The sequence below is a fragment of the Archangium sp. genome, from assembly GCF_057119385.1.
The window spans coordinates 57,672-148,446 of the sequence record NZ_DBNGVP010000078.1 but is presented as its reverse complement, the minus strand read 5'-3'; the positions used below and the strand labels follow the sequence as shown (position 1 = coordinate 148,446).

General features: G+C 69.6%; 73 protein-coding genes (1 of these 73 running past the window's edge). 48 read left to right on the top strand and 25 right to left on the bottom strand.

Annotation, left to right across the window (positions count from 1 at the left end):
- Nucleotides 1–174: 174 nt before the first annotated feature.
- Together AC16DP_RS19170 and prmA are read right to left on the bottom strand one after the other, a co-directional pair.
- A complete protein-coding gene (locus tag AC16DP_RS19170) occupies nt 175–663 on the bottom strand; it encodes an Mpo1 family 2-hydroxy fatty acid dioxygenase (RefSeq protein WP_329735094.1) in 489 nt (162 codons plus the stop codon).
- 33 nt (nt 664–696) lie between these two features.
- Nucleotides 697–1,569: a 50S ribosomal protein L11 methyltransferase gene (gene prmA / locus AC16DP_RS19165; protein ID WP_329735093.1), complete on the bottom strand. Its 873-nt coding sequence runs from the start codon at nt 1,567–1,569 to the stop codon at nt 697–699.
- A 285-nt stretch (nt 1,570–1,854) separates the two neighbouring features.
- Here prmA and AC16DP_RS19160 point away from each other — a divergent pair, with 285 nt between their 5' ends.
- Genes AC16DP_RS19160 through AC16DP_RS19140 form a run of 5 tightly spaced genes read left to right on the top strand, consistent with a single transcriptional unit; the run spans nt 1,855 to nt 10,176 of the window.
- Nucleotides 1,855–2,637 carry a pilus assembly FimT family protein gene (locus tag AC16DP_RS19160; RefSeq protein WP_329735092.1) on the top strand — a complete coding sequence of 261 codons (783 nt, stop codon included), beginning with the start codon at nt 1,855–1,857 and terminating at the stop codon, nt 2,635–2,637.
- Between the two features lie 5 nt (nt 2,638–2,642).
- Entirely contained in the window at nt 2,643–3,209 is a 567-nt protein-coding gene (locus AC16DP_RS19155; RefSeq protein ID WP_329735091.1) for a type IV pilus modification PilV family protein, read from the top strand.
- Nucleotides 3,209–4,378, top strand: a complete 1,170-nt coding sequence (locus tag AC16DP_RS19150; protein ID WP_329735090.1) for a prepilin-type N-terminal cleavage/methylation domain-containing protein — start codon at nt 3,209–3,211, stop codon at nt 4,376–4,378. The genes AC16DP_RS19155 and AC16DP_RS19150 overlap by 1 nt, the downstream gene beginning before the upstream one ends.
- Before the next feature lie 11 nt (nt 4,379–4,389).
- A complete protein-coding gene (locus AC16DP_RS19145; protein ID WP_329735089.1) occupies nt 4,390–4,902 on the top strand; it encodes a hypothetical protein in 513 nt (170 codons plus the stop codon).
- 9 nt (nt 4,903–4,911) lie between these two features.
- A complete protein-coding gene (locus tag AC16DP_RS19140) occupies nt 4,912–10,176 on the top strand; it encodes a pilus assembly protein (RefSeq protein WP_329735088.1) in 5,265 nt (1,754 codons plus the stop codon).
- A gap of 112 nt (nt 10,177–10,288) precedes the next feature.
- Here AC16DP_RS19140 and AC16DP_RS19135 read toward each other — a convergent pair whose 3' ends face one another.
- Nucleotides 10,289–12,892 (bottom strand): M16 family metallopeptidase, encoded by a 2,604-nt coding sequence (locus tag AC16DP_RS19135; RefSeq protein ID WP_329735087.1) that lies wholly within the window; start codon nt 12,890–12,892, stop codon nt 10,289–10,291.
- 192 nt (nt 12,893–13,084) lie between these two features.
- On the opposite strand from AC16DP_RS19135, the gene AC16DP_RS19130 reads away from it, so the two are divergent.
- Nucleotides 13,085–14,608, top strand: coding sequence for a coiled-coil domain-containing protein (locus AC16DP_RS19130; RefSeq protein WP_329735086.1), 1,524 nt, complete (start codon nt 13,085–13,087; stop codon nt 14,606–14,608).
- Nucleotides 14,609–14,614: 6 nt separating this feature from the next.
- The gene (gene hemW / locus AC16DP_RS19125; RefSeq protein ID WP_329735085.1) at nt 14,615–15,838 is read left to right on the top strand and encodes a radical SAM family heme chaperone HemW; all 1,224 of its coding nucleotides are present in this window, start codon (nt 14,615–14,617) and stop codon (nt 15,836–15,838) included.
- Nucleotides 15,839–15,868: 30 nt separating this feature from the next.
- On the opposite strand, the gene AC16DP_RS19120 is transcribed toward hemW, so the two are convergent.
- Nucleotides 15,869–16,885 (bottom strand): metallophosphoesterase, encoded by a 1,017-nt coding sequence (locus AC16DP_RS19120; protein ID WP_329735084.1) that lies wholly within the window; start codon nt 16,883–16,885, stop codon nt 15,869–15,871.
- A 103-nt stretch (nt 16,886–16,988) separates the two neighbouring features.
- Nucleotides 16,989–24,074, bottom strand: coding sequence for an Ig-like domain-containing protein (locus tag AC16DP_RS19115; protein WP_329735083.1), 7,086 nt, complete (start codon nt 24,072–24,074; stop codon nt 16,989–16,991).
- 284 nt (nt 24,075–24,358) lie between these two features.
- Between AC16DP_RS19115 and AC16DP_RS19110 the strand changes: the two genes are divergently transcribed.
- A complete protein-coding gene (locus AC16DP_RS19110; RefSeq protein ID WP_329735082.1) occupies nt 24,359–25,165 on the top strand; it encodes a tetratricopeptide repeat protein in 807 nt (268 codons plus the stop codon).
- Between the two features lie 21 nt (nt 25,166–25,186).
- Entirely contained in the window at nt 25,187–26,764 is a 1,578-nt protein-coding gene (locus AC16DP_RS19105; protein WP_329735081.1) for a DUF4388 domain-containing protein, read from the top strand.
- 41 nt (nt 26,765–26,805) lie between these two features.
- Here AC16DP_RS19105 and AC16DP_RS19100 read toward each other — a convergent pair whose 3' ends face one another.
- Both AC16DP_RS19100 and AC16DP_RS19095 read right to left on the bottom strand, forming a co-directional pair.
- Nucleotides 26,806–27,237, bottom strand: a complete 432-nt coding sequence (locus AC16DP_RS19100) for a universal stress protein (RefSeq protein WP_329735080.1) — start codon at nt 27,235–27,237, stop codon at nt 26,806–26,808.
- Between the two features lie 147 nt (nt 27,238–27,384).
- Nucleotides 27,385–28,584, bottom strand: coding sequence for an ABC transporter substrate-binding protein (locus AC16DP_RS19095; protein ID WP_329735079.1), 1,200 nt, complete (start codon nt 28,582–28,584; stop codon nt 27,385–27,387).
- Between the two features lie 139 nt (nt 28,585–28,723).
- Here AC16DP_RS19095 and AC16DP_RS19090 point away from each other — a divergent pair, with 139 nt between their 5' ends.
- Together AC16DP_RS19090 and AC16DP_RS19085 are read left to right on the top strand one after the other, a co-directional pair.
- The gene (locus AC16DP_RS19090) at nt 28,724–29,011 is read left to right on the top strand and encodes a hypothetical protein (RefSeq protein WP_329735078.1); all 288 of its coding nucleotides are present in this window, start codon (nt 28,724–28,726) and stop codon (nt 29,009–29,011) included.
- 63 nt (nt 29,012–29,074) lie between these two features.
- A complete protein-coding gene (locus AC16DP_RS19085; protein ID WP_329735077.1) occupies nt 29,075–29,692 on the top strand; it encodes a TIGR02265 family protein in 618 nt (205 codons plus the stop codon).
- Nucleotides 29,693–29,707: 15 nt separating this feature from the next.
- On the opposite strand, the gene AC16DP_RS19080 is transcribed toward AC16DP_RS19085, so the two are convergent.
- Both AC16DP_RS19080 and AC16DP_RS19075 read right to left on the bottom strand, forming a co-directional pair.
- Entirely contained in the window at nt 29,708–30,709 is a 1,002-nt protein-coding gene (locus AC16DP_RS19080; RefSeq protein WP_329735076.1) for a class I SAM-dependent methyltransferase, read from the bottom strand.
- Nucleotides 30,710–30,882: 173 nt separating this feature from the next.
- Nucleotides 30,883–31,659 (bottom strand): SDR family NAD(P)-dependent oxidoreductase, encoded by a 777-nt coding sequence (locus tag AC16DP_RS19075; RefSeq protein WP_329735075.1) that lies wholly within the window; start codon nt 31,657–31,659, stop codon nt 30,883–30,885.
- 210 nt (nt 31,660–31,869) lie between these two features.
- On the opposite strand from AC16DP_RS19075, the gene AC16DP_RS19070 reads away from it, so the two are divergent.
- Nucleotides 31,870–32,964 (top strand): helix-turn-helix transcriptional regulator, encoded by a 1,095-nt coding sequence (locus tag AC16DP_RS19070; protein WP_329735074.1) that lies wholly within the window; start codon nt 31,870–31,872, stop codon nt 32,962–32,964.
- Nucleotides 32,965–33,012: 48 nt separating this feature from the next.
- Here AC16DP_RS19070 and AC16DP_RS19065 read toward each other — a convergent pair whose 3' ends face one another.
- Nucleotides 33,013–33,678 (bottom strand): Ig-like domain-containing protein, encoded by a 666-nt coding sequence (locus AC16DP_RS19065; RefSeq protein ID WP_329735073.1) that lies wholly within the window; start codon nt 33,676–33,678, stop codon nt 33,013–33,015.
- 122 nt (nt 33,679–33,800) lie between these two features.
- On the bottom strand, nt 33,801–34,109 hold the full coding sequence (locus AC16DP_RS19060) for an HNH endonuclease signature motif containing protein (RefSeq protein WP_329735072.1): 309 nt from the start codon (nt 34,107–34,109) through the stop codon (nt 33,801–33,803).
- 359 nt (nt 34,110–34,468) lie between these two features.
- Between AC16DP_RS19060 and AC16DP_RS19055 the strand changes: the two genes are divergently transcribed.
- The 6 genes from AC16DP_RS19055 to AC16DP_RS19030 all read left to right on the top strand — a co-directional run bounded on the left by AC16DP_RS19055 (nt 34,469) and on the right by AC16DP_RS19030 (nt 40,867).
- Nucleotides 34,469–35,095, top strand: coding sequence for an RNA polymerase sigma factor (locus AC16DP_RS19055; RefSeq protein ID WP_329735071.1), 627 nt, complete (start codon nt 34,469–34,471; stop codon nt 35,093–35,095).
- Nucleotides 35,082–35,459 (top strand): hypothetical protein, encoded by a 378-nt coding sequence (locus AC16DP_RS19050; RefSeq protein ID WP_329735070.1) that lies wholly within the window; start codon nt 35,082–35,084, stop codon nt 35,457–35,459. The genes AC16DP_RS19055 and AC16DP_RS19050 overlap by 14 nt, the downstream gene beginning before the upstream one ends.
- The gene (locus tag AC16DP_RS19045) at nt 35,456–36,184 is read left to right on the top strand and encodes an ImmA/IrrE family metallo-endopeptidase (RefSeq protein ID WP_329735069.1); all 729 of its coding nucleotides are present in this window, start codon (nt 35,456–35,458) and stop codon (nt 36,182–36,184) included. Before AC16DP_RS19050 ends, AC16DP_RS19045 begins: the two co-directional genes overlap by 4 nt.
- A 2-nt stretch (nt 36,185–36,186) precedes the next feature.
- Nucleotides 36,187–37,347 (top strand): hypothetical protein, encoded by a 1,161-nt coding sequence (locus AC16DP_RS19040; protein WP_329735068.1) that lies wholly within the window; start codon nt 36,187–36,189, stop codon nt 37,345–37,347.
- Nucleotides 37,348–37,642: 295 nt separating this feature from the next.
- Nucleotides 37,643–39,667, top strand: coding sequence for an ATP-binding protein (locus tag AC16DP_RS19035; protein WP_329735067.1), 2,025 nt, complete (start codon nt 37,643–37,645; stop codon nt 39,665–39,667).
- 108 nt (nt 39,668–39,775) lie between these two features.
- Nucleotides 39,776–40,867 (top strand): helix-turn-helix domain-containing protein, encoded by a 1,092-nt coding sequence (locus AC16DP_RS19030; protein WP_329735066.1) that lies wholly within the window; start codon nt 39,776–39,778, stop codon nt 40,865–40,867.
- A 70-nt stretch (nt 40,868–40,937) separates the two neighbouring features.
- Here AC16DP_RS19030 and AC16DP_RS19025 read toward each other — a convergent pair whose 3' ends face one another.
- Complete coding sequence (locus AC16DP_RS19025; RefSeq protein WP_329735065.1) at nt 40,938–41,582, bottom strand: hypothetical protein; 645 nt, start codon at nt 41,580–41,582, stop codon at nt 40,938–40,940.
- A 350-nt stretch (nt 41,583–41,932) separates the two neighbouring features.
- On the opposite strand from AC16DP_RS19025, the gene AC16DP_RS19020 reads away from it, so the two are divergent.
- From AC16DP_RS19020 to AC16DP_RS18985, 8 genes are read left to right on the top strand one after another with little or no spacing between them, the layout of a single operon-like run.
- Nucleotides 41,933–42,445, top strand: a complete 513-nt coding sequence (locus AC16DP_RS19020; RefSeq protein ID WP_329735064.1) for an SUF system Fe-S cluster assembly regulator — start codon at nt 41,933–41,935, stop codon at nt 42,443–42,445.
- The gene (gene sufB / locus AC16DP_RS19015) at nt 42,442–43,878 is read left to right on the top strand and encodes a Fe-S cluster assembly protein SufB (RefSeq protein ID WP_329735063.1); all 1,437 of its coding nucleotides are present in this window, start codon (nt 42,442–42,444) and stop codon (nt 43,876–43,878) included. The genes AC16DP_RS19020 and sufB overlap by 4 nt, the downstream gene beginning before the upstream one ends.
- The gene (gene sufC, locus AC16DP_RS19010) at nt 43,767–44,651 is read left to right on the top strand and encodes a Fe-S cluster assembly ATPase SufC (protein ID WP_483956814.1); all 885 of its coding nucleotides are present in this window, start codon (nt 43,767–43,769) and stop codon (nt 44,649–44,651) included. Before sufB ends, sufC begins: the two co-directional genes overlap by 112 nt.
- Nucleotides 44,648–45,976 (top strand): Fe-S cluster assembly protein SufD, encoded by a 1,329-nt coding sequence (sufD, locus tag AC16DP_RS19005; protein WP_329727301.1) that lies wholly within the window; start codon nt 44,648–44,650, stop codon nt 45,974–45,976. Before sufC ends, sufD begins: the two co-directional genes overlap by 4 nt.
- On the top strand, nt 45,973–47,202 hold the full coding sequence (locus AC16DP_RS19000; RefSeq protein ID WP_329727302.1) for a cysteine desulfurase: 1,230 nt from the start codon (nt 45,973–45,975) through the stop codon (nt 47,200–47,202). The genes sufD and AC16DP_RS19000 overlap by 4 nt, the downstream gene beginning before the upstream one ends.
- Entirely contained in the window at nt 47,199–47,651 is a 453-nt protein-coding gene (gene sufU / locus AC16DP_RS18995) for a Fe-S cluster assembly sulfur transfer protein SufU (protein WP_329727303.1), read from the top strand. Before AC16DP_RS19000 ends, sufU begins: the two co-directional genes overlap by 4 nt.
- Nucleotides 47,652–47,664: 13 nt before the next feature.
- Nucleotides 47,665–48,225, top strand: a complete 561-nt coding sequence (gene sufT, locus AC16DP_RS18990) for a putative Fe-S cluster assembly protein SufT (RefSeq protein WP_329727304.1) — start codon at nt 47,665–47,667, stop codon at nt 48,223–48,225.
- A 17-nt stretch (nt 48,226–48,242) separates the two neighbouring features.
- Nucleotides 48,243–48,782, top strand: coding sequence for a hypothetical protein (locus tag AC16DP_RS18985; protein WP_329727305.1), 540 nt, complete (start codon nt 48,243–48,245; stop codon nt 48,780–48,782).
- A 34-nt stretch (nt 48,783–48,816) separates the two neighbouring features.
- On the opposite strand, the gene AC16DP_RS18980 is transcribed toward AC16DP_RS18985, so the two are convergent.
- Complete coding sequence (locus tag AC16DP_RS18980; protein WP_329727306.1) at nt 48,817–49,569, bottom strand: fatty acid desaturase family protein; 753 nt, start codon at nt 49,567–49,569, stop codon at nt 48,817–48,819.
- Nucleotides 49,570–50,090: 521 nt separating this feature from the next.
- On the opposite strand from AC16DP_RS18980, the gene AC16DP_RS18975 reads away from it, so the two are divergent.
- Nucleotides 50,091–51,929: an extracellular catalytic domain type 1 short-chain-length polyhydroxyalkanoate depolymerase gene (locus tag AC16DP_RS18975; protein ID WP_329727307.1), complete on the top strand. Its 1,839-nt coding sequence runs from the start codon at nt 50,091–50,093 to the stop codon at nt 51,927–51,929.
- Between the two features lie 249 nt (nt 51,930–52,178).
- On the top strand, nt 52,179–52,886 hold the full coding sequence (gene infC, locus AC16DP_RS18970) for a translation initiation factor IF-3 (RefSeq protein ID WP_414640690.1): 708 nt from the start codon (nt 52,179–52,181) through the stop codon (nt 52,884–52,886).
- Nucleotides 52,887–52,936: 50 nt separating this feature from the next.
- Here the strand turns inward: infC and AC16DP_RS18965 are convergent, their stop codons facing one another.
- From AC16DP_RS18965 to AC16DP_RS18945, 5 genes are all read right to left on the bottom strand, one after another.
- Nucleotides 52,937–53,437, bottom strand: a complete 501-nt coding sequence (locus AC16DP_RS18965) for a YkgJ family cysteine cluster protein (RefSeq protein ID WP_329727308.1) — start codon at nt 53,435–53,437, stop codon at nt 52,937–52,939.
- Nucleotides 53,438–53,448: 11 nt separating this feature from the next.
- On the bottom strand, nt 53,449–57,228 hold the full coding sequence (locus tag AC16DP_RS18960; protein ID WP_329727309.1) for a DUF3857 domain-containing protein: 3,780 nt from the start codon (nt 57,226–57,228) through the stop codon (nt 53,449–53,451).
- A gap of 71 nt (nt 57,229–57,299) precedes the next feature.
- A complete protein-coding gene (locus tag AC16DP_RS18955) occupies nt 57,300–59,129 on the bottom strand; it encodes a serine/threonine-protein kinase (RefSeq protein ID WP_329727310.1) in 1,830 nt (609 codons plus the stop codon).
- A gap of 111 nt (nt 59,130–59,240) precedes the next feature.
- On the bottom strand, nt 59,241–59,732 hold the full coding sequence (locus AC16DP_RS18950) for a RecQ family zinc-binding domain-containing protein (protein ID WP_329727311.1): 492 nt from the start codon (nt 59,730–59,732) through the stop codon (nt 59,241–59,243).
- Between the two features lie 197 nt (nt 59,733–59,929).
- Nucleotides 59,930–60,955, bottom strand: a complete 1,026-nt coding sequence (locus AC16DP_RS18945; RefSeq protein WP_329727312.1) for a hypothetical protein — start codon at nt 60,953–60,955, stop codon at nt 59,930–59,932.
- Between the two features lie 187 nt (nt 60,956–61,142).
- Between AC16DP_RS18945 and AC16DP_RS18940 the strand changes: the two genes are divergently transcribed.
- The gene (locus tag AC16DP_RS18940) at nt 61,143–61,598 is read left to right on the top strand and encodes an RsbRD N-terminal domain-containing protein (RefSeq protein WP_329727313.1); all 456 of its coding nucleotides are present in this window, start codon (nt 61,143–61,145) and stop codon (nt 61,596–61,598) included.
- Here the strand turns inward: AC16DP_RS18940 and AC16DP_RS18935 are convergent.
- Entirely contained in the window at nt 61,595–63,127 is a 1,533-nt protein-coding gene (locus tag AC16DP_RS18935; RefSeq protein ID WP_329727314.1) for an MBOAT family O-acyltransferase, read from the bottom strand. The two genes, AC16DP_RS18940 and AC16DP_RS18935, sit on opposite strands and share 4 nt — an antisense overlap.
- A gap of 151 nt (nt 63,128–63,278) precedes the next feature.
- Here AC16DP_RS18935 and AC16DP_RS18930 point away from each other — a divergent pair, with 151 nt between their 5' ends.
- The 6 genes from AC16DP_RS18930 to AC16DP_RS18905 all read left to right on the top strand — a co-directional run bounded on the left by AC16DP_RS18930 (nt 63,279) and on the right by AC16DP_RS18905 (nt 69,515).
- A complete protein-coding gene (locus AC16DP_RS18930) occupies nt 63,279–63,935 on the top strand; it encodes a TetR/AcrR family transcriptional regulator (RefSeq protein WP_329727315.1) in 657 nt (218 codons plus the stop codon).
- The gene (locus AC16DP_RS18925) at nt 63,932–65,200 is read left to right on the top strand and encodes an ABC transporter permease (RefSeq protein ID WP_329727316.1); all 1,269 of its coding nucleotides are present in this window, start codon (nt 63,932–63,934) and stop codon (nt 65,198–65,200) included. Before AC16DP_RS18930 ends, AC16DP_RS18925 begins: the two co-directional genes overlap by 4 nt.
- Nucleotides 65,197–66,462: an ABC transporter permease gene (locus AC16DP_RS18920; RefSeq protein ID WP_329727317.1), complete on the top strand. Its 1,266-nt coding sequence runs from the start codon at nt 65,197–65,199 to the stop codon at nt 66,460–66,462. The genes AC16DP_RS18925 and AC16DP_RS18920 overlap by 4 nt, the downstream gene beginning before the upstream one ends.
- A 37-nt stretch (nt 66,463–66,499) precedes the next feature.
- Entirely contained in the window at nt 66,500–67,225 is a 726-nt protein-coding gene (locus AC16DP_RS18915) for an outer membrane lipoprotein-sorting protein (protein WP_329727318.1), read from the top strand.
- A 124-nt stretch (nt 67,226–67,349) separates the two neighbouring features.
- The gene (locus tag AC16DP_RS18910) at nt 67,350–68,774 is read left to right on the top strand and encodes a hypothetical protein (RefSeq protein ID WP_329727319.1); all 1,425 of its coding nucleotides are present in this window, start codon (nt 67,350–67,352) and stop codon (nt 68,772–68,774) included.
- Between the two features lie 12 nt (nt 68,775–68,786).
- Nucleotides 68,787–69,515, top strand: coding sequence for an ABC transporter ATP-binding protein (locus AC16DP_RS18905; RefSeq protein WP_329727320.1), 729 nt, complete (start codon nt 68,787–68,789; stop codon nt 69,513–69,515).
- A 72-nt stretch (nt 69,516–69,587) separates the two neighbouring features.
- Here the strand turns inward: AC16DP_RS18905 and AC16DP_RS18900 are convergent, their stop codons facing one another.
- Complete coding sequence (locus tag AC16DP_RS18900; RefSeq protein ID WP_329727321.1) at nt 69,588–69,854, bottom strand: hypothetical protein; 267 nt, start codon at nt 69,852–69,854, stop codon at nt 69,588–69,590.
- Nucleotides 69,855–70,287: 433 nt separating this feature from the next.
- Between AC16DP_RS18900 and AC16DP_RS18895 the strand changes: the two genes are divergently transcribed.
- The 3 genes from AC16DP_RS18895 to AC16DP_RS18885 are packed head-to-tail and all read left to right on the top strand — an operon-like array spanning nt 70,288 to nt 73,312.
- On the top strand, nt 70,288–70,587 hold the full coding sequence (locus AC16DP_RS18895; RefSeq protein WP_329727322.1) for a hypothetical protein: 300 nt from the start codon (nt 70,288–70,290) through the stop codon (nt 70,585–70,587).
- Between the two features lie 50 nt (nt 70,588–70,637).
- Entirely contained in the window at nt 70,638–71,978 is a 1,341-nt protein-coding gene (locus AC16DP_RS18890; protein ID WP_414640691.1) for a sensor histidine kinase, read from the top strand.
- Nucleotides 71,975–73,312, top strand: coding sequence for a sigma-54-dependent transcriptional regulator (locus tag AC16DP_RS18885; RefSeq protein WP_329727324.1), 1,338 nt, complete (start codon nt 71,975–71,977; stop codon nt 73,310–73,312). Before AC16DP_RS18890 ends, AC16DP_RS18885 begins: the two co-directional genes overlap by 4 nt.
- Nucleotides 73,313–73,407: 95 nt before the next feature.
- On the opposite strand, the gene AC16DP_RS18880 is transcribed toward AC16DP_RS18885, so the two are convergent.
- From AC16DP_RS18880 to AC16DP_RS18870, 3 genes are all read right to left on the bottom strand, one after another.
- A complete protein-coding gene (locus AC16DP_RS18880; protein WP_073563030.1) occupies nt 73,408–73,821 on the bottom strand; it encodes a secondary thiamine-phosphate synthase enzyme YjbQ in 414 nt (137 codons plus the stop codon).
- 64 nt (nt 73,822–73,885) lie between these two features.
- Entirely contained in the window at nt 73,886–74,620 is a 735-nt protein-coding gene (locus AC16DP_RS18875; protein ID WP_329727325.1) for an alpha/beta hydrolase, read from the bottom strand.
- Nucleotides 74,621–74,631: 11 nt separating this feature from the next.
- Complete coding sequence (locus tag AC16DP_RS18870; RefSeq protein WP_329727326.1) at nt 74,632–75,426, bottom strand: peptidylprolyl isomerase; 795 nt, start codon at nt 75,424–75,426, stop codon at nt 74,632–74,634.
- Between the two features lie 229 nt (nt 75,427–75,655).
- Here AC16DP_RS18870 and AC16DP_RS18865 point away from each other — a divergent pair, with 229 nt between their 5' ends.
- Nucleotides 75,656–78,826 (top strand): lipase/acyltransferase domain-containing protein, encoded by a 3,171-nt coding sequence (locus AC16DP_RS18865; protein WP_329727327.1) that lies wholly within the window; start codon nt 75,656–75,658, stop codon nt 78,824–78,826.
- A gap of 3 nt (nt 78,827–78,829) precedes the next feature.
- Here the strand turns inward: AC16DP_RS18865 and AC16DP_RS18860 are convergent, their stop codons facing one another.
- Nucleotides 78,830–79,771 carry a PGAP1-like alpha/beta domain-containing protein gene (locus AC16DP_RS18860; protein WP_329727328.1) on the bottom strand — a complete coding sequence of 314 codons (942 nt, stop codon included), beginning with the start codon at nt 79,769–79,771 and terminating at the stop codon, nt 78,830–78,832.
- 199 nt (nt 79,772–79,970) lie between these two features.
- Here AC16DP_RS18860 and speD point away from each other — a divergent pair, with 199 nt between their 5' ends.
- From speD to AC16DP_RS18825, 7 genes are read left to right on the top strand one after another with little or no spacing between them, the layout of a single operon-like run.
- Nucleotides 79,971–80,297 carry an adenosylmethionine decarboxylase gene (speD, locus tag AC16DP_RS18855; RefSeq protein ID WP_329727329.1) on the top strand — a complete coding sequence of 109 codons (327 nt, stop codon included), beginning with the start codon at nt 79,971–79,973 and terminating at the stop codon, nt 80,295–80,297.
- On the top strand, nt 80,294–82,195 hold the full coding sequence (locus AC16DP_RS18850; protein WP_329727330.1) for a DUF4178 domain-containing protein: 1,902 nt from the start codon (nt 80,294–80,296) through the stop codon (nt 82,193–82,195). Before speD ends, AC16DP_RS18850 begins: the two co-directional genes overlap by 4 nt.
- Nucleotides 82,196–82,210: 15 nt before the next feature.
- Nucleotides 82,211–82,360 (top strand): hypothetical protein, encoded by a 150-nt coding sequence (locus tag AC16DP_RS18845; protein WP_329727331.1) that lies wholly within the window; start codon nt 82,211–82,213, stop codon nt 82,358–82,360.
- A gap of 5 nt (nt 82,361–82,365) precedes the next feature.
- Entirely contained in the window at nt 82,366–82,593 is a 228-nt protein-coding gene (locus AC16DP_RS18840) for a DUF350 domain-containing protein (RefSeq protein WP_329727378.1), read from the top strand.
- A 27-nt stretch (nt 82,594–82,620) separates the two neighbouring features.
- A complete protein-coding gene (locus AC16DP_RS18835) occupies nt 82,621–84,117 on the top strand; it encodes a polyamine aminopropyltransferase (RefSeq protein ID WP_329727332.1) in 1,497 nt (498 codons plus the stop codon).
- Complete coding sequence (locus tag AC16DP_RS18830; protein ID WP_329727333.1) at nt 84,108–85,742, top strand: FAD-dependent oxidoreductase; 1,635 nt, start codon at nt 84,108–84,110, stop codon at nt 85,740–85,742. Before AC16DP_RS18835 ends, AC16DP_RS18830 begins: the two co-directional genes overlap by 10 nt.
- Nucleotides 85,743–85,780: 38 nt before the next feature.
- Nucleotides 85,781–89,122: a CHAT domain-containing tetratricopeptide repeat protein gene (locus AC16DP_RS18825; protein ID WP_329727334.1), complete on the top strand. Its 3,342-nt coding sequence runs from the start codon at nt 85,781–85,783 to the stop codon at nt 89,120–89,122.
- A 13-nt stretch (nt 89,123–89,135) separates the two neighbouring features.
- On the opposite strand, the gene AC16DP_RS18820 is transcribed toward AC16DP_RS18825, so the two are convergent.
- A complete protein-coding gene (locus AC16DP_RS18820) occupies nt 89,136–89,906 on the bottom strand; it encodes a PH domain-containing protein (protein ID WP_329727335.1) in 771 nt (256 codons plus the stop codon).
- A gap of 25 nt (nt 89,907–89,931) precedes the next feature.
- Between AC16DP_RS18820 and AC16DP_RS18815 the strand changes: the two genes are divergently transcribed.
- On the top strand, nt 89,932–90,621 hold the full coding sequence (locus tag AC16DP_RS18815) for a response regulator transcription factor (protein WP_329727336.1): 690 nt from the start codon (nt 89,932–89,934) through the stop codon (nt 90,619–90,621).
- Nucleotides 90,618–90,775, top strand: partial view of a HAMP domain-containing sensor histidine kinase gene (locus AC16DP_RS18810; RefSeq protein WP_329727337.1) — the beginning only. It continues 1,222 nt past the right edge of the window; 158 of the gene's 1,380 nt are visible here — the first part of the coding sequence; its start codon is at nt 90,618–90,620; its stop codon lies off the right edge, out of view. The genes AC16DP_RS18815 and AC16DP_RS18810 overlap by 4 nt, the downstream gene beginning before the upstream one ends.

The window sequence follows — 90,775 nt, the reverse complement described above, 5'->3', positions numbered from 1 at the left end:
ACGGCGAGCCCGGTTGGCGCACGCTCTGGCGTGGCTGGGAGAAGCTTCAGCATGCGGAAACCATCTACCGCATGCATCTCCACCGCCTCTCCTCTCCCAAGGCTGATTCTGGGTAAGTATGAGCCCTCTGGGAGAGGGCCGGGGTGAGGGTCTACCCGAGGAGCACCCCGAGGCTCACCGTGCCGTCTGCGGAGCCGCCTGCGCCTGGGGCGCCAGCTTGTAGTCCCCGGTCAACAGGGCGACGAAGAACAGGGGCCCGACGAGGGCGTGGACGAGGTTGGTGAAGAAGGAGGGAGACTTCTTCTCCCAGACGGCGTGGCCGGCGAGCTGGACGAGCCAGCCGAAGACGGCGATGGCGACGACGGCCTCGCGAGGCAGCATGCGGCCGAGCGGGATGCACAGGGCCGCGGCGACGGAGACGATGAGTCCCAGCTTGAAATCAGCGCGCACGAACCAGACGGTGGCGAGCAGCCACGCCACGAAGGCGAGGGTGAGCGAGCCCCCGGGCAGGGCGGGGACGGACGCCAGCCGCACCCAGTCCAGCATGGCGACGATGTGCAGGACGATGAGGGGGATGGCGACCTTGTGGGTGAGCCGGTTGGTGGGGTGCTGGTGGGCGGAGATGTACTCGTCGAACAGCGCCTGGGTTTGTGGTTTCAGCATGGGGAGACTCTAACCCTCCGTCGGGCCGGATGTTCATTTCGCGCGGTGGAAGTCCAGCCGCACCCACTCGCCCTGTTGGGCACCCGGCTCTGGCACCAGTCCGAGGTTCACGTAGGCCGCCTCCACCTCCGCCTTCTGATGCGCGAGCACGCCGGCCATCAGCAGCCTGTCCTTCACCTTCGGGGCGATGAGGGGCGCCAGCTCGATGAGCGTGTTGGCGAGGATGTTGGCCACCACCAGGTCGAAGGTGCCCTCCACCGCCGTCAGCTCCTTGCCCGACAGCTCCACGTCCGGGGTGCCGTTGTCCACGGCGTTCTCCCTCGCCAGCTCCACCGACACCGGATCGTTGTCCGTGCCCACCACCCGTCCGGCGCCCAGCTTCTTCGCGGCAATGGCCAGCACGCCCGTTCCTGTACCCACATCCAGCACATTCGCACCCGGATGGGTGCTCATGTATTCATCCACCGCACCCAGACACAGCGAGGTGGTGGGGTGGTCGCCGGTGCCGAAAGCCATCTTCGGCTCGATGACGAGGCGCACCTTGTCGGCGGGGGCGTTCTGCGCCTCCCAGGGGGGGCCCACCCACAGCCGTCCCACCTGCACGGACTTGATGTGGGCCTTCCACGCATTGCTCCAGTCCTGTTGCTGCTCCTCGGCCAGCTGCAGCCGCGCCGAGGGGTAGGCCTCGTGCATCTCCGCGCGCGCCTGCTCGGCCGTGTCCGCGTCCTCGAAGTAGGCCACGAGGATGGCCTCTCCCTCGGCGGGGGCCCGCACTCCCGGCATGGTGGGGCCTTCCCGGTCCCTCACCTCCAGTCCCATGGCGCCCAGCTCGTGCAGCAAGTCCTGGGCGGCCTCCGACTCCGTTTCCGGCAGATCCACCGTGAGTGTCTGATACGTCCCCGTCATGTGGCCCTTCTCGCGTCTGGCGTTGCTTTCCCGAAGATGCCGGGATGCCTGCAGCGGGGAAAGAAATTTCCGAGTCGGTGGGTCTGCTCCGTTGCTCGTCCCGTAAGGGAGCGGAGGATGCGATGATCCCTCGTCGGAATTTGCGGTAAGCTGCTCCACCAAGGACCATGTAGTGCCTTCGGTAGTGCCCTCGGTAGTGCCCTCGAAGCTCAGCCTCTTTTTTGTGCGCCCGGTGTCTGGATGGAGTGGGGCTCTGCTCGGGGGCGCCGGATGATGGACTCCCTTATGAAGCGAACCCGCCGCAATACCGGTTTCTCCCTCATCGAGATGGCGACCGTCACGGGCATTGTCGCCGTCCTGGCCGCGCTCGCGTACGCCGCGTTGGAGGTGTTGCCGCAGCGCACGCGTCTGACAGGTGGCGCGCTCGAGTTCGCCGCCGTCATCTCCAGTGCCCGCTCGCACGCGTATGGCCGCAACCAGCGCGTGGCGGTGTTGCTCAACGCGGATGGACCCACGCTGGGCAACCCCATCCGCTATTGGGTGGTGGTGGACCCCTGGTCCAACCTGGCCGATGCGATGGCGGCCAAGCCCGACTGGAAGGACCTGAACGACCTGAAGCCCGGTGCGCCCGCGCCCTCCGGCTCGGAGTTCCCGCTGTTCGACTCGGGCAACTTCAACCCCTCGGTGCGCGTGCTCTCGGGCGGCTTCATCGAGGCCGTGGGCCGCGTGGCGCACAAGGGCTGCACCTCGCTGCTGGCCGGCCGCATCGGCCTCGCCAGGGGCCAGCCGTCGACGAGTACCGACATCTTCCCGCCGCCCTTCTGCTTCGTTCCCAGCGAGAAGCCCTGCACCTTCTGCTCCGGGGATGGCTCCACCAAGCCCATCCGGGGCGTCATCTTCTTCGAGCCGGATGGCGCGGTGACGTTCGCCGATGCCGTGGGCAAGCCGTCTTCGGATGGCGCGGCCTCCATCGCCTTCCTTCCGGTGGGCGGCGGCGGTCTGGAGAACGCGCAGGCCATCGTCATCACCAACACCGGTCTCGTCCGGACCTTCTCGGCCTCGAGGTGATTGCCATGCTGCGACGTGCTTCCTTCCGCCCACGCCACGGCTTCACGACGATCGAATCCCTCATCGCCGCGGTCGTGTTCCTGGTGGGCCTCGCCGGTCTGCTCGGTGCGCTCATCCAGGCGCGGGGCGCCACCGGCCAGGCCCGCAGGCTCATGCAGGCCACGGATGTGGCCAACGACCTGGCCGAGCAGATCCAACTGTGGAACTTCGATGATCCCCGGCTGGCCAACAACGACGCCTTGTGCGCGAGTGATCCGCTGGACAAGACCGACAAGCTGAGCAAGCCGGGCACGGGTGAATACAACGCCTATGTCGCGTGCATGCACGGCGAGCTGATGTTGCGCCTGGGAGGCGCCGCGTTCGGCGGTCTGCAGCGGCCCGTCTTCAAGGACGAGGACAAGGTGGATGGCCGCAACGAGACCGTCTACCAGCGCTTCTACATCGTCCGCACGGAGTTCGTGCGTGACGGGGTGCAGCGCATGCAGGTCTGGGTCAAGGTGCTCTACATGGATGCGGGGGAGCCGCGCGTCGTGACGACCCAGACGATGCGCATCCAGATGGGAGGCGTGTGATGCGGCGCCAGCGTGGATTCACCCTCATCGAGCTCATGGTGGGCTCGGCCGTGACGTTCCTCACGGTGCTCGCGGTCTCCGCGGCCTTCCTCGGCTACACCCAGTCCTTCTACACGCAGGCGGGCATCCGGGGCGGGCAGGCCTCGTTGCGCCAGACGCACATGATGGTGGTGCGCAACCTGCGCATGGCCGGCTATGGCATCGAGCCGCCGCTCGCCTTCGACTTCCCGGACAACTGGTCGCGGGAATCGGTCGGCGCCGTCAACCGCTCGGACCGGCTCGTCTTCCGGATGCGCAACCCGGCCTTCAACGCCTTCGCCTCCACCATGACGTCCTCGAGCATCACCCTGGGCGGCAGCGGGCTGCCCGAGTCCCTGCGCAAGGGGCAGATCCTCCAGGTGGTGTGCCCGGGCGCGCTCTCCTGGACCTACGCGCAGCTGAGCTTGGATGCCGCCAAGGGCGCCACCAACCTGTCGCTGGAGGCGGCCACCGGCAAGTTCCCCCGGCTCAACGACTTCTCCTCCAGCTGTTTCGGCTCTGGCGCCGGCTCGCTGAGCGTGTACGTCTTCAAGATCGACGTCTACGACTACTCCATCCAGCTCATCGACGAGGATGGCAACCCCGGCACCCCGGCCCGGCCCTACCTGTTCCGCCGTCACGGGCTGGCCGAGTCGGACCCCAACTCGTTCGGCGAGCCGGTGGCCGAGGACATCGAGGCGCTGCGCGTCTCCTTCCTGCGCGGCAACGGCGCCTACTTCATCCCCACCAAGTACGACGACACGCTCCACCCGGCGCCGGATTACGAGACGCCCCTGGACGATCCGCGGCGCGCCAACGACAACCCGGCCAACATCCGCGCCGTGGTGGTGGGCCTGGTGGCCCGCAGCTCCACCCGCGACTCGGCCGCCAATCCCCAGGCGATGAACCAGATTCCCTCCTTCGGCAGCAAGCTGACCACCTCCAGCGGGGTGCTCGTCCCCGTGCCCGAGGACCCCATCCCCAAGCCCAAGGACTATGGTTTCCGCCGCATCGTCTCCGAGATGTCGGTGCACGTGCGTAACATGCGCTCCTCGGAGATGCCGGTGCCCGTCTATACGCTGGACGCTACGACTCCGGACGCCTGCAAGGGCGCCCTTCCCAAGGATGACTTCAATTGCGCTGGAGGCTAGGAGGACTTGCCATGAAGAAACGCCTCGGCAGACGCGGTTCCGTGCTGTTGCTCGTGGTGGTGTTGCTGGCGGTCATCAGCCTGCTGGCCGCCGCCGCCGTTTCCTTTTCCCACAGTGAGCTGGGCGCGGCCCGCAACGAGCGCTCCGGCGATGAGCTGCTCGCGTGCGCCGACGCGGGCCGTCAGTACATGCTCTCGCGCTTCAGCCTCCTGGATGGCGCGCCCGTGGAGCTCTCCGCCGTCAACGTGGACCTCAACGCGCCGGGCGCCACCAACTGCTCCGACGCCGGCACCGTCCCCGAGGACTCCCGATGTGCGCGCAGCGGCCACATCGGTCAGATGTCAGTGGCGGGCATCACGGCCGTCGAGGGGAGGGCGGGTGGTGACCGGCGGGCGCTGAGAGATCTGTCCAATACTGTCGGAAAAACCACCTTGGGTGGCGTTCCGCATAAGATTACGGTCCACTGTGTGGACGAAAACGGTCGTGGGACCGAAGTGGAATTCGTGGTTCGGTTCGGTCTCTAGGAGCCTTTCATGATGCGCATCGACTTCGATACCATGCGACGTGCCCTGCGGAAGCCATCGGTCCGCGGAGTCGGCGTGGCCGCGGGCGTAGTGGTTGCGGGGGCCGTGGGACTGCTGGCCAGGGAGAGCCGCTCGGGTGAGGTGGACACGCCTCCGAAGGCCGCGTGCTGCACGAGCGCGCTGGCCATCGGTGACGCGATGATCAACCCCTCGCAGGGCGGCGACAAGGACTTCTTCGAGGTGCCTTCCAGCCCTCCGAGCGCCATGTTCCTGCTGGGCAACAACGAGTCCATGCAGGACTACCCCCAGGATCTGCCCGAGGTCTTCACGCCGGGCTGGTACGCGGCCAACAAGATCAAGAGCGCCACCCCCGCCAAGGGAGATCACGGTGGCGAGGGCTCGGCCGGTCTCGCCATGGACACGGGCTGCGAGGATCCAGCGCTCGTCGCCGCGATGAGCTGGTTCGACAGGGGCAGCGCCGACACGGCGAAGAACGGCTCCATCGTCTACGACTCCGACGGCGCCCTGGCGTCGCCGTTCTTCGACCCGAACCGCTTCTATTTCTCGCGCGGCCGGCGCCTCAACTGGAACGTGAAGGAAGGCCCGGGTGCCGGCACCATCAACGGCAATGACTTCAACGGCCCCCTGAACAGCTATGGGGATGCCCTGTCGGCCTGCTACGGCAGCGTGGGGTGGAACACGACGGACTACCCCTATGGCGCCGTCGACTCGCCCATCATGACCGAGTGCCGGGCGTGTCTGGCGACCAAGGGCTGGTGGCGTGGTCCGATCGTGACCGCCAAGACCCAGGCCACGAACCCGGGCCAGGCCGGCCCCGTCAAGGCGCTGGACGAGCCGCCGCTGCGTCCCGAGGCGTTCCGCAAGTGGGTGCTGAGCGGCCGCGTGCTCAACGTGCGTCCGCCCAAGTTCGTGGTGGCGCGCAAGGTGCTCAAGGACGTCATCCGCATCGCTCCCAACGTGCGCATGGGCGTGGCCACCTTCGGTGAGGACCACGGTTGGTTCGACCCCGCGCTCATCATGGAGCCGCTGCGTCCGAGCTGCGACGACTCCTTCCCGGAGATCAAGGACACGGCCTCGGCGACGGGCCTCAACCGGCCCGTGCTGACCAACGCCGTGAACAAGGTGGTCTTCCGCAACAACGAGCGCTCCATCGGCGAGGCGCTGTTCGCGCTGGGTGGCTACTTCTCCTCGCAGAAGTCGGACAACAAGTGGGAGAACTGGTTCAAGCAGCCCCTCAACCCCGGCGACTTCGGCTGGCCGGGCTGCTGCAACGGCGGTACCTACGATGACCCGTACACCGGCAAGCCGGGCGCCTTCTGGGGCGTGGACGCCAAGGAGTGGGTCAAGCCGCCCTATACGGACCCCGTCACCTTCAAGTACCTGCCGGGCCAGCCCTGGGAGGATCAGCTCAGTGGCCGCAAGTCCGTGTGCTTCGGCTGCCAGGTCAGCTCCGTCATCGTGCTGACGGACGGCGCGCCCAAGTACGACAACTCGGTGCCCATCACGAAGATGATGCAGCTGCTCATCGAGAAGGGCGTCAAGCACGGCGCCCGCACGGGCCTGCTGGAGGGCAAGCCGGTCAAGTTCGAGCCGATCGACCCCGAGCTCAACCCGGACGTCGGTGGCATCAACTACTGCGACCAGTTCGTGAAGGTGGACAACGTGGATCCGACCCCGGACGAGTACTTCACCAAGGCGGACTGCGACTACACCGACTACAACTGGCCGGTTGGCCACGGTGTGGGCAACAAGAACTTCATGGATGACGTGGCCTTCTTCCTGGCCAACATGGACCTGCGCGACGACATGGCGGGCGTGCAGTCGATGCGCACGTACACCATCGGTTACGGCGACAACAGCGCCATGCTCCAGAGCATCGCGCGGGCCGGCAAGGGCAACTTCTACCAGGCCAACGACGCCGTGCAGCTGCGCACCGCCATCCTGGACGCCCTCGGCGACATCCGGCAGCTGTCCACCTCGTTCGCCGCCGCCAACATCTCCGGCGTGCAGGCCTCCGGTGCGCAGTCCTCCGTGTTCGTGCCCCGCTTCATCCCGCGCCGCAACCGGCCGTACGAGGGTCACCTCTACCGCTTCTTCTACTTCAGCGAGTTCGCCCAGGGCTGCGACGCCTCCAAGGCCAAGAGCACGGGTGGGGACGACTTCGACCTGAACAAGGACAAGGACTGCGACGACACCTTCTTCGTGGACAGCGATGGCATCGAGTACCTGTCCCCGGGGGTGCCGAACCCGAAGAGCTTCGAGCCCATCAACATCGTCCAGGAGAACACCGAGGGCGAGTGGGTGAAGCAGGCCACGGCCACCCCCGTGGGGGATGGCAAGGTGGAGGGCGGCGTGAAGGCCAAGCCCTTCTGGAACCTGGGCGAGACGGTCGGCAAGCGCTCGGCCGTCGCGAAGTGCGATCCCACCTGGCGGCCCATCGGCGCGGCCAAGCCGGATCACACGTTGGGCCGCTGCATCTTCACGATGATCGACCGGGACAACAACGGGAAGTTCGACGTGGCGGACAACCCGCCCATCGAGTTCCACACGGACAACATCGCCGAGCTGCAGAAGTACGTGATGGCGGGCGGTGACACCTTCTGCAGCACGCTCTACGCCAAGGCGGGACTGGGGCCGTGGGATGGCACCGTCGCGCAGCAGAAGACGTGTGCCGAGACGCTCATCCGCTTCGTGCGCGGCGTGGACGTCTTCGACTACGACGGTGACTCCAACAAGAACGAGGAGCGGCCGTGCGCGGACAACAAGCCGGGCGAGACGAAGTCCTGCAAGCTCGCGGACATCTTCCACTCCACGCCGGTGACGGTGGAGGCGCCGGGTGAGCCGTTCCTGTGCTCGCTGGGCCTCAATGGCCAGTGCGTGTCCACGCTCTACGAGGACTTCTCCGCCTCGGTGACGTCCGAGCCGCGGTGCGCGGTGGCGGGCGGTGCCAAGCCCTGCTACCAGCCCACTCCCCTGGCGGCGAGCACCAAGGGCGCGCGCAATGGCGCCTATGGCGACTTCCAGAGGAACACGTTCGAACGTCCCCGCATCGCGCTGGTGGGCTCCAACGGCGGCATGCTCCACGCCATCCACGTGGGTGAGCCCGTGGGCTCCGAGGGGGACGTCGCCTCGGGCAAGAAGGGCTTCGGCACCACGTACACCGTGGGCACGGGCGAGGAGATCTGGGCCTTCATCCCGCCGGATCTGCTGCCCAAGCTGAGCCTGATGGTGGGCGCCAAGCACGAGTACTACGTGGATGGCACGCCCATGGTGCGCGACATCTGGGCGGACGGTGGGCTCAAGACGACGGCCGACGCCGAGTCCGACAAGGACGGCACCAAGCAGGCCGACGAGTTCCGCTCCATCGCCATCATCACCGAGCGGGGCGGTGGCCAGCGCTACGTGGCGCTGGACATGACGGACCCGTACCTGATGCTCAAGAGCCTGGAGGCTCCGTCGGATCCGGGCTCCAAGCCCTTCCGCTGGATGTTCCCCAACGCGTGTGATCCGCAGTCGGCCAGCATGGGCCAGTCCTGGTCCAACTTCGCGCCCAAGCCGCCTCCCATCGGACCGGTGCGCCTCGCGGCCACCTCCGGCAAGAACGGCGATCGCGGGTGGGAGGAGCGCTGGGTGGCCGTGCTCAACGGTGGCTACAGCTCGGACCTGACGCGCGGCCGCGGCGTGTACATGGTGGACGCGTGGACGGGCAAGATGCTGTGGTCCGCGGAGGCCCAGCCGGGCTTCAAGGCCTCGAGCCCGTACAACGACGTGCTCAACCAGATGATGCCCGTGGCGGCCTCTCCGGCGCTGGTGGACATCGGCAAGGCGGAGAGCGTGGAGCGCGACCTGGACGGCTTCTTCGACACCATGGTCGTCGGCGACATGGGCGGCCAGGCGTGGACGTTCCGCTTCAAGAAGCCGGGCACGCTGGACGCCTCGGGCCGGGTGGACAACTGGTTCGGCGCCCGCTCGCTGGAGATGCAGCGTGAGGACGGGTCCGCCTTCGGGCCGCAGAACGCCCATGAGAAGGCGCCCTTCTTCAACATTCCCTCCAACGTCCTGCAGCCGGAGACGGGCTGGCTGCGCAGCTTCATGGGCACCGGCGACCGGCAGCACCTGCGCACCACGACGGGCTCGGACTGCGGACCGGACGATCTGCTGGCCTGCATCCGCCTCAAGTGCAACGTGTCCGCCACGCTGGTGGGCGAGGTCAACGGCCAGAAGCGCACCACCACGCTCAAGTACGAGCTGGGCGTGCTCAAGGAGAACAAGGAGGAGTGGGTCACCGGTCTGGGGGATGCGTGCTCCAGCTCGCGCCTGGAGCTGACGAACCTCGCCATCAGCTGCCCCGCCGCGGCGCTGGGCTCCACCACGTACCCGACGCCCTGGACGGGCTCCGAGAAGACGTTCAAGACGGAGTCGTTCGCCAAGAGCACCGGCACGAAGTGGACGGGAGACCACCTCAACCTCAACACGAGCGAGCACCCGGACCTGAAGCTGAGCGACGAGGAGAAGAAGACGGCGGCGACCAACCGCTTCTTCGGCTTCCACGCGTACGGCGGCTGGCAGCGCAAGTTCAGCGACGAGGCCGGCGCGATCGCGTTCGACAAGCTGCGCGTGTCGGACAAGACGAGTGGCTACACCTGCCCCACGGGTGCCAGGTGCGCGCTGGTGGACGTGACCATTCCGGACTCGGCCTACGAGTACCTGGCGCCGGACGCCTCGGGCTTCAAGCAGCGCTACATCCCGACGGCCAAGATGCTGGGTCTCAAGCGCGCCAACGCCGAGGATCCGGGTTGGTTCATCCGCTACAACAACTCGCTGTTGGAGCGCACGGCGGCGGGCGCGACGGTGCTCGCGGGCGTCGTCTTCTGGCCCTCGTTCTCTCCGGCCGCGGGCAAGAGCGGCTCGGCCTGCTCGCTGTCTGGTTCGGGTGACATGTCCTACTCGTGGCAGGCGGACGCCATCACCGGTCTGCCGGACATGGCCGAGGGCTTCCGCATGGGCCTGGGCTTCATCGACAGCAAGGGCCGTGGGACGACCGCTCCTCCGAGCGAGGGCGCGCCCATCGTCTCGCTGTCGAAGACGGGCGGCATCCGCTTCGAAGTGGCGGTGACGAGCCCGGGTGACGCACCCAAGACGGAGAAGCTGCGCGACAAGGCCAACGTCACCCCGGACATCTACTGGATGGAGGTGCCGCGCAACCTGCACGAGTGCCGCCACGAGAACGCCGAGGCCTGCGCCCAGCCGTAGCTCCGGTGGAGCCGGGCCTCCCTCGGGGGCCCGGTGAAGCCCGGTGACTTCATCCCCTCTCCCCAGCACGTGGGAGAGGGGATTTGTTTTTGCGGGGCAGCCGGGGCCCGGCTCAGGGGCCGACGTGGGCCAGCACGCCGCGCTCGAAGTCGATGAGCTGGCGGGCCACCGTGCGCACGTCCTCGGCCGTCACCGCCGCCACGCGCTCGGCGTAGTGCAGGAAGTTCTCCTGGCCCAGGCCGTAGCAGGCATCCAGCGCGAGCAGCGCGGCGCGCGCCCCGTTGCGCTGCAGGCCAATCTCATGCGTGCCGATGAGGTGCTGCTTCGCGCGGGCGAGCTCCGCCTCGGGGATGGGCTCGTCGCGCACCCGGGCCAGCTCCTCGCGGATGCCGGCGAGCGCGGCCTCCACCTTCTCCGGGCTGGTGCCCATGTAGACGGCGAAGTAGCCCGGATCCACGCCCTCGATGGAGAAGCTGCTCACGCTGTAGGCCATGGAGCGCTTGTCGCGCAGCTCCACGAAGAGGCGCCCGCCCTGCCCGCTGAGCAGCGTGGAGAGCACCTCCAGCGCGTGCCGCCGTGGGTCGTTCACCCGCACGCCCTGGAAGCCCAGCACCAGGTGGGACTGCGCGCGCGCCAGCTGCTTCTTGGCCGAGCGCGGGGAGTCGGGCGGCGGCTCGGGCCGCACCTGGGGCGGAGGCGCCGCGCGGCCCCGGGAGGCGCCGAAGGCCTCGTGCGCCAGGGCGAGCACCTCGTCCGTCCTCACGTCGCCCACCACTGTCAGGGTGAGCTGCGACGGGTCCATGTACGCCGCGTGGTAGGCGCGCAGCGCGTCCGGCCCCAGCTTCTCCACCGAGGCCTGCTCGCCCAGCGAGGACAGCCGGTAGGGGTGCGTGCGGAAGAGGGTGCGGCCGAAGAGATCGAACGCCACGCCACTGGGCTTGTCCTCGCGCGTGAGGATGTCCTGCAACAGCAGGGCGCGCTCGCGGGCCACCTCGGCCTCGGGGAAGCTGGGGTTCAGGAGGCAGTCGGCGAAGAGGCGGAAGGCGTCCTGGAAGTGGCGCGAGAGGAACTCGCCGCGCAGGCCCACCGAGTTGCGCCCGCCCTGGCCCGACAGCGAGCCGGCGAAGCTGTCGATGAGGTGGGAGATCTCCTCCGCGTCGTGCGAGGGCGTGCCCCGGGTGAGGCTGCGGCCGAGCAGCGTGGTGATGCCGTTGTTCTCCTGCGTCTCGTAGCGCAGGCCGCCCTCGAAGGCGGCGCGCATGGCGAAGAGGGGCACGGCCCGCTCCTCGCGCACGAGGACGCGCGCTCCGGACGGCAGCCGCTCCTCGACGATCTTCCCGGGAGAGGCGGGCACGGTGCGGCCCACCTGCAGCGCGGGCCCGCCGGGCACGGCCCTGGGCGCGCGGCGCTCGGCCGGCGCGGCGGGGGTCTCGCGGGACACGCGGTCGAGAATCTCCTCGGTCTGCTCCGCGCCGAAGGCGGTGCCCGGGGGCAGCAGCCCGGTGACGATGGTCCGGTCGAAGCGCAGGTAGCGCTCGGCCACCTCGCGGATGCGCTCGGGGGTGAGCCGGGCGATGGCCTCGTAGTAGCGCGCCTCCGCCTCCAGGTCCCCCATGGAGGACTGGTAGTGGCCCATCTTGCGCGCCAGGCCCTGCACCGTCTCGCGCTGGTAGACGGCCTCGGCCTCGATGAGGGCCTTCACCGTGGCCAGCTCGTCCGCGGGCACCAGGCTCGTGCGCAGCGTGCTCAGCACCCGCACCGTCTCCTCGAGCGCCTGCGTCAGCTTCGCCGGCGGCAGCGTGAAGCTGGCGGAGAAGAGGCCCGGGTCCCTCGGGGTGTAGGCGTACGCGTGGATGTCGTTGACGAGGCTGCGCTTGCGCTTGACCTCCAGCACCAGCCGCGAGGCCTCGCCCTGGCCGGCCAGCATCGCCAGCGCATCCAGCGCGGGCACGTCCGGGTGGTCCGCCTGGGGAATGGGGAAGGCGAGGTTGAAGTAGACCTCCTTCACCTCGTCCGGACGCAGCAGCACGCGGCGGCGGGCCACCTCGGGCTCGCGCGCGCGCGTCACGCCTCCCTCGTAGGGCCGGCCCCAGTCACCGCCGAAGAGCTCCTCCACCCACTGGCGCAGCTCCGCCTCGGTGAAGTCCCCCGCGGCCGACAGCACCAGGTTCCTCGGCGTGTAGTGCCGCCGGTAGAACTCGAGCACCTTGTCCCGCGAGAAGCTCCGCACGCTCTCCGCCGTGCCGATGACGGGGAAGCGGTAGGGGTGCTCCTGGTAGGCGGTGGAGAAGAGATCCCTCGAGGCACGCCGGGCCGGGGTGTCCTGGCTGCGTTTGATCTCCTCGCAGACCACCTCGATTTCGCGGGCCAGCTCGTCCGCGTCGAAGGCGGAGGAGCGGATGGCGTCGCCGAGGATGTCCAGGCCCATGCGGGCGAACTGGCTGGCGATGACGATGTGGTAGACCGTCTGGTCGAAGGACGTCCAGGCGTTGATCTCCCCGCCATGGGCCTCCACGTCGCGGGCGACCTCTCCGGGGCCGCGGCGGGCCGTGCCCTTGAAGAGCATGTGCTCGTGCAGGTGCGCGAGGCCCGCCTGGTCGGGGCGCTCGTCGGCGCTGCCGGCCTTCACCCACACCTGGAAGGCGGCCACCCGGGCGGCGTGCTGCTCCTCGAAGACGACGGTGAGTCCGTTGGAAAGTGTGTAGCGCTGAGCCATGGAACGTTCGAACCTGACACCGGCAGTGTGAGGAGGCAAGGCAAGCCGGGGACCCTTCCGACCAGTCCCTAACGCCTGGAAGCGGGGGCCGCGACCCTGTTGTGAGCCTGGAGACCAGCCGGGAGGGCGGAGTGCTCGTGGCGTGTGGAGCGCTGTGGAGAAGAGGAGGTCCGGGGGTTAACCTCGGCACCCATGGGGTCGTCGTCAGAGGAGCTGGATCCGCTCTCGCAGCTGAGGGAGAGCCTGGAAGGGGAGATGGCGGCGCGTCCGGCCACCCCCGGTGTGCCCCCGCCGTTGCCTCCCCGGAGAGGAGCGCCCGCAGCGCCGGCCGCCTTCCGGCCCGCCATGTCGCTGCCGTCGGTGCAGTCCTCGGCCAGGGCCCCGGAGCCTCCGCCCATTCCCGCCCGTCCGGTGGGCGCGGCGGACCCCTTCGCCGAGCCTCCCGAGCCGCGCCTGCCCCTGGGCGGTGCCCCGGAGGACAAGGTCGAGCACTTCCGCTCGGTGCTGAAGCAGAAGGCGGAGACGCTGGCCCGTGCGCGGGCGCTGTACGCCGAGCGTGAGTCGGAGCTCCAGTCGCTGCGCGTGTCCGAGGCCTCGCTGCGCACGCAGGTGGCGGAGGCGCGTGAGCAGCTCGCCACGCTGAAGGACGCGCCCGCGAAGCTGGAGCAGACCTCCGCGGCGCTGTCTCGCGAGGCGGCGCGCACGGGAGTGGCCGAGGCGCGGGTGGCGCAGCTGGAGGGCGAGCTGCAGACGGTGGAGGAGGAGCGCAGGGACCTGTCGCGGGCGCTGGCCGAGGTGGAGGCGGAGCTGTCGCGCCTCACCGGGGAGCTGAAGCACGAGCGGGACTCGCGGGCGGCGCTGGCCGAGGAGCTCGTCGGGGCGAAGGAGGCCCTGTCGCTGGCGCAGGACCGGGTGGGGGAGCTGGCGGCGGAGCGCGCCGAGATGCAGGGGGCGCTGGAGGCGGTGCGCGAGCAGTACCAGGCCAACCTGGCCGAGCTGGAGAGCACCCACGAGCAGCTGGAGGCGGCCCTGCGGGAGCGGGAGCTCGTCGAGGCGGAGACGGTGGGGCTGAAGGCGCGGGTGGCGCAGCTGGAGTCCGAGCGCGACACGGCACTGGCCGAGCTGGCGCAGCTGCCGCCCCGGCTGGAGGCGGCGGAGGCGGAGCTGACGTCGCTGCGCGAGTCGCTGGCGCTGAGCGAGACGGAGGCGGTGCAGCTGCGCGACCGGATGGAGGCGGACGCGGCGGCGCTGACGGAAGCGGCGGAGCAGGCCGAGACGCAGGTGGCGGCGCTGCGGGCGGAGCTGGGGACGGTGGAGGCGGACCGCCAGGACATGGCGCGCGCGCTGGCGGACGTGGAGGCCGAGCTGGGGCGCGTGCGGCAGCAGGTGGAGGAGCAGCAGGACGTGCGCGCGGCGGAGGAGGCGCTCGACGTGGAGGAGCTGGACGCCGACAGCCGGGCCCACGAGGCCGAGGAGCAGGCGGAGCGGCTGCGGCAGCGGGTGAAGATGCTGGAGGGCGCCCTGGAGGCCGCGCGCACCCAGGGAGGCCCGGCCGCGGAAGAGGTGCTCGCCGAGCGCGACCAGCTCAAGGAGGACGTGGCGGCGATGAAGCGCAAGCTGATGGCGGCGGAGACGGCGTTGGAGTCGGCCGCCAGCTACAAGATGAAGGTGGCGAAGCTGGAGGCGCAGCTCGCGCAGCTCCGGGGGGCGAAGTAGCGCCCCATGGACTTCGCGGGCCCCATCGACCCCCTCACGGGAACGGCAGCGGCGCGATTCGGGCTGTACGTGCACTTCCCGTACTGTCTCTCCAAATGCCCCTACTGCGACTTCGCGGTGGCCGTGGTGCGCCAGGTGCCCGAGGAGCGCTATGCGCGCGCGGTGCTGGCGGAGCTGGACACGCGGCTGGCGGCGGAGCCCTCGCTGCGCGAGCGCACGCTGGAGTCCATCTTCCTCGGCGGCGGGACGCCGTCCCTCTGGCATCCGCGCTGGGTGGCGCTCGTGCTGGAGGGCGTGGCGGCGCGGCTGAAGGTGGCGCCGGGGGCGGAGATCTCCCTGGAGGCCAACCCGAGTGTCGCGGACGCCGAGCGCTTCGCCGGCTACCGGGCGGCGGGCGTCAACCGCGTCTCGCTGGGCGTGCAGTCCTTCGAGGATTCGCTGCTGAAGTCGCTGGGGCGCGAGCACACCGGCACGGAGGCGGTGGCGGCGTACGAGACGGCACGGCGCGCGGGCTTCGACGTGGTGTCCATGGACTTCATCTACGGGGTGCACGGGCAGACGCGGGCCCAGGCGGAGTCGGATGCGCGCCGGGCGGCGGCGCTCGGGCCCGAGCACCTGTCCACCTACGCGCTGACGGTGGACCGCGAGTCGCTGGCGGTGGCCACGCCGCTGTCCCGGCAGCTCGACAAGGGCGAGGTGGTGCTGCCTCCGGACGAGGAGGTGGTGGAGATGACGAAGGCCATCCGCGACGCCTACGGCGAGCACGGGTTGGTGCGTTATGAGATCTCCAACCACGCCCGGCCCGGGTACGGCTCGCGGCACAACGCGCTCTACTGGACGGGAGGCGAGTACCTCGCGCTGGGCGTGGGCGCCACGGGCATGCTGCTCACCTCCGGGCCCGGCGAGCGGCCCGCGGGCTACCGCTACGTGGACCTGCGCGGCTCGGACGCGTACATGCGCGCCGCGGAGGAGGGGAAGCTTCCGGAGTCCAGCCGCGAGGAGCTGAGCCCCCTGGAGCTCTTCGAGGAGCGCCTGGCCATGGGGCTGCGGCTGCGCTCCGGGGTGGACTGGGAGGCGGTGTGCACGCGCTACGGGCAGGATCCGGAGCCGCGCCGGAAGGAGATCTCCCGGTTGGTGCAGCACGGCCTGGCACGGCTCGAGGGCTCGAGGCTCGTGCTCACCGAGGCGGGCGCGGACGTGCACAGCGCCATCAGCGCGCGGCTTCTGTAGGGCTCGGTGTCTTCATCGGACGGTGCTGGGTCAGGGGCTGACCTTGCCCGCCTTCGCCGCCTCGGGGGCCACCAGCTCCACGCGGCCGTCGGCATAGAGGGCGGTCACCTTGCCGCCTCGCAGCTCCAGCGCCGAGAGGTGACGGCCGTAGCCGGTGCTCAGCCCGGTGTCGATGAACACCGCCTTCCCATCGAGCCGCGTGCGGATCTTCCCATCGCGGTCCGTGGTGTGTCCCATCACCATTCGCTTCGCGCCGAAGCGTTGCAGCACCGCCTCGAGCGCGCGGGCCGCTTCCTCCTCCTGCCCCAGCGCGTAGCCGCGGAACCACAACGGCCCCTGCGGGTCCTTCGCTCCTCCCGGTGGGTTGCCGGGGAACAGGTCCTGCCGCACCCACCGGTTGAGCTCGGGCAGCGTCTTCGCCGGCACCTCCGGGGCCACTCCGCCGTGCACGAAGAGCGTGTCATTGATGCGCACCACCGCGGCATGCGTGCGCAGCCACCGGCCATAGCGCCCCTGGAGCCCATACGCCTCGCGGTGCCCGTTGGCTCCTCGCGGTGCGCCGGACGCATCCGGCTCGGGGCTCTGGTCCGCGAACGAGGCCATCTCTCCCGGCGCCACGTAGCGCAGGTCCCCGAGCATGTTCATCGCCTCGTGGTTGCCCAGCAGCGCGTGCACCCGGCCTCCCGCCGCGCGCGCCTCGCCCTCCAGCCGCATCAGCAGCTCGAAGGCCTCCCGCGTGCGCTCCCCGCGGTCCGGGATGTCCCCCGTCTGCACCAGGTGGGCCTTGCCGCCACTCCACCGGCCCTTCTCGTCGATGAGCTTCGCCAGCCGCAGCACTTCCTTCAGTGCGTCCACGTCCCCGTGCACGTCTCCCACCGCCACCACGCGCTCCACGCCAGTGAAGGTATCGGGCACGGCATCCTCCAGGCGGGGCATGGCGGGTGTGGCCTTGGGAGGCGCCGCCGCCAGCAACACGGGGACGAGCAGGGGCAGGACGAGCGGGCGGAGGGTGGGGGGCACGGTGCGCTCCTCGGGGAAGACCCTCACCCTAACCCTCTCCCAGAGGGAGAGGGGACTCGAAACGGAAACGGCGCGAGCAGGGCGTTCGCCTGCTCGCGCCGCGTGTGTCCGGCCGGGGCCGGGTGCTCCGTTACTTCGGCTGCTCGGCGTCCTCGCCAGCGACCTTCAGGATGTTGAACTCGACGCGGCGGTTGTTCTCACGGCCCGCCGCCGTCTTGTTCGTGTCCACCGGCTTCGTCTGGCCGTAGCCCACCGACTCGAGGCGCTCCGCCGCCACGCCCTCCTTGATGAGGAAGGCGCGCACGTTGGCCGCGCGGCGCTCCGACAGGTCCTGGTTCTTGGCGGGCTTGCCCTGGTTGTCCGTGTGGCCTTCCACGCGCAGCAGCTCGATCTGCGGATTGGCGCGCAGCACCGACGCCACCTGGTTCAGCAGGTCGAACGACTTGGGCAGGATGACGTCCTTGTTGGTGGCGAAGTACACCTTGTCCAGGATGACGATGCGCTTGGCCTCCAGGCGCACCTTGGACTTGCCCTCGTCGGGGCAGCCATCCTCGTCCTTCACCCCGTTGATGACCTCGGGCTGCATGGGGCACTGGTCCTCCCAGTCCGGCACGCCGTCCTTGTCGTTGTCACTGTCCTGGCAGCCGTCCTCGTCCTGGAAGCCGTCCTTGTCCTCGGGCTGGGCCGGGCACTTGTCCTGGTCATCCGTCAGGCCGTCCTTGTCCGAGTCCACCGGCACCTTGTCCGGGCAGCCGTCCTCGTCCTGGAAGCCGTTCACGGTCTCGGGCTGATCGCGGCACTGGTCGCTCGTGTCCGGGATGCCGTCCCCGTCGTTGTCCGGGTCCGCGCAGCCGTCGTCGTCCTGGAAGCCGTCCATGTCCTCGGGGCCCTGGGCGCACTGATCCTTGTCGTCCGTGACGCCATCCGAGTCCGTGTCGGCGGGCGGGGGCGGAGCGGCCGGAGCGCGCTCACCGGGCTGCGTCCAATCCACCCCGGCGAAGAGGCGGAAGCCCGGGGTGCCGTAGCCGCGCGTGAGGCCCGGGCCACCGCCCACGTGGGCCGCCAGTCCGGGGGTGATGCGGTACTGCACCGCCGCGAGGAGCTCCAGCGGACGCCCCTCCATGTCCTGGTCGTTCAACCCGAAGGCACCCGCCAGGTTGGCGCGCACCGCGAGCTTCTCCGTGAGGGGCACCTGGGCACCGATCGCGTACATCAGCTCGGTGCCCGTGCGCAGGTTGCGCACCTGCTGCTCGGGCTGGAGGTTGGCGCCGAGGTTGGCCACCAGCCGCAGTCCGTTGCCATTGCCCCACTCGCCCACCAGCTGCGGACGGGCGCTCACACCCGCGCCGCCGCGGAAGCCCTGGCCACCCGCGCTGGGCAGCAGCACGGGCACCACCACGCCCAGGTCGAACCCACCCGCGGTCAGCAGGTGGGCCTTGGGCACCAGCCGCAGGTCACCCACGCCCGCGCCGCTCACGCCGTTCTGGAAGGCCGGCGTGATGGAGGCGCCGCTCTCCGAGGACTGGTACGTGACGGGCACGGCCACACCCAGCTCGAACCGGTCCCACAGCGAGATGGAGCCCATCAGGTCCACCGTCACCTGGTTGGCGACGATGGAGTAGACGAAGTCGTCCTGACGCGGATCCAGGAAGCCCAGCGGGTTGCTCGCGTAGTTGAGCGAGGCCGCCAGGTGCCAGCCCAGGTGGCCGTCCACCCGGGCGCCATGGACGCCGAGGATGTCGGTGGCACCGGGGCCGGGCTTGTAGCGCTGCACGTCGATGGACTGCGACAGCGGGGACGGCGTGGGACCCTGGGCGTCCGCCGCCGGAGCGGCCAGCACGCCCATGAGGCCCAGCACTCCACCCGTCACCGCCGCGCCACGGCGCGAGGTGCGCCGCAGGACGGGCATGGCGAGCAGCACCAGCGCCGCCAGCCACACCAGCGGAGAGCCACCCCCCGAGGTGCTGCAGCCACGGCCGGCGATGATGAAGTCGTCCGTGTCGTCCAGCGGGTTGGTGTTGGCCTTCACCTCGTCACCGTCGGACAGGCCACCGTCGTCGGTGTCCGTGTCGTTCGGGTCGGTCTCGCCCGAGCTCAGCCGGCCATCGTGGTTCTTGTCCTCGGCGCCGTCCGTCAGCCCGTCACCGTCGGTGTCGGCCTTCTTCGGGTCGGTGGTGGTGGCCGGGTCCTCGTCGGGCACGAAGTTGGGCGAGCTGGTGTTGGTGCCCGCGGGAGCGTTGGCCCGCGTCACACCGAGCTCGGTGCCGTCCTTGATGCCGTCGTTGTCGCTGTCCGGGTCGAGCGCGTCGATGCGGCCGTCCCCATCCGTGTCGGTGATGCCGTCCTGGCCATCGGGCACGCCGTCGTCATCGCTGTCGTTGTCGTTCGGGTCGAGGCCGAGCTCCTTCTCGGTCACGTCGGGGATGCCGTCGCCGTCCGTGTCCCGGCTCGCGTCGTCATCCTCGGGGTCGAGCGGGTCGGTCTCGCCCGCGTCCACGACGCCGTTGTGGTTCTTGTCCTCGGCGCCATCGAGCACGCCGCCACCATCCGTGTCGGGGTTCCTCGGGTCGGTCTCGCCCGCGTCCACGACGCCGTTGTGGTTCTTGTCCTCGATGCCATCCGGCAGGCCGTCGTTGTCCGAGTCGGTCTTCGTCGGATCCGTCTCGCCCGGGTCCACGACACCGTCGTGGTCCGTGTCCTCGACACCGTCGGGGATGCCGTCGCCGTCCGAGTCGGTCTTGCGCGGATCCGTCTCGCCCGGATCCACGACACCGTCGTGGTCCTTGTCCTCGGTGCCATCGGGGATGCCGTCGCCGTCCGAGTCGGTCTTGCGCGGATCGGTCTCGTCCGGGTCCACGACGCCGTCGTGGTCCTTGTCCTCGACACCATCGGGGATGCCGTCGCCGTCCGTGTCGGCCTTCGTCGGGTCGGTGCCCGTGGCCGTCTCGACGCTGTCGGGGATGCCGTCACCGTCGGTGTCGACGTCGTCCGTGGGGTCGAGCGGGTTGCGCTCGCCCGGGTCGACGCGGCCGTTGTGGTTCACGTCCTCGACGCCGTCGGACACGCTGCCGCCATCGGTGTCCGCCTCGAGCGGGTCCGTCCGGGTGGCCGGGTGCGCATCCGGGATGAAGACCGCCAGGTCGGTGCCCAGGCCCTGGGGAGAGGAGAGGCCCTTCTCGGTGCCGTCCTGCAGGCCATCGCCGTCCGTGTCCGCCTTGCGCGGGTCGGTCTCGGTGGCGTCCACGGCGCCGTCGCGGTCGGCGTCCTCGCTGCCGTCCAGCAGGCCGTCGTCATCCGAGTCGTCGTCGAGCGGGTTGGTGGTGCTGGAGCCATCCGTGTCCGGCTGGAAGAGGGTCGCGTTGGTGCCCGTGCCCTGGGGCGCGGTCAGGCCCTTCTCGGTGCCATCCTGGACGCCGTCGTTGTCGGTGTCGTTGTTGCGCGGGTTGGTCTCGCCCGGGTCCACCACGCCGTCGTGGTCGGCGTCCTCGTTGCCGTCCAGGATGCCGTCGTCGTCGGAGTCGTCATCGTTCGGATCCGTGCCGGAGGCCGTCTCGACGCTGTCGGGGATGCCATCCTTGTCGGTGTCGGTGACGGTCAGGTCATCCGCGGGGTCGAGCGGGTTGCGCTCGCCCGGGTCGATCTTGCCGTTGTGGTTCGCGTCCTCGAGGCCGTCGGACACGCTGCCGCCGTCGGTGTCCACCTCGAGCGGATCCGTCTGGGTGGCGGGGTCCTCGTCCTTCTGGAAGATGGACGCGTTGGTGCCCGTGCCCTGGGGCGCGGCCAGGCCCAGCTCGGTGCCGTCCTGGAGGCCGTCGCCGTCCGTATCGCGCTGCTTCGGATCGGTCTCGGCCGGGTCCACGGCGCCGTCGTGGTCGGCGTCCTCGGTGCCGTCCAGCAGGCCGTCGTCGTCCGTGTCGTCGTCGAGCGGGTGGGTGGTGCTGGCCGGGTGCGTGTCCGGCTGGAAGACGGACAGGTTGGTGCCCGTGCCCTGGGGAGTGGTCAGGCCCTTCTCGGTGCCGTCCTGCAGGCCATCGTTGTCCGAGTCGGCCTTGCGCGGGTTGGTCTCGCCCGGGTCCACGATACCGTCATGGTCGGTGTCCTCGTTGCCGTCCGTGATGCCGTCGTCATCCGAGTCGTCGTCGGTGGGGCTGGTGCCGGTGGCCGTCTCGACATCGTCGGGGATGCCGTCGCCGTCGGTGTCCTTCGCGCCCACCTTGTCGTCCGCGGGGTCGTTGGGGTTGCGCTCGCCCGGGTCGATGCGGCCGTTGTGGTTGATGTCCTCCACGCCATCGGACACGCCGCCGTCGTCGGTGTCGGAGTCGAGCGGGTCCGTCGTGGTGGTGGGGTCCGCATCCGGGATGAACACCGTCATGTTGGTGCCCGTACCCTGGGGCGCGGTCAGGCCCTTCTCGGTGCCGTCCTGGAGGCCGTCACCATCGGTGTCCCTGTTGCGCGGGTCGGTCTCGCCCGGATCCACGTAGCCGTCGCGGTTGGCGTCCTCGTTGCCGTCCGTGATGCCGTCGTCGTCCGAGTCATCATCGTTCGGATCCGTGCCGGTGGCCGTCTCGATGCTGTCGGCGATGCCGTCCTTGTCGGTGTCGACGCCGACGAACCAGGTGTAGGTGGCTGGCGTGGGATCCACGACGCCGCTATAGGTGCGGGCGCGCACGGCGAAGGTGTGACGGCCGTCGGTCAGATCCGCGTAGGCCTTCGGGCTGCTGCACGTCACGAAGGTCCGGCCATCGAGGCTGCAGTCGTAGCTGCCGATGTCGAAGCGGCCCGGGGCATCAAAGGTGAAGGAGATGGTGGTGCTGGGCGTCTCGGCATCCGGCGGGGTGACGGTGAGGATGCGCGTATCCGGCGGCTTCGCGTCGATGGTGAAGGGGACGCTGGTGGCGGAGCTGGTGTTGCCCGCCGCGTCCTTCGCCGTGGCACTGACGGTGTGCGGACCGTCCTCGAGCGGAGTCGGCGCCGGGAACGACCACTTGCCCGTGCTGTCCGCCACCACCCGGCCGATCACCTTGCCATCCACGCTCACGATGACCGTGGCGTTGGGCTCGGCGGTACCGGTGAACAGGGGCCGCTGGAGGGTGAGCACGGCGCCCGAGGCGGGGTAGGTGATGACGGGCGGATTGGGCGCCACCGTGTCCACCGTGAAGGTGGTGCTCGCCGGCTGGCTCGGGGTGCCCGTGCCGTCCGTGGCGATCGCGTTGACGGTGTGGGGGCCCTCGCCCAGCGGCGTGGTGCCCGTGCAGGTCCAGTTGCCGGAGGAGTCCGTGGTCGCGCTGCACAGCACCGTGCCGCCCGCGTTCCTCACGGTGACCGTGGTGCCCGGCAGGGACGTGCCGGTGTACGTGGGCGTGTTGTCGTTGGTGATGGAGCCATTGGCCGGCGCGGTGATGACGGGCGTCGGGACGATGGCCACCTCGATGCGCGTGGGGCCGCTGCCGGCCGGGCTGCGCGAGGGCGTCGTCACCGGGTCGATGCCCAGCAGGCCACCCGCGGTGATGAAGGCCTGGTTCTCCACCTTGCCCGTGGTGGTGGTCTTGACCCGCATCTGGAAGGAGATGCTGGTGCTCTCGCCCACATCCCCCGGGGCCACGATGCCCCGGAGGGTGCCGCCCGTGGAGGCCGTGGCACCCGCGCCCAGGTACACGGTGATGGAGTGGGTGGCGGAGTCGTAGAAGGCGGTGTCATCCCCCTTGGCGTCCGTGCGGGCACCGGGCGTGGCGGTGTCGCTCGCCGCCACCGTGAGGATCCGGATGGACTCCGGCACGTAGTCGAGCAGCGTGGGCAGCGGATCCGTGAGCACCGTGTCGCGCGAGTGGTCATCACCCACGTTGCGGGTGGTGATGGTGTACTCGAGCACGTCGCCGGGGCGCACCGTGCCGTCGGTGCGGGTGGTGTTGCGCACGGACTTGAGGGTGTGGGTGAAGTCCGGGGCCTGGGTGGTGATGGAGGTGATGAAGCCGCCCAGCCAGAACTTGTCTCCGCTGGTGTTGACCTTCACCGTGGCGGTCTTGGCGCCCGCGGCCACCGTGACGTCCACCACGTCCAGGTCCATGCCGGACAAGCTGCCGGGCGTACCGGTGAGCTGGGGCCGGTCATACCGGTGGCTGATGGGCAGGGTGTCCAGCTCTCCGTCGGAGCCGGTGGGCACGCCGGTCAGCGGCGTGTCGGTGCGCACGCTCGTCTTGGTCTTGGTCCACGAGCGCGTGCTGTTGAAGAAGTTGTTGGCCGGGTTGAGGTCGTTGCTGAGCACCGTGCCGTTGAACTCGAACGTGTCGTTGACGTCCGGCGCCGGGTCATCACCCTCGAAGGCGATGACGCCCAGCTTGGCGTCCTGGGCGTACGTGGGCACGTGGAAGCCCGTCAGCGAGACGGTGGTGCCGGGCGTGCCCGCCACCACGCGCATGCTGTCGAAGAGCTTCAGGTGCCGCTTGGTGATGGAGCCCGGCTCCTCGTAGAAGACCACCATCCACCAGGCGTCGAAGAGGTACTCGCCCGTCGTGGTGTCGAAGGGGATGGCCTGCACGTCGCTGACCTGGTAGACGCCCGCGCCGTACGCCTTCACCAGGTCCGTGATGTCCGCGGTGGACTGGTACTGGTACTCCGCGCCCGGGTCCTGCTGGAAGGCGTAGTCGTCGGCGGTGAGGAACTTCTCGAAGCCGGCCACGCCCGAGCGCGACACCGTGGCGGTCAGGTCCGGCGCGGCGATCTTGTCACCGGCGGACGAGTTGAAGCGGGTGGCCGCCCAGTAGAGGCGCGCGTACACCACCCGGGCCCCGGAGGGCAGGGTGAGCACCGCCTGGCTGCGGGCCTGCAGGGGATTGGCCGGCGCCGGCGCGCTGCCGTCGGGCGGGAGGTAGGGACTGGTGGCGGCCCCGGTGCTCTCGAGCGTCCAGTCGTTCAGGGTCCAGAAGAAGTCCGGCGAGGTGTCACGCCCGGAGCAGCTCCGCTCGCCGTAGACGAAGTCGTTCGGCGGCGTCCTGCCGGTGAGCGGCCGCGGCGTGGTGCTGCGGCAGTCCTGGCCGAGTGTGTTGCCGATCAGCGCGAAGTTGCCGTACAGGTCGGCCGTGTAACGCAGCTTGGGGGCCGCGTTGTTGGTGGGTGCCTGGGCCCGGGCGCTGCCGGACGTCAGCAGCACCGCGAGCGCGAGCAGCAGCGGCGCGAGGCTCCGGCGCTCGGTGGGGAGTGGCGGTACGTGATTTCGCATAGGTGCCACGGGGGACTCGGGGGTGGGGAATGGCCGGGGCGCCCCTTGTGCAAAGTCGGAGCCAGCGGTCATTCGAGTGTTCAGCTTATGTCACTTTGATTCCCGGCCGCGAATTCCGGCCCCGCGCCTGCCCGTGCCTCCCCGGGACTCGTTGCAACGACAAGCATGTGGTGGGGCGTGCCTGCTCTCCGAGAGGGCGGGGGAGCGTGGCGGAACGCCTCTGTGGCGAAACGCCACGCCACACCCATGGGGCGGCGTGCGCCCACCTGATATGAGCACCGCCCATGAGCATGAGCTGGCTGTTGTGGATCCTCCTCTCCTCGCTGACGGGCAGCCCGGTGCTGTCCGCCCTGGCGGTGCTGGCGCTGGTGATCGTGGCGGATCGCTACACGGTGGGCATCCTCCCCAGCCCGCTGCGGGCCATCGGCCGGTGGCAGCGGGCCTCCAAGCTGCAGCGGCTGTTGCAGTCCAACCCCCATGACCGGCGGGCGCGCTACGAGCTGGCGGACCTGTGGGTGCGGCGGGGGAAGTACGCGGCGGCGGTGGAGGTGCTCAAGCCGAACCTGGAGGCGGGCGACGACGACGTGGGGACGCTGTTCCTGCTGGGGGTGGCGTACCTGGGGGCGGGTGACGCGGCGCGGGGTGAGCTGCTGCTGGACGAGGCGGCGAAGCAGGAGCCGGGCTACCAGATGGGGGCGGTGGACCTGGAGCGCGGGCGTTTCCGGCTGGCGCGCGGGGACACGAAGGGCGCCATCGAGTCCCTCCAGCGCCTGCGCGACGCGCGGCAGGGGACGGTGGAGGGGCGGGTACTGCTGGCCCAGGCATTGGACAAGAGCGGCCGGGACGCGGATGCGGCGCTCATGCGCGAGGAGGCCTGGAAGGAGTACGTGGCCGCCCCCGGCTTCCAGCGCCGGCGCGAGCGGCTGTGGGCCTGGCGGGCGCGCCCCAGCCGGCCCCTGGCCTACGGGGTCGCACTGGTGGTGGTGCTCGCCCTCGGCATCTCCGTGTTGAGCCGGGTGACGGCGCCCGAGCCCTCGCCGGACGGCTACGGCTTCTACGACGACCCGGGTATGGCGTCCGACAACGAGTAACCCTGCTAAGCTGAGAGTTCCATGTTTCCGACCCCCGCCCAGGTCCTGAGGCAGCGCGAGGGGGCGCTCGCCGAGACGCCGTTTCCCCTGCTGCTGCACGCGCTGGCCATCGAGGAGCGCACGTGCACGCTGGAGCTGAAGGTGCGCCAGCGCGAGAAGCGCATCACCTTCGAGGATGGCGCGCCGGTGGCGTGCTCCAGCAACCTGCTGCACGAGACGCTGGGCAAGTTCCTGGTGGAGAAGGGCAAGCTGTCCGAGGCGGACTACCAGAAGGGGCTCGCCGAGAGCGTCCAGACGGAGGTGCCCATCGGGGGCCTGCTGGTGCAGAAGGGGCTCATCAGCCCGTTCGACCTGTACAAGCAGATGCAGGCGAACATGGCGATGAAGCTGCTGGACTGCTTCCGGTGGACGGACGCGCGCTTCCGGCTGATCGCCGACATCGAGCCGCCGGACACCAGCGTGCGGATGAACACCTCGCAGCTCATCCTCACGGGCATCTCCACGATGATGCCCTTCGACGAGGTGGCCACGCACTTCACCTTCACGGATGACCGGCGCTTCGCGCAGGTGCCGGGCGTGGAGGGGCCGAGGCTGTCCTCCAAGGACGCGCGGCTCTTCCAGGCGCTGCGCTTCCGGCCCACGTTCACGGAGCTGCAGCAGCGCTCGGGGCTGGACACGGACTCGGCGCTGCGGCGGCTGTATGCCTTCTGCCTGCTGGGCCTGGCGGACTTCGCGGAGGAGGTGGACAAGCGTCCGCCTCCGGCGCCCTCGGCGGTGGCCGCGCAGCCCATGCCCATGCCGGGCCCCGCGCTCACGCCCATGCCGGGCTCGCTCGAGACGGTGGACCCCGCGGCCCTGGTCGCGGCGGCCACGGGACTGCCGTTCTCGGACGAGGACGAGGCGGTGAAGAACGCGCTGCTGAGCGCCTTCATGTCGCACCGGAGCCAGGATCCGTTCGATCTGCTGGGCGTGCCGGAGGACGTGCAGCCGGTGGCGCTGCGCAAGGCGTTCCTGGCGCTGTCGGACAAGTTCTCGCCGTTGCGCTTCCAGACGGCGGATTTGAAGGAGAAGGCGGAGGGGCTGCTGGTGGGGTACGCGAGGGCGTACGGGGCGCTGTCGGAGGCGGAGCAGGCGGCGCTGTGGCGCAAGCGGCGGGCGGCGGCGCGGGAGAAGAAGGTGGGGACGGGGCGGCCGTCGACGGCGGAGCAGTTCCGCATCCGGACGGATCTGCTGGACGCGAGCACCCAGTACGAGGAGGCGCGCAAGCGGCTGAAGGCGGAGAACTACGCGGGCGCCTTCGAGTACTTCGAGTACGCGTGCGACATCGACCCCAAGCCGTTGTACCGGGCCTACCGGGCGTGGGCGCGCTACCTGATGAAGCCGGAGGCCCACGGGAAGCTGGCGCTGCAGGAGCTGCTGGACGTGGTGAAGCAGGATGCGGCGTGCGAGGAGGCGTGGTTCTTCACGGGCGAGGTGTCGCGCGGCGAGGGACAGTGGGCGCAGGCGGAGGATGCGTACCGCAAGGCCTTCAAGCTCAACCCGAAGAACCGGCAGTACGTGGACCTCATCCAGGACACGATGAAGCGCGTGAAGCGCTGACCCCGGCCTTACTGGGGTGAGGGTCAGCGAACCCCCGTGTTTCAGTGCACCACGGTGACCGGCCGCCCAGCGTGCTGAACGACGCGGTCGCTGACGGAGCCGAGCAACCACTTGCCACCGGGGTTGAGGCCGCGAGCGCCGATGACGATGTGGTCGGCGCCGAGCTTGTCGGCCATGGAGACGATGGTGTCGGCGGGGCGGCCGATCTCCACGATCTTCTCCACCTGGGCCTTGGGGAGATCGGCGGCGACCTCATCGAGCATGCGGCGGACGGCGTCCATCTCCTCGGGGGTGCGCTGGGGCCCGGCGATGAGCTCCGAGTCGAGGAAGCCGAGGGCGAGCATGCGAGGGGGCTCGAGGACGAAGAGGAGGGTGATGCGCGAGCCGGTCTGCTGCGCCAGGTCATGGGCGAAGCGCGCCGCCTTGCGAGAGGTCTGCGAGCCATCGATGGCGACGAGGATGTGTTGAATCACGTCTGTTTCTCCAGGCAAGGACGCGGGGGCGAGGAACCCCCTACCGTCAGGGTGGTGCGAGGCACGTCAGGGGCAAGCGGGAGCCCGTTTCCGCCGGAGACGGCGTGGGAGGCGCCCGCCCGGCCGTCTCCTGGGCACGCGGGGCGGTCAAGGCTTCACGGTGGTGACGAACTTCGTCTTCCCGCCCTCGACCTTGAGGATGACGGCCTGCTTCACGGCGTCGCGATTCTTGTCGAGGTTGATGGTACCGCCCACGCCGGGGAAGTCGCGGGTGGCCGCGATGGCGTCGCGGATGGAGGCACCCGACAGGTCGGGCGCGCGCTTCATCGCGTCGATGGCGAGCGAGGCGGCGTCATAGGCGAGGGCGGCCACGCTGTCCGGCACGGCGCCATAGGTGGCCTTGTACTTCGTGATGAACTCCTGCACGCGAGTATCCGGGTTATCCACCGAGTAGTGGTTGGAGTAGTAGCTGCCCTCGATCGCGCTGCCGCCCAGCTCGAAGAGCTTGTCGGACTCCCAGCCATCGCCGCCGAGCAGGGGCACGTTCAGCCCCAGCTCGCGCGCCTGCCGGGCGATGAGGCCCACGTCCGTGTAGTAGCCGGGCACGAAGAGGGCCTCGGGCCGGGCCTGCTTGAAGGCGGTGATCTGCGCGCGGAAGTCCGTGTCGCCCTTGGAGTAGCTCTCGGTGGCGACGATGGCGCCGCCCATCTCGGAGAACTTGCGGCTGAACACGTTCGTCAGTCCCACCGAGTAGTCGCTCTTGTTGTCCTGCAGCACGGCCACCCGGTTGAGCTTCAGGTTCTCGCGGGCGAACTTCGCCATGACGTAGCCCTGGAAGGGGTCGATGAAGCAGACGCGGAAGATGTAGTCACCCCGGCGGGTGACGGCGGGGTTGGTGGAGGTGGGGGTGATCATCGGCACGCCGGCCGCCTGGGCCTTCTCGGCCATGGCCATGGAGTTGGTGGAGGCGGCCTCGCCGAGGATGACGGCGACCTTGTCCTGGGTGATGAGGCGCGTGGCGGCCTGGGCGGCCTCCTCGGGCCTGCCCTGGCTGTCGTAGACGCGCAGCTCCAGCCTCTTGCCCTTCACCCCGCCGGCGGCATTGGCCTCCGCGATGGCCATGGAGATGCCGTTGCGCGCGGAGACGCCGAAGGTGGCCTCGCTGCCGGTGAGGCTGCCCACCTGGCCCAGGAGGAGGGTGTCCGTGTTCGCCGGGGGAGCCCCGGTGGAGGCCGCGGCCGGCGCGGAGGCGGGCGGGGAAGAGGGCGCGGGGGGGGCCTTCTTCTCACAAGCGGCTCCCAGCACGGTGAGTGCGGCGAGCAGCATCGGGACGGCGGAGCGGCGCATGCGTACTTCCTCCACGAATGAAGTCGCCCGCCTTCTAGCGCACTCCCGCCCGGCTGGCGCGCCTCGCCCGTCCGTGCCCACGTTGACACCCGGTGACAGGCCGATTTTCCTTCGGCCACCCCTCAGGAGGACGCCGGGAATGTGGCTTCGGGAGATGACGTGGAGGCTCGTCGCGCTGAGCGCGGCGGGCGTGGTGCTGGCGGCCTGTGGCTCGGGGGGCTATGACCTGACGTGCTCCGGGGCCGAGGACTGCCTCGAGTCCGAGCTCTGCCACCCGACGGACAAGGTCTGCGTGCAGCTGTGTACCACCCTGGGGGACTGCCCCCCGAAGGCCGAGAGCTGCGCGGCGCTGAGCGACCCGAACGGTCCGAGGATCTGCAAGTGCCCTGCAAATACAAAGGGCTGTGTGAGCGACAGGGAGACGTAGCCACCAGGGGTAGACTCCCGGGCTGAGGGCGAGGGGACCTCCGAGGACGCTTGAGGCCGATGAATGAGCGATGAGACGGGTGAGGGCCGGGGCCCCTCGTATGATGCGCAGCAGGATCTGGAGAGCCGGGTGCCCCTGGCGACGCCGGAGTACACCACGCGCGGCATCCTGTTCCTGGCCACGTTGACGGCCGTGCGGGAGATCGGCGGCGAGGCGATGGTGAAGCGCTGCCTGGAGGCGAGCGGGGAGCGGGAGTTCGTGGAGTTCTTCAACTACCCCACGCGCGCGCTCGTGCTGATGCTGGGCGCCGCGGCGGGGCAGTTGAGCGCCAGCCTGGGCGGCTACGCGGAGGTGCTGCGGTACATCGCGAAGCGGACCGTGGAGCTCTACATGACGTCCGTGGTGGGCCGGTCCGCGCAACTGGTGTCCGCGACGGACCCCATGCGCCTGGTGCGCACCCTGGAGGAGCTCTACAAGGTCTCCATGGCCTACTCGGTGCCGACGGTGGTCTGGAAGGGGCCCAAGCGAGGAGTCCTCAGCGTCCAATGCACCTTCACGCCCCTCGCGTACCACGAGGGCGGGGCCATCACCCTCGGGTCCATGCTGGGGTTGAAGAACGTGGAGGCCCGCGCCCGGGCCACGGGGCCGCTCAGTCTGGATCTGGAGATCTCCTGGGAGTGAGCGGGGCGCGTGGGCTCAGCGGCGGGTGAGCTCGAGGTAGATGAGGTTCTCGGTCTCGTCCCGGAAGAGCGCCTGCCGGCGGAGCTGGCTCCTGGGAATGTCGCTCATCCAGGCCGCCACCTCGGACTCGTCGCGGTAGATGAGCCACCAGTCCATGCAGGCCTCCATGTACGCCTTGAAGGCGGAGTCCTTGTGCGGGTCGGCGTAGTTGGCCAGCAGCAGCCGTCCACCGGGGCGCAGCATGGAGAAGAGCTGGGCCGTCAGGCGGATGGCGATGGGCTGCGGGAGGTAGTCGTAGAGCCCGGACGCGTAGACGAGGTCCATGTCCTCGAAGCGCAACTGGTTGCGCAGGATGTCCTTCACGGAGCCGGCTATTGGCTTGACGCCCAGGTGTCCGAGCTCGCTGTCGATCACTCCCAGGCTCCGCGGATCCTGATCCACCGCGAGGAACTCGCCCACCCGCCGCTGCTGCACGGCCCGCGAGCGCCGGGACTCGCGCAGGTGGCCGCACGCCACGGAGAGGATGCGGGCATCGGCTCGCTCCTCCGACACGCTGTCGATGAACCGCGCCAGATAGTCCCTGCGCCCCCGGAGGGAGGCGGTGCTCGTCTGCGCGCACAAGAACCGGTTGAGCTCCACCCCGGTGGGCGTGGTGCCGAGGCGCTCGGGTGCATGGTCCTCGTAGACGAAGTCGAGCATCACCGCATCACCGGCGTAGCGGCGAGGCTTCTCGAAGCCCCGGCGGGTGAACGGCTCCTGCCGGACGAGGGAATGCACGGGGTGGAGGCGGCACGTCTCGATGCAGAAGCGCCGCCAGTCCTCCGGGACGAGCGTGGCGCGCGCATGACCGAGGGACGAGAGCAGGGTGTGCATGCCTCGGGGGATGTCCCCGCCCAGAATCCGCGCATGGGCCAGGTCCAATCCTTCCATCAGGGGAGCCCGCCACGGCGAGCCCCAGTCCTGGGTCACGTCCAGTTCGTGCGAGTTGTCATTCACCTGAAGCGCGTGTTCCCGCATGTCGACTCTCGTTGGCTCGCCCCCCTCGCCCCCCCGGGCAATGGCTTGCATCGCCCGGGGGTCCGTTTGTGTGAGCTGATGCCCACGTTGAGTAAAATGACTTGTGACGGTCCGCCTCTTCCTCGGGACATGCCCCCTGCCTGCTGCCCTGGCGGGACCGGGCGGGAGAGGAATCATCCGCGCGGGGCTCGGAGCACCTTGCTCGCGACGGCGTCGAAGAGGAGGTTGGGCACGAACTTCGCTACGCCGACGGCGCGGGCCATCTGCCAGGGGAAGCCGTACTCGGCCTCGGCGCGCAGGATGGCCTGGCCCATCAACTCCACGGCCGCGTCCGCCTCGAGGAGGAAGGGCATGGTGTGCTGGATGTGGGCGGTCATCTCGGTCTTCACGAAGCCGGGCTTGATGCAGGTGACGCGCACCTGGGTGCCCCGCAGGTCCACGCGCAGGCTCTCCAGGAAGGTGTTGAGGAAGGCCTTGGAGGCCGAGTAGGCCGCGTTCTGGGGAAGGCCCCGGCAGCTGGCGAGGCTGGAGACGCCCACCAGGTGCCCGCGGTTGCGCTCCACCATGCGCGGCAGCACGGCGGACAGCGTGGCGGCGGCGCCGGTGACGTTCACGTCGATGACCTTCCTCGCGTGCTCCCAGGGAAAGTCCCGGGCGTTCGTCTGTCCGCCCACGCCCGCGTTGGCCACCACCAGGTCCAGTCCACCACAGGCCTCGTCCAGTGCGCGGATGCGCTCGAGCGTGGCATCCGCGTGGGAGACATCCAATTCCACGGGCTCGACGTGGGCACCGGCCGCCCGGGCCTCCTGCGCGAGTTCCTCCAGGTGGGCGCGGCGCCGGGCGGCGGCGTACACCTTCACGCCCCGCTTGCCCAACCACAACGCCAGACCGCGTCCGAGGCCGCTGGAGGCCCCCGTCACCAGCGCCGTCCGATAGCTCATCTCGTTCATGGCTTCCTCCTGGAGGAGGAGCCTGAGGCGGGGGCGTGGAAGCGGCCAGCACGGGGGGCCGCATCTGTTCTCCACGTGAATCCGGCGGGCGCCGTGGCGCTGTCTTCCCCGCCCGGTGTGTCAACCCCCCCGAACGGGGGGGAGACGGCGGTGCCCCGAGGTCTGTACGGAAAGGGGTATCCCATCCACCCCCTGCCACGGAGCAACCGGATGAATCGCGAGTCACGTGAACGGACACTCACCTCCCAGCTGGTGGAGGCTTTGACCAGTTCCCTGGACCTCTCGGAGGTGTTCGCCAATGCCGAGGCCGTGCTGCTCCGGCTGCTGCCGGCGGACTACATGGCGCTGTGCGTCTCCAGGCCGGGCCGGCCGGGGGATTACGACTGGTGGGTGACGAAGATGCCGGCTCCGTTCCTCGCCCACTACCCCGAGCTGGCCGAGCATGACTTCGTGCGCAGCGCGGTGGTGCGCAGGCCCAACGTGGTGTTGCGGGACGTGGAGATGGTGCCGCGGCGCAAGGTGCTGGAGCGCAGCCGGTGGTACCAGTACTGCCGCGAGCTGGGCATGCCGCTGGAGCACGTGATGTCGGTGTTGCTGGACGTGAAGGGCGGGGCCCATGGAGGCCTCACCTTCTACCGGGAGCGGCGCCGGCCATTCTCCAAACGGGAGCAGGCGCGTCTCCAGGGCCTGACGCGCTTGCTGACCCAGACGGTGCGCAATTGCCGGATGTACGGCGAGGTGGCGGCGCGCGGTCAGGTGCTGGACGCGTTCTTCCAGCACCGGGGAGCCAGGTGCATCGTGCGGGCCGAGCCCTTCCTCGAGGAACTGCGGACGCCGCCCACCACCGCGTTGCTGGAGAAGTGGTTCCGTCCGTCCGAGCGGGTGGGTCCTTCGGCTCTTCCCACGGTGCTGGTGGAGCGGCTCGCTATGCTGACGGCCAGGGGAGGCGCCGGGGGAACCGGCCTGGACGTCTGGGAGCGAGCGGGTGAGGAGCGGGGCCTGGCGGGAGAGGACCTGCGGGTGACCTTCACCCGGCTGCCGATACGGGGTGGCCAACAGTTCTGGGCATTGGAGTTCCAGGAACTGCCGCGTGCCATCCCGGTTCCCGAGGCATGGCGTCGGCTGCTCACGGAGCGGGAAGTCGAGGTGGTGAGCCATGTGCTCCAGGGTTGGGACAACCAACTCATCGCCGACCACCTGGGCCTCGCGCTGGCAACGGTGAAGAAGCATCTGCAGAACATCTTCGACAAACTCGGGGTGGAGGGCCGGCCGGCGCTCATCTGCCGGGCGGCTTTGAGTCGATAACCAAGCTGAGAGCGCGAAGAGGGTGGCGGCAGTGCCCCCTCTTCGCTGTCAGTAGCAGGCACATCCCGCGGGTTTGGAGCACGTGTAGCTGGAGTTGATGCAGCTATCGCCGCACGGCTTGCTGCTTCCTCCACAGTGCTTGCAGCAGACCCTCCCGCCGCTACCGCTCCCCGCACTGCTGACCGCGCGGACGCTGATGGGAATGGAGAGGGAGGAGCTCAGCCCCTGTGTGTCGCTCGCCGTGCAACCCAGCTGCAGTGAGGCCCCGGAAGATGGCGCCGTCCAGGAGATGGCGCCATCCGCGAGGGACGAGAAGGCGCCACCGGGCGCGGTCCATTCCAGGCGGATGGTGTCACCTGGATTCCGGTCTCGGGCCGTGGCGCGGAGCGTGACGGTGCTGCCCGCGCGGACTTCCGCCGGGTGTGCTGTCAGGGAGGTGAGGATGGGTGCCTCGGGCTGGGTCGCGGTCGAGGCCGTGAGCTCATCCAAGGTGATGAAGACGAGTGTGTCCTCACCGTCCGCGAGGACGACGCCTGCCGCCCGGCCCGTGTACAGCCGAGCCCCACCGGCATCCAACGCGACGGCATCGAAGGTCCTGTCGGTGCCTTCCGCGAGACCGGAGAGGATCCCGCTCCACTGAATCGAGGACCCGGTGAGGTCCTTCGTGACGGCGTCCTCTCCGGGGGCGTTCACCGTGACCTGTACCTTCGCCACGGTGTTTGACGATATCCCCCGTCGAAGCAGGACCGTCACCTGGGCCGAGCTGGATGAACAGCCCGCCAGGAGCAGCAAGGCGACGACGACCCACCCTGTCGAATGGAACTGGTTCATCCGCATCACCCGCGAACCGCACAGGTCCAGTTCGGATAATCGTCGCTCTTGTGCCGATTGTTCTCCCACTGGAGAGGCTGGAGATTGGACAGTTCGTCACCGCCTCCTTTGGCGACTGGCTTCCTGTGATCGATTTCCCAGCCCATCGGACTGCTGGTGTTGCCGTACTGGTCCTTCTTCATCAACGCGCCACACGCGTCTTTTCTGTACTGCTCGGCGGGCTTGCCTGTCACAACCGTGCCCTTCTGCCAGACGACATCGATCTCACTCTGGGAAAAGGCTCCACCTCTCGACGTCGTTCCTACTTTGCGCATGTGGGTTCTCCTGGCCATTGCTCTGGAGCATGGCCATGTGCTGCCGATGGGCTCCGGTTCGCCTCGAGCGCACCAGTGCCTGTCAGTGCTCGACGCGCAAGATGCGTCACGACGGCGGCGGCGTCTGTACCACTCAGGAAGTACGTGCCGGGTGCCTCCACGGCAGCAAGCTTGTGTCGTGGAACGCCGAAACAGCCGTTTGTCCATACCACTGGAGGGGTACAGACAGCGGGATCCATCTCCCCCAACCTCTCCCGCCGCGCGTAGACCTCGTCCGTCGAACTTCAGGGGTCCGGTACCGAAGAAGGGGGTGCGACACAATGAACGCATGGGCGAATGAGTCCTGGCGAGGAGAGGGGATGAGCCAACCACCACCGACGGACGAGAAGCTTCTGCATGAGCGTGTGCTCCGGAAGGATCCCGTGGTTTCCACCGAGGTCTTCAAGACGTACGTGGACCAGATCGTCGACGTCTTGACGAAGCATCTGGGCTGTGACGAGGACGACGCCAATCAGTGTGCGGTCGATGTGGTCTTCAGTTACCTCACCAATCCCAAGCGGTATGACCCGGGAAAGGGTCGTCTGGGTGCCTACCTGACGCAGGCCGCCAAATACCGGGCGTTGGACAAGCGTCGTGCGGCGGACGCACGGGAGCGGAGAAATCAAAAATACGGCAGTGATGTCGAACGTAGGGCGACGTCTCCGAAGGAGGTGGTGGAGAACTCCGTGGAGGCGAAGCGCATCATGGAACGGCTCGAAAAGCGCCAGGTCCTGAAGAGTGAGCGGGATCGGAAGGCCGTCAGGCGCATCCTGATGGGAGAGGGCTCGACCAAGCGGCTGGCGGAGGAACTGGAACTGGGTCCGCTACCGAGGGACGAGCTGAAGCGCGAGGTGAAGCGGCATCGGGACCGCCTCATGAAGTTGCTGGAGCGTTTTGGGCAGTCACTGGAGCGTGGTGGAAAGGAGGAGTCCGATGACGAATCCTAAGTGGCTCGCGGTCGCGGCCCGGAGCAGCGGGCAGCACGACTGGACGCTCGGCTATGTCTTCGAGCAGTACCGCAAGTACGAGAACAAGTCCGCCGAGGCGCTCGCGGAGGAACTGGGCTGCTCGCCGGACACGCTCGCGTGGTTGTCCCTGTGCCGGCGTCCCAGCGAGGAGCACTTCGCCGAGCACCTGGAGGAGATCGGCAAGCGTTTCGAGGTGGAACCCCACCGGCTCGCGGCCGTGATCCGGCACGTCGAGTTCCTGGATGTCCTTCCCGAGCGCCGGGACGCGGAGGAGGAGGGTGAGGAGTCCTTCCTGCTCGCGGCGAGAGATCACACCGACGAGGACGACGAGACGAACTCATGATTGAGACCTGGCTGCAGGAAGCCGTGGACGCATGCCGTCTGCCGTCCTTCCCGTCGCTGAGCGAGCTGTCCAAGAAGATCAGCGTGGTGCTTCCCATTCGCCTGTTGGCCATGCCGGGTCTCACCTGCGGCATGGCGCGAGACTGGCTGGACTCGAAGGGGCGCGCGCATGGTGGGTTGCCGCGCACGAGCCGCCGTCTGCATGGGTGCATGGTAGCGCATGCGGGCTGGGGAGCTCTCTTCTACGACGAGAAGGACAAAGAGCTCCAGCAACGCTTCACCCTGGTGCACGAAGTGGCGCACTTCGTGCTCGATCACCATCTGCCTCGGGCCCGCGCATTTCGTACCCTGGGGGAGGATATCCGTCCTGCCCTCGATCGCACGGACGCCAGTGCTCCCCACGAGTCCCTGTTCCTGACGCTCCAGCGGATTCCTTCCGGCGTCCAGGTCCGGTTCATCGAGCGCAATGCCTCGGGCGACCCCTGCACGGGCAAGGCCATGGAGTCGGAGCTGCGGGCGGATCGCCTCACCTATGAGCTGCTGGCTCCTGCTCGGGAAGCACTTCCCCTGGTGCGGGACCTCGGCCGGCAGGAGGCGGAGCACGAGCTGGCCTCGCGATTCGGGCTCCCGGTGAGAGAGGCCCGGGCCTACGTCCGGTTGTTGTTGGCGCGGGAACCCTCGCGCCGTCCCTTCTTTCTGAAGCTCACGCCCACGGAGGAGCGGTAACGATGGAAGACGGCAATCCGCCAGATGGAGAGAGGGGATTCATCGGAGATGAGGATTACCGGAAGAGCCTGGGGGAGGATCTCTCCACCACGCTCGATTTGCGCACCTGGGAGAAGGGGTGGGAGGTCGAGCGATTGATCTCCCGCATCCGCACGCAGGTTTCCAGTGCGGAGACCGCGGAAGCGCACATCCGCGCCACCATCCGCCAGGAAGTCTTTCCCGACCTCAAGCGGCAGACCCGGATTCCCGAGGCGGGTGTCTATGAAGCCAGTCCCGACAGGTTGAAGACCATTTTCGAGAGTCGGCTCTTCACGGGACGGGTGGAGGCGGTGAGTAGCATCGCCGCGTTCCATGACAGCCTGGCGCTGGGCATTACCCAGATTGCCGTGGCCATCGTGGGCTACGGGGGCGTATCCGGCACCTTCTCCCAGCGCCTGTACCGCAAGGACGTGAGCGCGCGCACCCCGGACACGATGAAGGTGGTGCAGGACTGTCTGAAGCGGCGGCACGAGCGCGGTATGCGGGACGACCTGTCCATGCTGATGCGCCGCTACATCCGGGCCTATGCCGAGCGGGCCCTCCTCCTGGACAGGTCGCAGGCGGAATGGCTCATCGGACCGGGCAATCCCTGCTCGCGGGAGATGCTCTCCGGCGCCAATTACAGGCCTTTGTTGAGTGCCTCGCTCGACGTGATGAAGCGGCTCATCCGGCACCACAAGAAGTTCGTGTTCGTGCCCCGGGAACTGGACGAGGAGGGATACCTGACGATTGGCAGTGCGTTGAAGCCAGGCGAGTACGCCATCCTCCATACGCTCGAGGAGGACAGCAGCTACTTCGTCCGGCGGTGGCACTACGACGGCCGGATGGGGGAGGAGGCGCTCGCCTTCGTGAAGGAGTACTGCCCGGAGGTCTTCATCGGACTGTTCCGGGCCTCGGAGCAGACTCCGCCGCGGCTCTTCTACGCGCACCGGGAGCACGTGCACATCGCGGCCCACCTGGCTCTGGCCGACAGCATCGTGCGGCCCGATCGGGGCTTCCCGATGCTCCTCGATGTCGCGGACGCCTCATGCCGTGGCGTCTTCGGTTCGGAAACCTTCCTGGGCCTGGTGAACGACGCCTACACGCGCGCGGGCTCGAAGCATCACCTCCTCGGCGGACGCTGACGGGAGAACCAGACACATGGCTGATGACAAGACTCCGAAGTCTCCGGGCACGGGTGTGCCTTCCAACGGCGCGACCCGCCCGGCGTCTCCTTCGAACACCCCCAGGGCGCCCACTCCGCCGGCCACCACGGCTCCCCGGACCGTGCCTGCCCGTCCCACGGCTCCTCCAGGTTCCAACGTCGTCCGGCCGCCGGCTCCCGGTTCGCAGACGCCGGCCCAGGGCACTCCGTCACCTTCTTCCGGGACGGGCCCCGCGCGTGGTGTGCCCGCGCGTCCATCGCAGCCGGCTCCCACGATGGCCGCGGCACCTCCGGCGGCGGACGCGACTCGTGGCGAGCGTGCTCGTCCCGCCACGCCGGTGGAGCAGAAGGCACCACCGGTTCCGGAGAAGGACGTTCCGGCCAATGAGATCGTCCGGGAGCTCCCGGAGGAGGTGTTCGGAGCGTTCGAGGAGCTTCAGCAGGACGCCCACCGGGTGAACGAGACGCTGGATCCCGAGCTCGAGCAGGCGGTGGGCTTCACCCACTTCGACAGCGGCTCGAGCCAGGACAACCTCGTCACCGTCCTGATGACGCGGGATGATCTCCACAAGTTGGCGTCCCAGACGCTCGTGCGGGTGAAGTCCAAGGAGGACAAGCACAACTACCTGGGCCTGGTGGTCCGTGGCCCCTTCGCCGAGCCGGATGCCGTCTCCGCCAGCTCCACCATCGCCGTGGGCGTGGTGGTCCAGGGCAAGAAGCTCACCTATACCTTCGACTACCACGGGCGTGCCGAGATCGAGATCCTCGGCGAGGAGCTCGACGGGAAGCTGGTGCCTCCGGGCCGCCGGCCCCGGCCGAAGAGCCCCGTCTTCCTGCTCGATGAAGCGGAGAGCGAGCGTGTGCTCGGCATGAAGGGGGACCTGCGTCTGGGAATGGTGGTGGGCTACAAGAACATGGAAGCCCGCTTCGATCCCATGGACAAGTCCGTCCTGCCCCGCCACACGGGCATCATCGGAACGACGGGCGGAGGCAAGTCCACGACCGTCGCGACGCTCATCCACCGGGCGCAGCAGGCGGGAATCGCCACCATCGTCTTCGACGTGGAGGGCGAATACACGCATGTGGACAAGCCCACCGATGACCCGGCGATGAGAGAGGCGCTCAGGCGCCGCAAGCAGAATCCCGAGGGGGTGAAGGAGCTGCACATCCACCACCTGATGGGCCGGGACAGCCGCAATCCCAAGCACAGGAACCTGCACCCCTTCGCGCTGAACTTCTCGAGCCTCTCGCCCTACGCCATCTCGGAGATCCTCGGCCTGTCCGAGGCCCAGCAGGAGCGTTTCCACAAGGCCTACGACGTCACGAAGCTGTTGCTGGAGGAGCTGGGCATCTACCCGAGGACCGCCGAGGAGCGTCAGCAGGTGTTGGAACTCGACGAGCTGTCCACGGGCTATCCGCGCATGACCATCCAGCACCTGCTGGACGTCGTGAGCACCTATATCTACAGCCTGAGTGACGAGGGGAAGGCGGAGACCCGGAGCCGCTCGAAGTCCTCGTCCCGGAAGTCGAGCAGCTCCTCGGAAGCGGGGGAGGGCGCCGAGGCGGAGGGCGCGGAGCCGGTCCAGCCGAGCATTCCTCCGCTGTACAGCGAGTTCAAGAACCACTTCGGCCGGGTGATGGGCCGGGTGATGGCCCATGCGAGCCGGAACGAGATCAGCTGGAAGGCGCTGGCCAGCAAGCTCCACTCCCTGCGCCGCCTCAAGCTGTTCGATGTCGGCTCGGCACCCGGGGTGGACTACGGCTCGATGCTGACTCCGGGGCGGGTGTCGGTGATCGACTTGTCGGATACGGACTCGCCGCAGCTCAACAACCTCGTCATCGCGGACATCCTCCGCGGGCTGCAGGAGATGCAGGAGGCGCGCTACCAGCGGGCCAGTGAGCAGGGACAGGCCATCACGCCGGTGCTCATCATCATCGAGGAGGCGCACGAGTTCCTGTCGGCCAGCCGCATCTCGCAGATGCCCGTGCTGTTCGAGCAGGTGGCCCGGATCGCCAAGCGTGGCCGCAAGCGGTGGTTGGGGCTCGTCTTCGTCACCCAGCTGCCCCAGCACCTTCCCAGCGAGGTGCTGGGCCTGCTCAACAACTTCATCATCCACAAGATCACCGACAGCGCGGTCATCTCCCGGATGCAGAAGACGGCGGGCACCATCGACGAGAGCCTCTGGAACAAGGTGTCCAGTCTCGCGCCCGGGCAGGCGCTCGTCTCGTTCAGCAGCTTCACCCGGCCGTTGATGGTCGCGGTGGATCCGGCCCCGGTGAAGCGGCTCCTCGTGGAGTAGCCGGGACGGGGAGGGGTTCTACTCCCCAGGAGGGAGAGACCCGGGGCTCCTCGGCGTTCATCATCGGACACATCCTGATGAATGAACGCCGAGGAGGAACGAACATCCATGGATCTCGACTCGCGCGAGCGGGCACTCACCCTGGAGCTGAAGGCGGCACTGGCCAGCGCCCTGGAGCTTCCGGTGGTGCTGTCCCGGATGGAGGGCGCGCTGTTCCAACTGCTCCCGGCGGAGCACGCGGCGTGGTGCATGTCCAACCAGGCTCGCCCCGCCGGTTATGAATGGGTGACGACGGACCGGCTGGCCGCGTTCCTGGCCCGGTATCGGGAGATGGCGGGCGGTGACTTCGTGCGTGGCACGGTGTCACACCTGCCCAACGTGGTGTTCCGGGACTCGGAGATGGGTCCGCGCGCAGTGTTGGTGCGCAGCTTGCCCTACCAGCTCTGCCGAAAGCTGCACACCCCCCTGGAGCATCTCATGTCGGTGCGGCTGGACATGAGACAGGGCTGGCACGGGGGATTGACGATCTACCGCGAGCACGCCCTGGAATTCTCCGATCGCGAGCGGGCGCTCCTGCAAGGGTTGACGCCCTCCCTGGCGCGGACGGTTCGTAACTGCCGGATGCTCGGAGGCGTGGTGAAGGGCCGCCCGTTCCCGGATGCGCTGCTGCACCAGCGGAATCTGGAGTGCCTCGTGCTCACCCCGGCCCTCGTGGAGGTGCTGCGCACGGACCGGGTCACCGCGTTGCTGGAGGAGTGGTTCACCCCCTCCGAGCTCGGCCCCTCGGGCCTCCCGAGAGAGTGGGTGGAGCGGCTGGTCTGGCTCGGGCGCCTGGAGGAAGACGGCGAGCCCGGGGCGGACAGCTGGGCGTGCGTGCGCGAGGACCGAGCCTTGAAGGTGACGTTCATCCGGATGCCGGAACAGCAGGGCCAACGGCTGTGGACGCTGGTGCTCGAAGAACCCTCGTCTTCGCTCCCCGTGCCCACGGCCTGGCTGCCGCCGCGGCTCACCCGGCGTGAGGTCGAGATCGTCGGCTATGTGCTCCAGGACTGGCTCTATGAGTCCATCGCCGTGCACCTGAACATCAAGCAGCACACGATGAACACGCACCTGAAGAACATCCGCAAGAAGCTGGAGGTGGAGAACAGGGCGGAGCTCGTCTCCAAGGCCGCGCTCCTCTTGCTGGCGGAACGGCAGTAGGCGCCTGTCCGGTGGCATGGGCGGGCCTGGAATCCCATGCCCGTCCACGCTCGTGCGGAATCCGCCGCCGTCAGGGCTGCTTCTGCAACTGGAGGGTCATGGACGTCATCCCACCCGAGGCATTGATGTTGACCGTACCCGCGGTGAGGTGCTCCTCGGTGATTCGGAGCGCCAGGGAGTCGGTGATGGTGTCATCGCTGCTGAAGTCGATGTCCCAGAGCTGGAACACCCACGGCTCGGCCAGGAGCTGGCTCGCCTTGGCGGTGCAGCCGCCGGTGGTCCACGCCGGGGTGTAGCTCTCCACCTCGGGAGTCTGGGTGGAGGTGGTGGAGCCCGGGCACCGCATCGCGACGACGACATCCGGCGCGGAGGCATCGCCATCCCAGGACGAGCCATTGTTGCTGGAGGTGATGCGGGCCGAGACGGGCTGCACGCGCCAGACGCTGTTCGGATCCACGCCGCACGTCTGGTCCGTCCTGCACACCTGGAGGGAGCCACAGGCCGAGCATGCGGCTCCCGCCTTGCCACAGGCGGAGGCGGTGTTGCCCGTCTGGCAGACATTGTTGAAGCAGCAGCCCGTGCAGTTCGAGGCGCTGCACGTCTGCCCGGTGCCAGAGCCTCCTCCCGTGTTTCCATTTCCTGGAGTGTCGTCGTCACCGCCGCAGCCAGTCAGGATGGACAGCGCGAGGACGGCCCCTGCGAAAAACCTGTTCATGTCTTCTCGATGAAAGGGGGGAGCGTGCTGGAAGGTGGAGACGGCGCCGGGACGGGCCTCTCCCCCTCTCGAAGGCCCGTCCCGGGACGCACCGGCCAGGGCCAGCGGTCGGCGCGCAAGATGCGCCAGGGCGGCCGCCGTGTCTGTACCTCCCAGGTGGTACGCCGGGGCCGTCCTCACGAGGAAGGCGAGCGGCCACTCCCGCCCCTTCACTCCCAGTCGCCGGGCAGCCAGCACGCCGGGCGCTGACGGCACGATTTTTAATGCGGACCAACTTAGTCCTGTTTAAAGAGCCAACACGCACAGGCGCCCCCACAGCGGGGGGCGCCGGATGGCTGGAGAGATTCCGAATGCTCCGGATGAGCAAGATGACCGACTACGGCATCGTGCTGCTGACCGAGCTGGCGCGCGCCGGGAGTGAGACGCGCACGGCGAGGGAGTTGGCGGCCGGTACCGGTGTGCCCCTGCCCTCGGTGAGCAAGGTGCTCAAGGGCCTGCAGGGTGCCGGCCTGCTGGTGTCCCACCGTGGCGCCAGCGGCGGCTACGGCCTGTCCCGGCCCGCCGAGCACATCCCCCTCACGGAGATCATCTCCGCGCTCGAGGGCCCCGTCTCCCTCACCGAGTGTGGCGCCCAGGGCGCCCATGCGCCCAGCGGCACCTGCGAGCTGGAGACGGTGTGCCGGGTGCGCGGCCACTGGCGCGTCATCAACCGCACCATCCAGGACGCGCTCGGGCGGCTGACGCTGGCGGACCTGTGCGCGCCGGCGCCTCGACTCGTGGGCCTCGGGGTGCCCGCCCGCCCGGCCGCCCCCCCCCAGAACCCGAACCCCATCCCCACCACGGCCGGAGGTGCCCACTCATGAGCACGCAGAGCATCCAGGAGCTCACCAAACGGCAGTACGAGGCCGGCTTCGTCACCGACGTGGAGTCCGAGGCCATTCCCCCCGGCCTCGACGAGGACATCATCCGCCTCATCTCCGCCAAGAAGGGCGAGCCGGACTTCATGCTCGAGTGGCGGCTGCGCGCCTACCGGCACTGGCTCACCATGAAGGAGCCGCGCTGGCAGAAGGCGGAGTACTCGCCCATCAACTACCAGGACATCATCTACTACTCGGCCCCCAAGAAGAAGCCGAAGCTGGACAGCCTGGACCAGGTGGACCCCGAGATCCTCAAGACGTACGAGAAGCTCGGCATCCCGCTGCACGAGCAGAAGCTGATGCAGAACGTGGCGGTGGACGCCGTGTTCGACTCGGTGTCGGTGGCCACCACCTTCAAGGACAAGCTGGCCAAGGCCGGCGTCATCTTCTGCTCCTTCTCCGAGGCGGTGCGCGAGCACCCGGAGCTGGTGAAGAAGTACCTGGGCACGGTGGTGCCGCACTCGGACAACTTCTTCGCGGCGCTCAACTCGGCGGTGTTCAGCGACGGCTCGTTCGTCTATGTGCCCAAGGGCGTGCGCTGCCCCATGGAGCTGTCCACCTACTTCCGCATCAACGCGGAGAACACCGGCCAGTTCGAGCGCACCCTCATCGTCGCCGACGAGGGCGCCTCCGTGAGCTACCTCGAGGGCTGCACCGCGCCCATGCGCGACACCAACCAGCTCCACGCCGCCGTGGTGGAGCTCGTCGCGCTGGACGGGGCCACCATCAAGTACTCCACCGTGCAGAACTGGTACCCCGGTGACGAGGAGGGCCGCGGCGGCATCTACAACTTCGTCACCAAGCGCGGCATCGCCCACCACCGCTCGAAGATTTCCTGGACGCAGGTGGAGACGGGCTCGGCCGTCACGTGGAAGTACCCCAGCGTCATCCTCAAGGGGGATGACTCGGTGGGCGAGTTCTACTCGGTGGCGCTCGCCAACCACCGGCAGCAGGCGGACACGGGGACGAAGATGATCCACATCGGCCGCAACTCGAAGAGCACCATCGTCTCCAAGGGGATTTCCGCGGGCCGCGGGCAGAACACCTACCGGGGCCTGGTGAAGGTGCTCAAGAGCGCCGAGGGCGCGCGCAACTACACCCAGTGCGATTCGCTGCTGCTGGGGAGCCAATGCGGGGCCCACACGCTGCCGTACATCGAGGTGAAGAACTCCTCGGCGCAGGTGGAGCACGAGGCGTCCACGTCGAAGATTGGCGAGGACCAGCTCTTCTACTGCCAGCAGCGGGGCATTTCGAAGGAAGACGCCGTATCGATGATCGTCAATGGCTTCTGCCGGCAGGTCTTCAAGGAGCTGCCCATGGAATTCGCCGTGGAGGCGCAGAAGCTGCTCAGCGTGAGTCTGGAAGGGAGCGTGGGATGAAGCCGCTGCTCAGCATCAAGGGTCTGCACGTGCGCGTGGCGGGCCGCGAGGTCCTCAAGGGAATCGACCTGGAGCTCATGCCCGGCGAGGTGCACGCCATCATGGGCCCCAACGGCTCGGGGAAGAGCACGCTGTCGCAGGTGCTCTCCGGCCGCGAGACGTACGAGGTGACGAAGGGCGAGGTGCTCTTCGACGGGAAGGATCTGCTGTCCATGCAGCCGGAGGCGCGGGCGCACGCGGGCGTCTTCATGGCCTTCCAGTACCCGGTGGAGATTCCGGGCGTGGGCAACCTGCACTTCCTGCGCACGGCGCTCAACGCCCGGCGGCGCACCGAGGGTCAGGAGGAGCTGGACGCCATGGACTTCCTCCAGCTGGCCCGGGAGAAGTCCAAGCTGGTGCAGTTGGACCAGGCCTTCATGCAGCGCTCGGTGAACGAGGGCTTCTCCGGCGGCGAGAAGAAGCGCAACGAGATCTTCCAGATGGCGGTGCTGGAGCCGAAGCTGGCCATCCTCGACGAGACGGACTCGGGGCTGGACATCGACGCGCTGCGAATCGTCTCCGGAGGCATCAACGCGCTGCGCTCGGCGGAGCGGAGCATGCTCGTGATTACGCACTACCAGCGGCTGCTGGAGTACGTGGTGCCGGACAAGGTGTCGGTGCTGGCGAATGGACGCATTGTGAGTACGGGCGGGAAGGAGCTGGCGCTGGAGCTGGAGAAGAAGGGCTACGCGTGGCTGGGCCAGGGCGCGGGCGGCAAGGAGGCGAGGCCGTGACGACGGACGTGGGGCTCCAGCACTACCTCGACCTGGCCGAGCGCTTCCAGGCGGAGCGGGCGGCGGGCGCCCCGGCGTGGCTGCGGGCCTTCCGGCAGGAGGGCATCGCGCAGCTGGCGCGCCAGGGTTTCCCCACGTCGAAGCTCGAGGACTGGAAGTACACGAACGTGGCGCCCATCTCCGGCCAGGCCTTCAGCCCCGTGCGCACGGTGCACGAGGCGGGGGTGGAGGCGGCGGTGGCGCGGCTGGCGCTCCCGGGCCCGGGGCCGCGGCTGGTGTTCGTGGACGGCTGGTACGTGCGCGAGCTGTCGCGGCTGGAGGGCCTGCCCGCGGGCCTCACGGTGCGCAGCCTGCGCGAGGCCTTGCAGGACGGAGAGCCGTTGGAGGCGCTGGTGGGCAGCCGGGCGCGCGCGGACGCGAGTGCCTTCACCGCGCTCAACGCGGCGCTGCTGGAGGAGGGCGCGGTGGTGCGGGTGGCGCCGGGCACGGTGTGCCCCGAGCCCGTGCAGTTCCTCTTCCTCTCGCGCGGTGACACGCACGTGACGCTGGCCAGCCCCCGGGTGGTGGTTCGGGCCGGGGACAACAGCGAGCTCACGCTGGTGGAGAGCTACGTGGGCGCGGCGCCGGGCGTCTCCTTCACCAACGCGGTGACGGAGGTGGTGCTGGGGGCCGGCGCGCGGGTCACGCACCTCAAGCTGCAGGCCGAGTCGGAGACGGCCTTCCACATCGGCGGCCTGCACGCGGAGCTGGGGCGGGACAGCCGCTTCGCCTCGCACGTCATCTCCCTGGGCGGGGCGCTCGCGCGCAACGAGGTGCACTCCGTCTTCGGCGCGGAGGGCGGTGAGTGCACGCTGCAGGGCCTGTACGTGGGCCACGGCACGCAGCACCTGGACAACTGGACGAACCTGGACCATGCGCACCCGCGCTGCTCCAGCCGCGAGCTGTACAAGGGCGTGCTGGACGACAAGGCGCGCGGCACCTTCCACGGCAAGGTGCTGGTGCGTCCGGACGCGCAGCGGACGGATGCGCGCCAGGCCAACCGCAACCTCCTGCTCTCGGAGGCGGCGATGGCGGACGCGCGGCCGCAGCTGGAAATCCTGGCGGATGACGTGAAGTGCGCGCACGGCGCGACGGTGGGCCGGCTGGACGAGCAGGCGCTCTTCTATCTGCGCTCGCGCGGCATCACCCGGGCGGAGGCGGAGTCGCTGCTGACGCACGCCTTCGCCAAGGAGGTGGTGGGCGCCGTTCCCCTGGCGCCGCTGAGAGAGCAGGTGGAGGCGCTGCTGGCGCGCAAGCTCCCGGGAGCGAAGGAGGGCAGGGCATGAGCGGGGCACCTTTCGACGTGGCGCGCGTGCGCGCGGACTTCCCCATCCTCCACCAGGAGGTGCGGGGCCGGCCGCTGGTGTACCTGGACAGCGCGGCGACGACGCAGAAGCCCCAGGCCGTCATCGACGCCCTGGTGCGCTACTACACGCACGACAACGCCAACGTACACCGCGGCGTGCACGCCCTCTCCGAGCGCTCCACGCAGGCCTACGAGGGGGCTCGCGAGCGGGTCCGCCGGTTCATCAACGCGCGCGACACGAAGGAGATCATCTTCGTGCGCGGCTGCACCGAGGCCATCAACCTGGTGGCGCAGACGTTCGGCCGCACCCGGGTGGGCCCCGGTGACGAGGTGCTCATCACCGCCATGGAGCACCACTCGGACATCGTGCCCTGGCAGATGCTCTGCCAGCAGGTGGGCGCCACGCTGAGGATGCTCCCGGTGGACGAGCGGGGAGACCTGCGGCTGGAGCAGCTCGAGCCGATGCTGACGGAGCGCACGCGGTTGCTCGCGGTGACGCACGTGTCCAACGCGCTGGGGACGGTGAATCCGGTGCGGGACATCGTCAAGCGGGCCCACGCGAAGGGCGTGCCGGTGCTGGTGGATGGGGCGCAGGCGCTGGCGCACTTCCGGGTGGACGTGCAGGACCTGGACTGCGACTTCTACGCCTTCAGCGGACACAAGATGTTCGGGCCCACGGGCATCGGCGTGCTGTACGGCAAGGCCTCGGTGCTGGAGCCGATGCCGCCGTGGCAGGGCGGTGGGGACATGATCCTCTCCGTGACGATGGAGAAGACGGTCTACAACCGGCTGCCGTACCGCTTCGAGGCGGGCACTCCGGACATCTCGGGCGCCATCGGCCTGGCGGCGGCGATGGACTACCTGGACGCGGTGGGGCTGGACGCCATCTCGGCGCACGACCAGGAGCTGCTGGAGTACGGGACGCGGGCGCTGGAGGGCGTGCCGGGGCTGAGGCTGTTCAGCCGGGCCCGGGAGCGCTCCGGGGTGCTGTCCTTCCTCATGGAGGACGTGCACGCGCATGACGTGGGCACCATCCTGGACCGCGAGGGCGTGGCCATCCGGGCGGGGCACCACTGCGCGCAGCCGCTGCTGTCGTGCTTCGGGGTGGCGGCCACGGTGCGGGCGTCGCTGGCCCTGTACAACACGCACGAGGACATCGACGCGCTGGTGCGTGGGCTGCACAAGGTGCGGGAGGTGTTCGCGTGAGCTCGGACCTGCAGGACCTGTATCAAGAGGTGGTGCTGGAGCACGGCAAGCGTCCGCGCAACTTCCGCGAGGTGGAGGGCGCCAACCGGCGGGCGGACGGTTACAACCCGCTGTGCGGAGACCAGCTCACGGTGACGCTGCGGATGGACGGCGACGTCATCAAGGACGTGGGCTTCGTGGGGCAGGGGTGTGCCATCTCCCGGGCCTCGGCGTCGCTGATGACGGGGGCGGTGAAGGAGATGTCCCGGGCGGACGCGGAGCGGCTCTTCGAGCGGGTGCACAAGCTGGTGACGGAGGGCCCCGAGGGCGTGGACATGGAGGCACTGGGGAAGCTGGCGGTGCTGTCCGGGGTGAATGAGTTCCCGTCCCGGGTGAAGTGCGCGAGCCTCGCATGGCATGCGCTGCGCGCGGCGCTCGAGGGCAAGGAGTCCTCGGTCTCGACGGAGTAGGGAGGATGCTCGGATGAGAGGATTGCTGACACCGCTCACGCGCGACTGCGAAGTGACGATGATTCCCAGCGGTGAGCGGGTGACGGTGCCCGCGGGCACCGAGGTGCGGGTGCTGCAGACGCTCGGCGGCAACGTGACCGTGCAGGGCGACTACGGGCAGCTCATGCGCATCGACGAGAAGGACGTCGAGGTGCTGGGCGCCGACTATCTCGCGCAGAACCCGAAGTCCGAAGAGCCCCAGGCGCAGGCCGCGGAGGGCGCGTTCGACGAGGAGCGCATCTGGGAGCAGCTGCGCACGGTGTATGACCCGGAGATTCCGGTGAACATCGTGGAGCTGGGGCTGGTGTACGGGTGCAAGTCCACGCCGCTGCCGGAGGGCGGTCACCGGGTGGAGATTCAGATGACGGTGACGGCGCCGGGGTGCGGCATGGGACCGGTGCTGGTGGATGACGTGCGCCAGAAGGTGTCGGGGCTGCCCGGGGTGAAGGAGGCGGACGTCCAGCTGGTGTGGGAGCCGCCCTGGGATCAGAGCCGCATGTCGGACGTGGCAAGATTGCAACTCGGTTGGATGTAGCTTCGTCAGGAGGGGATATGCGAAAGCCAGTCTGGAGTGGTCTCGTTCTCTGTGCCCTGCTCGGATGCGCGGGGCCGAAGTCCTTGATGGGGGGAGAGGAGCCCCAACCCCCGCCGCCTGCTACCGAGAGTCCCGCGGAGGCGCCGGTGGAGGCCCCGCCGGGTGAGCCGAAAGCCCCCGCCGCTCCGGACTCCGCGTCGCAGCCGCTCCAGGTGACGGCGTCTCCGGCGCCCAAGGACGACATCATCCTCAAGAGCGTCGAGCTCCAGGGCGACACGCTGGTGGCGAGGGTGATGCACTCGGGGGGCTGCAAGCCGCACACGTACGAGCTGCTCTGGAATGGCGGCTTCCAGAAGTCCGCGGCGGGCGACGCTCAAGCGGAGCTGGTGCTGGCCCACACCGCGAACGGGGACTCCTGCGAGGCGCTGCTGAACCGGACCGCGAGCTTCGACCTCGCTCCGCTCAAGCAGCGCTGGCGCGAGCAGAACAAGGGCGAGCACGGCGCGGTGGAGCTGCGCTTCTCCGGCTCGCAGGTCACCGGCCGCTACACGTTCTGAGCGGGACCGGAGCACGTCCGGTCCCCGCGTGGGCTCACGGCGTCGCGAGGTCCGGCGCCGGGGTGCCCTCCGGGGCCTCCGGGGTGACGGGCGGGAGGTTCATCGACTCCTCGCGCGGCGGCAGCCCGGTGACGGCGGTGATGAGCTTCTCCATGCCATCGAAGAAGCCGATGGCCTCCAGCGGCCGGTTGAGCCACCCGGTGGTGATGCAGTAGTGGCTGGTGTGGGGCGCGGTGTGGTGCACGTCATGGTGCGCGCGGCCGAGGATGATGCCCCGCTCCTGCAGCCAGGACACCAGGGGCGAGACGTGCTCCATGTGCGACCACTTGTGGAACTGGTTGGTCCCGAAGACGCCCAGGCACAGCATCAGCACGAAGGTGAGCGCGGCCGAGGCCCACGGCGCCTCCGGGCCCGAGGGCAGCAGCAGCGCGAGCGCCAGCACCGGCACGCTCACCAGGCAGTTGTGGCCGTTGGTGGCCACGAAGCCATGGCGGGTGATGTCGAGCGGATCCTCGTGGTGGACGCGGAAGGGCGTGACGAAGGTCTTCCCCAGCACGGGCGTGGTCCGGGAGAACCACGTGTCGAACAGCCAGTGCACCAGCCCGGACACGAGGTCCGCCGTCACGAAGCCCAGCACCGCGCTCACCGCGATCATCACCACCGTCTGGGAGCCGGCCGCCTGGAATACGCGGCGTGCGAGCATGGCGCACAGGACGAAGAAGAGGACGACGCCGAGCTTTTCCTGCCACTGGGCGGGACGGGCCTGGGTGGACGTGGTGACGGACATGCGGGTTCCTGGGGTGGAGGCCAGGTCCCGGAGTGGGCCCTGCCTTGATCGTTGACCAGCCTACACCATCAGTGGACCCGCTGTGCCGAGGACCGGCCGCTCACCCGGGTCACGAGTGGGTGTCGTAGACCTTGGGGCACCCATGACCGTCCGCATCGAGAAGAAGGGTTCCGTCACCACCGTCATCCTGCACCGCCCCGAGGTGCGCAACGCCGTGGATGGGCCCACGGCGGAGGCGCTCGCCGCGGCCTTCCGGGAGTTCGAGGCAAGGAGTCGCTCACGGGCGCGAAGCGCTTCGCGGAGGGCGCCGGCCGCCACGGCTCGTTCGAGGTCGAAAACATCGAGAGTTGAAAGCTGGTTCAGTTTTCAGCCTGTTTTGACGCGCCGCGACTTGAGCGGGGACAGCCGGTGAAAGTCTGTTCTCGCCGCGAGGCCGCCCCTCTACCCCCCCTGGCGGCCCCGGAGGCTGCATGTTCGGTCGAGGCACTCGGCGTCTTGCGTCGTTCACGTCATCTCGTGGGATGCGCTTCGCGGCGCTCCTGCTCACCACCGCCGCGGGCTGTGGTCCGCTCGAGGGAGGCGCTCCCGAGGAGCAATCCGCCGCCGAGGTGGCGCAGGTGGAGAACGGGCTCACGCAGGTCACGGGTTTTGGCACCAACCCGGGCAACCTGCTGATGTACCGGCACGTCCCCGCCAGCATGCCGGCCAGCGCGCCGCTGGTGGTGGTGCTGCACGGCTGTACGCAGACGGCCGCGGCCATGGAGAACACCGGGTGGACGGCGGCGGCGAACGTCTACAAGTTCTACGTCGTCTATGCGCAGCAGCAGAGCGGCAACAACTCCAGCAGCTGCTTCAACTGGTTCGAGCCGGGGGACATCGCGCGGGGCGCGGGCGAGGCGCTCTCCATCAAGCAGATGGTGGACAACATGAAGTCCACCTACTCCATCGATTCGGCGCGCGTGTTCGTCGCGGGCTTCTCGGGCGGTGGGTACATGGTGCCCGTCATGCTCGCCACCTACCCGGACGTCTTCTCCGCGGGCGCCGTCAACGCGGGCGGGCCCTACAAGTGCGCCACTTCCATGACGGAGGCCTTCTCCTGCATGAGCCCGGGTGTGGACAAGACGCCCACCGCCTGGGGAGACCTCGTGCGCGGTGCCTACTCCGGCTACACGGGCGCCCGTCCCCGCGTCTCCATCTGGCACGGCACGAGCGACTTCACGGTGAAGAACTCCAACGCCACCGAGGCGATGGAGCAGTGGACCAACGTGCACGGCATCGACCAGACGGCGGACTTCACCGAGACCGTCGCGGGCTTCCCCCACAAGGAGTACCGCAACAGCGCGGGCACGACGCTCGTGGAGACGTATGACCTCACTGGCATGGGTCACGCGGTGGCGATCGACCCGCAGTACGGCTTCCCGGGCACCTCCACCATGTGCGGCGCCACGGGCGCGTACCTGTCCGACGTGAACATCTGCGCCGTGTACTACCAGTCGAAGTTCTTCGGGCTCACGGGCGGCGGCGGCGGCACGGGCGACACCACCCCGCCCACGGTGAACCTGACGGCGCCGGCCAACGGCGCCACGGTGAGCGGCACCGTCACCCTCACCGCGAGCGCCTCGGACGCGGTGGGCGTCACCCGGGTGGAGTTCTACGTGGATGGCGCCCTGGCCGGCTCCGACAGCGCCGCCCCCTACGAGCTGGCCTGGACCAGCACCAGCGTGGCCAACGGCACCCACTCGCTCAGCGCCAGGGCCTTCGACGCCGCGGGCAACTCGGCCACGGACGCGGACACGTCCGTCACGGTGAGCAACAGCGGCACGAGCACCCCGGTGACGGTGAGCTTCACCAGCGTCGCCGCGGAGGATGGCTACATCAAGGCCAACTCGGACGGTAGCCTGCCGGCGCTCGGCACGCTCACGGGCCTGGCGCTCGGGCGCGGCACGGACGCCAGGTTCAACCGCTCCTTCCTCTCCTTCGACACCTCCGGCCTGCCGGATGGCGCCACCCTCACCCGTGCGTACCTCACCGTCGGCTACTCGTCCGGCTCGGGTGACCCGTGGGCGAGCCCCGCCGGCAATACGCTCGTCCTCGACGTGAAGACGGGCACCTTCAACGCCGCCACCACCGAGACGGCCGACTGGGGCGCCGCCGCCGACGCGAGCGCCGTGGCCAGCATCCCGAGGTTCACTCTGGGTACGGCCCAATCGGCGGATTTCGCCAGCGCCGGTCTGTTGGCCATCAACAAAACGGGGAAGACCCAGCTGCGGCTGCGCTTCACCCAGGATCAGGCGACGACGGCCTACCTGTTCGTCCAGGATGGGGCCAACGCCAGGCTCACCGTCGTCTACACGCCATAGTCGCGGGTTTCCAGGGCGGGAAGGCCGTGGAGGTGTTAGTGTGACCCCACGGCCACGGGTATGAAGCAAGGCCCGTTCGTACGCCTCCTCTCCCTCTGGGCGGGGGGGCGCTTCGAGGCACTCCCGCTTTGGGGGGTTGCCAGCCAGGTGGGTCGCCTGCCGTCCACGTCCCGCTGCATGCCGTACCGTAGATGCCTGCCCCATCTTCACAGGGCGTAGGCCAGGAAACCCCTTTCGGAGGAAGCGCACATCATTCGCGAACAGAGAAGTCCTCGCGGCGGAAGCCGCGATCAGAGAACGAATCGCCGTATCCGCGCTCGCGAGGTCCGCGTCGTGGGGTCCGATGGCGCGCAGCTTGGCGTCATGCCTCTCGAGGCCGCCCTGACGCTGGCGAGAAATGAAGGACTCGACCTCGTCGAGATCAGCCCCATGGCCCAGCCGCCTGTCTGCAAGGTGATGGACTATGGCAAGTTCAAGTACGAGGAGAAGAAGAAGGCCGCGGAGTCGAAGCGTGCCCAGGTCGTGGTCCAGCTCAAGGAAGTGAAGCTGCGTCCGAAGACCGAGGAGCACGACTACGAGTTCAAGGTCCGCAACACGCGCCGCTTCATCGAGGACGGCAACAAGGCCAAGGTCGTCATCCAGTTCCGGGGTCGAGAAATCACCCACAAGGAGCAGGGCACGGCCATCCTCAACGACGTGGCCAACGACCTGAAGGACGTGGCGGTGGTGGAGATGCCGCCGCGCATGGAAGGGCGCCTGATGTTCATGATTCTCGCGCCCACGCCGAAGGTCGCCCAGAAGGCCCGCGAGCTGGTGCGGCAGGCCGCTGCCAACGCCAAGAAGTCTCCTCCGCCGGCGCCGGGTGCCGGAAAGCCGGCTGCTGCTGCGGGTGCTGCCGCTCCTGAGGAGGCCTCCGGCGAGGACTCGCAGGAAGCCCCCACCCCGGCGGCTCCGTAGGCGGAATCACCCGCACGCGGTGGACGCGCTCCACCGCGTGGGGTGGCCCCTCAGCCCGGGGCCTCGAAGCGCCTCGGGCCTCCGTGGAAGTGCTGGTCGAGGAAGGCCTCGGCCCGCTCCCGCGCGGCGCTCGTCTCGGACGAGAAGCCGCCGTCCTCACCCCAGGCCGCGAAGCGGGCCCGCTCCAACACCGAGGCGGGGCCTGGGTCCGTGCCGGGCCCGAGGCTCCGCTCCACCGCCGCGAGCAGGGCGTGCGCCTGCTCCACCACCTGGAGCGATTGCTCGAATGAAACCGAGCCACCGGCCACTGCGTTGAACAGCCGGCAGGCATAGCGGCGGCAGCCCTCCGGGCGCTCCGCGTAGACGGAGCACTGCCGCCCCTTCAGCGCCGTGCAGCCCTGGCGGAGGGCGGGGGCGCCATCCGCGAGCGCCACCACCTCGAGCCCGTTCCGCCGGGCGGCGTCGGCTTCGGCGCGCTGGAGCGGAACGTGGCTGAAGAGGTTGCCGTCGCAGCACAGGCCGCAGCGACGGCACAGCTCGGACAGGGACATGGGGCCCGAGTCTACTTCACCAGCGCCAGGTCCCTCGACTGGACGAGGTCCACCTCACCGGCGAAGTGCGCGAAGTCCTCGTACTGCTTCACGGGGATGCGGGCGCGCTCCACGCGCAGGGTCTCGTCGATGGTGAGCGCGCGGCCCTCCTGCTTCTCCGTGCGCAGCAGGCGCCCGAAGGGGCCCTCCACCTTCAACTGGGCCTGTGGGTCCGACAGCTTGAAGCCCTGCGGCATCGTCAGCGTCACCACCGTGCGGTTCGTCTCCGTGTCGTCGATGTAGAGCGGCGTGGTGCGCGTGCTGAGCTGCACGTACTGACGGCCCAGGCTCGCCGGCATGGTGACGGGCGGCAGCACCAGCTTGTCCTTGTCCGCCCGGGCGAAACCGGCGGCCTTGAAGGCGTAGCGCACCGTGAAGGGGGCTCCGGCCTCCTCCGCGCGCTCCAGCTTCAGGTCCGTCAGCTCCGCCCCGCCGAAGTAGCGGCCCACCGCGCTCTGCAGCGCCTGGCGGCGGCGCTCGCCGGAGATGGCCTCGAAGGCCTCCGCCAGCTGCGCCGCGTCGAAGCCCGTGTACTGCTCCTCGCCCTTGCCCGTCAGGTGGCCGTTCCCGTCGATCTCCAGTGCCAGCTTCACCAGCTTGCCGGGCTGCTGCTTCACCGGCGGCGTCTTCACCTTCTCCAGCGGACGGCCGGGCTCGGGCAGCAGGTACGCGTCCCGCTCGCCCAGCGCCGGCTCGGGCAGCTCGCCGAAGGGGGCGAAGCGCGTGGTGGTGTCCAGCCACACCGGCCCCTCTCCCGGCACCTCCGCCCGCAGCCCCAGGTACGGCAGCAGCGACTCCTCGGGGAAGAGGTACTCCGCGGGGTCCGCCGAGAAGGTGCGCACCGCCACCAGCCGCGCCGGAATCCCCAGCGCCTCCAGGCCCGCCTTCAGCACCCACAGCCGGCTGCCGCGGTCCTGCGCGATGGAGCCCGCCGCCGACTGCGTCAGCCCCGCGTCCCGGCCGGTGAAGCGCTTCATCACCGCCGCGTACAGCGCCTTCACCGCCTCCAGCCCGCGCTTGTCTCCGGCCGCCTCGCGCGCGAAGGCCTCCAACTCCCAGTTGAGCGCGCCCTTGTCCAGGAAGGCGTCCGAGTACACCGCCACCAGCTTGTCGTTGCCCGTGGTGCCCGCGCCCACCACCACGAAGGGCAGGTACTCCTTGCCCGACGGCGGGCCGTCCGGCTCGGGGATGAGGGGCGGCACGTTGCGCACCTCGAAGGTGAAGATCTCCTCGTCTCCCTTCACCACCGGCGGCGGCGCCTTCATGTTGTGCGCGTCCACCTTCATGCCCGTGCCCTTGGGCGCCACCACCGTGTACGTGGCCCGGTGGTCCGGCAGGTTGGCCACGCGGAAGTAGAAGTCCGACGCCGTGAAGCCCGGCTGCGCCGGCCCGCGCGAGCCCTCGGCCAGCAGGTACTCCACCTCCACGTAGTCCCCCACCTGCACGCCCGGCAGGCTGACGGTGTCCTTGCCCTCGATGCTCTCCGGCTCCAGCACCGTGCCGTCCGCCTTGAGGGTGCGCAGCGCCAGCACCTGCGCGCCCGAGGGCAGGTTCACCTCGGCGATCTCCTGCACGCCACTCTGATCCAGCGCCTTCTGGATGCTGTGGATGCGGGTGACCTGCGAGCCGTCCTGCCACACCTGCGTGGCCGCCGCGTCCAGCACGTACACCGCGGCGCTGTCCTGGGGGCCCGGGTTGGCCTCGTAGTCCTTGATGGCCTGCCGGCCGTCGATGGCGTGCGCCTGCAGCAGCTCCTGTCCCGTCTTCGCGCGCACCACGGCGCGGCGCAGGGACAGATTGCTCCCGTCCAGCAGCAGCGACTGCTCGCGCAGCGCCAGCGCCCCGGCCGCGTCTCCGGCCAGCTCGCGCACGTCCGCCAGCTTCTCCAGCACCCGCGGGTTGCGCGGCCAGAGCGCGGCCAGCGTCTTCAGCGTGGCCGAGGCATCATCGAAGCGGCGCAGCGCCACGTACGCGCTCGCCAGCGACATGCCCGAGCTGATGTCACCCGGGTTGCGCACGAGCTGCTGCTGGTAGAGGGCCGCCGAGCGCTCCAGGTCTCCCCGCATCCGCGCGTGCTCGGCGGCACGGACGAGCGCGCCCGGGCAACCGGCCAGCGAGTCGATCAGCTCGTCCGTGCGAGTCACCGCGTCGCGGCGCCGGGCCAGTCCGTAGCGCAGCCCCAGCGCATCACACAGCCCCGGCTGGGCCTGGAGCGCCGCCTCCGCGCTCTCCTCGGCCGCGCTCTCCACCTCCAGCGCCATGGCCGTGCGCGCCTCCAGCAGGTACACGGGCCAGCCCGGCTGCTTCGCCGCGGCCCGCGCCGTCTTGAGCGTCTCCATCGCCGCGGCGTACTGCCCGTCGTTGAGCGACAGCTCGGCGCGCAGCAGCAGCGCCGTCACGTCGCCCGGGTCCTTGGACAGCGCCGCCTCCAAATCCCGCGTCGAGCGCCCGCGCGACACCTTGGTGGGGATGCTCCGGTCCAGCGCGGCCAGCTCGGCGCGCAGCGAGAGCACGGCGGCCGTCTGGGTGGCCTTCTGCAGGCGCGTCATCAACCGCCACGCCCCGTCCGAGTCCCGGCCCATGCCGTCGCGCACCGCGGCGAAGTCCGCCAGCAGCGGGCCCGCCTCACCGGCGAGCGCGGCGGCCAGGTCCTCGGCGCGCGGGTACACCAGCTCCGCCTTCGCGTCCCGGGGCGCCGAGCCCCACGAGGAGGGCGCGGGCCCGCTGGCCGGGCTGTAGCGGACGTTCGACGGGCGCCCATCCGCGCGCGCCAGGGCGAAGGACACGTTGGCGCCGCGCTGCTGGTCCTTCAGCAGCTTGATGAGGATGCGGTGCCGGCCCGCCGCGAGCTGCACGGGACGCGCGGCCACCGTGGACGCGGCGCGGGTGAAGTCGCGGCGCTCCAGCAGGGGCGCTCCATCCACCATCACCTTGAAGGAGGAGGCGGAGACGGCGCGCACCACGTAGACACCGGCCTCGGCCACCTCGGCGTCCACGGCCATGAGGTAGATGTCACCGCTGGCCGGCTCGCCCGCCACGTCCAGGCGGCTGTCCGGGGCGCGCAGGGTGCGCGGCACGAGCTGGCCGAAGGGGCCGGTGAAGGGGCCCGCCATGGAGCCGTCCTTCTCCGGCGGGGTGGGCTCGTCGAAGGCGAGCAGGTGCCAGGGCGAGAAGGGCCCCACCAGCGTGGCCGTGTCCACCGAGCCCATGTCCTTGAGGGCGCGAGCCTGGGCGGCCCGGTCCTCCCTCAGTCCGAGGATGGCCACCTGGCTGGCACGCAGCAGTTGGGCGGCCTCGCCCGAGGCTCCGGCGTCGAGCGCGGCCTGGAGGCCCGTGAGGATGACGTCATCCAGCGCGGGGGAGGAGCCCACCAGGTCCAGCACGTAGCGGGCGGAGGGCACCGCGAGGGGATGGCGGGGCGCGCGGGTGGTGATGGCCAGCGCGGCATCGAGCGCGCGGCGCGGATTGGCGGCGCGGCGCGCGAGCAGGTGCTGGCCGTAGAGGGCGTAGGGGTCGGCGGGGTCCTTGGCGCCGGCCTCGTCGAAGCGGGCCTGGGCGACAGCCGGGTCTCCCGTCATCAACCAGGCGTGGAAGCCGGCGAGCGCGAGCGTGCGCGCTTCACTGGTCCCCTTCTGCGCCGCGTTGGCGGCGTTTTCGAGCACCTCGGTGGGCGAGGTGGAGTGGGCACAGCCGGCCATGGCGAGGCCGGCGACGAGCAGCAGCACGGAGAAGCGGGGAGTGGACGTGCGCATGGAGCGCACAGGGATAATTCAATCCCCGGGGTGAGGCCACATCCACGTGCAGCGGTTGGCCTCTTCCCTGCTTACTTGCGTTTGCCCTTGGGCGCTGGGGCGGGCTTGGGCGCGGGCCGCTTGACGGGAGCGGGAGCCACCGTCCTGGGCGTTTCCACCCGGACGGGCGTTGACGCCTGGACGACACCGGCGGGCTTGGGCGGCAGGGGCTTCACCAGGTAGCTGAAGTTCTCGGCCTGACAGAAGCCCTCGATGCAGCCGAGGGCGGGGACGGGCGCGCTGCCGAACCGCCGCTCCTGCCAGTTCAGCCCCAGCTGCAGGGGCTCGAGGATGGGACGCTTGTTCTCCTTGGTGCCCAACGAGGCGATCAGGGCGCCTTCCTCATCCACCGTCAGCTCGAGCTCCACGGGGCCTTCGGGCGCATCGGGCCCCAGCATGGTGCCTTGCTTCTCCCCCAGGCTCCACTCGAGCCGGATGGGGACACCGGCCCCGCCATACACCAGAGCCACGAACCGCTTCTGCTCCAGATCGTGCGCCGTCAACATCAGCGCGACCTGCGCGTCCGGCCGAGGCTTTTGGAGATTCATGGCCTGGGCGAGCGTCTCGAGGAAGGTGGGCTCGTTGCTCTGGACGTTCACCCGGGCCATGAGGCGGGCGGTATCCCCCCTCATCCCCGGCAGATCCACGAGCATGAGGCCGGTGCGCGACTGACCCTCGACGGCCGGGAAGACGAGCTTCCTGTCCTTGATTTCGAAGGGACGGCCGGAGAACTGCAGCACGGGTTTGTCGGGCCCTTCACCCAGTGTCACCTTGCGCGGCTCGCCGTCCGAGGACGTCAACCTCCCCGGAGAGATTGGCCTCTGAGGTGGCCCGAGATCCTCGGTGAGTGCATTGCCCGGTGTCACCTGCACGATCTTCCGGGTGGCTTGATAGTACGCCATGCCCAACACGCCCATCGCGGTCAGCACCAGCAGCGTGGCCACGGCCTGCAGCGTGACGCGCACCGCCTTCTTCAGGGCCCGGCCCACGCGCTGCATCGTGCTGAGCTTCGCCGGCCGCATGGTGGTGTAGTGCGGGGCGAGGGGCTCCAGATCCCGGATGAGCTCGGTGACGTTCGCGTAGCGCTCCGAGGGCTGTTGCTTGAGGCAGCGCTCGATGATGCCGTCCAGCCTCGAGTCCAGCTTCGGCTTGCGGCGCGAGGGGGGCTCGAAGCTGCCCGCGGGCAGCTCGCCCACCAGCATCTCGTACAGGATGAGGCCCAGCGCGAAGATGTCCGCGCGCCCGTCCGCGTTCTTGGCGTCCACGCGCTGCTCGGGCGCCATATAGGACAGCGTCCCCATGGCCATATGGGTGCCGGTGAGGGCGAAGCGCGTGGTGGTGTCCTCGAGGAACGAGGCCAGCCCGAAGTCCGTCACCTTGGGAAGGTCACCGGCCTGCACGTCGAAGAGGATGTTCTCCGGCTTCAGGTCCCGGTGGATGACGTTGCGGCCGTGCGCGTACTCGATGGCCCGGCAGATCTGCAGCATCACCCGCAGCGTCTCCTGGTAGTCCTGCTGGGGCGCGCGCATCCGCTCACGCAGCGAGGGCCCGTCCACGAACTCCATCACCAGGAAGTACGTCGACGCGTTGCTGCCCTTGTCGACGATGGAGACGATGTTGGGGTGGTGCAGGGTGGCGAGCGCCGCGGCCTCCTTCTGGAAGCGGGCGACGAAGCTCTCGTCCTGGGCGAGCTGCTGGTTGAGCAGCTTGACGGCGACGATGCGGTTCAAGGACAGCTGGGTGGCCTTGTGCACCTCTCCCATGCCGCCGGCGCCGACGAGGCTCTCCAAGCGGTAGCCGGGGATGAGATCCGGCGAGTGCGTCCGGCTGATGGCGGTCGAAGTAGCGTCGAGCGATGACATGGGGGGCTTGGAAAGACGGCTCGCAGGCTAGCAGAACCTTCCGCTTCCGGGCGTACACGTTGATCCAGGACGCTACAGGCCCGTGCGTGTGAAACAGGTGCCGTTTTCCACCTACACCGCACGGGTGGGACTGGCTGCGTCGAAGTGGCCGGCGGCACGTTCCTCGCAGTTGTCACAGTGCCCACACTCCGCGTGCTCCGGCTCATCGAAGTACTCGCCGAGCAGCCGCCAGCGGCACCCGGTGGTCTGCCCGTAGCGCATCATCTGCTGAAGGCGCTGGCGATCACTCTGGTGGCGCGTGTCGTAGGCGGAGAGATAGCCGGCGAGCTCCTCGGCGGTCTCGAAGTCGCGCAGCTGCTTCAGCCCACGAGTACCACGCTCGAGGATGCCGGCCCCGGCGAGCTGTGCCACCAGCACCTTCACCCGGTTGGCCGGAAGGCCCGAGGCCTCGGTGAGCACCTGGAGGGATACGGGTTTGCCCTGACGGTGGGCCCACAGCTCGCGCAGCACCGAGTAGAGCGCCTGGGACTCCTCGCGCCGCGGGTACTTTCCCCCGAGGAAGTAGCTCTGGATGCGCTTGTCCTCGAGCCGGTAGAGGAGCACCGCGCGTGCTGGCTCGCCATCTCCAGCTCGGCCGGGGTTGGCCGTGATTCGCTCCTGCCGCGTCCTTGTCTCCGGAAGTGCCCATGGCGTCCCTCAAGGTAGGGGGCCGTGTTCACCCCCGGGAGCCAGCCTGGACCCTGGACCAACGAGGTCCGTCCGGGGGACGGCCGAGCACGCTCCTTCGAGTTCTCGCGTGCTTACGGCACTGGCGGACCACTCACCGGAGCGGAAGGGCTCGCCTGCCCGCCCGCCCGGAAGCTCCGCAGACCTTCGGTGTAGAGCGCGCGGTAGGCCTCCAGCGGCAAGCCGCTCAACCGGACGCCGAACGTGTCCTGCTGCCCCGCGAGCCTGCGGGTGACGCGGGCGTTGACCTCGTTGCCGTAGTGGCGTCCGTCGTAGGTGTTGCCGGTGCGCGCGGTGACATCCGAGGGCACGGCGAAGTCGTAGACCTCGTCGAGCACGGACGTGAGCGCGTGCAGGCTGCGCAGGTAGTCCGGCAACATGCCCGCGCGCTCCAGTTCGGCCAGGTGCCACGCGGACAGCGGAGGCATCCACCCGATGAAGCGGGCCTCGGGGAAGAGGCCGCGCAGCTCGCCGAAGCGTGCCACCCGGGCCGGGTCCAGCACGCGCGGGGGGAGCCACACGCCGCCCGCGGGGTCGAAGGTGCCGGCGTCGGGGCGGATCACCACCTCGAAGCGCTCGTCGTAGAACTTGGGGTAGGGCGACTGGTCCAACACCGCCAGCACCGACCAGAGGAGCGCGTCCAGGGACAGGTAGCTCTTCCAACGCGGCGGTGGGGGCTCGCTCCGGGCGACGAAGTCCGGCACGTCCACCTGCGCGTCCACGCGGGGGTCGAAGTTCACGAAGTCCGTCCCGACGATGACGAGCGAGGGCCTCGCCCCATGCGCGCGCAGCCACCGGGCATAGGCGAGGAACTCGCCCACCACGCCCGCGCTGAACGCGAGGTTGAGGCAGCGGTGCGGCGCCAGCAGCGAGGGGTGGACGATGGTGGAGGTGGAGCTGCCCAGGATGAGGCAGTCGTAGCGGGCGGGGTCCTGGAGGAAGAGGTTGGCCTTGGAGACGCGCTCGTTGAACTCGTAGTTGCGCCCGGTGAGGCGGTTGCCCCGGCCGTACCAGAGCGGATCCACGAGCAGGTTGAGCGCGAGCGCCCCCAGCACGAGCACCGCCGTGGCCACCGCCCAATGCTTGAGGTATCTGTCCATGCTCACGGGCTCGTCCGGGGGCGGAGCATCGCCGCTTCGGCGGGCAGACGGAAGGAGCCAGAGGGCCCCTGTCTTCCCGCCTGCCCGGCATGCCGCCGTGAATCAGCCCACGGACCAGGACCGCCCGCCGGGACAGAACGCCGCACAGGTACCAACGTTCTTCCAGGGCCGTCGCGGGAGAGCACCCATGAAAACCGTCGCCGATATGATGGAGGCCGGCTCGGAACAGATCTTCGAGCGCTGGTTGGAGCGGGTCCAACGGGACCATGCACCCGGGCAGCTCTCCAGGCCGGAGCTGGCGGACCACATTCCGGACTTCCTGCGGGAAGTGGTGGCGGCCCTGCGCCGGGAGGAGGAAGGGGAGGCACCCAAGACGCACCGGGTGGGCCCCCTGGGCTGGGAGCATGGAGCGCAGCGCTTCCGCGTCGGCTTCGACCTGCCGAGCATGGTGCGCGAGTACGGCGCCCTGCACGACTGCATCTACGAGTTCGTGGACGAGCAGGGACACGCGCTCGTTCGCGTGGAGGAGGTGAGGGTGCTCGTGCAGTGCTTCAACCGGGCCATCTCGGAGGCCGTCGTGCACTACACGCGCATCCGCGAGCGGGAGCTCCTGGGGGAGGACGCGTCTCCGCCTCCGGCCTAGAAGTTGTAATAGATGAACTCGCTCACCTCGCTGAGGCGGAGGAGGGCCACGGCGGCCATCGCGGCGCAGGCGAGCACCTGGCCCGGAGTGGGCTGCCAGCCCCAGCGTGACACCGGGAAGGCGCGAGGCGCGTCGTCCACCAGCGCGGGGTTGTGCGGCCCCATCCAGCGGTGCTGGCCCCCGGAGAGGAACACCACCGGCAACGCCGCGAGCAGCACGCCCGTCTTCGTCGCCGCCCGGAAGAAGCCGGAGAGGTCGTCGTTCCACACCGCGCGGAAGGCGAGCCCCGTCTTCGCGCCGTCGGCCAGGCCCGCCATGCCCCGGAGCACGCCGAGCGCGCCCTCGAGCGTCTCGGCGCGGAAGAAGACCCAGGCCACCACCACGGCCACATACGTCGCGGCGATGGCCAGGGGCCGCGTCCATCGGCCCTCCTGCCCGAGCGGCGCCAGGCCCCACCGCTCGCGCAACGCGGTCCACACGTGGGTGACGACGAGCAGGGCCCCATGCAGCCCGCCCCAGAGGATGAAGTTCCACCCGGCACCGTGCCACAGCCCGCCGAGCAGCATGGTGAGCATCAGGTTGACGTAGCGGCGGACGCGGCCCTTCCGGTTGCCGCCCAGCGCCACGTAGAGGTAGTCGCGCAGGAAGCGCGAGAGCGAGATGTGCCAGCGGCGCCAGAACTCGACGATGCTCGCCGAGCGGTAGGGCGTGTCGAAGTTGAGCGGCAGGCGGATGTTGAACATCCACGCCAGCCCGATGGCCATGTCCGAGTAGCCGGAGAAGTCGAAGTAGAGCTGCAACGAGAAGGCGATGGCGCCCACCCACCCGTCCACGAGGCCCACGGGCACGCCCTGAGCGGCGGCGGCGAAGACGGGGTTGGCGAACTGCGCGACGACATCCGCCACGGCCACCTTCTTGAACAGGCCGCGGAAGAAGCAGGTGAGGCCCACGGTGAGCCGCTCGGAGCGCAGGCGCGCCACGTCGGGCGAGGCGAACTGCGGGAGCATCTCGCGGTGGTTCACCAGGGGCCCGGCGATCTCATGCGGGAAGAAGGTGACGAAGAGGCCGTAGCGCAGGACGCTCGGCTCGCGGTGGCCGGTGCGGTAGCAGTCGACGAGGTAGGCCACTTGCTGGAAGGTGTAGAAGGAGATGGCCAGCGGCAGCCGGGGCGGCGCGTAGTCCCAGTGTGTCCCGAGCAGCGCCTGGAGGTTCTCCACGAGGAAGCCCGAGTACTTGAAGTACGCGAGCAGCCCGAGGTCAATCGTGAGTCCGGCGATGAGGAGCCAGCGGGCGCGGCGCGTGTCCACGGAGGAGAGCGCGGCGATGCGGGCGCCGAGCAGGTAGTCGAAGGACAGCGAGGCGACGAGCAGCAGCACGTAGCCGGCGGACCACCAGCCGTAGAAGACGAGCGAGGCGGCGAGGAGGGAGAACAGCGCCTCGCGCGTGCGGCCGCGGTGTCCCAGCCCGAAGTAGACGAGGAGGGCCGCGGGAAGGAAGACGAAGAGGAAGACGTGCGAGTTGAAGAGCATCCGCGAGCCGGAGGGGGGCCGGTACTTCCCAGGTTACCAAATCTCCCCTCTCCCCTCGGGAGAGGGACGGGGTGAGGGTGCCTGTCCCCGAGCTCCCCCTGTAGCCCCCCTTGTGAACTTATTGAACGTTCGTTAAGTAAAAAGCCCACGCATGGCGAGGCCGACGAAAGAGGAAGCCCGGGACACGCGCCGCCTGATTCTGGAAGCGGCGTTGGAGCTGTTCTCGGAGGGAGGCTTCGCGGGCACGTCGATGAGGCAGATTGGCCGTGCGGTGGGGGTGCGCGAGAGCGCGCTGTACCACCACTTCGCGTCGAAGGCGGCCATCTTCGAGGCGCTGTTGCAGGAGATGGGGCCGGGCCGGTTGGAGCGGCTCGAGTCGCTGGACCTGGACGCGCTGCCGCGGGAGGGCCCCGAGCCGTTGCTGCGCTCCATGGCGCGCTCCCTGGTGGAGAGCTGGAGCACGCCGCACGCGCAGAAGTTCATCCGCATGCTGATGGCCGAGGGCCCGAGGTTGAAGGACGCGGGCCTGGTCCACGCCGCCATCGTGGCGAGCCGGGGCCGGCTGGGCGTGCTCTTCTCGGAGCTGGTGCGGCGGGGAGCCATCCGGCCCGGGGACACCGAGCTGTACACCCTGGAGTTCATGGGGCCGCTGCTGATGATGCGGCTGATGTACCTGGTGCTGGCCGGAGGCACGCCGGACCTGGAGCGCCTGTTGGAGCGCGTGGACGCGCACGTGCACCATTTCTGTGAGTCCGTGAAGGCGGGGGAGACCATGACCGTGAAGTCCGTGTCGAGGAGGCGCTCATGAGGCTGCTGTCGCTCGCGGCGCGCAACCTGCTGCGCAACCGGCGCCGCACCGCCATCTCGCTCGTCGCGCTGGTGGTGGGCGTGGGCGCGATGGTGGGGCTGCGTGGCTTCGTCAATGGCCAGCAGCGCGTCATCCTGGAGAACCTCGTCTTCGGACAGGTGGGCGCGGTGCAGGTGCACAAGAAGGGCTACCTGGCCAACGTGCAGGGCTCGCCGCTCACGCTGGACATGGCGGACTCCGAGGCGTTGCGCCAGCGCATCGCGTCCGTGAAGGACGTGGTCGCCGTGTCCCCGCGCATCGCCTTCGGCGGGATGATCTCCCTGCCGGACGTGGAGGGCTCCCCGGAGGAGGACAGCGCCGGCCGGACGGGCTTCCTCCAGCTGACCGCGTTCGACCCGGCGCTGGAGCCGAAGGTGACGCCGCAGCGCTCGACGTGGCTGGGCAAGGGCGCGCACCTGTCCGGGGTGGAGGCGCCGGAGCTGCTGCTCAACGCGGACATGGCGAAGAGCCTCCGCGCGGAGGTGACGGAGGCCGGGGTGCCGTCGGAGCGCTGGCCCGCGCTGCTGTCGGGAGACCGGGACGGAGCGCTCAACGGAGAAGCGGTGCGCGTGGCCGGGACGCTGGTGAGCGCGACGCCGGGAGACCGGAGGCAGGGGTACGTCCCGCTGGGGACGGCGCAGCGGCTGTTGCGGATGGAGGGGCGGGTCACCGAGTACGCGCTGGCGGTGACGCGGATGGAGGACGCGCCGCGGGTGCGAGACGCGGTGCAGGCGCTGCTCGGGCCCGAGTACGAGGTGCACACGTGGGATCAGGTGCTGCCCTTCGTGGCGCAGCTGGTGGGCCACCAGGACTTCATCTTCGGCATCATGACGTCGGTGTTCCTGCTGACGGTGCTGTTGGGCATCGTCAACGTGATGCTGATGAGCGTGCTGGAGCGGGTGCGGGAGATTGGCACCATGCTGGCGGTGGGGACGCGGCGGCGGCAGGTGGTGTCGCTCTTCCTGATGGAGGGCGCGGTGCTGGGGCTGGTGGGCGGCATCCTCGGCGCGCTGGTGGGGTGGGCGGTGACGCTGTGGCTCGGGCAGCGGGGCATCCACCTGCCGGCGCCCGGCGCGGTGGCGGACAGTGTCATCCGTCCGCATGTGTCGGTGTTGTACCTCGTGCGCGCGGTGGGCATGGCCACGGTGGGCGCGGCGCTCGCCGCCCTGTGGCCCGCGTACCGCGCCGCCCAGCTCCGTCCGGTGGAGGCCCTGGCCCACTCATGAGCTCCCTCTCTTCCATCGCCGCGCGCAACGTGGCGCGCAACCGCCGCCGCAGCCTCGTCACCCTGGCCGCCGTCCTGCTGGGCGTCACGGCCGTGCTCGTGCTGCGCGGCTTCATCGACGGCTTCGTGCGCCTCATGGTGGACGACATCGTCCAGGGCAAGACGGGCGCCCTGCAGATCCACACCGCCGGCTACCTGGACAGCAGCGACGCGCTGCCGCTGGATCCGAGCATCCCCTACGACGACTCCGTGCTGGCCCGCGTCCGCGCCGTGCCCGGCGTCACCGGTGTCACCGGCCGCATCCAGTTCTCCGGGCTGGTGAGCAACGGTGTGTCCCAGACGATGTTCGTGGGCCGGGCGTTGGACCTGGTCACGGAGAAGCAGGCGGTGCCCCGGGCGGGCTTCGACGTGCTGCCCGGAGGCCGGACGCTCGCGGGCGGGGACCATGCCCACGCGATTCTCGGCAACGAGCTGGCGCAGTCCTTCCACGCCGTGACGCCCGCGGAGAAGGCGAAGGCGGCGGGCGCCGAGGGAGTGGTGGACCGGGTGACGCTCGCCTCGTCGAGCCCCAAGGGCCGGGCCAACTCGCTGGACGTATCGGTGGAGGGGCTGAGCGTGTCCAGCCTGCCCTTCGAGAACAAGCGGGTGGTGACGGTGCCGCTGAAGCTGGCGCAGGAGCTGCTGGGCATGGAGGGGCGGGTGACGGAGCTGGCCGTGGCGGTGGATGACCTGCGCAACCTGGAGCGCATCGCGGCGGACCTGCGCAAGGAGCTCGGCCCTCGGTACGAGGTGCACACGTGGCAGGAGCTGCAGCCCTTCGTGCGCGACATCATCAGCCGGCAGAGCTTCGTGATGGGGCTCATCTCCGTCATCCTCTTCATCATCATCCTCACGGGCATCATCAACACCATGTTGATGAGCGTGTTCGAGCGGGTGCGGGAGATTGGCACCATGCTGGCGGTGGGCATGCGCCGCAAGCAGGTGCTGACGATGTTCCTCGTGGAGGCGACGCTGCTCGGGGTGCTGGGCGGGGTGGGGGGCGTGCTGCTCGGGAGCGCCATCGTGCGAGGCATCGCGGCGCGGGGCATTCCCATGTCGATGGTGGTCAACAGCGGCTCGCAGTCCGTGCTGAGGCCGGAGCTGAATCCCGCGTTCATGGGGCTCACCCTGGCGGTGGCGGTGGTGGGAGCCCTGGCGGCGGCGGCGTGGCCGGCGTGGCGGGCCAGCCGGTTGGATCCGGTGGAAGCGCTGCGCTCGGTGTGAATCCCGTTTCCCCTTCTTCCTTTCAAGGAGCTTGCAGATGAGAGCCTTCACCCTCGCCCTGATGACGCTGCTCGTGGCGGCCCCGGCCCTGGCGGCGGAGCCTACCGCGGAGGAGTTGCTGGCGAAGTACGACGCGGTGATGGGGCCGCATACCTTCGAGACCGAGTCGGAGATGACGGCCTACCGTGAGGACGGCAGCAGCCGGACGTACGTGATGAAGCTGTTGCGCGGGGAGGACGACAAGTTCCGTGTCTGGTTCAAGGGGCCGGCGAGCGTGAAGGGGCAGGAGATGCTGCGCTCGGGCGACAACATGTGGGTGTACCTGCCCAACCTCAAGAGGGCGACGCGCATCGCCAACCGCGACAGCTTCCAGGGAGGCGACTTCAACAACGCGGACGTGATGCGGGTGAACTACACGAAGGACTACACGGCGAAGATGGTGACGTCGGAGGTGCCGGACACGTACGCGTTGGAGCTGAAGGCGAAGAACGCGGAGACGGCGTACGACAGCATCAAGCTGTGGCTGCGCAAGAAGGACGCGATGCCGGTGAAGGGGGAGTACTACGGGACGAGCGGGCAGATGCTGCGCAGCGCGGAGTTCACCGAGTACACGGAGTTCGAGAAGGGGTACACGCGGCCGGCGAAGGTGGTGATGCGCAACGAGCTGGTGAAGGCGAGGCGCTCGGAGATGGTGCTCAAGGGGATGAAGCTGAACGTGGAAGCGCCGGCCCAGCGTTTCACGCAAGCGGACCTGGGCCGCTGACCCAACCCCACTGCTCCCCATCATCCCATCCCGCCCAACCACTCCGCCCAACCACCCCGCCCAACCACCCCTCTCCCCTCGGGAGAGGGACGGGGTGAGGGTATCCGGCCCGAGGGTTCCCACCATGCGTGCCCTACTCGCGAGTCTCGTCCTCCTGACCACCGCCCCCGTGCTCGCCGCCGAGGTGACGGGCTACGTGGAGAGCCGCACGCAGTACCAGCGCTCGCGGGTGACGGGCCTGGTGCCGACGGACGCCCAACCGGAGCTGCAGCAGTTTCTGGAGCTGAACGTGCAGCCGCGGCAGGAGTACCGGCCCGGGGGCTTCATCTCCGCGGACCTGTCGCTCTTCCTCCAGGCATCCGGCCGCTACCGCGGCCTGGACGCGAACGGGAACGAAGTCTCGGTGGCGGAGAAGGAGTCGAGCGCGGCGAAGCCACTGCTCTCCCTCAACGAGCTGTACGTGAGCCACGAGGTAGTGCCGCAGCTGCACCTGCTGGCGGGAAAGAAGCGAGTCATCTGGGGAGCGGGGATGGCGTTCAACCCGACGGACCTCATCAACCCGCCGAAGGACCCGACGGACCCGAACTTCCAGCGCGCGGGCGCGTACATGGTGCGGGTCGAGGTGCCGCTGGAGAAGTACACCTTCTCGCTGCTGGCGAGCCCGGCGGTGCTGAAGCAGCAGAACGGGCTGCCGCAGGCGCTGCTCGCATACCCGAAGTGGGACAAGAAGGACGACGAGCTGCACTACCTGCTGGCCGCGCGGGCCTACACGCTGGTGGCGGACGCGGACGTCAACCTGATGCTCTTCCACTCCAACCTGTACGGGGACGCCTTCGAGGACAAGACGCGGCTGGGCTTCTCCTTCTCGCGCTACTTCTTCACGGACTACGAGCTGCACGTGGAGGGGCTGGTGGGCTTCGGCTCGGCGCGGCGCTACCCGGTGGGGGCGTGCCTGGAGGACCGGCCCTCGGCGGTGGGCTGTGTGCTCCGGGGCGAGGCCTTCTTCTCCACCAAGCGCCTGGACGAGCAGAAGCTCCGCCCGCGGGTGCTGGCCGGCACGCGCTACATGTTCAGCGACGAGTCGATGCTCTCGGTGGAGTACCTGTACCAGGCGGACGGGCTGAAGCGGGACGAGCTCCAGTACTACGTCAACGGGCTGGGCCTGCTTCGGGTGGCGAGGGAGCTCGGCCTGGACCCCTCGGGGGTGGACCCGGGCGGGAGCGTGGACACGGGGCTGCCGCAGAAGTTCAGCTTCGAGCCGATCGGGCGCCACTACGCCTTCATCAGCTACCAGAAGCCGAAGATTCACGACGACTTCACCTTCAACGTGGTGGTGATGGCGAGCCTGCAGGACCTCTCGGGCCTCATCACCCCCAGCCTCTCCTGGGCGGCCACCGAGTGGATGACGCTCACGCTCTCGGGCTTCGTGCCCTGGCAGGGCCCGGACTCGCTCGCGGTGAAGGTGCCGGAGAGCGACACGCACGTGAGCGAGCTCAGCCTGATGCCCATCGAATACCGCGGCCTCTTCCAGGTCCGCCTCTTCTACTGAAGGACGTGTGCCATGCCCTCGCAGAACCTCCTCGAGCTGAAGGCCATCACCAAGGACTACCTCCTGGGCAAGACGAAGGTGAGCGCGCTGCGCGGTGTGGACCTGGAGGTCTCCGCCGGCGAGTTCACCGTGGTGACGGGCCCCTCGGGCAGCGGCAAGACGACGCTGCTCAACATCATCGGGTGCCTGGACCGGGCGACGAGCGGCTCCTACAAGCTGGATGGTGAGGAGGTCGGAGACCGGGACTTCGACGCGCTCGCCGACGTGCGCAACCGGAAGATCGGCTTCATCTTCCAGAGCTTCAACCTCATCCCCGTGCTCAACGTGGCGGAGAACATCGAGTTCCCGTGCATGGTGCGCAAGGACAGCGAGGGCAAGGCGGCGCTGCGCCAGCGGGTGGTGGCCCTGGCCGCGGCGGTGGGGCTCGAGCCCTACCTGCACCACAAGCCGGACGAGCTCTCGGGGGGCCAGCGGCAGCGCGTGGCCATCGCCCGGGCGCTCATCACCGAGCCACGGCTGGTGCTGGCGGATGAGCCCACGGCGAACCTGGACTCGGCGACGAGCGAGCAGATCCTCGCTCTGATGCTGCGGCTCAACCGGGAGAAGGGGGTGACGTTCCTCTTCTCCACGCATGATCCGCGGGTGGTGCGGCACGCGCGGCGGGCGCTGCACATCCAGGACGGGAAGATGGTGCCGGGCGAGCTCCAGGCCGAGGCCCTGAAGGCCGCCGGGGCGCACTGAGCCCGCAAACGGCGAGGGCGCCTCCCACGAAGGGAAGCGCCCTCACCGGTGCTTCGAGACGAAGCGGAAGGACTACTTGGTCTCGGCGGCGTGCTCGGCCTTCTTCTCGGCCTTCTTGCCGGCCTTCTTCTCGGCCTTCTTCGCCTCGGGCTTGGCCTCGGCCTTCATGGCCTCCGGCTTGGCCTCGGCCTTCATCTCGGCGGCGGGGGTGGCGGCCGGGGCAGCGGCGGCGGCCGGGGCGGCGGCGGGGGCGGCCGGCTTGGCCTCGACCTTCGCGGGCTCAGAGGCAAACGCGGACATGGAGGCGGTCAGGGCGATGGCGGCGATGATGTTCTTCATGTGGATTCTCCGAGCAGCAACGAAACGTCGCGGCATTGCGGCGTTGCGTGATGGACACTGAGCACCCGCCGTGCCACGGGCCCTTGAGAGGGGCCTGCACTGCGGAGTTGCGGAGAATCTCCCCATTCCGCCTACCCGGCCTGGGGGCACCCTCCCCAGAAAGCGCTGGAGGTCTTTGACGACACGCCGCGTCTTGGGGATGCTGGCCATGTCAGCCGGAGACAGTACAGCCCGGTCTAGCCCGGATGCGCATGCCGCGTGTCCGGAGGACGGGAGCGAAGGCATGCGGTACCTCTTCATCGCGTTGGCAGCGGGTGGATTGGGAGTGGGATGCGCGACCCCGCGGGTATCCTCTGAGCCCCTGATGTCGGTGGAAGTGGAGCGGTGGCAGGGGCGGTATCAGGAAGAGCGAGAACGTGCGGAAGCACTCGCCGTGAGGCTCGCCGAAGCGGAGAGTGCGCTGGAGGCGGCGGCCCAGGAGCGGGCGGAGACGGCGCAGCTGAACCAATGGTTGGAGGACGAACTGGGCCGAGCGGTGGCGGCGCGGCACTCGCTGGTGGAGCACAACGCGCAGCTGGTGACGCGGCAGCGGGAGCTGACGGCCCTGCAGGAGGAGCTGGAGGACGTGTGGTACCAGGCGGCGCTTTCCCGGGCCCGGCGGCGCAGCCAGCCCCAGCCCACGCAGGAGCCCTCGCAGGCGCCGGCTCCGCCGATGCCCGCTGGCAGTCCGTGACCGCTCGCGCCTCCATCCGTGGTTACCGCGCCGGCTTCCTGTTCGCGGTGATGCTGCTGTCGGCGGTGGCTGGCTTCACGCTCTGGACGGAGGTGCGCACCAGCCGTCAGGTGGCCGAGCGCGTCCAGGAGGCGCTCGACCGGGCGGGGTTGATTGGCCGCATCCGGGTGGACGCGCTCTCGCTGGAGTCCGCCATCGAGGCCCACATCCGCGCCACCGATGATCCCCAGCGCCAGGCCGCCGACGAGGTGATGGAGGACATCCTCGCGGACATCCGCCAGGCCACGCAGGCGTACACGCGGGAGCTGCCCCACGGTGACACGCTGGTGGTGTGGCAGCGCTTCAACATGGCCTGCACGCGGCTGGCCGAGCAGGTGCGCGCCGCGGCCGTCTTCTCCCATCGCCAGGAGTCCGAGCAGGCGCGGCACCACCTGGTGGAGCAGGTGCGCCCGCTGGCCGAGGAGATCGATGGCCTGGCGGGGCAGCTCGCACGGGAGAACGCGGACGAGGCCCGGCTCCTGTTGGACCACCTGGCCTCGCTGCGCGTGCGCAACCTTGCTTTTGGAGGCGGGGTGACGCTGCTGGCGGTGCTGGTGTCGCTCGGGGTGGGCTGGCGCATCACCTCGGTGCTGCAGCGGCAGGAGGCCACCATCCAGGCGCAGATGGAGGAGCTGGACCGGCGCAACCAGGAGCTGGACGCCTTCACCCGGCGCGTGGCGCATGACCTGATGGGCCCGCTGTCGCCGCTCAAGGGGTACCTGACGCTGTTGCGCCGCTCGGGGGCGGTGAAGGACGCGCAGGCGCTGGAGCTGGTGTCGCTCTCCGAGTCCAGCGCGGTGCGCATGGGCGAGCTCATCGAGGCGCTGCTGCGCTTCTGCCGCGCCGGCACCCGGGGCGAGCCCGCGGTGGGCGAGCTGGACACGGCGGTGACCACGCTGCTGCTGGAGGTGAGCCAGACGGCCGCCGCGCAGGGCGTGGCGCTGGAGCGCTCGCTGGAGTCCGGTGTGAAGGTGTCCTGCCCCTCGCAGTTGTTGCAGCTCATCGCGCAGAACCTGCTGTCCAACGCGGTGAAGTACACGGCGGGCCGGCCCGAGGCACATGTCTCCGTGAAGGTGGTGCGAGAAGGCGGCGAGGCGGTGCTGGAGGTGGCCGATAATGGCGCCGGCATGAGCCCGGAGACGCAGGCGAAGCTCTTCCAGCCTTTCTTCCGGGGCCCGGAGACCCGGGGGATTCCCGGGCACGGGCTCGGGCTGGCCACCACGAAGCGGCTGGTGGAGGCCCATGGCGGCGTGCTGGGAGTGCGCTCGGAGTTGGGCGTGGGCACCCGGGTGGTGGTCCGCTTTCCCCTCGCGGCCGAGGCCGCGCCCCCTGTTCGCGGAGTCGGTACATGAGTCCCGCCCGTATCCTCGTCGTCGATGATGATCCCCACGCGCGGGACCTGCTCAAGCGCCTGCTCGGCATGCTCGGCCAGGTGTTCCAGGCCTCGCACCCGAAGGAGGCCAGCACGCGGCTCGCCGAGGAGGGGCCGTTCGACCTGGTGCTCACCGACATGGCCATGCCCAACGCGGGCGATGGGCTCACGGTGTTGAACGAGGTGCGCGCGCAGCTGCCGGACACGCCCGTCATCGTGGTGACGGCCTTCGGCAACATCGAGGGCGCGCTGGACAGCATCCAGCAGGGCGCCTTCGACTACCTCGCCAAGCCCTTCGACGTGGACGCCATCGTCCGCGTGGCGAAGCGCGCGCTGGAGCAGAAGCGGCTGGTGGAGGAGAACCGCTCGCTGCGCAAGCAGGTGGAGCGTGGCTCCATGGTGGGGCGCAGCCCGGCGCTGCTCGAGGTCTACAAGCAGGTGGCCCGGGCGGCGGCCACGTCGGTGCCGGTGTTGATTACCGGCGAGACGGGTACGGGCAAGGAGATGGTGGCGCGTGCGCTGCACCGGCGCTCGCCGCGCTCCAGTGGCGCCTTCATTCCCGTGGACTGTGGCGCCATCGCCGAGTCCCTCATGGAGAGCGAGCTGTTCGGCCATGCGCGCGGCTCGTTCACCGGAGCCTCGGGGGCGCGGCGCGGTGTGTTCGAGGAGGCCCACGGGGGCACGCTGTTCCTCGACGAGATTGGGGACGTGGGGCCCAAGGTGCAGGCGCAACTGTTGCGCGCGTTGCAGGAGGGGGAGATCCGCCGCGTCGGCGAGAGCGCTCCGGTGAAGGTGGACGTCCGCGTGGTGGCCGCGACGAACAAGGATTTGAAGGAGCGCGTGGCCGAGGGGTTGTTTCGCGAGGATCTGTTGTACCGGTTGGACGTCGTGCACCTGCACCTGCCGCCCCTGCGCGAGCGGCGGGAGGACATTCCCGCCCTGGTCGAGCACTTCGCCGCGCTGCATGCCCGGGGGGGTGTGGCTCCTGTTGTCACGGCCGAGGTGATGACGCGGCTCACCGCGTACGACTGGCCGGGCAACGTGCGGCAGTTGGAGAACGTGGTGGCCCGGGCGCTCGCGCTCAACGTCACCGGTGTGTTGGGGCCGCAGGATTTCCCCGAGCCCATTGGCGATGCGCCGAAGAAGCTCAGTGGCCTGGCCGGGGACATGCCGAGTCTGGCGGAGCTGTCACGGCGTTATGCGGCCCATGTGCTCCAGCATGTGGGCGGGAACAAGAGCGAGGCCGCGCGGTTGCTCGGCGTGGACCGCAAGACGCTCTACAAGTTGCTCGAGGCCCAGGAGCCCGCGGAGTAGGGCAAACGGGTGGGAACCCGGGGCGCTCGATACCCTCACCCCGTCCCTCTCCCGGAGGGCGAGGGGAGATTGGGGGAGATTGGGGGGCGCGGGCCTCAGCTCACCACGGAGACGGTGACTCGGCGGTGGTGCGGGGACGTCCGGTGCTCCCAGACGTAGATGCCCTGCCATGTTCCCAGGTTCGCTTCGCCTCCCTTGACCGGCACGTTCAGCGAGTTCTGCGTCAGCACCGTGCGCACGTGCGCCGGCATGTCATCCGGACCCTCCGCGTCGTGCCGGAAGAGCGGGTCTCCGTCCTTCACCAGCCTCGAGAAGAACGACTCCAGGTCCTTTCGCACGTCCGGATCCGCGTTCTCGCACAACAGCAACGAGGCGCTCGTGTGGTGCAGGAAGATGGTGCACAGGCCCTCCCGTGCACCGCTCTCCTCCACTGCTCGCTGCACCTCGCCCGTGATGTCGTAGAAGCCCCGGCCCCGCGTCGCCACCGTCAGTTCCTTCGCGCGATACATGGCTCGTCTCCTCCCGGGCCCTACGACCCTCACCCCGACCCTCTCCCAGGGGGAGAGGGAGCGTTCAACGACTCGTGAGACGGGTGTGCAGGAACTCCGCCATCCGCTCCAGCGTCTCCGGCGCGATCGTGTGCGGTCCGTTGAAGGGGAGGAACTCCACCGACAGTCCCGCGTTCGTCAGCAGATCCCTCAGCCGCTCCGCCTGCCCGTATGCCAGCACGGTGTCCACGCGCCCGTGGCTCTGCAGCACCGGCAGGCCCTTGCGCTTCTCCGCCCGCTGCTTCCACTCCTCCTGGCAGATCAGCGTCCCCGACAGGATGCACAACCCCGCCGGGGCCTCCTCCAGCCGCAGCGCCACGTCCGTCGTCACCATCCCGCCCTGGCTGAACCCGCCCAGCACCATCCGCCCATACGGCAGCTTCGTCGCCGCCGACAGCGCCGACAGCAGGCTCATCACCCCGCGCCTCGCCTGGGCCAGTCCCTCCGGGGTCGCCACCGCGAACTCGTCCCAGTCGCGCTCCTGCCCCATCAGCACCTCCTGCGGCAGGTTGAACCAGGCCCTCGCGTGCGGCATCCCCAGCGCGGACAGCGACAGCGGCGCCGCCGGGAACACGAAGCGCACCTTCGACGCCAGCTCCGGCTTCAGCTCCACCAGCTCCATCGCCAGCGGCACCAGGTCCGTCGCGGGCGCCCCGAAGCCGTGGCACAGCACCACCGCCAGCTCCGGGCTCGCTCCCTCGGGCACCCCATCCACCACCTGGCAGTCCAGCTCGCCCAGGCGCGTGCTCACACGTCGCATCGCGGCTCTCATTACTTGGGCTGCTCGGCGCTGATCGTCACCTTCTTGAGCACCACGTCCTTCAGCGGCCTGTCGCGCTCGCCGGTCGGCACCTGCGAGATGCGCTCCACCACGTCGTAGCCCTTCACCACCTCACCGAAGATGGTGTGCCGGCCCGTCAGGTGCGCGGGCGTCGACGTGGTGATGAAGAACTGGCTCCCGTTCGTCCCCGGTCCCCGGTTCGCCATCGCCAGCAGGCCCACCTTGTCGAAGCTCTTGCCGTTCTGGACCTCGTCCTCGAAGTTGTAGCCCGGCGAGCCCACGCCCATGCCCAGCGGATCTCCTCCCTGGATCATGAAGCCCGGGATGACGCGGTGGAAGATGACGTCCTTGTACAGCGGCGTGCCCTTCTTCACCTCCTGCGTCTTCGGGTCCGTCCACGTCTGCTCCCCGGTGGACAGGCCCACGAAGTTCGCCACCGTGAGCGGCGCCTCCTTCGAGAAGAGCCTCAACACGATGGTGCCCTGGTTCGTGTCCATCGTGGCGAACAGCTCCTGGCCCTCCAGCGCCTTCTTCTGCCAGGGGCCCGGGTTCTCCGCGGGAGGATTCGTCCGGGGCACCGGGCTGGAGCCGTGGACCTTGGGCTCGACGGCGAGCTGCGATTCCGGCGGAGGCGTGGCGGGCGGAGGCGTCGCGGGCGGAGGCGTCTGGGCCGCCGGGGGCGTCGTGGCGGGGGGCGTCGTGCCCTCGGCCTGCTTGTCCTTGTCCTTGGAGCAGGCGGTCAGGGCGAGAAGGAGGAGTCCGGTCTTCAGCAGTCGATTGCTCATGGGGCGGGCATCCTACAGAGCGAACGGAGGCTCGCAACCCGGGCCTTCGCGGAATGCAACGCTCTGAACCGGTGTTCAGAAGCGCGCACGTCCGCCCGGAGCGTTCAGTCCCATACCGTTGCCCTGATCCGGCTCGTGGGTAGGGAACCGTAGAATTCCCGCTATCGTCAGTTCTCCTGGAGCTCGAGCGTAGAGCGCCTGGGGTGGGTGTCCCTCTCTGGAGGAAGCAATGGCCGCCGTCATCAAGGATGTCGTCGTTCTGCTGCCGGGTCTGCTCGGCAGCGTGCTCAAGCGGGACGGCAAGGAAATCTGGGGGCTGTCGGGCAGCGCCATCTTCCGCGCGCTCTTCAGCGGCGCGGGCAGCGTGAAGTCCCTCACCCTGAAGTCCGACAGCGGGGGCGAGCTCGCCGATGACGGTGTGGAAGCCACCGCCATGCTGCCCGACACGCACCTCATCCCCGGCCTGTGGAAGGTGGACGGCTACACCCGCGTGGCCGAGACGCTGGTGAGCCAGCTCGGCCTCATCCCGGGCGCCAACTTCTTCGAGTTCCCCTACGACTGGCGGCGTGACATCCGCTTCACCGCGAAGCGGCTCGCCTGGCTGGCGCCGCGCTGGCTCCACGCGTGGCGCAACAGCCACGGCGGCCATCCCGACGCGCGCCTCATCCTCGTGGGCCACTCCATGGGCGGCGTCGTCTCGCGCTACTACCTCGAGTGCCTCGGCGGCTGGAAGGACACCCGCGCGCTCATCACCTTCGGCACGCCCCACCGCGGCTCGTTCATGGCGCTGCAGGCGCTCGCGCTGGGCTTCCGCAAGGACCTCGGGCCGGTGAACCTCTTCGACCTGACGGCCATGGTGCGCTCGCTGCCCTCGGCGTACCAGCTGCTGCCCATCTACCCGTGCGTGCAGCTGCCCGATGGGAGCCTCGTCCGCCCGGGCGAGATGAAGGGCCTCGGCGGGTTGGACCCCGTCCGGGCCGCGCAGGGCCTCGCCTTCCAGCGGGAGATCGAGAGCGCGATGCTGGCCAACTCGCGCAGCTCCGAGTACCTCGAGCGGGGCTACAACCTCCACCCCGTGGTGGGCACCTTCCAGCCCACGCTGCAGGGCGTGCGCGTCCAGGCGTCCGGCGCGGTGGAGATGCTCTACAGCGACCCGGATGGCACGGACAACGGCGGTGATGGCACCGTGCCGCGCGTCTCCGCCTTCCCCCTGGAGGAGCGGCACCACGCGCGTGTCATGTACAGCCCCACGTCCCACGCCTCGCTGCAGAACGCCTTCGAGGTGCTGGCCCACGTGCAGGGGGTGCTCACCGGCCAGGACATCAACCTCCTCAAGTACCGGGCGCCGGAGCAGGCCTCCAAGCAGCTCTCGCTGCACATCGAGGATGCGTACGCGCACGACGAGCCGGTGACGGTGCGGGTCCGCCCCTCGGCCGAGCCCGTCGCGCTCCGCGCCTTCGTCACCCACGTGAAGACGCAGCAGACCTGGTCGGCGGCGCTCGCGCGGGACGCGGATGGCTTCCACGTGGGCACGTTGCCGCCGCTGCAGGCCGGCATGTACCGCGTGAGCGTCAAGGGCGGCCCCGAGGTCATCCCCGTGACGGACGTCTTCGCCGTCTTCCACCGTGCGGGCGAGCTGCCCGTGGACGAGGAGGACGTGGTGGACGAGCTGGTGTGTTTCCAGTCCGCGGGAGCTCCGGATCCGGAGACGCAGCGGAAGGACACGAAGCCGGCGGAGCCCGTGATTCTCCAGCACAGCACCCTGGTGAAGCCCGCGCCGCAGGCCACCGAAGCCCCGGTGCCGCGGGACGAGGGGCAGGCCATTACGCGCTATCCCTCGGTGGAGCCGATCGTGCCCGCGCGGGCCGGCCAGGCGCTTCCGCTCACGGTGGACCTGTCGCTGGCCGAGGTGGGCGCGGTGACGGAGTCCGCGGGCGTCACCCTCTCCGGACTGGCGCCGGACTGGCAGGAGCTTCCCATCAAGGTCCGGCTGCTGTGCTCGGAGATGACGTTCCGTCCCGGGGCGGACACGGGCGTGGTGTTGGTGCGGCGCAACGAGGCCTCCATCGCCGCCACGTTGACCGGCACCGTCCACCCGAGCGCCTCGGGCGAGCTCACCGTGGTGGCCACCTTCGAGTACAACGGGCGGTTCTGCGGCGCGGCCCGCAGGCGCATCCCCGTCGAGTCCTCGGGCTCGGGGGGCGTGGATCCGTCCTCCTCGCGCTCCTCCTCGACACCTCCAGCGGGGATGGCGCCCGCGTCCGCCCGGGAGGCGGATGAGGGGAAGGGGACGTTCGCGCTCGAGGCCGGTGCCCAGAAGCCCCACCTGACGGTGCAGATCCACCGGTTGGACAAGGGCAACCCGCGGCGCCTGTACTGGATGCTCCACGTGTCGGTGCCGTGCAAGGGATTGCCGGCGCGGCTCTCGGGAGACCTGGACCTGGGCTCGGACCCGTCCGCCTTCTTCCAGAGCGTGGCCGCCACGGCGCGCGAGCTGCGCTCCGGCGATCACTTCCCCTGGTTCCTCGGGCTGGGGAAGCTGCTGTACCAGCGCACGCCCACGGCCTTCCGGGAGACGTTCCGGGCCCTGCGCCAGGAGTACGGGCCGGGTTTCCCCATCCAGTTCATCACGGATGATCCGCACATCCCCTGGGAGCTGATGGCGCCCGTGGATGTGCCGGACGCGGGGCTGCTGTGCATGGACCATCCGGTAGCGCGGTGGCTGCTGGACTACCAGACGTCGATGACGGCGCGCCTGTCGCACGGGGACATCCTCACCATCGCTCCGGACTACCAGTACCACGCACACCTGGCGCCCCTGCCGCAGGCGCAGGAGGAGTCGAAGCAGCTCTCCAAGCGCTTCCGGGCGGTGCGTGTGGCCGGCCGGCGTCAGCCCGTGATGAATCTGTTGGGCGGTGGTTACGCGCCCACCGTGGGGCTGGTGCACTTCGCGGGGCACGGCAAGTACAGCCCGAACAACGAGGTGTCGCCCTCCTGCGTGTACCTGGAGGACGGGGAGCTGAGGACGCTCGAGGTCCGCAACTCCATGGTGATGCTGGGGCAGAAGTCGCGGCCGCTCGTCATCTTCAACGCCTGCGAGGTGGGCACGGCCACCGAGATGCTCGGAGGCATCGGAGGCTGGGCCGAGACGTTCGTGAGCGAGTCCTTCGCGGGCTTCATCGCGCCGCTGTGGCCGGTGCAGGACGCGCACGCGCGCAACGCGGTGGAGCAGCTGGTGGCGGACCTGAGGGAGAAACACCTCTCGGTGGGTGAGGCGCTGCGGCGTCTGCGCCAGAGCGAGGCGAGGACGTCTCCCACGTACCTGTCCTACGTGTACGTGGGGGATGTGATGGCGCGCTTCGCTCCGGCGGTTGCCGCGGCCAGCACCGCCGCGGCGTGAGCCTCAGGGCCGCGTTTCGAGTGCCAGGGCGACCATCGTCTCGGTGAGGTCGCCCGGGTAGTAGTTGGAGAAGCCGGGCAGGCCCGTGAGGGCCGCCTCCGCGTGGTCCATGTCGTCCAGCCGCACCACCCGCGAGCCCGGCACCTCCGCGTCCACCGCGTTCACCAATCCATCACACGCCCACCTATAACGCTCGTGCACGTAGGCGCACAGCGGCCGCATCAGCGAGCGCCTCGACAGCCGCGACGTCGCCAGCGACACCGTGGGAATGTCCATCGGGTACGGGTGCTGCCGCACGAACTCCATCCGCCGCGCGTACGACAGGTCCTCCACCGAGCCCGCATCCCCCTGGAACAGCGACGGAAACGTCACGTCCAGCAACCGCCGCAGCGAGGGCGTCGTCACCAGATCATTCGCGATGACCGAGCCGCCAAACGGCGACTGCAGCGTCACCACCGCGCGCACGTGCCGCCTCAACTCCGGGTAGAGCGCCAGCGTGCTCATCGCCTCCACGCCCCCCTTGCTGTGCCCCACCAGCACCACCGTGCGTCGGAAGTGGATGGCGTCCAGCAGCGCCTCGCGCACCACCTTCACGTTGTTCGCGAGCCGCCCCTCCGTGTCCACCGCCACCTCGCGCGTCTCCAGCCCCCGCTTCTCCAGCCGCGCCTGGTTGTCCTCCAGGTAGCCGGGCACCTCGTCCCCCATCATCCCCTTCACCATCAGGTACTGGTACCGCCGCGCCTCGTCCGGCAGCACCGGCTCGCCCTCGCGCACACGCTGGTACACCTCGCGGAACCGGGGCGTGATGTCCGTGGGCGGCGGCGTCTCCGCCTTGAACCACCCCGCCAGCCCCGTGCTCCCGGGGCCCGGCTCGCGCACCGCCTCGGGCAGCTCGCGCAGCGACCGCAGGAGCCGCGCCACCGCGCCCGGGGCGGGCTGCTGCAACGTGTGACGGGGAGTACGTACCCCCTCGACGGGCGGGGACGGCGGGGCTGGGGAAACGAGGTCCTTCCGAGACATACGGGCCCGCAGCGTACCAGGGCCGGGCCCTTCCGTTCTCCAGCACACACCGGCGAGGGGCTCGTGATAGAAGGTGGGCCTCGTAAGGGGAGGAAGGACGCTGACGACCGGACAGGAATGGCTCGTGGATGTGTGCGGGTGCCCGCCAGAGCGCCTGAAGGACACGGCTGCGCTCGCGGCCCTGTTCGAGGAGCTCATCGTGCGGATGGAGCTGAAGGTGGTCGGTCAGCCCCAGTGGCACGTGTTCCCGGAGCCGGGCGGCATCACCGGCCTCACGCTGCTGGCGGAGAGCCACCTCGCCGTCCACACCTTCCCCGAGCACGGCTTCGCCGCGCTCAACGTCTACTGCTGCCGCACCCGCGAGCGTCCGGACTTCGAGGCGCTGCTGGCGCGGCACCTGGGCGCGGCCTCCTGCCGCGTCCGTGAGCTGCCCCGGGGGGTGGAGGCGTGACGCAGGGCAACTGTCCTTCCTGTGGAGCTCCCGTCGAGTTCTCCGCGGGCACCGCACTGGTCGTGGTGTGCAGCCACTGCCAGACGGTGGTGGCCCGGCAGGGCAACCACCTCGAGGCGCACGGGAAGATTGGCGCCATCGTCGACACCGACTCGCCCCTCCAGCTCAACGCCGAGGGCCGCATCGGCCGCGACGCCTACCGGCTGGTGGGCCACCTGCAGAAGGACCACGGCGCGGGGCCCTGGGACGAGTGGTACGTGGAGTTCGACGACGGGCGCACCGGCTGGCTCTCCGAGTCCGAGGGCGCCTTCCACCTGCTGCTCGCCTCCGGCACCGAGCCGGAGCTGGTGCTCGAGGACTTCGAGCCCGGCCACCGCTTCTCGCTCCAGGGCCACCGGCTGGTGGTGGAGGAGCGCGGGCACGGCCGCGTGGTGTCCGCCGCGGGCCAGCTCCCCAGCGACGTGGACCCGGAGGCGGACAGCCACTACGTGGACGCCACGGGCCCCGGCGGCGTCTTCCTCACGCTCGACTTCGGCACCGGGACGAGCGAGCCCGAGGTGTACGTCGGCAAGAAGCTGAAGCTGACGGAGCTGGGCATTCCCCCGGACCAGCTGCGGCCCAAGGTGCGCAAGGTGGCGCTGCAGCAGGCGCGCTGCACGAACTGCAACGGCCCCCTGGAGCTGCGCGCGCCGGACCGCACCAAACGCGTGGCCTGCCCCTTCTGCGGCGCGCTGTTGGACGCGAGCCGCGGCAAGCTGTCCTTCCTCCAGCTGCTGGAGAAGCCGGACCACCCGCCGCTCATCCCCCTGGGCGCCAAGGGCAAGCTGCGGGACGCCGAGTGGGTGTGCATCGGCTTCCTGGTGCGCTCGTGCAACGTGGAGGGCGTCCGCTACCCGTGGGAGGAGTACCTCCTCTTCAACCGCCAGCGCGGCTTCATCTGGCTGATGCAGTCCAACGGGCACTGGACCCTCCTCGAGCCGCTGGCCGCCGGTGACGTGGCGGTGGCCCCGGGCGTGGCCGCGCACCTGGACAACCGGCGCTACCGGGCCTTCCAGAGCGTCATCGCCGAGACCGAGACGGTGCTCGGCGAGTTCTACTGGGAGGTCCAGGCGGGAGAGACCGCGCGGGCCGAGGAGTACGTGGCGCCCCCGTTCTCGGTGAACGTGGACCGCACCGACAACGAGGTGACGTACACGCTCGGCGAGTACCTGGCCCCCGATGTCATCCGCGAGGCCTTCAAGCTCGAGGAGCCCCTGCCCACGCCCGAGGGCATCGCCCCCAGCCAGCCCAACCCGCACTCCAGCAAGGGAACCTGGATGTGGACGGGCGTCTGGGCCACGGCGCTGCTCTTCATCTTCCTCGTCGCCAACATCATCGCCGACAAGCGCACGGTGCTGGTGCAGGAGGTCCGCCTGGAGCCGGACGCCCAGTCCGGCACGCCCTCGGCGATGACCTTCAGCGAGCCCTTCGACATCCACAAGCGCGGCAACGTGGAGGCCATCCTGCTGGCGCCGGTGAGCAACTCCTGGCTCGGCGTCCAGGGGGACCTGGTCAACGAGCAGACCGGCGAGACCGTCAGCTTCTACGACGAGGTGAGCTACTACTCCGGCCGCGACTCGGACGGCTCGTGGAGCGAGGGCAGCCAGACGGAGACGGAGTACCTGTCCGCGGTGGCCCCGGGGCGCTACGTGCTGCGCACCACGGCCTTCTTCGACGGCCGGCCCACGCAGGGCCAGGGCTACAAGGTGACGCTCGTGAGCGACACGCCGCGCGGCTCCTGGTTCTGCTGTGCGCTGGTCCTGCTGCTCATCGCGCCCGCGTTGGCCTTCTTCCGCTCCTCCAGCTTCGAGTCGGCGCGCTGGGCGGAGAGCAACCTGGGTTCCAGCTCGGATGATTGAGAAGAGAGGGTGTCCATGAAGTACATCGGTGGAGTCATCGTCATCCTCTATGCCGTGGTGGCCTTCACGGGCTGTGAGCCCTTCACCCGTTCGCAGCGTGGCCAGGCCTCGGCGCGCGGCGGCGGCGTGCGAACCTGGACCGGCGGTTTCATGGGAGGGAAGTGATGTTCCTGGGAGTCCTGTCAGTGGTGGTGAGCCTGGACAACCTGCTGGCGAGCCTCGTGTACTCGCTCGTCGGTCTGGCGGTGTTCGTCGCGGGCCTGTTCGTCTTCCGGCTCATCATGCCCTTCGATGTGCACAAGGAGATCGAGGTGGACCAGAACACGGCCCTCGGTCTCGTCATGGGCTCCTTCATCCTCGGCCTGGCCATCATCGTGGCCTCGGCCATCTCGGGCTGACGCCCCGCGGCACAGGCCGTACCCGCTTTGAACAAGACGCTCCTCTTCTTCACCGTGCTCGTCATCGCCACGTGTGGGCTCATCTATGAGCTCATCGTCGGCGCGTTGGCGAGCTACCTCCTCGGCGACTCCATCACCCAGTTCTCCACGGTGATTGGCACCTACCTGTTCGCCATGGGCATCGGCAGCTGGCTCTCGCGCTTCATCGAGCGCGGAGTCGCCCAGCGCTTCGTGGAAATCGAGCTGGGCGTGGCCCTGATCGGTGGCCTGTGCGCGCCGATGCTCTTCCTCACCTTCGCCCTCACGGACGTGTTCCGCGTGGCGCTGTACGGCAGCGTGCTGGCCATTGGCACGCTGGTGGGGTTGGAGATTCCCCTCCTGCTGCGCATCCTCAAGGATCAGCTCAAGTTCAAGGATCTGGTCAGCCAGGTGCTGACGTTCGACTACCTGGGCGCGCTGGCGGCGAGCATCAGCTTCCCGCTGCTCTTCGTGCCCAAGCTGGGGCTGGTGCGCACCTCGCTGCTCTTCGGGCTGCTCAACGCGCTGGTGGGCCTGTGGAGCACGTGGCTGCTGGCGCCCGTGCTGGCCCACCCCGTGCGGCTGCGCGTGAAGGCCGTGGCGCTCAGCCTCTTCCTGGTGGTGGGGCTCGTCCTGGGCGACCGGCTCTCCAACTTCTCCGAGGAGCACCTCTACGCGGATGACGTGGTGCACGCGACGAGCTCGCCCTACCAGCGGATCGTGCTGACGCGCGGCAAGCGCGGCTTCTCGCTGTACCTCAACGGCAACCTGCAGTTCTCCAGCCTGGACGAGTACCGCTACCACGAGGCCCTGGTGCACCCGGTGCTGGTGCGCGCGGGCAAGCTGGAGCGCGTGCTGGTGCTCGGCGGTGGGGACGGGCTCGCGGCGCGGGAGATCCTCAAGTACCCCGAGGTGAAGAACGTCACCCTGGTGGACCTGGATCCCGCGATGACGGGCCTGGCCACGCGCTACGACGAGCTGGCCGAGCTGAACGCGCACGCGCTGGCGGATCCGCGCATGCACGTCATCAACACGGACGCCATGGAGTACCTCCGGGAGAAGCCGGAGACGTGGGACGTCATCGTGGTGGACTTCCCGGACCCCAACAACTTCTCGCTGGGCAAGCTGTACACCACGGGCTTCTACAAGCTGCTCAAGCGGCGGCTGGCGCCGGAAGGGGTGGCCGTCATCCAGAGCACCTCGCCGATGTTCGCCCGGCGCTCCTTCTGGTGCATCGACACCACGCTGAAGGCGGCGGGCTTCTGGACGCAGCCCTACCACGCGCTGGTGCCCTCCTTCGGCGAGTGGGGCTACGTGCTGGTGGCCCATGAGCCCGTGCCGCCGCGCCGCCCGCTTCCCCCGGGGCTGCGCTTCCTCACCGACGACACGCACGAGGGCCTCTTCCAGTTCCCCCTGGACATGGGCCCGCTGCCGGCCGAGGTGAACCGGCTGAACAACCAGGTGCTCGTCCACTATTACGAGGAGGAGTGGCGGCGGTGGAACTGACGCGGCGGGAGCTCGTCGCCGCGTTCCTCGGCTCGGCGGTGGCGGCCAGTGCATGCCGGCGGACGCGTGCGCGCGAGCCGGTGCCCGGCGCCATCGTGGACCGGGCGGTGGACGTGGGGCACAAGCTGCGGGGTGGGGCACTGCCTCGCGCGGCCGAGGCCCAGGCGGTGGACGTGCTGGTGGTGGGCGGAGGCGTGGCGGGCCTGAGCGCGGCGTGGCGGCTGGCGGCCGCGGGCGTGAAGGACGTGCGGGTGCTGGAGCTGGACTCGGAGCCGGGAGGCACCTCCCGCTCGGGGCGCAACGAGGTGTCCGCGTACCCGTGGGGCGCGCACTACCTGCCGGCGCCGCTGGTGGACTCGGGGCCGGTGCTGCGGCTGCTGCGCGAGATGGGCGCGGTGACGGGCCTGGACGCGCAGGGCTACCCCGCCTACGCCGAGGAGCTGCTCATCCGCGAGCCCGAGGAGCGCCTCTTCTACAAGGGCGAGTGGTACGAGGGCCTCTACCTGCGCGCGGGCGCGAGCCCGGCGGAGCTGGCCGAGCTGGAGCGCTTCGAGGCGAGGATGAATGCCTTCGCGGCGGCGCGGGATGCGAAGGGGCGCAAGGCCTTCGCGGTGCCCACGGCGCTCTCCAGCGATGACGCCGAGTGGACGGCGCTCGACCAGGTGACGATGGCGCGGTGGATGGAGGCGGAGGGTTTCCGCTCGCCGCGGCTGCGCTGGCTGGTGGACTACGCGTGCCGGGACGACTACGGCACCACGGCCGAGGGCGTGTCCGCGTGGGCGGGCATCTGGTACTTCGCCGCGCGCCAGGACGGCAAGGGCGAGCGCAGCGAGGGCTTCCTGAGCTGGCCCGAGGGCAACGGGCACCTGGTGAAGCAGCTGCTGTCCTCGCTGGCGCCGGGGCAGGTGGAGCGGGACGTGCTGGTGCACTCGGTGGAGCCCGTGGAGGGCGGCTGCCGGGTGGACGCGCTGGAGGCGGCGACGGGCAGGCCCCGGGCATACCGGGCGCGGCAGGTGGTGCTGGCCTGTCCGCGCTTCGTGGCGGCGCACGTGGTGGCCCCGTGGCGCGAGAAGCGCCCCGAGTGGCTGGGCGCCTTCCAGTACGGGCCGTGGGTGGTGGCGAACCTGACGCTCTCCGAGAAGCCGGTGTCCCACGGCTTCCCGATGGCGTGGGACAACGTCTTCTACGAGAGCCGCAGCCTGGGCTACGTGGTGGCCACGCACCAGGGACTGCGCATGGACGAGCGCGGGCCCACGGTGTTCACCTGGTACCTGCCCATGGCCGGGCTGGACGTGAAGGCCGAGTGCCAGAAGGTGCTCTCCGCCGGCTACGCCGAGTGGGAGGGGCTGGTGATGGCGGACATGCTGGCCGCGCACCCGGACATCGCCCCGCTGGCCCGGCGCCTGGAGGTCATGCGCTGGGGCCACGCCATGGTGCGGCCCACGCCCGGCTTCCTCTGGGGCCCGGCGCGCTTCGCGGCGCAGGAGAGCCTCGGCGAGTCGCTGCACTTCGCGCACTCGGACCTGGGCGGCATGGCTCTCTTCGAGGAAGCCAACTGGTTCGGCGTGAGGGCGGCCGAGAAGGCCCTCGAGGGCCTGGGCCGCGCGGACCCGAGCTGGCTGTGAGACGCGCAGGGAAGTCATTCAAACAAAGGGGGGAAGACATGCCTCGGTTCTTCGGATGGATGTTGGCAGTGGTTCTCTGCTGTGCGGCGGGCGCCAGGGCCGGCGAGGAGACGCCGGATGCGCGGCTGCGGGAGGCCCAGACCGCCTTCGACGAGGCCACGGCGCTCCAGGCCTCGGGTGCATATGCCGAGGCCCTCGCGCGGGCCGAGCATGCGCTCGCGCTGAGGGAGACCGTGCTCGGGGGCTCGCATCCAGACGTCGCCAGCTGTCTGGATTTGATGGGCGAGCTTCGGATGCGGCAGAGGGAACTGGCCCAGGCCGAGCCCCTGCTTCGACGCGCGCTCGCCATCCGGGAGGCGGCCCTCGGCAAGAACCACCCCGACGTCGCCCAGACGCTCCACAAGCTCGGCAATGTCTACCTGTTCCAGGCGCTGTACGGCCAGGCAGAGCCCCTCTACCAGCGCGCGCTCGCCATCCGGGAGGTGGCCCTTGGCAAGAACCACCCCGACATCGCCAAGACGCTCAACAACCTCGCCATCATCTCCTTGAACCAGGGGGCGTATGACCGGGCCGAGCCGCTCCACCAGCGCGCGCTCGCCATCCGGGAGGCGGCCCTCGGCAAGAAACACTCCGATGTCGCCCAATCCCTCAACAACCTCGCCAACCTCTACAAGGACCAGGGGTTGTACGGCCGCGCCGAGCCGCTCTACCAGCGCTCGCTCGCCATCGATGAGGCGAACTTCGGCAAGCACCATCCCGCTCTCGCCAACGCGCTCAACAACCTCGCCCACCTCTACACGGAGCAGGGGTTGTACGGCCGGGCCGAGCCGCTCCACCAGCGCGCGCTCGCCATCCGCGAGGCGGCGCTCGGCAAGGACCACCCCGAGATCGCCCAATCCCTCATCAACCTCGCCCTTCTCTACTCGGAGCAGGGGTTGTACGGGCGGGCCGAGCCCTTGCTCCAACGTGCGATCGCCATCCTGGAAGCGGCTTTCGGCGACACCCACCCCGACCTCGCCACGGCGCTCACGACCCTCGCCAACCTCCACGCGGACCAGGGGTCGTACGGGCGGGCCGAGCCGCTCTATCAGCGCGCGCTCGCCATCCAGGAAGCGGCGCTCGGCAGCCAGCACCCCGAAGTCGCCAAATCCCTCAACAACCTCGCCATCATCTATGAGGATCAGGGGCTGTACGCCCGGGCCGAGCCCCTCTACCAGCGCTCCCTGTCCCTCCTGGATGCGGCCCTGGGTGGGACTCATCCCCTCGTCGCCACCGCGCTCAACAACCTCGCCATCCTCTACGTGAACCAGGGGGCGTACGACCGGGCCGAGCCGCTCCACCAGCGCGCGCTCGCCATCCGGGAGGCGGCTCTCGGAGGCCACCATCGCGAGTTCGCCCAATCGCTCAACAACCTCGCTACCGTTTACGAGAACCAGGGGTTGTATGAACGGGCCGAGCCGCTCTATCAGCGCGCGCTCGCCATCCAGGAATCGGCCCTGGGCAAACAGCACCCCGATGTGGCCCGGACGCTCAACGGCCTCGCTCTGCTCCGGCTGGGCCAGCATCGCCTCGCCAACGCCCTGCCACTCTTCACACGGGCCTTCGCCATTTCCGAGCGGCGCCTGCGCCGGGAGGCGCTCGACTTCTCCGGTTCGCGTCTGGCCAGCTTCCTCCAATATCTGCGCGCGGATGAGCAGACGCTCTACGCCCTGCTGCGTGCGCACCCCGAGGACGCCCGGGTGCGGCGTCTGGCGCTCAGCGCCGTGCTCCTGCTCAAGGGCCGCTCCGTCGAGGAGACGGCCAACATCTCCCGCTCCCTCTTCCGGAACCTGGACGCCGGGGACCGCGGCCGCTTCGAGCAGCTGCGGGGCCTGCGCACCCAACTGGCCACCCTCTCGCTCGACGGGCCCGGTTCGCTCCCACCCCAGGACTACCAGAAGCGCCTCCAGGCGCTGGTCGACGAGGGTGACTCGCTCGAAGCGGCCCTGGCCAGACGCTCCGCTCCCCTCCGTGCGCTCACGGCCCTTCCTCCTCCCGCGGAGATCGCCGGCCGCGTGGCCTCCTCGCTCCCCAGGGAGGGCGCCCTCGTGGAGCTCATCGCCTACCAGGACCGGCCCCTGCGCCCCCAACCCGGTACGCCCCGCGAGAAGCTTCCTGGCCCGCTGCGCTACCTGGCGCTGGTGCTCTTCCCCGATGCCTCGACCCGTGCCGTGGATCTGGGGCCCGCAGAGCCCATTGACCGCGCCGCCTCGCGGTTGCGCAACGCCCTGGCCAACCGCGAGGCCTCGTTCCAGGCCACGGCCCAGGAGCTCCACCGGCTCGCCTTCCAGCCGCTGCTGCCCGTGCTGGGCAAGAGCCGCCGCCTCTTCCTGTCTCCCGACGGGCAGCTGGGCCTGGTGCCCTTCGCCGCGCTCCACGACGGCGAGCGCTTCCTCGTCGACACCTTCGACTTCAACTACCTCACGTCCGGCAGGGAGCTGCTGCCTCGCCCCCAGGAGCCCGGCTCCGCGTCCTCCATCTTCGTGCTGGCCGACCCGGACTTCGCGGGCTCACCTCGAGCGGACTCCCTGGCCTCCGGCGGCACTTCCCAGCGGGCCGAGCGCTCGGCCTCCCTCGAGCGTTTCTTCTCCACCCAGCGCACGGTCCTCCCCTCCAACGCGTGGATGCCATTGCCGGGCACGCGCCAGGAGGCCGAGAGCATCCAGCGCCTGCTGCCCCAGTCCCGTCTCTTCCTCGGCGCCGAGGCCACCAAGGAGCGCCTGCTCTCCCTGCCCACCCCGGGCATCCTCCACCTGGCCACCCACGGCTTCTTCCTCGGTGACAGCTCCGGCCCCACCACGGACGTGCGTGCCGTGGGCCACTTCGGCGGGCTCGCCGACAATCCCCAGGCACCGGGCCCCGAGGAGCCGCTGCTGCGCTCCGGCCTCGCCTTCGCGGGAGCCAGCGCCCCGGAGCCGGATGCCTCCTCACCTTCCGAGTTCCGGCCCGACGCCTCGCTCGTGACGGCGCTGGAGCTGGCCGGGCTCGACCTGTGGGGCACCCAGCTCGTCGTCCTCTCCGCGTGCGACACCGGCCGCGGCGAGGTTCAACTGGGCCAGGGCATCTCCGGCCTGCGCCGCGCCCTGGTGGTGGCCGGTGCGGAGATGGTGGTGATGAGCCTGTGGAAGGTGAACGACGACTCCACGGGCGTCCTCATGGAGACCTACTACCGCAACCTGTTGGCCGGCCAGGGACGTGCTTCCGCCCTGCGCGAGGCCATGCGCTCGCTGCGGGAGGCACGGCCCCATCCGCACTACTGGGCGCCCTTCATCGCCCTGGGGAGCGACGCACCCCTGCGTGCCATTGCCCCCCTCGCGCCGCGGGCGGGGGATGGGGGCTGAGCACCCGGTCCTCTCACCCCGGGGGCGTGTCCGCCCGCTGGGGATTCGGGGCGCGCGTGGCCTCCTGGCGGAGCAGGCGCACCTCGCGAAGGAGCTCCGAGGCGGCCTCCAGGAGCCGCGGGGGCGCGGGGCGCGTGGCTTCGCCCGAGGGAAGCGGGCCCTGTTCGTCGTCGGGGTCCCCCAGGCCGGAGTCACGGGACCGCCGGAGGTGGTCGAGAATGCTGGTGCGAAGCTCCGCCGCGTCGTCCACGCCGCGCAGGTAGCCCACGTGCAGCCCGCCGTCGTGTGAATGCTCGCCGGTATCTCCCTTGGCCTCTCCACCTCCCGCCGTCCACACCTCCAGGTCGGCGATGCCCAGCAGCCGCTGGAGGGGACCCTGCCGGATGCCCACGTGCTGGACGTTGGCGAAGGTCATCGTCTGCTCCCGCGTGGAGAGCACGCCCTCGCGAATGCGCAGGCCGCGGTCCGAGACCAGGTACCAGCGCAGCTCGTAGTCCAGCCGGAGCACGGTGTAGCTGACGGAGAGCTGCAGGAGGAAGCCCACGCCCGCCAGCGCTTCCATCAGAGGGATGTACTCGAGGAGGAAGGGGAGCCGGAGCGCGCGCAACCAGAAGGGCAGCAGCAGGTAGCCGGCCAGCAGGCCCACCGCGCCGCCGAGCTGGCCGAGTCCCCAGCGCACCTGGCGGGAGCGGTAGTACGCGGGCGCCGCGCGGAAGACGTTGGCGTTCCGGCGCCGCCCGGGGCGTTGGATGGTATCGGGCTGCTCCTGTACCCTGATTGCCATTGAGTCCGTGTACAGGGGGAATGGCATGAAGCTCCTGCTCGTCGAGGACGAGGAGAAGATGGTGGGCCTGCTGCGTCAGGGCCTGGGGGAGGAGGGGCACGAGGTGGACGTGTGCGGCAACGGCCGTGCCGCGTTGGCCCAGGGCGCTCCGGAGGACTACGACGTCATCATCCTCGACTGGTCCCTGCCGGACATGGAGGGGGTGTCGGTGCTGCGGCAGTGGCGTGAGTCGGGCGCGCAGACGCCGGTGCTGATGCTCACGGCCCGGGGCTCCACCGGAGAGAAGGTGATGGGGCTGCGGGCCGGGGCGGATGACTACCTGGTGAAGCCCTTCGACTTCGACGAGTTGCTGGCCCGGCTGGAGGCCCTCCACCGCCGTGGCGAGCAGCAGGGCGGGCCGGTGCGGCTGGGCTCCGCGGTGTTGGATCCCCGCCGCCGGGTGCTGCGCCGGGGCGCCCGCGAGGAGCCCCTCACCGCGCGCGAGTTCTCCCTCCTGTCGGTGCTGGCGCGCCAGCCCGGTGAGCCGCAGGTCCGCGCCCGGCTGATGGCGCAGGCCTGGGGCCTGGACTTCGAGGGCAGCCCCAACGTGCTCGAGGTGTACGTGGGCTACCTGCGCACGAAGCTGGAGCGGCTGGGCGCCGAGGACGTGTCCATCCGCGCGGTGCGGGGCGTGGGCTACATGTTGGCCGTCGCGCAGGAGCGCCGCGACTCATGACGCTCATCCGGCGCCTCTGGCTGCTTGGGGCCCTGGTGCCCGCGCTGGCCACGCTGGGCGCGCTCGTCGCCGCCGGCATGCTCTTCCGCTATGACCTGGAGGCCTCGCTGGACCGGGCCCTGCTGGCCCAGGCCGCCGTGGAGAGCGTCAGTCT

Excerpts from the sequence above, each read along its gene's own strand:
- AC16DP_RS18965 (WP_329727308.1), bottom strand. The coding sequence starts at position 53,437 with ATGTCCCTGTCCGAGCTGTGCCGTCGCTGCGGCCTGTGCTGCGACGGC.
- sufT (WP_329727304.1), top strand. The coding sequence starts at position 47,665 with ATGAGAGGATTGCTGACACCGCTCACGCGCGACTGCGAAGTGACGATG.
- AC16DP_RS18925 (WP_329727316.1), top strand. The coding sequence starts at position 63,932 with ATGAGGCTGCTGTCGCTCGCGGCGCGCAACCTGCTGCGCAACCGGCGC.
- AC16DP_RS19025 (WP_329735065.1), bottom strand. The coding sequence starts at position 41,582 with ATGAACAGGTTTTTCGCAGGGGCCGTCCTCGCGCTGTCCATCCTGACT.
- AC16DP_RS19000 (WP_329727302.1), top strand. The coding sequence starts at position 45,973 with ATGAGCGGGGCACCTTTCGACGTGGCGCGCGTGCGCGCGGACTTCCCC.
- AC16DP_RS18935 (WP_329727314.1), bottom strand. The coding sequence starts at position 63,127 with ATGCTCTTCAACTCGCACGTCTTCCTCTTCGTCTTCCTTCCCGCGGCC.
- AC16DP_RS19020 (WP_329735064.1), top strand. The coding sequence starts at position 41,933 with ATGCTCCGGATGAGCAAGATGACCGACTACGGCATCGTGCTGCTGACC.
- AC16DP_RS18845 (WP_329727331.1), top strand. The coding sequence starts at position 82,211 with ATGAAGTACATCGGTGGAGTCATCGTCATCCTCTATGCCGTGGTGGCC.
- AC16DP_RS18905 (WP_329727320.1), top strand. The coding sequence starts at position 68,787 with ATGCCCTCGCAGAACCTCCTCGAGCTGAAGGCCATCACCAAGGACTAC.
- AC16DP_RS19135 (WP_329735087.1), bottom strand. The coding sequence starts at position 12,892 with ATGGCTCAGCGCTACACACTTTCCAACGGACTCACCGTCGTCTTCGAG.
- AC16DP_RS18940 (WP_329727313.1), top strand. The coding sequence starts at position 61,143 with ATGAAAACCGTCGCCGATATGATGGAGGCCGGCTCGGAACAGATCTTC.
- AC16DP_RS18930 (WP_329727315.1), top strand. The coding sequence starts at position 63,279 with ATGGCGAGGCCGACGAAAGAGGAAGCCCGGGACACGCGCCGCCTGATT.
- AC16DP_RS19045 (WP_329735069.1), top strand. The coding sequence starts at position 35,456 with ATGATTGAGACCTGGCTGCAGGAAGCCGTGGACGCATGCCGTCTGCCG.
- AC16DP_RS19115 (WP_329735083.1), bottom strand. The coding sequence starts at position 24,074 with ATGCGAAATCACGTACCGCCACTCCCCACCGAGCGCCGGAGCCTCGCG.
- AC16DP_RS19040 (WP_329735068.1), top strand. The coding sequence starts at position 36,187 with ATGGAAGACGGCAATCCGCCAGATGGAGAGAGGGGATTCATCGGAGAT.
- AC16DP_RS18975 (WP_329727307.1), top strand. The coding sequence starts at position 50,091 with ATGCGCTTCGCGGCGCTCCTGCTCACCACCGCCGCGGGCTGTGGTCCG.
- AC16DP_RS19140 (WP_329735088.1), top strand. The coding sequence starts at position 4,912 with ATGATGCGCATCGACTTCGATACCATGCGACGTGCCCTGCGGAAGCCA.
- AC16DP_RS19150 (WP_329735090.1), top strand. The coding sequence starts at position 3,209 with ATGCGGCGCCAGCGTGGATTCACCCTCATCGAGCTCATGGTGGGCTCG.
- AC16DP_RS18985 (WP_329727305.1), top strand. The coding sequence starts at position 48,243 with ATGCGAAAGCCAGTCTGGAGTGGTCTCGTTCTCTGTGCCCTGCTCGGA.
- AC16DP_RS19030 (WP_329735066.1), top strand. The coding sequence starts at position 39,776 with ATGGATCTCGACTCGCGCGAGCGGGCACTCACCCTGGAGCTGAAGGCG.
- AC16DP_RS19070 (WP_329735074.1), top strand. The coding sequence starts at position 31,870 with ATGAATCGCGAGTCACGTGAACGGACACTCACCTCCCAGCTGGTGGAG.
- AC16DP_RS18825 (WP_329727334.1), top strand. The coding sequence starts at position 85,781 with ATGCCTCGGTTCTTCGGATGGATGTTGGCAGTGGTTCTCTGCTGTGCG.
- AC16DP_RS19095 (WP_329735079.1), bottom strand. The coding sequence starts at position 28,584 with ATGCGCCGCTCCGCCGTCCCGATGCTGCTCGCCGCACTCACCGTGCTG.
- AC16DP_RS18915 (WP_329727318.1), top strand. The coding sequence starts at position 66,500 with ATGAGAGCCTTCACCCTCGCCCTGATGACGCTGCTCGTGGCGGCCCCG.
- AC16DP_RS18875 (WP_329727325.1), bottom strand. The coding sequence starts at position 74,620 with ATGCGACGTGTGAGCACGCGCCTGGGCGAGCTGGACTGCCAGGTGGTG.
- prmA (WP_329735093.1), bottom strand. The coding sequence starts at position 1,569 with ATGACGGGGACGTATCAGACACTCACGGTGGATCTGCCGGAAACGGAG.
- AC16DP_RS18890 (WP_414640691.1), top strand. The coding sequence starts at position 70,638 with ATGCTGCTGTCGGCGGTGGCTGGCTTCACGCTCTGGACGGAGGTGCGC.
- AC16DP_RS18945 (WP_329727312.1), bottom strand. The coding sequence starts at position 60,955 with ATGGACAGATACCTCAAGCATTGGGCGGTGGCCACGGCGGTGCTCGTG.
- AC16DP_RS19055 (WP_329735071.1), top strand. The coding sequence starts at position 34,469 with ATGAGCCAACCACCACCGACGGACGAGAAGCTTCTGCATGAGCGTGTG.
- AC16DP_RS19145 (WP_329735089.1), top strand. The coding sequence starts at position 4,390 with ATGAAGAAACGCCTCGGCAGACGCGGTTCCGTGCTGTTGCTCGTGGTG.
- AC16DP_RS19130 (WP_329735086.1), top strand. The coding sequence starts at position 13,085 with ATGGGGTCGTCGTCAGAGGAGCTGGATCCGCTCTCGCAGCTGAGGGAG.
- AC16DP_RS18900 (WP_329727321.1), bottom strand. The coding sequence starts at position 69,854 with ATGAAGAACATCATCGCCGCCATCGCCCTGACCGCCTCCATGTCCGCG.
- AC16DP_RS19105 (WP_329735081.1), top strand. The coding sequence starts at position 25,187 with ATGTTTCCGACCCCCGCCCAGGTCCTGAGGCAGCGCGAGGGGGCGCTC.
- AC16DP_RS18885 (WP_329727324.1), top strand. The coding sequence starts at position 71,975 with ATGAGTCCCGCCCGTATCCTCGTCGTCGATGATGATCCCCACGCGCGG.
- AC16DP_RS18870 (WP_329727326.1), bottom strand. The coding sequence starts at position 75,426 with ATGAGCAATCGACTGCTGAAGACCGGACTCCTCCTTCTCGCCCTGACC.
- sufB (WP_329735063.1), top strand. The coding sequence starts at position 42,442 with ATGAGCACGCAGAGCATCCAGGAGCTCACCAAACGGCAGTACGAGGCC.
- AC16DP_RS18815 (WP_329727336.1), top strand. The coding sequence starts at position 89,932 with ATGAAGCTCCTGCTCGTCGAGGACGAGGAGAAGATGGTGGGCCTGCTG.
- AC16DP_RS18955 (WP_329727310.1), bottom strand. The coding sequence starts at position 59,129 with ATGTCATCGCTCGACGCTACTTCGACCGCCATCAGCCGGACGCACTCG.
- AC16DP_RS18820 (WP_329727335.1), bottom strand. The coding sequence starts at position 89,906 with ATGGCAATCAGGGTACAGGAGCAGCCCGATACCATCCAACGCCCCGGG.
- AC16DP_RS19155 (WP_329735091.1), top strand. The coding sequence starts at position 2,643 with ATGCTGCGACGTGCTTCCTTCCGCCCACGCCACGGCTTCACGACGATC.
- AC16DP_RS19085 (WP_329735077.1), top strand. The coding sequence starts at position 29,075 with ATGAGCGATGAGACGGGTGAGGGCCGGGGCCCCTCGTATGATGCGCAG.
- AC16DP_RS19075 (WP_329735075.1), bottom strand. The coding sequence starts at position 31,659 with ATGAACGAGATGAGCTATCGGACGGCGCTGGTGACGGGGGCCTCCAGC.
- AC16DP_RS19110 (WP_329735082.1), top strand. The coding sequence starts at position 24,359 with ATGAGCATGAGCTGGCTGTTGTGGATCCTCCTCTCCTCGCTGACGGGC.
- AC16DP_RS19050 (WP_329735070.1), top strand. The coding sequence starts at position 35,082 with ATGACGAATCCTAAGTGGCTCGCGGTCGCGGCCCGGAGCAGCGGGCAG.
- AC16DP_RS19035 (WP_329735067.1), top strand. The coding sequence starts at position 37,643 with ATGGCCGCGGCACCTCCGGCGGCGGACGCGACTCGTGGCGAGCGTGCT.
- AC16DP_RS18920 (WP_329727317.1), top strand. The coding sequence starts at position 65,197 with ATGAGCTCCCTCTCTTCCATCGCCGCGCGCAACGTGGCGCGCAACCGC.
- AC16DP_RS18880 (WP_073563030.1), bottom strand. The coding sequence starts at position 73,821 with ATGTATCGCGCGAAGGAACTGACGGTGGCGACGCGGGGCCGGGGCTTC.
- hemW (WP_329735085.1), top strand. The coding sequence starts at position 14,615 with ATGGACTTCGCGGGCCCCATCGACCCCCTCACGGGAACGGCAGCGGCG.
- AC16DP_RS19080 (WP_329735076.1), bottom strand. The coding sequence starts at position 30,709 with ATGCGGGAACACGCGCTTCAGGTGAATGACAACTCGCACGAACTGGAC.
- AC16DP_RS19160 (WP_329735092.1), top strand. The coding sequence starts at position 1,855 with ATGAAGCGAACCCGCCGCAATACCGGTTTCTCCCTCATCGAGATGGCG.
- AC16DP_RS19060 (WP_329735072.1), bottom strand. The coding sequence starts at position 34,109 with ATGCGCAAAGTAGGAACGACGTCGAGAGGTGGAGCCTTTTCCCAGAGT.
- AC16DP_RS19090 (WP_329735078.1), top strand. The coding sequence starts at position 28,724 with ATGTGGCTTCGGGAGATGACGTGGAGGCTCGTCGCGCTGAGCGCGGCG.
- AC16DP_RS18910 (WP_329727319.1), top strand. The coding sequence starts at position 67,350 with ATGCGTGCCCTACTCGCGAGTCTCGTCCTCCTGACCACCGCCCCCGTG.
- AC16DP_RS18980 (WP_329727306.1), bottom strand. The coding sequence starts at position 49,569 with ATGTCCGTCACCACGTCCACCCAGGCCCGTCCCGCCCAGTGGCAGGAA.
- AC16DP_RS19170 (WP_329735094.1), bottom strand. The coding sequence starts at position 663 with ATGCTGAAACCACAAACCCAGGCGCTGTTCGACGAGTACATCTCCGCC.
- AC16DP_RS18865 (WP_329727327.1), top strand. The coding sequence starts at position 75,656 with ATGGCCGCCGTCATCAAGGATGTCGTCGTTCTGCTGCCGGGTCTGCTC.
- AC16DP_RS18960 (WP_329727309.1), bottom strand. The coding sequence starts at position 57,228 with ATGCGCACGTCCACTCCCCGCTTCTCCGTGCTGCTGCTCGTCGCCGGC.